This is a genomic window from Acidovorax sp. FG48 (genome assembly GCF_057809085.1).
Genome location: NZ_JBMDJH010000006.1, coordinates 1 through 109,802 on the forward strand (window position 1 = coordinate 1; position 109,802 = coordinate 109,802).

A 109,802-nucleotide genomic window follows, 5' to 3' on the forward strand; every position below is an offset into this window, starting at 1 on the left:
GAGCGCAACCTTGCCAAGGTTGAGGTCGAGAGTTCGAGACTCTTTTCCCGCTCCAATTTCCACAAAAAGGGAAGCAGTCGCTTCCCTTTTTTGTCAGAGGAATGAGAGTTCCTGGCGCGGTAGCAAAGCGGTTATGCCCCGGATTGCAAATCCGGTTAGTCCGGTTCGACTCCGGACCGCGCCTCCAGATACGGTCTGCGGCAACAATGTGACGAAGCCCTCAGGGCAGAGACGCAAGCAGAGATCGTTTCAGGGGTTGGTGGTTGGATAAAATTTTTTGGCTTGCAATCGAACACGGTCAAAAAGAGTTATATAATTTGAGGCTTGCTGATAAGCGCTAACGGAAACGTTAGAAAAATCAGAAAATGCGGGAATAGCTCAGTTGGTAGAGCGCAACCTTGCCAAGGTTGAGGTCGAGAGTTCGAGACTCTTTTCCCGCTCCATATTTGAAAAGGGAAGCTTAGGCTTCCCTTTTTTCTTGGTGGTACGGGGCGCGCTGTTTTCAAACAGCGGTCCTGACCAGAGATACGACAGGGCATTGCGCGCATGCGCTGCCCGGGTTACGCTGCAACGCAGGTATGCGCTCAGCAGCCGGCGCCCCGATGGTGAAATTGGTAGACACTGCGGACTTAAAATCCGCCGCTTTCCTGAAAAGGGGCGTGCCGGTTCGACCCCGGCTCGGGGCACCACTACGATTCAATCATGTCAAGTTACAACGCTCCCTTTGAAATCCATGTCCACGGACAGGTCCTCCTGCGGGCTGATGTCGGTTTTGACCAGCTTCAAGAGGCGCTCAAACCGCTGTGGAAGTACGCTGGAGCACGTTCGCTGGCCGACGGTGCCGCCAGTGCCTACGAAGAAGAGCCAGGTATCAAATACGACGCGCAAGAGCATTTGCTGCAGATGTGCTGGACGGTGCGAGGCGATGAGGACTTCCGCCAGTCGCTTGACGAGATGTGCATGAGCCTCAATGAGCTGGCCGAGCAAGGTGCAGCCATTGAGGTCACTTTCTACGACACCGACTTTGATGAAGACGAGGAAGAGCAGGGCGCAGAGTCACGCGACGACTTCGTGATGCTTTTCGTCGGCCCCACGCCCGCTGCCATCATGCAGGTGCAGCGTGACCTGCTGGTGCAAGACGTAGTGAACATGATGGAGCGCCACTTTGACGGTGCCGAGCTCGGCGGCGTGGTCGCCGAGATCGATAAGCTGTTCAGCCAGCGCTTCGACGCCCTGGTGAACTCGCTGGAGATTGGCAAGCCGCCGCGTGGCCCTGGCGGCCCCAGCGGTGGTCACGGCGGTGGTGGTGGCCGTCGCCCGCGCCACCTGCACTGATCTGCGCCGCCGGCTTGCGGCGCATGCGCTGCTTGTGGGTGCAAGCCTTCCGGCACACCTTACTCATACCTCCCAGGCAGTGGGTAATTTCACCTGTCGCTTCAAGGCGCATGTGCGTTCGCGCCACCCCATGTCCTGGCCATCTCGGCCTGGTTGCCCATGAGCACTGATCTTCCCTATCTGCGTTCCTACCCCGCATCGTTGCAGGACCAGGCGCGTGATCTGTTGCAGCAGGGCAAGCTTGGCGCGGTGCTGCTGCGCAAGTACCCGCAGGCGCATGCCGTGCGCAGCGACAAGGCGCTGTATGACTATGCGCAGGAGCTCAAGGCACGCTATCTGCGCAACGCAGGCACGGTCAACAAGGTGCTGTTCGACAACAAGATCCATGTGGTGCGCCATGCACTGGGTTTGCACACCGCCGTGTCACGCGTACAGGGCAACCGGCTGGCCGCCAAACATGAGATTCGCATTGCCGCGATGTTCAAGCAGGCGCCCGAAGAGTTCTTGCGCATGATCGTCGTCCACGAACTGGCCCACCTGCGCGAGAAGGACCACGACAAAGCCTTCTACCAGCTCTGCACCCACATGGAGCCTCAGTACCACCAGTACGAATTCGACCTGCGCCTGTACCTTACCCATGTGGAGCAGGCGGGTACGCGGCTGTGGGGCTCTGACGCTTCCTGAGGATTCAGGACTGTCAGCGCATCAGGTGCACCAGCTGATGGTGCTCCAAAAAAGATAGCTATCAGCGCATATAAAACCTGCGCTAGCGGTCTTTTTTCCCATCAAGGCACTGACACGCTCTGGCAGAGCCTGGCAGGCAGGTTCAGCCAGCGCTGGGCCGCTGCCTGCATCATGGCAACAGGGCCGGTGGTGAGCAGTTGTACGGGCTCCGGGCCCTCGGGGGAGGTGGGCTGCTCGGACGGTGGTAACGCGAGCAGGTCGGCCGCCTCCAAGAGGCGCCGCGTCTGGCGTGCCACAGGTTCACCCGTCTCGATGAACTGAACGTCCGGCCCCACCAGTGCGCGCAACTCGTGGGCCACAAAAATATAGTGCGTGCAGCCGAGCACCAGGGTGTCCATCTGCCCTGGCCCCGTGCCAAAGCTGCCCATGGCCTGCACGTAGCGTTCGCACAGCGCGCCGGTCTCTGTGGTGCTGACAGGGCTGTCAGGGGCAGCGGCGGGCAGGGCCACGCTGCGCTCAATGGCGTGCGCCAGACCGTCGCAGGGCTGCACCACAAAATGGGCCTGGTCGGCCAGCGAGGCCATGAGCTTGCCGAACTTGGCGCTGGTCAGCGTGCCCCGGGTGCCGATGACACCCACATGCCCTGTTTTGGTCACTGCCAAAGCCGGCTTCACGGCAGGCTCCAGGCCCACCAGTGGCAATTCCGGATGGCTGCTGCGCACCTCGTGGATGGCGGCTGCCGTGGCGGTATTGCATGCCACCACCAGGGCCTTGATGTGGTGCTGCTGGCACAGATAGTCGGTGATGGCGTGGGTGCGCGCCGCCACAAAGGCGTCGCCGCGCTCGCCGTAGGGGGCATTGGCACTGTCGGCCAGGTACACGAAGCGCTCGTGGGGCATGGCGGCCAGCAGGGCGCGAAGCACGCTCAGCCCGCCGACGCCGCTGTCAAACACACCGATAGGAGAAGAGGCCTGCGGCATCAGGAAGCCCGTGGTTGGACAAAAGGCTGGATTGTAGGAAAACGGGGATGGCCTGCAGCGTGGGCTTTGGAGCTACGCCTCTGGCTGCGTCGCCGACCGCGCAGCTGCAGAGCACTGGGGGAAGGCAAAAGGCTCAGCGTGCGGGCGACTGGGTCTTGCTGCCACCGGTGGGTGCGTCCGTGACTTTCGGGTGCGACAGCAGGTAGTAGCGTTTGACCACGGCCTTCTGCCCCTCTGAGCCCCCTGCGACCAGCTCGCTGCTGATGCTCACCAGCACGCCACTGGCTTGGTTGAGTTGCGCGGTGAGTGCGCACAGATACCAGGCGGCCTCTTCGCTCGCCAATTGCGCGGTATCGGTCTGCAGGATGTCGATGCCGTGCTCACGACCATACAGGCGCGTGAGTGCGCTGCCCGTGGCAAACGATTTGCGCTTCGGGTCTTTCAGGTCGGGCACGCGTTCTACGGCTTCCCATGCCCAGCGCTTGCTTTCGGGCCACCAGGTACCCAGCAGCTCTGCATCAAACACCGTGCGCTTGCCGCCACGGAGCACGGTGAAGGTCTTGTTGAAAAAGTCCAGGGTGCGCAGTTGGCTGCCTGCCAGGTGCTGGCTGTTCAGCAGCTGTTGGCGTTCGATGTGGGATGCGATGCTGGCGTCCAGCAGCGCGGCGTCGCGGGCCGGCAGCGCGCCGCCAAAGGCGGTTTGCGCGTCATGCTGTGGAACCATGGGCGGGTTGGCGCTGGCCGCCAGGGGCAGGGCGCTGATCAGTGTGGCCAGCAGCAAGGTGCGCAGAGGCTGCTGAAGGGGCTGTGCAAACCCGTGGTTCAAAAGCATGGTGGGGGCGGCCAAGGCCGAGAAATAGGAGTCGGATCGAACCAGCATTTTTGCCGAAGCGGGTGTAGGGATGTGTGTCGGGGCGGCCACAAAAAAACCGCCCGAAGGCGGTTCTTTGTCATTGCACCTTGTGTTGCGGCAGGCGCCTTGCGGGCCCTGCCACACCAACGCGCATCAGGCCGCAGCGACGCCGATGCCCTTGAACTCGCCCGAGGCGATGCGCTTTTGCCACTCGGCCGGGCCGGTGATGTGGGCGCTGGTGCCACCGGCATCCACGGCCACGGTCACGGGCATGTCCACCACGTCGAATTCGTAGATGGCTTCCATGCCCAGGTCTTCAAAGCCCACGACCTTGGCGGTCTTGATGGCCTTGGAGACCAGGTAGGCGGCGCCGCCCACGGCCATCAGGTAGGCGCTCTGGTGCTTCTTGATGGCCTCGATGGCGACCGGGCCGCGCTCGGCCTTGCCCACCATGGCGATCAGCCCAGTCTGGGCCAGCATCATTTCGGTGAAACCGTCCATGCGCGTGGCGGTGGTCGGGCCTGCGGGGCCCACGGCCTCACCCTTCACCGGGTCTACAGGGCCCACGTAGTAGATGACGCGGTTGGTGAAGTCCACAGGCAGCTTCTCGCCCTTAGCCAGCATGTCCTGGATGCGCTTGTGCGCGGCGTCGCGGCCCGTCAGCATCTTGCCGTTGAGCAGCAGCGTGTCGCCGGGCTTCCAGCTGGCGACTTCTTCCTTGGTCAGCGTGTCGAGGTTGACCTTCTTGCTCTTGTTGTAGTCCGGCGCCCAGTCCACGTTGGGCCACAGGTCCAGGCTGGGGGGCGTGAGGTACACGGGGCCGGAGCCGTCCATCACGAAGTGCGCGTGGCGCGTGGCGGCGCAGTTGGGGATCATCGCAATCGGCTTGCTGGCTGCGTGCGTGGGGTACATCTTGATCTTGACGTCCAGCACGGTGGTCAGGCCGCCCAGGCCCTGCGCGCCGATGCCCAGGGCATTGACCTTTTCAAACAGCTCCAGGCGCAGCTTTTCGACGTTGTCGAGTTCGGCCCCGCTGGCTTGTTTGGCCTGCAGTTCGTACATGTCCAGGTCGTCCATCAGACTTTCCTTGGCCATGAGCACTGCCTTTTCGGCCGTGCCGCCAATGCCGATGCCCAGCATGCCGGGCGGGCACCAGCCAGCGCCCATGGTGGGCACGGTCTTGAGCACCCAGTCCACCACGTTGTCGCCGGGGTTGAGCATGTACATCTTGGACTTGTTCTCCGAGCCACCGCCCTTGGCTGCCACGGTGATGTCCACAGTGTTGCCGGGCACGATCTCGGTGAAGATCACGGCGGGGGTGTTGTCCTTGGTGTTCTTGCGGGCGAACTGGGGGTCGGCCACGACCGACGCACGCAGCGTGTTGTCGGGGTGGTTGTAGCCACGGCGCACGCCTTCGTTGATGGCGTCGTCCAGGCTACCGGTGAAGCCTTCCCAGCGCACATCCATGCCCACTTTCAGGAACACGTTGACGATGCCGGTGTCCTGGCAGATGGGGCGCTGGCCGGTGGCGCTCATCTTGCTGTTGGTCAGGATTTGCGCGATCGCATCCTTGGCCGCCGGGCTCTTCTCGCGCTCGTAGGCGCGGGCCAGGTGGGAGATGTAGTCGGTGGGGTGGTAGTAGCTGATGTACTGCAACGCGCCGGCAATGGATTCGATCAGGTCTTCTTGGCGAATGGTCGTCGTGGTCATGGCGGTGGGGGTTTGAGGGAAAACGCGAACCATGAATTATCCCCCGCCGGGCTTGCGTGGTCCTGTCAGGGGCCATGGCGGGTGGTGGCGGGTGCTGGCGCGCCGTGGCCTGGGGTGGGTATGCTGCGGTCTGATGTTTCGTTCCACCCCATTCGCTCGCTGAGCGGCAAGGCCCACCCGTGAAGACCTCCACCCCCGCCCCGACCGCAGTCCGCACCGAAAAAGACACTTTCGGCCCCATCGATGTCCCGGCCGAGCGGCTGTGGGGCGCGCAGACGCAGCGCTCGCTGCACCACTTTGCGATCTCGGGCGAGCGCATGGCGCCCGAACTGATCCGCGCGCTGGCGCAGGTCAAGCGGGCCAGTGCCTACGTCAATCATGCGCTGGGCCTGCTCGATGCAGCCAAGACCACGGCCATCGTGGCGGCGGCGGACGAGGTGATTGGCGGCGGCCACCTGCAGGAGTTTCCGCTGGTGGTGTGGCAGACCGGCTCGGGCACCCAAACCAACATGAACATGAACGAGGTGCTGGCGAACCGCGCGAGCGAACTGCTGGGCGGGCCGCGCGGCGAGGCGCGGCTGGTGCACCCCAATGACGAGGTGAACAAGAGCCAGTCGAGCAACGACGTGTTCCCCACCGCCATGCACCTGGCGGCGGTGGATGCGCTGATGCACCGCCTGCTGCCCGCGCTGCACGGCCTGCGCACTACGCTGGCGGCCAAGGCGAAGGCGTTTGATGGCATTGTGAAGATTGGCCGCACACACCTGCAGGACGCCACACCCCTCACGCTGGGCCAGGAGATCTCGGGCTGGGTGGCGCAGCTGCAGCACGGCGAGCAGCATGTGCGCGCTGCGCTGCCGCACCTGTGCGAGCTGGCCCTGGGCGGCACCGCTGTGGGCACGGGGCTCAATGCGCCGGCCGGTTATGCCCACGCCGTGGCAAAGGAGTTGGCCGACCTGACGGGCCTGCCGCTGGTTACCGCCCCTAACAAGTTCGAGGCCCTGGCCAGCTGCGATGCGCTGGTGCATGCCCATGGCGCGCTCAAGACCCTGGCGGCCAGCCTGATGAAGATTGCCAACGATGTGCGCTGGCTGGCCAGCGGCCCGCGCAGCGGGCTGGGCGAGATCACCATCCCCGAGAACGAGCCGGGCTCGTCCATCATGCCCGGCAAGGTCAACCCCACGCAGTGCGAGGCGCTGACCATGTTGTGCGCGCAGGTGCTGGGCAATGACGTGGCCATCAACATCGGCGGGGCCTCTGGCAACTTCGAGCTGAATGTGTTCCGTCCGATGGTGATTCACAACTTCTTGCAGAGCGTGCGCCTGCTGGCCGATGGCATGGCCAGCTTCAACGAGCACTGCGCCGTGGGCATCGAGCCCAACCAGGCGCGCATCAACGATCTGGTGGAGCAGTCGCTGATGCTGGTGACGGCGCTGAACCCGCACATCGGCTACGACAAGGCGGCTTTCATTGCGAAGAAGGCGCACAAGGAGGGCACCAGCCTGCGTGCCGCTGCCATCGCGTCGGGCCATGTCACGGGCGAGCAGTTTGACCAGTGGGTGGTGCCGGGGGATATGGTGGGGCGCTGATTTCCTTGATGCAGGCCCTAGGCCCTATGCCCGAGGCTTGCTCAGAAACGCCAGCAGTCTGCGCTCGGCAGCGCTGAGGCCGCGGGGTGATGTGGCGCCGCCAAGGCGGGCCCACACCTGCTGGCTGCGTGGGCTAGGGTCGGACGCGATCTGTGCGCCCAGCGCCAGGACGGCGGGGTGCACGTACGATTTCTTGCACACGGCGGGTGTGTTGCCCAGCTGGCGGGCTACCTCGGCCAGGATGGCCTGGGCGCTGTAGCGCAGGCCTTTGTCTGTGGCGTTGGCGGCATCCGCGCCGGTGCAGGCCAGCCGGGTCAGCTCCAGCGCCTGCGTGGTCCCGTGCCACGTCCGAAAGTCCTTGGCGGTAAAGCGTTCGCCGTCGGCCTTGCCAGCAGTGCGGGTGATCTCGTTCAGGTAGTCATTCACGTCGCCAGAACCCAGGGTGCGCAGGTTGCCGTCTTCATCCGCATACTGAAAAAGCTCTTGCCCCGGCAACTGCTGGCAGCGGCGCACCACGCGGGCCACCTGCGGGTCGTTCAGGGTGGTCTCTTGCTGCACCCCGCTCTTGCCGCGAAAGCGCAGCCGCAGCTCGTTGCCCTGCAGCCGCGCATGCCGCGTGCGCAGCGTTGTCAGGCCATACGAGCGGTTGGTGCTGGCGTATTCCTCATTGCCGACGCGCAGAAAAGTGGTGTCCAGCAGGCGCACCAGCGTGGCCAGCAGCCGCTCGCGCGTGAGCACCGGGCCTCGGCGGGGTGTGGCCAGGTCACGCGCCACGCGGGCCCGGATGCGTGGCAGCGCCCGGCCAAAGGCCTGCATGTGCTCGAACTTGCCTTCGTCCCGCTGCCGGCGCCACAGGGCGTGGTAGCGGTATTGGCGCCGCCCGCGTGCATCGAGCCCGGTGGCCTGCAGGTGTCCGTTGGGCAGGGGGCAGATCCACACCTGGGTGTAGGCCGGCGGGATGGCCAGGCGCCGGATGCGATCGATCTCTGCCGGGTCTTGCAGCCATTGGCCATCAGGCAGGCGGTAGCGAAACGCCTTGGCGCCGCAGCGTACCCGGGTAATGCCCGGCAGTGTGGGGCTGACGTACACCAAGCCACCTTGCAGTCCGGGTGATGGGGAGGGCGCGGGTTCGGATGAGCGGGCCGAGGATGGGGTGCCGGGCTTGGGGGATGCGGGCATGAGGGGCAGTGGATAAAGCCGGTGAGTCGGCTTTGATCACACCCGCTGGTGCCCGCGAGCGGTGTAGGCCTGTGGCGTGCGCTGCGGTGAGCGACCCGCGCAACCGTGCTGTGGAATCCGTGCCGCGATGTGGTGCAAAAGAGGCTGTAGCGCTTATTGAATATGCGCCTGATGCTATCAAAATCGTATCAATCTGGCGCCGTCGGATCCAGCGCAAAGCCCACGCCATACACCGACCGGATCCAATCGCTGCCGTCTGTGCTGGCGGCCTTGAGCTTCTTGCGCAGGTTTTTGATGTGGCTGTCGATGGCGCGCTCGTTCACGTCCAGCGTGTCGTCATAGGCCTGGTCCAGCAACTGGGCCCGGGAGAAGATGCGCCCGGTCTGCCGCGCCAGCACCTGCAGCAGCTTGAACTCGCGGCGGGTCAGTCCCAGCGGCCTGCCGTGCAATGTGGCTTGCCAGTGCGATTCGTCCAGCATCAAGGCGGCGGTGGTTGTCTGGTGGGCTGGCGGCTCTTGTGCGGCAGCGGTGCGGCGCAGCACGGCCTTGACGCGGGCCACCACCTCGCGCGGTGAAAACGGTTTGCAGATGTAGTCGTCCGCTCCCAGCTCCAGACCGATGAGGCGGTCCACCTCTTCCACGCGGGCCGTGAGCATGATGATGGGGTGCTGCGTGTGGCGCCGCGCCTGGCGCAACATCTCCAGGCCGTCCATGCCGGGCAGCATGATGTCCAGCAGCGTGAGGTCGGGCGGTGTGGTGATGAGGCTGGCGAGGGCTGCGCGGCCTTCGGCCTGGTGCTCCACCGTGTAGCCCGCGTGGCGCAGGTAGTCCACCACGATGGCGGCGATGTCGGGTTCGTCTTCGACGACAAGGATGCGGGGGCTCATGAAGGGTTGTCCAGCAAGGGCAGTTGCAGCGTGATGCGCAGTCCGCCGAGGGGGGAGGGTTCGGCCGTCAGTGTGCCGCCGTGCGCGAGCACGATGGCGCGGCAGATCGCCAGGCCCAGGCCTGATCCGGCGTGGTCGCGGTTGCGCGAGGTTTCGGCGCGGTACAGGCGCTCAAAGATACGGGGCAGCTCGTGCGCGGGCACGCCGGGCGCGCTGTCGTCCAGCTGCACCTGCAGCTGGGGGGCTCCATCGGCCGGCGGCAGCAGGCGTGCCGCAATGCGCAGCAGGCCGCCCGCGTCGGTGTAGCGCAGGCTGTTTTCCAGCAGGTTCAAAAACACCTGGTGCAGTTGCTGTGCGTCGCCGCGCACCAGGGGGGCGGGCTGAGCGGTGCCTTGGGCAGCCAGGGCGTCCAGACCGGTGGTGTCCACATCAATGCCCGCCTGCGCTAGACGGGGGCGCATGGAGGCCAGTGCCTCGGCCAGCAGCGACAGCGGGTGCACGGGCACCTGGGCCGAGGGCGCGCTGGTGCCCGCTGCATCCAGGCTGGCACGCAGGTCGCCCACCAGCTGGATCAGACGCATCACCTGCCGGTGCAGGCGCAGCGCGGTCTTGTCGTCAAAGGGGCGGATACCGTCCTGCACGGCCTCGATCTCGGCGCGCATGGCGGCCAGGGGCGTGCGCAGCTCGTGGGCCACGTCGCCCAGCCACTGGCGGCGGCTGACCTCGATGCTGCCCAGTTGTTCCGCCATGGTGTTGAAGGTGCGGGCCAGCTGGGCCAGCTCGTCGTTGCCGTGCACGGGCACGCGGGTGTGCAGGTGGCCCTGCGCAATGCCGCGCGCGCCGGTGGCCAGGGCCTCGACCGGGGCCAGCCAGCGCCGTGCGAGCCAGCCCGACAGCAGCAGCGCCAGGGCCAGACCGGCGAGGCCCGTCCACGCCACAAAGCCCAGGTGCTGGGCCAGAAAGGCCTGGTCGGCCTCGCTGCGCACGCCCTGGGGCGGTGCCAGCACCAGGTGGCCGATGACCTGGCCGCTGGCGCCGCGCAGTGCCAGACGGGCGCCTCCGGGCTGGGGCGGAGTGCCTGCGACCAGCTGGTCTTGCGCGTCCAGCAGGCCCAGGCGGGGGTAGATGTCATCCGGGTGGCGCTGGGGTGGCGCAGCGCTCCGGTCCATGGGGCGCAGGTCGTCGTTGGGCGGGCGTGGGGGCGGGCCATTGCCCGGGTCGGTGCCACGGCCACCCTGGCTGTCGTTGGCCGCAGGGGCACTGGCCGCGCTGGCAGGCTGCGTCAAGAGGTCGGATTGCACGGAGGGGGCAGGGGACGCAGGTGGCGCGGCAAACGGGCTACTGCGGTCGGGCGGCGGGCCATTGGGCGGGCGGAAACCGCCGGGCCCGCGCGAGCCGCCGCTCGGGTGGGTGAGCCGTCCCCACAGGGAGGGCTGCCCGCGCAGGCTGTCCCAGCCGCCCGTCTGGGTGTGGTGAGACTGCAGGCGTTCGGCCAGCCAGTCCATGCGGGCCAGCTCGATCTCGGCGACATACGGCCCCAGGCCCCGCTGCAGCCCCAGGCGTGAGAACCCCACAAAGATCAGCAGCAGCGCCAGCAGCAGCGCGGCCAGGGCGATGAAGGCTTTGCGGTGCAGCGTCAGGTGGGGCACGGGGACAAGGGAGCGCAGGGGCGGCATGGTGGGTCAGCGGGCGGGGGGCGGGCCACCCGCGCCGGGGCCACCGGGCCCGCCAGCGGGCATGGCCACCAGGGTGCCGTCCATTGTGCGGCAAGTGCCGGTCAGGGTTTTGCCATCAGGCATGGTGAGCGTGACGGAGGCGCCTTCGGTCTTGCCCTTGCAGGCGGCATAGGCCTCAGGGGGCGGCGCGGGCGGTGTGCCGCGGGCGGGCTCGGCGTGGCTGGGGGTTGCGGCGGCCAGGGAGATCAGGGCCAGGCTGGCGAGAATGGTGTGCATCTGGTGCATGGTGTGCCTTTGAAAAGAGCGGAAGAAGCGATGGTGATGGGGGCTCAGACCGCAATGGAGATCGTGATGCTGGCGGAGTAGCCACCGCCGGAGTTGGCTTGCATGGTGGTCATCTCCAGATCGGTGCCGTCGCTGAACACGTTGTCGGTGGCGAAGGTGATGGAGGCCAGGTTGCGCACGCTGGCGCTGTAGCCGGAATTGGCGCTGTAGATGCTGCTGAGCAGCGCGGTGGGAAAGGCCAGCTGCGTGGTCTTGATCTTGTTGGCGGCCTTCGTCGCCGATGCCAGCGTGGGGTAGATCTCCAGGTGCATGTGGGGCATGCGGCCTGCATAGCAGCCCGGCACGATGGTGGTGAAGGTGACGGTGCCGTTGGCATCCGTGGCCTGCACGCCGCGCAGGTAGTTGTCGGCGATGTTGTTGGAGGAATAGACGGAGTAGTTGCCGTCTTGCGTGCAGTGCCAGAGGTAAATGGCGTACCCCGACAGCGGTGCGCAACTGGCCTTGGTGTTGGTCAAAGTGATGGTGATGGACAGCGGCACACCGCTGACCTGGGTGGACGAACCCACCGAGCTGCGGATGTCCGAACGCACGATGCCGCTGAGCGCGAGCACGTTGTAGGTGTTGTTGCTGGCCGTGGAGCCGTCGGCAGGGTAGGGGCCGGCGGTTTCCTCGGGTACGACGGAACAGGTGGTGGTTGTGCCGGTGCCCGTTCCCGTGCCGGTCCCTGATCCGGTGCCGGTGCCGCTGCCCGTGCCCGAACCGGAGTCTGTACCAGTGCCTGCGTCGGTGCTGGTGCTGTCCCCGCCTCCGCCGCAGCCCCACAGGGTGGCAACGCCCAGGGAGCCCAGCGCGCTCAATGCCAGGCGGCGGCTGGTGGCGGTGGGGGGTGTGAGGGGGGCTGCTGCGGCGGGTGCTGGCGCCGTGGCGGCGGTTGGGACCAGAGAGTGCAGAGGGGGCATGGATTTCTCCTTCGGGTGGGTCTGCACCGCACTGTGCCTACCGATTGAGGAGAAATCTGGGAGCGCCGCCGGGCGCTGCCTGCTGAAGTGTGTCTACTTCAAATTTAATAGCTGCCAGCGCATATTCCACTAGCGCTATGGGCAGTTTTGACTGATATTTTGCCCTGGGCAGGCGCAGCGGCGCCGGGCCGCCCAGGGACTCCCGCCGTGCTCAGTGGCTGTCGGACGAGTGCGACATCAGCCGGTCGGTCAGCGCAATCGCCAGGGCGCTGAGCAGGAACACCACATGGATGATGGTTTGCCACATCAGCACCTTGAGGTCGTAGTTGGCGGCGTTGATGAAGGTCTTGAGCAGGTGGATGGAGCTGATGCCGATGATGGCGGTGGCCAGCTTGACCTTGAGCACCGAGGCGTTTACGTGGCTCAGCCACTCGGGCTGGTCGGGGTGGTCTTCGAGGTGCAGGCGCGAGACAAAGGTCTCGTAGCCGCCCACGATCACCATGATCAGCAGGTTGGAGATCATCACCACGTCGATCAGCGCCAGCACCACCAGCATGATGATGGTCTCGTTGAGCGCGGTGACCTGGAAATCACTCTTGTAACCAATGCTGGACACCAGGCTTTGCAGGGCCGTCGTGTTGCCAAAGGCGGCTTCGATCAGGTGCACCAGCTCCACCCAGAAATGGAACACATACACCGCCTGCGCCAGGATCAGGCCCAGATACAGCGGCAATTGCAGCCACCGGCTGGCGAAGATCATCGAAGGCAGGGGGCGCAGTGGCGCTGGGGGCTTGTGTTGGGGTGAGGACATGGCACTCGCAAAGGGTTGCAGGAGGCGCGATTTTAGGGGGCGCGCATGTCTTCGCGATGGCATGCTGGGCGGAGGCTGTCGTGCCCGGGCCCGTCGCCGGGAACGACCTCACCGCTGGCGTGGGGGAGGCCGCGCAGCCTGCGCCCGGCGGGCCGCGATGGCGTACTCTGTAAGCTTCGCGCCAGTCAGTGGCCTGTAAGTGCCGCGCCCGACAGTACCGCCCAATTCCAATTCCCATTAGATCCAGGAGACAACACCATGAGTGCGCCCACATCCGCCATCGAGTCCGTGCTGGTTGAGAACCGCGTGTTCCCGCCCTCGGACGCCATTGTCAAAGCCGCGCGCGTGTCCGGCATGGCGGGCTATGAGGCGCTGTGTGCCGAAGCCGAGAAGGACTTCGAGGGCTTCTGGGCGCGCCAGGCACAGGCCAACCTGCAGTGGACCAAGCCCTTCACGCGTACGCTGGACGGGTCCAACGCGCCGTTCTTTCAGTGGTTTGCCGATGGTGAACTCAACGCATCGGCCAACTGCCTCGACCGCCACATCGGCACCCCCACCGAAAACAAGACCGCCGTCATCTTCGAAGCCGACGATGGCACCGTCACCAAGATCACCTACAAAGAGCTGCTGGCCCGCGTGAGCCAGTTTGCCAACGCGCTCAAGGCCCACGGTGTGGCCAAGGGCGACCGCGTGCTGATCTACATGCCCATGACCATCGAAGGCGTGGTGGCGATGCAGGCCTGCGCCCGGATTGGCGCCACGCACAGCGTGGTGTTTGGCGGCTTCAGCGCCAAGGCCGTGCACGAACGCATCATCGACGCCGGTGCCGTGGCCGTGATCACCGCCAACTACCAGATGCGCGGCGGCAAGGAGCTGCCGCTCAAGGCCATCATTGATGAAGCCCTGGCCATGGGCGGTTGCGACACCATCCGCAACGTGTTCGTCTACCAGCGTACGGCCACGGCCTGCAACATGGTGGCCGGGCGCGACAAGACCTTTGCCGAAGCACTGGCAGGCCAAAGCACCGAATGCGCCCCGGTGGCCGTGGGTGCCGAGCACCCGCTGTTCATCCTGTACACCAGCGGCTCGACCGGCAAGCCCAAGGGCGTGCAGCACAGCACCGGCGGCTATCTGCTGTGGGCCAAGATGACCATGGACTGGACGTTCGACCTGCGCGCCGACGACGTATTCTGGTGCACGGCCGACATCGGCTGGATCACGGGCCACACCTACGTCGCCTATGGCCCGCTGGCGGCAGGCGCCACGCAGATCATCTTTGAAGGCATCCCCACCTTCCCGAACGCAGGCCGCTTCTGGCAGATGATCGAGCGCCACAAGTGCACCATCTTCTACACCGCCCCCACGGCCATCCGCTCGCTCATCAAGGCCGCCGAGTCCGACGAGGCGGTGCACCCTGCACGCTCCGACCTGTCGAGCCTGCGCATCCTGGGCAGCGTGGGTGAGCCTATCAACCCCGAAGCCTGGATGTGGTACCACAAGAACGTGGGTGGCGAGCGTTGCCCTATCGTGGACACCTTCTGGCAGACCGAAACCGGCGGCCATGTCATCACCCCGCTGCCCGGCGCCACACCGCTGGTGCCTGGTAGCTGCACCCTGCCTCTGCCTGGCATCACGGCCGCCATCGTGGACGAAATGGGCAACGACGTGCCCAATGGCTCGGGCGGCATCCTGGTCATCAAGAAGCCCTGGCCCAGCATGATCCGCACCATCTGGAACGACCCCGAGCGCTTCAAGAAGAGCTACTTCCCCGAGGAACTCAAGGGCTACTACCTGGCGGGTGACGGCGCGGTGCGCAGCGCCGACCGGGGCTATTTCCGCATCACGGGCCGCATTGACGACGTGCTGAACGTGTCGGGCCATCGCATGGGCACGATGGAGATCGAATCTGCCCTGGTCGCCAAGACCGACCTCGTGGCCGAAGCCGCTGTGGTGGGCCGCCCTGATGATGTGACTGGCGAGGCCATCTGCGCGTTTGTGGTGCTCAAGCGCTCCCGCCCCACCGGCGAGGAAGCCAAGCAGATCGCCAACGAGCTGCGCAACTGGGTGGCCAAGGAAATCGGGCCCATTGCCAAGCCCAAGGACATCCGCTTTGGCGACAACCTGCCCAAGACCCGCAGCGGCAAGATCATGCGCCGCCTGCTGCGCAGCATTGCCAAGGGCGAGGCCATCACCCAAGACACCAGCACGCTGGAGAATCCGGCAATTCTGGATCAGTTGGCCCAGACCAACTGATCCAGAAGGCGCCGTGCAACGGCGCCAGCGCGCAGCGCTTGCCGGATTCGGGGACACTCATATCGCGCTGCGATGTGATGTGGCCACAAAACCCGTTGATCATCACCCCGGTACGTGATCGAAATAGCGGGCCTGCTCACCCTGCAGGCTCGCAGCGCGCTTTGTAGGACGCAATCTCCAATTACTCCTCTGGAGCGTGTGAATCCCTGCGCATGCGTTACAACGGCAGCATGGCGTGGCCGGTCATCGTGGCCGGGCGCCGCTGACCGGAGATTTCACATGCAACTGCGTTCCTTCGTTTTGCTGCTGACCGTGCTGGCCATCGCCGCACTGGCCGCCCTGAACTGGTCCACGCTGGCGGCTCCCTCCCTCGTATCGCTGGGCGTGGTGTCGTTTGAGGCACCTCTGGGTCTGCTGATGCTGGCACTCACCACTCTGTTGGGCATCTTCTTTTTGGCGTATGTGTTGTCGCTGCAGGGCTCGGTGCTGCTCGAAACCCGTCGCCACACCAAAGAGCTGCAGGCGCAGCGCGAACTGGCCGACAAGGCCGAGGCGTCCCGGTTCACGGAGTTGCGTGCCTTTCTGGAGGCCCAGCACCGCCAAGCCCACGCAGCCGTGCTGGCGCGTCTGGACCACCTGGAAGCTCGCCTCGCCGCGCGCGCCGAGGAGTCTGACAACACCACGGCGGCCTATGTGGGGCAGCTGGAGCAGCAGCTGCGCTCCCGCCATGCGCTGGGGACGCCTGTCGTTTAGTCCCGCGCTACTGCAGGAACCGGCGCAGGTTCCTGCGCTCTTGGTTCCACCGCTGCAAGCGTCTGAGCACCAAAGCGTCCGGGCACAAAAAAGCCGCGTCACATGGTGCGCGGCTTTTTTTAACGGGTTCTTTCGGGCATCAAACCCGGAACCCTTGGGCTGCAGCCAATTACTTCTGCGTCAACACCCAGGCGGCCAGCTTCTTGGCTTCGGCGTCATTCACTTGGGCGTTGGCCGGCATGGGCACTGGGCCCCACACGCCAGAGCCACCCTTGATGATCTTGGCTGCCAGCTTGTCCACAGCGTCCTTCTGACCCGCGTATTTGGCTGCCACGTCCTTGTAGGCGGGGCCCACCAATTTCTTGTCCACTGCGTGGCAAGCCATGCAGTTCTTGGAGGTGGCCAAGGCCAGGTCGGCCATCGCGGGTGCCGCAACCGACAGCGTCAAGGCGAGAGTGATCAGGGAACGCTTCATGGTGGGAATTCCTGTGGTTGAGTTACAGTGCTTTTAATGCGATTGTAGTGACTTGGGTTGACACGCAGTTGTCCTTGGTCAATCCCGCTTTTCGCGGCATTTTTTGGAGAGAGCGATGTATCTGCTGGGTCTGTCCCTTCTCATTCTGGCACTAAAGTATTTCGAGATCGGCCCTGTGGCCACATGGTCCTGGTGGTGGGTGCTGGCCCCCTTTGCCGCCACGGCGCTGTGGTGGGCCTGGGCTGATTCCACCGGCTACACCAAGCGCAAGGCCATGGAAAAGATGGACCAGCGCAAAAAGGACCGCATCAACAAACACAAGGAAGCGTTGGGCATTCGCCCACGCAAGCCGCGCTGACACTGGCGCTGGCCCCGCAGCAAGGGGCTGACGGTGGCTTGAGCGATGACTTGTTCTCGTCGTCTATTCAACAAAAAGCCCGCAGTACATCGCGTACTGCGGGCTTTTTGTTGTGAGCCGACCACCTGGAGAAAGACGCCTGCCGGAGCCTCAACCGTCTTCTCGCCACCGGCCGGTGCGCAGCCGCAGCGCCATCAATAGGCGTCCAGCACCGCCCCCTTGCTCGCGCTCGACGCGTTGAACGCAAACTTGGCTTGCACACCCCGGGTGTAACGCGGGGCAGGTGCCGTCCAGGCGGCGCGGCGCTTGGCGATCTCTTCGTCGGGCACATTCAGTTGCAACAGCAGCTGGCGCGCGTCAATGGTGATGCTGTCACCCTCGTTGACGAAGGCAATGGTGCCGCCCGCCGCCGCTTCAGGCGCTACGTGGCCCACCACCATGCCCCAGGTGCCGCCGGAGAAGCGGCCGTCGGTGATCAGGCCCACGCTCTCGCCCAGGCCCGCTCCGATCAGTGCGCCGGTGGGCGCCAGCATCTCGGGCATGCCGGGGCCGCCCTTGGGTCCCAGGTAGCGCAGCACCATCACGTCACCGGCCTTGATCTTGCCTGCCAGGATGGCTTCCAGCGCCGACTGCTCATCGTCAAACACGCGGGCCGGGCCGGTGATGACAGGGTTCTTCAAGCCGGTGATCTTGGCCACCGACCCCTCAGGGCTCAAGTTGCCCTTCAAGATGGCCAGGTGACCCTGCGCGTACATGGGGTTGCTGATGGGGCGGATCACGTCCTGGTCGGCGCGCGGCTGGTCGGGCACGTCCTTCAGCACTTCGGCAATGGTCTTGCCCTCGATGGTGAGGCAGTCGCCATGCAGCAGGCCTGCATTCAGCAAGATCTTCATGACCTGCGGGATGCCGCCTGCGCGGTGCAGGTCCACAGCCAAGTACTTGCCGCTGGGCTTCAAGTCGCACAGCACGGGGGTCTTCACGCGCACGCGCTCGAAGTCGTCAATGCTCCACTCCACACCCGCTGCATGGGCAATCGCCAGAAAGTGCAGCACGGCATTGGTCGAGCCGCCGGTGGCCATGATCACGGCCACGGCGTTCTCGATGGACTTTTTGGTCACGATGTCGCGGGGCTTGATGTCCTTCTTGATGGCCTCGATCAGCACCTTGGCCGACTCCTTGGCCGAGTTCATCTTCTCGTCGTGCGGGTTGGCCATGGTGGAGGAGTAGGGCAGGCTGATGCCCAGCGCCTCGAACGCGCTGCTCATGGTGTTGGCGGTGTACATGCCGCCGCACGAACCCGTGCCGGGGATGGCGCGCTTCTCGATCTCCTTGAGGTCGAAGTCGCTCAGCTTGCCCGCCGCGTTTTCGCCCACCGCCTCGAACACGCTCACGATGTTCAGGTCCTTGCCCTGGTAGTGGCCGGGCAGGATGGTGCCGCCGTACACATAGATGGCGGGCACATTGGCGCGCAGCATGCCCATCAGGCCGCCGGGCATGTTCTTGTCGCAGCCGCCGACCACCAGCACGCCATCCATCCACTGGCCGCCCACGCAGGTTTCGATGCAGTCGCTGATGACTTCGCGGCTCACCAGACTGTACTTCATGCCCTCGGTGCCCATGGCCATGCCGTCGCTGATGGTGGGGGTGCCGAACACCTGGGCGTTGCCACCGGCTTCTTCGATACCAGCAATCGCCGCATCGGCCAGCTTCTGCAGGCCGCTGTTGCAGGGCGTGATGGTGCTGTGGCCGTTGGCCACGCCCACCATGGGTTTCACGAAGTCGCCTTCCTCGTAGCCCATGGCGTAGTACATGGAGCGGTTGGGTGCGCGCGACTTGCCCTGGGTGATGTTGGCGCTGCGGCGGTTGATGGGCGCGGAGGGCTTGCTGGAGTCGGTCATCGTGGGGCGTCCTGGTGTCGGGGTTGGTGGGGCTGGAGCGGAATGGGTCATTCTGCCAGCGCCGTCGCGCACCGTGCGGTCTGCCCCCGCAATCCCCAACGCCGCCGCCCCGTGCGGGCCCAAAGGGCTGGGCGATAATTGAAGGGTTTGCCCCCGGCACTGCTCAAGAGGTTGGTTGCACGGGAGCGAGGGGTGCTCTTCACGAATCGAGCGGAAAGTGAGCACTGCGGATCGGGATGGGCTGCGAGGCGCAAAGCGCAGCAATAGCCGGTGCTATTGCGAGCATTTGCAACGCTGCAGACCGCCCGAGGCCGCAGAGGCACACGGCGCGATGATGCGTGAACAGCATCCCAAGGGGCCTTTATTCCTGCGGCCCGCTTCCTTTTCAGCGATTTTTCAGAAGCCAGCACGATGCCCATCTACCGTTCCAAAACCTCCACCGCCGGTCGCAACATGGCAGGCGCGCGTTCCCTGTGGCGCGCCACCGGCATGAAAGACGATGACTTCAGCAAGCCGATCATCGCGGTGGTCAATTCGTTCACCCAGTTCGTGCCCGGCCACGTGCACCTGAAGGACCTGGGCCAGCTGGTGGCCCGCGAGATCGAAGCCGCCGGCGGCGTGGCCAAGGAGTTCAACACCATCGCCGTGGACGACGGCATCGCCATGGGCCACGACGGCATGCTGTATTCGCTGCCCAGCCGCGACATCATTGCCGACTCGGTCGAATACATGGTCAACGCGCACTGCGCCGACGCCATGGTCTGCATCTCCAACTGCGACAAGATCACCCCCGGCATGCTGATGGCTGCCATGCGCCTGAACATCCCGGTGATCTTCGTCTCGGGCGGCCCGATGGAAGCGGGCAAGACCCGCCTGGCCAACCCGGTCACCAAGGTCATGGAGTTCAAGAAGCTCGACCTGGTGGACGCGATGGTGATTGCCGCCGACACCAACTACTCCGACGCCGACGTCGCCGAGGTCGAGCGCTCGGCCTGCCCCACCTGCGGTTCGTGCTCGGGCATGTTCACCGCCAACTCCATGAACTGCCTGACCGAGGCGCTGGGCCTGTCGCTGCCCGGCAACGGCACGGTGGTGGCCACCCATGCCGACCGCGAACAGCTGTTCAAGCGCGCGGGCCGCCGCATCGTGGACCTGGCCAAGCAGTATTACGAGCAGGACGACGAACGCGTGCTGCCCCGCTCGGTGGGCTTCAAGGCGTTTGAAAACGCCATGACGCTGGACATCGCCATGGGTGGCTCCACCAACACCATCCTGCACCTGCTGGCGATTGCCAAAGAGGCCGAGATCCCCTTCACCATGGCCGACATCGACCGCCTCTCGCGCGTGGTGCCGCAGCTGTGCAAGGTGGCGCCCAATACCAACAAGTACCACATTGAAGACGTGCACCGCGCGGGCGGCATCATGGCCATCCTGGGCGAGCTGGACCGCGCGGGCAAGTTGCACACCGACGTGCCCACGGTGCACGCTCCCACGCTCAAAGACGCGCTGGACCAGTGGGACATCGTGCGTACGCAGGATGACGCCGTGCGCACCTTCTACATGGCCGGCCCCGCAGGCATCCCCACGCAGGTGGCATTCAGCCAGAACACCCGTTGGCCCAGCCTGGACCTGGACCGCGCCGAGGGTTGCATCCGCTCGTACGACCACGCCTTCAGCAAGGAAGGCGGCCTGGCCGTGCTGACCGGCAACATCGCAGTGGACGGCTGCGTGGTCAAGTCGGCCGGTGTGGACGAAAGCATCTTGGTGTTTGAAGGCACGGCCCACGTGACCGAGTCGCAGGACGAGGCCGTGGCCAATATCCTGGCCGACAAGGTCCAGGCCGGTGACGTGGTCATCGTGCGTTACGAAGGCCCCAAGGGCGGCCCCGGCATGCAGGAGATGCTGTACCCCACCAGCTACATCAAGTCCAAGGGCCTGGGCAAGGCCTGCGCGCTGCTGACGGACGGGCGCTTCTCGGGCGGCACCTCGGGCCTGTCGATTGGCCACTGCTCGCCCGAAGCGGCCGCCGGCGGCGCGATCGGCCTGGTGCAGAACGGCGACCGCATCCGCATCGACATCCCCAACCGCACGATCAATGTGCTGGTGAGCGATGAAGAACTGGCCAAGCGCCGCGAAGCGCAAAACGCCAAGGGCTGGAAGCCTGCCCAGCCACGGCCCCGCAAGGTGTCGGCTGCGCTCAAGGCCTATGCCAAGCTGGTGATGTCTGCCGACAAGGGCGCCGTGCGCGACTTGTCGCTGCTGGACGACTGAGGGGGTTTTGCGGGGCCGGGTGCCCTGCTGCCGCTTGGAAGCCGCGCCCAAAGGGCGCGGCTTTTTTGTCGGCGCTCTACTTTTGATAGCTTTCAGCGCATGATGGACTAGCGCTTCCTCGGCTTTTTATTCAAAAAAGGGTTCTGTGGGTCCTGCGGATTGTTCTGGCGCGGCAGCGGCCACCCTGTGGTCTTGCTTGGGGCTCTACGCCCTGACTGCGGGGTCATCCCCAGCGCGGGCACAATACCCGCCACCATGTTGACCTATCCCCACATCGACCCCGTCGCCCTGCAGATCGGCCCGCTGGCTGTGCACTGGTATGGCCTGACCTATCTTGCGGCCTTTGGCCTGTTCATGCTGCTGGGCATCCGGCGCCTGCGACACCCGCCCTTTGCCTCCATCACGGGGCCCGGTGCCTGGACGCGCAAGGATGTCGAAGACATCCTCTTTCTGGGAGTGGCGGGTGTGGTCATTGGCGGGCGGCTGGGCTACTGCCTGTTCTACAAGCCGGGCTATTACCTGAGCCACCCGCTGGAGATTTTTGCCGTGTGGCAGGGCGGCATGGCCTTCCATGGCGGGCTGCTGGGCGTGGTGGTCTCCATGCTGTGGTTTGCCCATTCGCGCAAGCGCCCTTGGCTGCAAGTGGCTGATTTCGTGGCGCCCTGCGTGCCTACGGGGCTGGCGGCAGGGCGTGTGGGCAACTTTATCAACGGCGAGCTGTGGGGCCGCTTTGCCAGCCCCGACCTGCCCTGGGGCATGGTGTTTGCGCACAGCGGTTCCATGCAGCCGCGCCACCCTTCCCAGGTCTATCAGTTCCTGATGGAAGGGTTGTTGCTGTTCATCCTGCTGTGGCTGTATGCACGCAAGGAGCGCCGCCCCGGCCAGGTGGCTGCCGCCTTCCTGTTTGGCTACGGCGTGTTCCGCTTCATTGCCGAATACTTCCGCGAGCCCGATGCCTTCCTGGGCATCCTGTCGCTGGGCATGAGCATGGGGCAGTGGCTGTGCGTGCCCATGATCGTGGGGGGCGCAGCGATGTGGCTGTGGGCACAGCAGCGGCCGGTGGGGGCGCTGGTTTCGAGATAAAAAGGGCGATAGCGCCGGTACTATCTGCCCAAGCAGCTATCAAAATGGTAGTGCTGGGGGCGAGGGGCAGGTGGGCAGAGCATCAGTGCTGCGCATCCCCCCACCGCGCCATCGTCCACAGGGCGGCGCCCACGATGAGCGCACCGCCCACCCAGCCCGTAACGCTGAGGTGCTCGCCCAGCCAGAACACCGCAAACAGCGCCCCAAAGGCGGGCTCACTGCTGGTCAGCAAGCCCACCCGCGTGGGCGAGCTGTGGCGCAGTGCCCAGTTCTGGGCCACAAACGCAAACACCGTGCAGCCCGCCACCAGGTAAATGCAGGCCCACCAGAAAGCGCTGGCCTGGGTGAGCGACGGCAGCGGGGGCAGCTTGCCCGGCAAGGCCAGCGCCAGCAGCAGGCAGCCCACCCCAATGACGCCCGACTGCACCGCCGTGAGGGCCAGCACCGGCGCATTGAGGCGGCGGGTGAGCCGCGTGGTTTGGCACACCGTGATGGCGCGCAGCACAGCCGCCGCCAGCATCAGCGCGTCGCCCCAGCCCCACCGGCCCGTGTAACCCCCACTGAGCAGTGCCGCGCCGAGCAGCGAGACGGCGGCAAAAGCAAACATCGCGCGCTCGGGCCGCTGGCGCAGCAGCCACCACTCGGCAAACGGCGTGAACACCACACACAGGCTGATCAGAAACGCGGCGTTACTGGCCTGCGTGAGCGCCAAGCCAAAGGTCTCGCACAAAAAAATGCCCAGCATCAGCACACCCAGTGGCAGGCCGGCCACCAGCGCATCGTGCCGCTCGGGCGCGGTGGCGCGCAGCAGGGCAGGGAGCAGCACGGCAAAGGTCAGGAGGAAGCGCACGGCCAAAAAGCCCAGCACCGGGTAGAACACCAGGGCCCCCTTGGCCATGCCGTAGCTCGTGCCCCACACCACGGCCACCAGCAGCAAGGCCAGGTCAGACAGGCGCGGGGCCAGCGGGGAGGGGGCAGACAGGGGCAGGGTGTGTGACATGGGACGTAGATTGGGGGGGAGGCTGTGGGGCGCCGCGCGTGGCGACGATGGGCTGGGGAAATTATCAATTTGCGTCCATGCATTGATAATCGCCGTCAAAGAACTGCACTTGTTCCCCATGCGCATCAATCAACCCCTGGACAGTCTCCCCGACATGGCGGTGTTTGCCCGCGTGGTGGACACGGGCAGCTTCTCGGCTGCTGCGCGGCAGCTGGGTATCACCCCGTCGGCGGTCAGCCGCCAGGTGGCCCGGCTGGAGGGGGCGCTGCGCGTGCGTCTGCTGGAGCGCACCACCCGCAAGCTGCGGCTGACCGACGCGGGCACGGCGGTCTACAGCCGTTGTCAGGACATGGTGTCTGCCGCCCGCGAGGTGTGGGCGCTGAGTGACACGCACTCTGCCGCGCCCTCCGGCATGGTGCGCATGAGCATGGCCAAGGCGGTGGGGCGCCAACTGGTGCACCCGCTGGTGCTGCCGTTTTTGCAGAAATACCCCCAGGTCGATGTGCAGCTGTTGATCACCGACCGCACGGTGGATCTGTTCGAGGAGCCCATCGACCTGGCCCTGCGCGTGACCGACACCCCGCCCCCGGGACTGGCAGGGCGGCCGCTGGCCACCTTGCGTCATTTGATTTGCGCCAGCCCGCGCTACCTGGCCGAGCGGGGCCACCCCCAGCACCCGCGCGACCTGGAGCAGCACGCCTGCATCACCCTGGGCGAAGACGAGCGCGACCGGCACTGGCGCTTTGAGCGGGCAGGCGAGACCGCAACGGTGGCTGTGCGCGGCCGCTATGTGGCCAACCACAGCGAGGTGCGGCTGGAAGCCGCGCTGAGCCACCTGGGCATTGCCAGCCTGCCGGGCTTTACCGCGCGCGCTGCGTTGGAGCGGGGTGACCTGGTGACCGTGTTGCCCGACTGGGAGCACAAGACCTCGTACGCGGGCACGGCCTGGGTGCTGTACCCGTCCCACCGCTTTCTGCCCGCCAAGCTGCGGGTGTGGATCGACCACCTGGTGGAAGGATTTGCAGGCGTGGAGTGAAGCGGGAGAGGGGCGCGAGGGCAGGGCGAGCCTGCGGTGGGCTCAACGGGGGTACACCCTCGACAGCTCATTTGGCCCGGGGCGGATCAACAAATGATGGCGCCTTCGGGCCAACAGCAAGGTACGCCACCCTGGCCGTTCTCTGGCACGCGGCGTTGCGCAAGCACCGCAGTTGCCATCTTTTGTGTAACCAAAGCCTGCAAATCAGGGTTTTCATCTTGTCATTTCGCATAATTATGAGAAATTACGCACATGGCGAGGCAATCGCCACTGTTGTCAGCTGATAGAGGGGCGTTGCATGCATTCGGGTTGCACCGTCCGCCAGCTGCTGACAGCCGATGCCTCGCGGGTTGGTGTCTTGGAGCCTTGTTTCACATGCGTCCTGTCCCGAATTCACTGCACGACGAAGTCGCCTCCCGGCTGCGGGAGCAGATTTTTGCGGGCACCTTGCCGCCCGGCAGCTTTCTGGACGAGGCCGCCCTGTGCGAGCGGCTGGAAATCTCGCGCACCCCCCTGCGCGAGGCGCTCAAGGTGCTGGTGGCCGAGGGGCTGCTGCGCCACGAGCCGCGCCGGGGTTGTTTTGTGGCCGAGGTCACCGAGAGCGATCTGGACGAAATCTTCCCGGTCATTGCGCTGCTGGAAGGCCGTGCCGCGCACGAGGCCACGCGCAAGGCCGTGGCAGCCGACATTGCCGCACTGGAGCTGCTGCACGAACGCCTGCAGCAATGCGCGGCCGACGGGCTGGTCACCGACTACTACGAAGCCAACTACGCCATCCACGAGGCCTTCATCACGCTGGCCGACAACCGCTGGTTGGCCCAGGTGATTGGCGACCTGCGCAAGATCCTGCGGCTGGCTCGCCACAAGTCTTTGCATGCCCCCGGGCGCATGCAGCAAAGCCTGGCGGAGCACCTGGCCGTGTTTGCTGCCCTCAAGGCCCGCGACTGCGATGCCGCCGAAGAAGCCATGCGCACCCATTTGTTGCGCCAGCGCGATGCGCTGCGCGACGTAGCCCGCAACCAGCAATCGAGGTTGACCCCATGATCAGCAGCACCCCCGAATGGATCGCCCGCAGCGTGTCACGCCTGCGCACCGCCGCACCCGCCGCCGACAAGGCGGGGGACAAGCTCGCCAAGGCCGCGCTCGACAAAACCGTGACCGACGTGGTCGCCAAGGTGGCGGTGCCGCGTTCCACCCACGAGCGCCTGCAAGCCACCCTGCGCCGCGGCCAGGAGGCGCTGTCGCCCCGGGCGCTGCGCCGCCTGCTGGCCGACCTGCAGGAGGTAGTGGCCCCGCAGGTGAGCGAGATCGAAGGTGGCCGCCGCGCCCAGGTGGTGGCCGAGTGGTATGCCAAGGCGGAGCCTGAAGAGCGGCGCGACATGTGGCTGCTGATGTGCGAGCAGTTTGCGCCCGACGCCACGCGCTTCAAGTCCGCCCGCCAGCGCTACGAGGCAGCAGCGGGCACGGCCGAAGAAGGACAGGCCGAGATCAGCCTGCGCCGCGCTTTGGTGTCGCCCCGCACGCGGCTGCTGCAGCGGTTTTCGGCGTTCCCTGAAGGCATGCGCTTTCTGGTGGACATGCGCGCAGAGATCCTGCCGCTGCTCAAGGCCGACAAGCGCCTGCTGCCGCTCGATGCCGAGCTGGAGCACTTGTTCTCGACCTGGTTCGATGTGGCGTTTCTGGAGCTGCGCCGCCTGTCGTGGGACTCGCCCGCCTCGCTGCTCGAAAAACTCATCAAGTACGAGGCCGTGCACGACATCCGCAGCTGGGCTGACCTGAAGAACCGGCTGGACAGCGACCGCCGCTGCTACGGCTTCTTCCACCCGCGCCTGCCCAACGAGCCGCTGATCTTCGTGGAGGTGGCGTTGCTGGACAAGATCTCGTCCAGCATCACGCCGCTCCTGGACGAGGCCGCTGCCCCTGTGGACATCACCCGCGCCACCACGGCCATCTTCTACTCCATCAGCAACACACAAACCGGCCTGCGCGGCGTGAGCTTTGGCGACTCGCTGATCAAGCATGTGGTGGAGACGCTCACGGCCGAGTTTCCGCGCCTGCGCACCTTTGCCACGCTGTCGCCCATCCCGGGTTTCCGCGCTTGGCTGGGCAAACACGCGGGTGCGATGCTGGACCGCCTGGACGATAAGCGCCGCAGCGAACTGGGCCGTGCAGTGGGCTTCGAGCCGCCGCAGGCCACGCATTTCCTCGGCGCGTTGGACAAGGCGCTGGAGCTGGACGCTAAATCCCCCGTGCGCCAGATGCTGCTGGAATGTGCCGCGTACTATCTGGGCCGCGAGCTGCAAGAAGGCAAGCCGGCAGACCCCGTGGCCCGCTTCCACCTGGGCAACGGCGCGCGGGTAGAGCGCCTGAACTGGGCGGGCGATCCGTCCAGCAAGGGGCAGAAACAATCGTACGGGCTCATGGTGAACTACCTGTACGACTTGAAGCGCATCGACAAGCACCGCAGCTTGCTTGCGCAGGGCAAAGTGCCAGTGTCGGGGGACATCGACAGCCTTTGCCGCGACTGACGGGGCGCCCGGCATGATGCCGGGTGAACCAGTGACAGCGTATTTTTACAACGACAGGAGACAAGGAATGACTGAATCGCGAATCCAACGCCGGGATGTGTTGCTCGGCGCAGCGGCGGCAGGTTTGGGCCTGGCCAGCGGCAGCAGCTGGGCCGACAGCAACTGGCCGACCAAGCCAGTGACAGTGGTGGTGCCTTTCCCCGCCGGTGGTGGCACCGATGCGTTTGCCCGGCCGCTGGCCGCGCAGTTTTCCAAAAGCACGGGCAAGACGCTGGTGATCGACAACCGGGGGGGCGCCGGTGGCACGCTGGGCGCCAGCATTGCCTCCAAGGCTGCGCCGGACGGCTACACCCTGTTCATGGGGGCGGTGCACCACGCCATTGCCCCGTCGATGTACCCCAAGCTCGATTACGACATCGAAAAAGACTTCATCCCGCTGGCGCTGCTGGCCAATGTGCCGCAGGTGGTGGTGGTCAACCCCAAGACGCCGTCGGCCAACTTCAAGCAGTTTCTGGACTACGTCAAGCGCAACCCCGCCAAGCTCAACTACGGCTCGGCGGGAGCCGGCACCTCGCACCACCTGGCGGGTGAGCTGTTCAAGCAGCAGACGGGCACCTTCATCACCCACATCCCGTACCGGGGGGCAGGCCCGGCGCTGCAGGACCTGATCGGCGGCAACGTGGACATGATGTTCGACGGCCTGGGCTCCTCGGCCAACCACATCAAGAGCGGCCGCATCAAGGCGCTGATGGTGTCGGGCCCCAAGCGCAACCCCGCGTTCCCGGACGTGCCCTGCGCCTCCGAAGTGGGCCTGCCCGACTACACCGTGACCACGTGGTACGGCCTGTGGGCGCCCAAAGGCACCCCGGCTGATGTACAGGCCCGCATCGTGGATGAAATCAAGCGCCTGGGCACGGCCGAAGAGCTCAAGGCCGTGTGGGCCAGCAACGGCGCGGACTACGGCGGCATGACGCAGCAGCAGTTTGGTGCGTTTGTGAGCAGCGAGGTCAAGCGCTGGGCGGCCGTGGTGAAGGCGTCTGGCGCCAAATTGGACTAACCCCCAAGACGGTGCAAACAAACCCGCCATGCCCGCTCGCTCCGCAAAAGCGCACACCGTCGTTGTTGCAAATGCTCGCCATAGCCGGTGCTATGGCTGCGCTTTGCGCCTAGACGCAGCACGCTTATGCGGCGCGCTCGGGCGCGCCGGGCTTATTCGCACCGTCTGCGCTTTGCGCCATCCCCCGAGGGGGACGCCACCCGTGGCCTGGCAAAGCCCGTTCCACGGTGGCGCGGCCAGTGGTGCATCGCGGGTGCGAAGGTCGTAGGCGGTATGTGAAGGAAATGGATACCAGGATGTCGGGTGAAGTGTTGATGAATGCCGGTGAGGGCGGAGTGGTGCATGTCACCCTGCGCCACACCGGGCGGCTGAACGCCATGTCGCGGCCCATGTGGCGGCAGTTGCGTGCGGTGTTTGAAGACGTGCAGCGCCGTGCCGATGCGCGCTGCGTGCTCATCGCGGGCGAGGGTGGGGCGTTTTGTGCGGGCGGAGACATTTCAGAGTATCCCGGCTTCCGTTTTGACGCGGCAGCGCTGCGCGACTTTCATGAGAACGACGTGTGGGGCGGGCTCAACGCCATGCTCCAGTGCGACGTACCCATCGTGGCCCAGATCAGCGGTGCCTGCATGGGCGCTGGCGTGGAGATTGCCAGCTGCTGCGACATCCGCGTGGCGGGCAGTGGCGCGCGCTTTGGCGCACCGATTGCCAAGCTGGGTTTTCCGATGGCCCCGCGCGAGGCGCAACTGGTGGCCGGTGCGGTGGGTGACGTGACTGCACGCCAGCTGCTGCTGGAGGCCGCCACCTTCAGCGCCCCCGACATGCTGGCCCGTGGCTTTCTGAGTCGCGTGGTGGCTGACGACATGGTGGCCACCGAAGCCCTGGGCAGTGCCCAGCGCATTGCCGCATTGGCACCCCAGGCCGCCCGCATGAACAAGCAGACGTTTCGGGCACTGAAAGCGCCTGTAGCGCTAGAAAATCATGCCCAGTCAGCTATCGAAAACATAGTTAATGGACCTGCCGACCCCTATGCCTACGCCGCCAGTGCCGAGCACCGCGAAGGGATCTCTGCCTTTCTGGACAAGCGCGCGCCGGTGTTCTGACCGGCGCCGTCGTCCCCGGCTTCTCCCATTCAGTCCGTCCCAAACTCTCAACCCAGCTACCCAGCCCATTGAAGTCTGAGCCATGAGCCAACACAACCTCTTCAGCGCCCTGCGCGCCGCGTTCCCGTCTGACCTGGACAGCACTGCCGTCGAGACCACGGCGGCCGACGGCACCCCGCTGTACTACACCTGGCGCGACCTGGACCGCGCCAGCGCCCGCATCGCCAACCTGCTCGCATCGCTCAAGCTGCCCGAAGGCAGCCGCGTGGCCGTGCAGGTCGAAAAGTCGGTCGAAGCCATGGCCCTGTACCTGGCCACGCTGCGCGCGGGTTACGTGTTCTTGCCGCTCAACACCGCCTACCAAAGCGCCGAGATCGAATACTTCATCGGCAACGCCGAGCCCGCCGTGGTGGTGTGCAGCCCCGGCAACTTCGGCTGGGTCAGCAAAATCGCCTTCACCCTGGGCACGCAGCATGTGTTCACCCTGGGCGACGACCGCACCGGCAGCCTGCTGGAGCGCGCCGCCCACCACGGCGACGAGCACCAGGCCGTGCCCCGCAGCGCCGACGATCTGGCTGCCATCCTCTACACCAGCGGCACCACCGGCCGCAGCAAGGGCGCCATGCTCACGCACGGCAACATGCTCAGCAACGCGGTCATGCTCAAGGACTACTGGGGCTGGACGGCTACCGGAGGGCCTGATGGCCGGGGCGACGTGCTCATCCACGCGCTGCCCATCTTCCACGTCCACGGCCTGTTCGTTGCCATCCACGGCGCGCTCATCAACGGCAGCAAGATGATCTGGATGGCCAAGTTCGACCCCAAGGCCGTCATCGCCGCCATGCCCCGCGCAACAGTGTTCATGGGCGTGCCCACGCTGTACGTGCGCATGCTGGCCGAGGCGGGGTTGAACAAAGAGGCCGTGAAGAACATGCGCCTGTTCATCGCAGGCTCTGCGCCGCTGCTCATCGAAACCTTCAAGGAATGGCAGCAACGCACCGGCCACACCATCCTGGAGCGCTACGGCATGAGCGAAACCATCATGCTCACCAGCAACCCCTACAGCGCCGACCAGCGCTACAACGGCCAGGACGAACGCCGTGGCGGCACTGTGGGCTTCCCCCTGCCGGGCGTGAGCCTGCGCGTGCAGGGCGATGATGGCAAAGACCTGCCCGTGGGCGAGATCGGCGGCATCCAGGTCAAGGGCCCCAACGTGTTCAAAGGCTACTGGCGCATGCCCGAGAAGACGGCGGAAGAGTTCACGAAAGACGGTTACTTCAAGACTGGCGACGTGGGCAAGGTGGACGAGCGCGGCTACGTCCACATCGTGGGCCGCAGCAAGGACCTGATCATCAGCGGCGGCTACAACGTCTACCCCGCAGAGATCGAGGGCTACATCAACGACATGCCCGGCGTGGCCGAAAGCGCGCTGGTGGGCGTGCCCCACCCCGACTTTGGCGAAGTGGGCGTGGCCGTGGTCATTGCCAAGCCCGGCGCCCAACTGGATGCCGATGCCATCGTGGCCCAGCTCAAGTCACAGCTGGCCAACTTCAAGATTCCGAAGAAATGCTTTGTAGTGGCGGAGCTGCCGCGCAACACTATGGGCAAGGTGCAGAAGAATCTGCTGCGGGATCAGTACAAGGGGTTGTTTGCCTGAGCAATTGCGCAGCGCAATGCGCACAAAGACAAAAAGGGGCAAGTTGCCCCTTTTTTGTTGGCCGATGCAGACGCCAACACGGGCGCTGCGTTTGCTCTGATTTTGATAGCTGAAGGCGCTTTTCAATCAAGCGTCATCAGCATATTTGGGTCTGCTTTAGCAGGAGGTGGTCGCTTCAGCGCAGCACCAGCACCGGAATGTGCGAATGCGTCAGCACATGCTGCGTTTCGCTGCCGAGCAGCAAACGCTTGAGGCCCTTGCGGCCATGCGAGGCCATCACGATCAGGTCGCACTTGTGCTTCTTGGCGGCCGCAATCACGGCTTCGGCCACCAGATCGGACTTGGCGACGACAGCCTTCACGGTCACACCTTGCGCGCCGCCCTGGGCTTTCACGCCGTCGACCATGGCCTGTGCGGCGTCGCCCCACTGGGCTTCGATGCGTTTGACGTCGTTCATGTCCACTGGCATGCCACCTTCAAAGTAGCTGCGGGGGTAACGGGGCACCACCTTGAGGGCGACCACGGTGGCGCCTGACAGGGCGGCCAGGGACAGGCCATGTTCCACCGCTTTGTCCGACAGAGGGGATCCGTCTGTAGCGATCAGGATGCGTTTGTACATAAAAAGGCTCCTCAAAGTGATGGAACAAGCTTAGGATGAATCATGTTCCGGGGCTTGATCCAGGTCAATGTAGTTGTCATGCCCCACAGTTAGGCTTGAACCATGTCCATGTTTCGACCCGGTGCGCCGGCTTCCTCTGCGGTGCATCCTTCTGACAGCGTGGCAGATCCGCTGCCGCCGCAGCGGGTAGAGCTGCTGGATGACCCCCAGGAATGGCTGGCGTTTGGCCGACCCTGCACCCCCGCAGGCAGCCCCCTGTCAAGTGGCGTTACCGACACTGCCGTGGCCGACGGCGCCGCCACCGCATGGGACTCCCATGTGGTGCTGGAGGGCATGCACTGCGCGGCCTGTGCCCTCACGATCGAAGACGCCCTGCGGGCCGTGCCCGGCGTGTTGCAAGCCGAGGTGAGCGCCGCTACGCGCCGGGCCCGCGTGGTGTGGCAGCCTGGCCGGGTATTGCCGTCGCAGTGGATGGATGCCGTGCGCCACGCGGGTTACCGTGCCATGCCCGCCATGGATGCGTTTGCGCGCGACCAGCGCCTGCGCGAGAGCCGCCGTGCGCTGTGGCGCTGGCTGGTGGCGGGCTTTTGCATGATGCAGGTGATGATGTATGCGTGGCCCGCCTACGTGGCACAGCCGGGCGACCTGTCGGGCGAGATGGAGCAGCTGTTGCGCTGGGCCTCCTGGGTCATCACGCTGCCCATGGTGGTGTTTTCTTGTGGCCCCTTTTTTACCAGCGCGCTGCGCGACATTCGCCTGCGCCGCGTCAGCATGGACCTGCCCGTGGCGTTGGGCATGGCCATCACGTTCGTGGTCAGCACGGCCGGCACTTTTGACCCTGCAGGCATCTTTGGCAAGGAGGTGTACTACGACTCCTTGACCATGTTCGTGTTCTTCCTGCTCACCGGCCGCTGGCTGGAGCTGCGCCTGCGGGATCGCACGGCGGGTGCGCTGGAGGCCGTGATGAACCGCCTGCCCGACAGTGTGGAGCGGCGCGCGGCGGATGGCAGCTTCACCCGCGTGGCCACGCGGCGCATTGTGGTGGGGGACACCATCCGTGTGCTGCCCGGCGAGGCGTTTCCCGCCGATGGACGCATCACGGCAGGCAACACCCACGCCGATGAGGCTTTGCTGACGGGCGAATCCACGCCCGTGGCGCGCCCGGTGGGCAGCAGCGTGACGGCGGGCAGCTACAACCTGCAGGCGCCGGTCGAGGTGCTGGTGGAAGGCACGGGCGGGCAGACCCGCTTTGCGCAAATCGTGGCGCTGATGGAAAGCGCGTCGCTGCAAAAGCCCCGGCTGGCGCAGCTGGCAGACCGCATTGCGAGGCCTTTTCTGGTGGCCGTTTTGCTGGCAGCGGCGCTGGCCGCCGCCTACTGGTGGCCGTCGGACCCCGGGCACGCGCTGATGGTGGCGGTGGCAGTGCTCATCGTCACCTGCCCGTGCGCGTTGTCGCTGGCCACCCCGGTGGCCATGCTCACGGCGGCAGGCACGCTGGCGCGCCACGGCGTGCTGGTGCGCAACCTTCAGGGGCTGGAGGCGCTGGCCCAGGTGGACACCATGGTGTTTGACAAGACCGGTACGCTGACCCGCGACGGCATGGCGCTGCAGGCGGTACACCCTGCGGCCGGTTGCAGTGCACAAGAGGCGCTGGACCTGGCGGCAGCGCTCGCGCGCCAGTCGATGCACCCGGCTTCGCGGGCGTTGGCTGCGGCGGCTTCTGCACAGCCGCTGCCGTTGGGGCGTTGGCAGGTGATGGGCCTGCAAGAGGATGCAGGGCAGGGGCTGACCGCTACGGTGGAGGACGCCACCGGGGCAGTGGCTGCTCGCACGATCCGCCTGGGCTCTGCCCGCCACGCGGGCGTTGCCAACGATGCTGGCGGTGCAGCGCTGCAAGTCGTGCTCTCTGAACAAGCGGCAGATGGATCCCTTAACGAGTTGGCCCGCTTCGACCTGGTGGAGGATCTGCGAGCCGAGGCGTCGGCCGTGCTGCAGGCCTTGCAGCAGGACGGCGTGGCCGTGCAATTGCTGTCGGGCGACCGCCGGGGCGCGGTGCAACGGGTGGCCACGCAGGCGGGCATTGCCCATGCCCAGGGCGAGTGCACTCCGCAGGGCAAGCTGGCAGCGCTGCAGGCACTGCAGTCGCAGGGGCACCACGTAGCCATGGTGGGCGACGGCCTTAATGATGGCCCGGTGCTTGCGGGGGCCCATGTCTCTTTTGCTTTTGGCCGTGCCGTGCCGCTGGCGCAGTCCCGGGCGGACTTTGTGGTGTTGGGCGACAGCCTGGCGCTGGTGCCGCAAACCGTGATGCTGGCCCGCCGCACCCTGCGCGTGGTGCGGCAGAACCTGTGGTGGGCCGCCGCCTACAACGCGCTGTGTGTGCCGCTGGCGGTGCTGGGATGGATGCCTGCCTGGCTGGCCGGGCTGGGCATGGCGCTGAGTTCGCTGCTGGTGGTGCTTAACGCAGCGCGCCTGGCGCGCGACCTGCCTTCCTTGCCAGGCTCGCACAGCGCGCCGTTGCCAACAGCCGCTTTGCCTGCGCGCCCCGACCCCACGGCCGGCGGCATGTCGCAGCCATCCCTTGATCTTTCGAAGACCCCACTGGAGCCTGTCTGATGGACATCCTTTATTTGTTGATTCCTCTGTCCGTGATGCTGGTGCTCCTGATTCTGGGAGGCCTGTGGTGGGCGGTGTACCACGGGCAGTTCGAGAGCGTCGAACAAGAGGGGGAGCGCATTCTCCGAGACGGTTGACTTGTGTCAATGCCCGATAGCCGCGACTGCAACAAACTCTTACTGCAATACAAAGAGGTGCCCGATGGATTTTCCAAAAACAAATGCTGCGCACTACAACGATACGGTAGTGCGGCAGTTCTCTATCCTGGCCGTGGTGGTGGGGGTGGTCGGCATGCTGGTGGGCGTCATCATCGCCGCCCAGTTGGCCTGGCCAGAACTCAACTTTGGCATTCCGTGGCTGAGTTATGGCCGCTTGCGACCTTTGCACACCAATGCGGTGATCTTTGGTTTTGGCGGTAGCGCGCTGTTTGCTACCAGCTACTACGTGGTGCAGCGCACCTGCCAGGTCCGGCTTTTTGCGGGTCCTCTGGCCGCATTCACCTTCTGGGGCTGGGTGCTGGTCATTGCGGCTGCGGTGGTCAGCCTGCCCATGGGCTACACCCAGGGCAAGGAATACGCTGAACTCGAATGGCCCATCGACATCCTGATCACGCTGGTCTGGGTGTCCTATGCCATCGTGTTCTTCGGCACCATTGGAACCCGCAAGGTCAAGCACATCTATGTGGCCAACTGGTTCTTTGGTGCGTTCATCCTGGCTGTGGCGCTGCTGCACCTGGTGAACAGCGCAGCCATCCCTGCGGGCATGATGAAGAGCTACTCGGCCTACGCCGGTGTGCAGGACGCCATGGTGCAATGGTGGTACGGCCACAATGCCGTGGGCTTCTTCCTGACCGCTGGCTTCCTGGGCATGATGTACTACTTCATCCCCAAGCAGGCGGGCCGTCCGGTGTACTCGTATCGCCTGTCGATTGTGCACTTCTGGGCGCTGATCTTCACCTACATGTGGGCCGGCCCACACCACCTGCACTACACCGCGCTGCCTGACTGGACGCAATCGGTAGGCATGGTGTTCTCGCTCATCCTGCTGGCTCCCAGCTGGGGCGGCATGATCAACGGCATCATGACCCTGTCGGGTGCATGGCACAAGCTGCGTGACGATCCCATCCTGCGCTTCCTGATCGTGTCGCTGTCGTTCTACGGCATGTCCACGTTCGAGGGCCCGATGATGTCCATCAAGACCGTCAACGCCCTGAGCCATTACACCGACTGGACCATCGGCCACGTGCACTCCGGCGCCCTGGGCTGGGTGGGCCTGATATCGATGGGTTCGCTGTACTACCTGGTGCCCCGTCTGTTCGGCAAGGACAAGATGCACTCCGTCAAGGCGATCGAGTTGCACTTCTGGATGGCCACCATCGGCATCGTGCTGTACATCGCCGCCATGTGGATTGCCGGCGTGATGCAAGGCCTGATGTGGCGCGCGGTCAACCCCGACGGCACGCTCACCTACACCTTCGTGGAAAGCGTGAAGGCGACCTATCCCTTCTACGTGATCCGCGTGGCCGGTGGTCTGCTGTACCTGGGCGGCATGCTGGTCATGGCCTGGAACGTGTGGCTGACTGCCATCTCGGGCCGTTCGGTCAAGGTGGCCATTCCTGCAGTGAACACGGCCCACGCCTGAGTCCGAAGGAGATCATTCATGTCTAACAACAACACATCTGCTTCGACCGGTTTCACCCATGAAAAGGTGGAGACCAACAACTTTCTGATGATCGTGCTGATCCTGATCGTGATCGCCATTGGCGGTCTGGTCGAGATCGTGCCCCTCTTCTTCCAGAAGTCCACGACCGAGGCGGTCAAGGGTGTCGAGCCATACAACGCCCTGCAGCTGGCAGGCCGCGACATCTACATCCGCGAGGGTTGCTACAACTGCCACTCGCAGATGATCCGCCCCTTCCGCGCCGAGACCCTGCGCTACGGCCACTACTCGGTGGCGGGCGAATTTGTGTATGACCACCCCTTCCAGTGGGGTAGCAAGCGCACGGGTCCCGACCTGCACCGCGTGGGTGGCAAGTACAGCGACGAATGGCATCGCATCCACCTGAACAACCCCCGCGATGTGGTGCCCGAGTCCAACATGCCCGCATACCCCTGGCTTGAAAAGAACCAGGTGGACCCAGCAGTGATGGCGCCCCGCATGAAGGCCCTGCGCACCGTGGGCGTGCCTTACACCGACGAGCAGATCACGGCTGCGGCGGGCGAGGTCAAGGGCAAGACGGAGCAGGATGCGCTCATCGCCTACCTGCAAGTCATGGGCCGTGCGCTCAAGTAAGCAAAGGAGATATCCCATGGACATCACCACCATGCGCATCGTCGCCACCCTGGCATCGATGGCCTGCTTCATTGGCATCTGGGTCTGGGCCTACCGAGGCCGCAACAAGGCCCGGTTCGACGAGGCAGCCCAGCTGCCTTTCGAGACAGATTGACCTTCACCAGAACGAGAACACCCCATGAGTGACTTCACCAGCAATTTCTGGTCGGTCTTTGTGACCACGCTGACCCTGGTCGGCATCATCGCCTGCGGCATCCTGCTTTGGATGGCGGGCCGCAAGAAGGTGGTGGCCACCTCCGACAATACAACTGGCCACGTCTGGGATGAGGACCTGGTCGAGATGAACAACCCCCTGCCGCGCTGGTGGGTGTGGCTGTTCGTCATCACCATCGTCTTTGGCCTGGGCTACCTGGCCGCCTATCCAGGTCTGGGCAGCTTCACCGGCAAGCTCAACTGGACGCAGAAGGGCGAGTACGAAGCCGAAATGGCCAAGGCCAAGACGGAGCTGGAGCCGCTGTACGCACGCTTTGCCTCCATGAAGCCTGAAGACGTTGCCGCAGACCCCCAGGCCCATGCCATTGGCGAGCGTTTGTTCATGAACAACTGCGCACAGTGCCACGGCTCGGATGCGCGCGGCAGCAAGGGCTTTCCGAACCTGACGGACAACGACTGGCTGCACGGCGGCACGCCCGAGAAGATCCGCGAGACGCTGGAGAAGGGCCGCATCGGCAACATGCCTCCCATGGCAGCCGCAGTGGGCTCCCCGGAAGACGTGCGTAACCTGTCGCACTACGTGCTGAGTCTGTCGGGCAGCCCCCATGACTCGCTGCGCGCATCGCTGGGCAAGGCCAAGTTTGCCGCCTGCGCAGCCTGCCACGGCATGGACGGCAAGGGCAACCAGGCGCTGGGCGCGCCTAACCTGACCGATGACATCTGGCTGCATGGCTGGGGCGAGGCCGCCATCACCGCCATGATCAACAACGGCAAGGTCAACCAGATGCCTGCACAGGCTGAAAAGTTGACCGAGGCGCAGATCGGCGTACTCTCTGCCTATGTGTGGGGCCTGTCGAACAAGCAGGTGGCTGCACGCTGACCTGGCTGCCGGGCGGTGCGTGAGACGCACGGCCCGGGTTTCCATTTGAAGGCACCCCTCTTACGCCTTATCTCCGTTCACAAAGCGACACCATGAGCACACCCAGCGAGCCGGCTCGCAAGGTCATCCCGATTACGCCAGTCGCGGCAGATGCGTCTTCTGCGGGCGAGATCATCTCGCTGTACGAAGCGCAAAAGAAGATCTACCCGCGCTCCATCAGCGGCCTGTTTGCGCGCTGGCGCTGGGGCATGGTGTTTCTCACACAGCTGGTGTTTTACGGGTTGCCGTGGTTTGAGTGGGGCCAGCGCCAGATGGTGCTGTTTGACCTGGGGGCTCGCAGGTTCTACATCTTTGGCCTGGTGCTGTATCCGCAGGATTTCATCTACCTCACCGGCCTTCTGATCATTTCGGCGTTGTCGCTGTTCCTGTTCACCGCAGTGGCCGGGCGTCTGTGGTGTGGCTTTGCGTGCCCGCAGACGGTGTACACCGAAATGTTCATGTGGATCGAGCACAAGATCGAAGGCGATCGCAGTGCCCGGCTCCGCCTGGACAACGGCCCCTGGACGTTCGAGAAGATCCGCAAGAAGTTTTTCAAGCAAGTGGTGTGGATCGCGGTGGCCCTGTGGACCGGGTTTACTTTTGTGGGGTACTTCGTCCCCATTCGAGAGCTGGGCAGCGAGCTGCTGGCGTTCCAGGGCAGCTGGCAGATTTTCTGGGTGCTGTTCTACGGTTTTGCCACCTATGGCAATGCGGGCTTCATGCGCGAGCAGGTCTGCAAGTACATGTGCCCTTATGCGCGCTTTCAAAGCGCGATGTTTGATAAAGATACGCTGATCGTTACCTACGACCCTGAACGTGGCGAGCAGCGTGGTCCGCGCAAGAAGAACATCGACTACAAAGCCCAGGGGCTGGGCGATTGCATTGACTGCTCGCTGTGTGTGCAGGTCTGTCCCGTGGGCATCGACATCCGCAAGGGCTTGCAGTACGAATGCATCGGCTGTGGCCTGTGTGTGGACGCCTGCAACACCGTGATGGACAAGATGCAGTACCCGCGTGGGCTCATCCGCTATTCGACCCAGAACGGCGTGGCCAAGCACTGGACCCAGTCGCAGATGTTGCGCCGCGTGCTGCGCCCCCGCGTGCTGATCTACAGCGCTGTGCTGGTCACCCTTTGCGTGGCCATGTTGGCCAGCCTGGTGGTGCGCACGCCGCTGAAGGTGGATGTGGTGCGGGACCGCGCTGCGCTCTCGCGCATCGTGGCAGGTGGCAAGCTGGAGAACATTTACCGGCTGCAGATCATGAATGCCACCGAGGGCGAGCAGCGTTATCGCATCAGTGCGCGGGGCCTGGAGGGGCTCGAAGTGGCTTCCGAGGCTGAAGTGGACATTGGCGCGGCAGAGTCTCGCTGGGTGGCCGTGCGGTTGCAGATTCCTTATGGTTCCGCCACGCCCGGATCGCACGCCGTTCAGTTTGATGTGCAGGCCGTAGGAGCAGCGGCCCATGTCACGGAGAAATCCGTGTTCCTTGTACCGCGCTGAGCGGTATTCCGGTGGGGCCCTTCAGGGCCGCACTTTGACCGATATTGTTGAGGAGTAAAGCACCATGTCTTCAAACCCTGCCATTGCAACCCCGGCGGCAACCGTACCCTGGTGGAAGTTTGGCCATGTGTGGCTGGTGATTGCCGGGCCTCTGATCGTGATCGTGGCGGGCTTTGTGACGCTGTGGCTGGCGATTTCGCGGCCCGACCCCGTGGTGGCGGAGGACTACTACCGCCAAGGCATCGAAATCAACAAGGCACTGGTGGCGCCGGAAAAGAGTCTGGCGCCGGCCCTCAAGGCCCGCAACCATGCGGCCACCCCTGTGCAAGACCAACCACGCTGAAACCCCAGGGTCGCACACCCTGGCGACCCCGGCAGCACCAGGAGACAGAACCTATATGTGGACGCAACGCCTGATGTGGATTGCATGGCCCGCCTTTTTGATGGCGGGTGTGCTGGAGATGCTGGTTTTTGCCATGGTGGACCCCCAGGACCTGCACTGGTTCGGGCAGCCTCTGGCGCTGTCGAGGCAGGGGGTGTACACCCTCGCATTTTTTGTGTTCTGGGCCATCACCATGGCCACCAGCGCATTGACCACGCTACTGTCCATGTCCCCGTTTGAGGTCAACCGCTGTCCCGTGCCCGACGGGGAGCGCCCTGACGATTGCCGCAAGACATCGTCGTCTTGCTCCTGAGCCTTTTTCGCCGGTTCATGCGGACATGCGCTGCATGCCGTTTTAAAAGGGACCGGCGGACTTTGGTACGGCCCCGACTCTCAGCCGACGAGGGGCCGTAATCAGTGGCAGGTCTGCTGGCTGTTCACAATGCGTCGCAGGGCATCGGTGTCGAGGATGCGCACATGGCGCTGTTTGACTTCCACGATGCCTTCTTCCACAAACTTGGAGAAGGTGCGGCTCACTGTTTCAAGTTTGAGGCCCAGGTAGCTTCCGATCTCTTCGCGCGTCATGCGCAGCACCAGTTCTGATTGCGAGAAACCCCGTGCATGCAGGCGCTGCACCAGGTTGAGCAAGAAGGCCGCCAGGCGCTCCTCGGCACGCATGCTGCCCAGCAGCAGCATCACACCATGTTCGCGCACGATCTCGCGGCTCATGATCTTGTGCACGTGGTGCTGCAGGGCCGTGACTTCGCGGGAGAGTTCTTCGATGCGGTCGAAAGGCATGACGCAGACCTCGGCATCTTCCAGGGCCACTGCGTCACAGGTGTGGTGGTCATTCACGATGCCGTCCAGCCCGATGATCTCGCCCGCCATCTGGAAGCCCGTGACCTGGTCGCGACCGTCTTCGGTGGCTACACAGGTCTTGAAAAAACCGGTGCGGATGGCATACAGGGACGTGAAGGACTCGCCATTGCGAAACAGCGTGCCGCCGCGCTTGACCTTGCGGCGGACAGCAACGACCTCGTCAATGCGCTGCAGTTGCTCTTCGTTCAAGCCCACGGGCATGCACAGCTCGCGAAGGTTGCAGTTGGAGCAGGCGACTTTGATGGTGAGCGGGTTCATAGACACATGGGCTTGGGTTAGCGGTCAAGCATATCGCGCTTGCCGTACACGAACCTGAATACAGAGCGCGGGCAAGCGGCTGACCTTCATCAAATTGTCGCTGTATCGCTTGCGGGTTCACTTGATGCAGGTCAAGGACATGTCCCAGAGCCTACGGCACAGTCAAGGTGTACGCAAGGAAATTTCCCCATGACTGCTGTTTCGCCAGACCTTCTGCGCCGCTTTGACGTGCCAGGGCCCCGCTATACATCCTATCCAACGGCCGACCGTTTCGTGGAGGCGTTTGGTCAGGAAGACTATGTGCTGGCGCTGCAACAGCGCCGCTCGGGCACGCTGGCCAAGGCCATGCCGCTGTCCCTGTACGTGCACATCCCGTTTTGCGAATCCCTGTGTTACTACTGCGCCTGCAACAAGATCATCACCAAGCACCATGACCGCGCCGAGGTCTACTTGCGCTACCTGAGCCGCGAGATCGACCTGCACACCGCGCACTGTGGCGTAGGACAGGTGGTGAGTCAACTGCACCTGGGGGGAGGCACACCCACCTTCCTCTCCGATTCGGGCCTGAGAGAGCTGATGGCCATGCTCAAGCGCAGCTTCACGCTCGCGCCTGGGGGGGAATACTCGATCGAGGTGGACCCCCGCACCGTTAATGCAGAGCGTCTTGCACTGTTGGCTGAGCTGGGTTTTAACCGGCTGAGTTTTGGCGTACAGGACTTTGATGCCGAAGTGCAGAAGGCTGTGCACCGCATCCAGCCTGCCGAGCAGGTGTTTGCGCTGGTCGAATCTGCGCGTTCGTTGGGCTTTGACTCGGTGAATGTGGATTTGATCTACGGCCTGCCGCGCCAGACGCCCGAGTCTTTTGACCGCACGCTGGCCCAGGTGGCACAACTGCGGCCTGACCGCATCGCGCTGTATGCCTACGCGCACCTGCCAGAGCGTTTCAAGCCACAGCGCCGCATCATCTCTGCGGAGTTGCCCACGGGCGCGAGCAAGCTTTCCATGTTGTCGCGCTCGCTCGATGCCTTCATGGATGCTGGATACGTGTACGTGGGCATGGACCACTTTGCGCTGCCCACCGACGCCCTGGCCGTGGCCAAGCGCCAGGGGCGCCTGCACCGCAACTTCCAGGGCTATAGCACGCAGCCGGACTGCGATTTGATCGGCTTGGGCGTATCGGCCATTGGCCGTGTGGGGGCAACCTACAGCCAGAACTCCAAGACGCTGGATGAGTACTACGACTTCCTGGACCAAGGGCGGTTGCCCGTAGTGCGCGGGTTGGCGCTCACGCGCGACGACCTGGTACGCCGTGCGGCCATCATGGCCCTGATGTGCCAAGGGGAACTGCTGTTCGAGCCGATGGAGCAGGCGTGGCTGATCGACTTCCGTCAGTATTTCGCGGCGGAGTTGGCCCAATTGGAGGGCATGCAGGAGCAAGGGCTGGTGCGCGTTGGGCCTGAGGGCATTGAAGTGACCGCGACCGGTTGGTTCTTCGTGCGGGGCATCGCCATGGTTTTTGACCGCTATCTGCAGGCAGACCGCAACCGCGCCCGGTTTTCGCGCATCATCTGATACCTATGCTTGCCACGGTCGGCTGGACTGCTTTGCTCATGGGACTCGCTGGCGGGTCCCACTGCCTGGCCATGTGCTCCGCGCCTTGCGGAGCACTCGTGGGGCAGGGCGGCGCGCCACCGGCGGAGGACAGTGCTGAGCAGGTGGTGCGCTGGGCGCCGCGTGGCGGTGCGCTCCAGCGTACCGTGGCCTTTCATTTGGGGCGCCTGGTGGGATATGCCAGTGCCGGTGCATTGGCGGCCTTGGCCATGGACAGTCTGGCATGGCTGACCCAGCAGACCACCGCGTTGCGTCCCGCCTGGACGCTGATGCACGTGGCAGTCATGGCCTGGGGGCTCATGATGATGGTGCAGTCCCGGCAGCCTGCCTGGGTGGAGCAGGCGGGCCGCTCCGTATGGGCGCGTGTTCGACCGCTGGTCGGGGCGCCAGGCGGCGTGATGGCGGCCGGGGTTCTGTGGGCCCTGATGCCTTGCGGGTTGCTCTACTCGGCCCTGTTGGTCGCGGCGCTCAGTGGAGGGGCGCTGGAGGGGGCCCTGACCATGGCCCTGTTTGCCGTGGGCAGCGGGGTCTGGCTGGTGGGTGGCCCCTGGGCTTGGAGCAGCCTTCGCAACCGCCTGAATCTCGCACGGGCTCAGTGGGGCACGAGGGCCGCAGGCGCCATGCTGTGCGCGGTCGCTGCCTGGGCGTTGTGGATGGATCTCATTTACAAGCCATCGCTCTGGTGCCGCTGAGCGGGCGGCGCTGATTTGTCCTGTCACCGCCAATCGCCCGCTGGTTCCAAGCGGGGCGATGCCTCAGCCCAAGGTATTGCGGTGCTCCAGTCAGGCCCGATTTCTGCCAAGTGTTGCCGGATCGCCGCGCGGTCTGCCGGTTCTTCGCCACGTCACTGGAACTGGTGATAATCTGCGTAACTATTGGTGGCATTGATGTCGCCATGTATCGTGCGCCTGACGTGAACTCATCCATCCTCATCGACATCAGCCAATTGCGTGTCGGCATGTACATCCAGCTCGACGTGGGCTGGATGCACCATCCGTTCCCGACCAGCAGTTTCCGGGTGGCGTCGTCGGAACAGATCGCCACCTTGCGCGAGCTGGGGTTGACCGAGGTACGTTACGTCCCCAAAAAGAGCGATCCAGAACTGCAGGAGCTGGTGCCTGCTGCCTGGAGCGTGCCCGAGATGACAGCCCCACCGCCCAACGGCCTGGATGCGCCCGGGCCTGGGACGGCCACTGTCGTAGACCCCGAGGCACAGCGTCGCCGTGAGCTGCTGGAAGCACAAAACCGGGCCTTGGCCGCCTGCAATCAGCGTTTCTCAGAAGCCACCCGTCAGTACCAGTCCATGGAGCGCACGGTTTCCGAGCACCCGGACCAGGCCAGGGCCAAGGGCGAGGCGCTGGTCTCTGGATGCGTGACCGAACTGCTGGAAAACGGCGACTCCGTCATCCGGCTGCTGTCCGAGGGCGTGGGCGAGCGCAACGGATTGCATCCGATCAATGTGATGGTGATTTCGTTGCTGCTGGGGCGGTCCCTGGGCATGAAGAGCGAGGAACTGCACGATCTGGGTGTGGCCGCATTGATCCACGACATTGGCAAGCTCAAGCTGCCGCCCAATCTGCGCCAGCCCACCCCTTCCATGATCCCCATGGAGCGGACACGCTACGAGACCCACGTGGCGGAATCCGTTGCCCTGGCCAAACGCATGGGGTTTGCCGATGCAGTGCTCACGGCCGTGGCGCGGCACCACGAAATGTGTGACGGCAGTGGTTTTCCCCAGCGCCTGAAGGGGCCCGATCTGGGGCGCATGAGCCAGGTCCTGGCGCTGGTCAACCAGTACGACCGCATGTGCAACCCGGCCATGGGAGTAACGGCGCTGACGCCCCACGAGGCGCTCTCCGTCATCTTTGCCCAGCTCAAGGCCCGTTTTGATTCGGTGGTCCTGGGGGCTTTCATTCGCATGATGGGGGTCTACCCGCCCGGCTCCATCGTGCAATTGGTCAATGACCGGTATGCCATCGTGGCCTCGGTCAACTCGTCGCGGCCGTTGCGGCCCAAGGTCATCGTGCACGACCCACGGGTGCCCAAGGAAGAGGCGCCGATCCTGGATCTGGAAACTGTCCCTGAACTGGGCATACGGCGCAGCCTCAAGCCCGCACAACTGCCGCGTGACGCGCTGGACTACCTGTCTCCCCGGCAGCGGATCTGTTACTTTTTTGAGCGAGCGGTCAGTCCCGGCCCTGACGAGGCTGCGGCGTGAACGATCTCCAATCGCTCGGGTGGCTGGATGGCCTGCAGGAGGCCGTGTGGCTCCTGGATGAGGCCAGCCAACACATCCTGCAAGCCAACGCATGCGCCGCGCGCCTCACCGGGTTGTCTGCCGCCGCCATGCGAGGGCGGTCTGTGCTGGACTTGGCCAGCACGCCCCAGGAGCTGGCGTTCTGGTCGGAGCCAGTCGATGTGATTGCGCAGGGCGTGACTGCCCATACCAGTTTGCTGCGTGCTGATGGCAGCTTGGTGCCGGTGCAACGTTGTGTCCGGCGTGTGCCTTGGGGGGAGGGTGGTAGTACGGTGCTGCTGCTGACCATGCTGGACCGCAGCCTCCAGGAGACCACTGAGCGTGAACTGGAGACACTGTTGTCCGAGCTGCGTGCCACGCTGGATTCTGCCGCTGATGGCATGCTGGTGTGTGGACTGGATCGCCGTGTGCGCGCATTCAACCAGCGTCTGGCCCAGCTGTGGAACCTGCCGCGCCAGTTGCTGGTGGAGCGCGACGATGCGGCGGTGTACGCCTTCATGGCGGACCAGGTGTCGGACCCCCGCTTCTATGCCGAGCGCCTGGCAGCCATCGACCGCGAACCCATGCAGGAGAGCACCGACATTGTCGAGCTGCGCAACGGCGTGGTGCTGGAGATGCGCACGGTGCCGCAGTTCAGTCAGGGCCGCGCAGTGGGGCGTGTGTATTCGTTCCGGGACATCACCCGGCAGACCGAGACGCAGGCCAGCCTTCGTTTGGCCGCGCGCGTGTTTGAGTCCAGCCTGGATGCGATCTTCATCGCCGACAGCCAGCACCGCATCATGCGGATGAACCCCGGGTGTGAGCGGCTGGTCGGTCCCACGGCCAAGGGTTTTGAAGGCTGTGTGGCGGCCTCGCTGTTTGGAGGAGGCTCGGATGCCTCCTTCATGGAGCAGGTGCTGCAGGGCTGGGCCAAGGATGGCTTCTGGGAGGGCGAGTTGTGGCTGCCCCGTGACAACGGCGCTTACTGCGCGGTGCAGCTGTCGTGGGTGGCCTTGCGCGATGATGAAGGGCGGCTGGTGCAGAGCATCGGCTTCATGCGCGACCTGACACTGCAGCACGCCGCGCAAAAACGCATTGAAGAGCTGGCCTACAGCGACGCACTGACGGGTCTTCCCAACCGCCTGCTGCTCTCGCAGCGCGTGGATACCGCCATCCAAGGGGCGCGCCAGAGCGACACCGGCTTCGCGATCCTGTTCCTGGACATGGACCGCTTCAAGATCATCAATGACTCCCTGGGGCACCCTTTTGGAGACCGGGTGCTGCAGTTGGTGGCTGAACGCCTGCAGACCTGCTTGCGGCAAACCGACATGCTGTGCCGTCTCGGCGGGGATGAATTTGTCATCTACCTGCATGGGGGTGATGCATCGGTGGCCGAAAGTGTGGCGCGCCGGATTCTGGACGACATGCTCAAGCCCTTCATGCTCGACAGCATGGGCTTCTCGATCCAGTGCAGTATCGGCATTGCGCTGTACCCGCAGGATGGCGCTACGTTGGACGACCTGATCAAGCAGTCCGACACCGCGATGTACCGGGTCAAGGAGCGTGGGCGCGGCAGCTACGGCTTTTACCAGCCGCAGATGAACGCCAACCTGCTCGCGCGCATGCAGATGGAGCATGCGATGCGCCAGGCGCTGGGTCTGCAGCGCATGGCCGTGCACTACCAGCCCCAGGTCAATATGGCGACCGGGCGCATCACCGGGGCCGAGGCGCTGCTGCGCTGGACGGACCCCGAGTTTGGCGCGGTATCCCCTGCGGTGTTCATTCCGCTGGCGGAAGAATCGGGCTACATCGTGACCTTGGGCGCCTGGGTGATGGAGCAGGCGGTGCGCGAGGCCGCACTCTGGATGCACAGCGGCTCGCCGATCATGATTTCCGTGAACGTATCAGCGCTGGAGTTTCGTCAGCCCGACTTTGTGGACCGCATCACGCGCCTGCTGGCGGTGCACCAGCTGCCCCCCACCTTGCTGGAACTGGAGCTGACAGAAACCATCCTGCTGCAGGACGCACAGGAGATGGAGCAGCGTCTGCGCGTTTTGGCGGACCTGGGCATTGGTCTGGCGATCGACGATTTCGGCACCGGCTACTCGAGCCTGGCCTATTTGAAAAAACTCCCCATCCACAAGCTCAAGATCGACCAGTCTTTTGTGCGTGGCCTGCCCGACGACGATGGCGACCGGGCCATTGTCAGCGCCATCATCAGCATGGGCCGTGCCATGCACATCGAAGTGGTGGCTGAAGGGGTGGAGACTGAAACCCAGCAGGCGGTGCTGCAGCAGATGCAGTGCGAGCACTACCAGGGCTTTTTGTGCGCGCCCGGGCTGCCGGCCGACCAGTTCCGTGCTCTGCTGAGCAAGCACTTGCCGCTCAAGGCCCAGGGGCGCCACCGGCCTTTGAACACCTGACACCGAGCGCTCAGATGTTGCAACGCGGCGGACTGCAAAGAGTCCGCCTCTGTGTCGGCCTCAGGCGGCCGAAACGCCTTTCCACAGCATGTAAGCCGCCAGGCCAAACAGCAGCGACGCAAACACGCGCTTGAGTTGCTTGACGGGCAGGTTGTGGGCTGCTTTGGCGCCTAGCGGGGCCGTCAGCACGCTGCAGCTCGCAATCACGCCCAGTGCTGGCAGCCAGATGTAGCCCAGGGAGGCTGGAGGCAAGCCGCTCACGTTCTGTCCGCCAATGGCGTAGCCGATCACGTTGGCGAGTGCGATGGGGAACCCCAGCGCGGCGCTGGTGGCCACTGCGTTGTGGATGGGCACATTGCACCAGGTCATGAAGGGCACGCTGACAAAGCCGCCGCCCGCGCCGACCAGGCCCGACAGAAATCCGATCACGCCGCCCGCCGCCACTTGGCCCGCGCCACCCGGCATCTGGCGTGTGGGCGCAGGCTTCTTGTCCAGAAACATCTGCGTGGCCGAGAAGCTCACAAACAGTGCGAAGAAGATTGCCAGAAACGAGCCCTTGAGCAGCGCAAACACACCCAGGCTGGCGATGAACCCGCCCAGCACGATGCCAGGCGCCAGGTGCGTGACGATGTCCCACCGCACTGCACCGCGCCGGTGGTGGGCGCGCACGCTGGAGATGGAGGTGAACATGATGGTGGCCATGGAGGTGGCAATTGCCATCTTCACCGCCAAGTCGGGCGACACCTGACGCGTGCCCAGGATGTAGGTCAGGAACGGCACCAGCAGCATGCCCCCGCCGATGCCCAGGAGTCCCGCCAGAAAGCCTGTGGCCAGGCCGAGCACACCGAGTTCAACAATCAGCAGGGGATCGAGCATGGCGGGATGTCAGTCAAGAAAGAACAACAGAGCACGCGGGGAGCCGCGAGAAAATGCCCTGTCAAGGACGCAGCAGCTTGTGCTTGCAATGACAGGGCATGGGGAAGAGGGTGTCTGCGAATGCCACCGAACTCTCATCCTGAACCGGGGGTTCAGGTGGGCGAGGGCAGCCTGGCGTTGGGTTCATCTGACGCGAGATGATCACGCTCACCGGACGATGTACCAAGCCCGAGCTCAATGAGCATTGGTTCAAGGAAATATAAAGCCCGACAGCTTCGCAGACCCGTCCATTGTAGGTGCTGCCAGCGGGCGCTGTGCGCTCGGGGGCATGTAAAGCCCGCAAGCGGCTGTGACGAACGGGTGGGAGGACGGGTGTATCTCAGCACACCCACAGCACGCAGGGGCTAGAGCAAGCGCCCGTCATCGCCCAAAGCGTCGTCCAGGCGCTGAACCAGGCTTTGCAGGCGCTGCTGGTCGGTATCTGGCAACAGGCTTTCCTGGTGTCCCGCCATGGGGGCGCCGGGGCTGGGGCTTGCGGGCGGCGTGGCCACTGGGTGGGTTGCGGCCGCAAGGTCTGCCGCTTCGCGGTCGGCGATCTCGAAAGCCAGGTTCAGGGCCGCCAGCACGGCGATGCGCTCGCGTGCCCGGACCTTGCCTGCATCGCGGATGCGCGTCATGGCGGTGTCCACGCGTTCCACGGCGTCGAGCAGGCGGCTTTCGTGGCCCTCGGGGCAGGACAGCAGATAGCTTTGCTGAAGGATCTGCACCTCGATTTGCTTCATTCGGCTTCTTTCGTGAGCGGCGCGGCAGCGGGCAGGCGTTCGAGCAGGGCATCCACCCGCGCGCGTGCGGCGCTCAAGCGGGACTTGAGCGAATCGCGCTCCTGCGTCAGTGCCGCAACTTGATCAGCCAACAGGGCATTGGTGCGCTGCAACTCTGCATGTCGCAGCAGCAGGCGTTCCACGCGCTCGGCTATCTGGTCGGTGGGGGACGGTATTGCCATACAGCCTCGGATTGTAGGCTGTGTGGCACCGAGCGGACCCTGGCCCCGGTCTGCGGTGGTGTGCCACACGCAACACAGAACAGATCACAGTGCATCACTGGCCGCGCGGGTGCCCTGATGGGTTGTTTGCCTGTTCTGCCGCAAAAAGGACGCTTGTAAACGGTCGTAAAATCCTGTTGTTGGTGCTCGCGGCGTGGTTCACATGCCGCAGTTCAACGGGAAGCAGGGAGGCGCCGTACCACCGGTACCCGCCCAGCCTGCGCTGCCCCCGCAACGGTCAGCGGACGAATCGCCCGATTCTCTCTCCATCCATAAGCCACTGGGTGCCTTGAACAAGCGCCTGGGAAGGCATTGGGGGGGTGTTCCGCCAGCCCGGATACCGGCCAACACGGTGGCTGCGTGCGTCCTTTTTTTGGCGCTGCGCGGCTGTATCACCCACACGCTGGCGGGAGGCCGGCCCGGGTTGTTTGTTGACCTTGATCCCCATGAAAATCCGTACCCTTCGTGCGCGCCCTGCGGCGTCGTTGTGCCTGCCCGCCCCACGCCTGGCACTGCTGTCACTGTTGGCTGGCAGCGCCTGCGGCGCTTTCGCACAGACCGCTCCGGCCTCCGGCGAGCTGTTGGCGCAAAACCTGCGCGCACCGTCGTTGTCTGAAACCGTGGTGGCCGCCACGCGCACGCCGCAGCCGCTGGCCGACCTGGTGGCGGACATCTCCATCGTGGACCGCGAAACCATCGAAACCAGTGGCGCTACCGGTCTGGCGGACCTGCTGGCCCGTCTGCCTGGTGTGGAGTTCTCGCGCAATGGCGGCCCCGGGACCACGACCGGTGTGTTCCTGCGTGGCGCGGAGTCGCGCTTCACTGCGGTGTACATCGACGGGGTGCGCATCGACTCGCAGTCCACCGGCGGCGCACCCTGGGAGAGCATTCCGCTCGGCCTCATCGACCGCATCGAAGTGCTGCGTGGCCCGGCGGGCGCCGTGTATGGCTCGGACGCCTTGGGGGGCGTGGTGCAGATCTTCACCAAGCGCGGTGAGAACGGTACGGCGCCTTACGTGGGCATCGGCGTGGGCAGCCACAACACCACCAAGGTGGAAGCCGGGATCAGCGGTGCCAGCGGCACGCTGGACTACGCCCTGGGGCTGGCGCGTGATGACAGCAAGGGCTTCAATGCGCGCCCTGTTGCCGGGCAGAACCCGGACCGCGACGGCTACCGCTCCACGGCGGGCCATGCGCGGGTCGGCTTGCAGGTCAACGCCGTGCACCGCCTCGAAGGCACGCTGATGGTCAACGACACCAACAGCGGCTACGACAGCGGCCTGGGCAAGGACGACCGCAACCTGCACACCCTGCACGCGCTGGGCCTCAACTGGACAGCCCAGTGGAACAGCGCCTACAAAACGCGTTTTTCCATCACCGACTCGCGCGATGAATACGAAACCCGCCCCTCGCCGTATCTGAGCGAAACACGCCTGCGCGGCTACCTGTTCCAGAACGAATGGCGCCAGGGCGCGCATCTGGTGACGGCCGCGCTGGAGCGCCGCGAGGACCGCCTGGAGAACCAACCCATCGACGCCAAGCGCTCGCAAGATGCGCTGGCGCTGGGCTACGGCTACAACGCCGCGGGCCACACCGTGCAGCTCAACCTGCGCCACGACTCCGACAGCGAGTTTGGCGGCAAGGGTACCGGCAGCGTGGCCTATGGCTATGCGATCACCCCGCAGTGGCGTGCCACGGCGTCGGTGGGAACGGCCTTCCGTGCACCCACGCTGTACCACCGCTTCAGCGAATACGGCGTGGCCACGCTGCGCCCCGAAAGCAGCCGCAATGCCGAAATGGCGCTGCGCTATGCCCAAGGCAACAGCACCTTCTCGGCCACGCTGTTCCGCAACCGCGTGAGCAACCTGATCTCCTTTGGCGGTGCGGGCACTTGTGCCTCCAGCTTTGGTTGCTATGCCAACACGGCCCGCGCCGAATACAAGGGCGTGACGTTTGCGGGCTCGCACCGTGTAGGCGACGTGCAGTTGCACGGCTCCATCGACCTGCAGCGCCCGCGCGACCTGGACACCGGCAAGCAACTGGCACGCCGCGCCAAGCAGCACGCCACCTTTGGCGCCGACACGCGCTTGGCAGGCTGGACCGTCGGCGCCGAAGTGCAGGCGTCGGGCCGCCGCTTCGACACCGTGGCCAATACCACCGTGCTGGGCGGCTACACGCTGGTCAACCTGTACGCCAGTACGCGCATTGGGCGCGACTACACGCTGCTGGCCCGCATTGACAACCTGGCCGACAAAGACTACCAACTGGCCCGCACCTATGCCACCGCTGGCCGCACGGTCTATGTCGGTGTGAAGTGGGCACCTCAGTGAAGCCCCCCCTGAGGCGCTGCGCGGCTTCCCCCCGCAGGGGGGACGCCACCCGTGGCCTGGCGGAGCCAGCTCCACGGTGGCACTGGCGTTGGGCGTGCCAGTGTCATCAACCGCTGGGTGAATGTCGCGCTGGGGGCGGTGTATGACACGCTGTGCAGCGCTGCTGATTGCGGCTCCGGCCTCCGGGCAGGGCAAGACCACCGTCACTGCCGCCCTGGCACGCCTGCATGCGCGCCAGGGGCGGCGTGTGCGGGTGTTCAAGTGCGGGCCGGACTTTCTGGACCCGCACTGGCATCAGCTGGCCAGCGGCGCACCCGTGCACCAGCTCGACCTGTGGATGAACGGCGAGGCCGACTGCGCGCAGCGCCTGCACGATGCTGCGCGTGATTCGGACCTGATCCTCATCGAAGGCGTGATGGGCTTGTTTGATGGTGACCCCAGCGCGGCCGACCTGGCCCGGCACTTTGGCGTGCCGGTGCTGGCGGTGGTCGATGCCTCGGCCATGGCGGGCACGTTTGGCGCGTTGGCCTATGGCCTGCGCCACTACCGGCCGGGCTTGCCCTGGGCCGGTGTGCTAGCCAACCGCGTGGGCAGCGCGCGCCATGCCGACATGCTGCGGGACGGCCTGCACGATGCCGATGACTGGATGGGCGCGCTGATGCGGGTGCAGCCCGGCAACGCTCCGACAACCGGCAAGGCCGGTGCCGCACTGCTGCCCGAACGCCACCTGGGTCTGGTGGCCGCACACGAGCTGGACGACAGCCAACAGCGGCTGGATGCTGCGGCCGACGCGCTGGCCGCCACGCCGCTGGGCCAGATGACGGTGGAAGACCTGCAGGGCTGGGCCGTGGACTTCCCGGCGCCTGCATCCCCGGTTGCCGTGCCTGCGCTGCTTGCGGGCCGCACGGTGGCTGTGGGGCGCGATGCGGCCTTCTGCTTCATCTACGCCGCCAACGTGCAGTGCCTGGAACAGATGGGCGCGCGCGTGGTGTTCTTCTCGCCGCTGCACGATGCCGCATTGCCCGATTGCGACGCCGTGTGGCTGCCCGGCGGCTACCCTGAGCTACACACCGCGCAGATCGCTGCCAACACCGGCATGTTGACCAGCCTGCGCGCCCATGTGGCGGCGGGCAAGCCGCTGTGGGCCGAGTGCGGCGGCATGATGGCGCTGTTTGAATCCATCACCCTCGCGGACGGCAGCGCGGCCCCGCTCTGGGGCCTGCTGCCCGGCCGCGTGACCATGCAAAAGCGCTTGGCAGCGCTGGGACCGCAGCACCTGACGGTGGCCGGGCACACGCTGCGCGGCCACACCTTTCACTATTCGACCAGCGACAGCAGCGCCCCCGTGGTGGCCCGCACGGCGCGCCCCCACGAGGCTGTGGCGCCCGACGCGGGCGAAGCGCTGTACCAGCAGGGCAGCATCTACGCCAGCTACTTCCACGCGTGGTTCCCGTCCAGCCCCGAGGCGGTTGCGCACCTGCTGGGCGGTGGGGGCCACGCATGACTTCGGCACTGCATTCGATCACCAACGAGTTGATCCTGGGCGGCCAGAAGAGTGGCAAATCCCGCCGCGCCGAACTGCTGGCGCGCGACTGGCTGGCGCAGTCTGCCGACCACCGCGCCGTGCTGATCGCCACCGGGCAAGCCTGGGACGACGAGATGCGCGAGCGCATCGCCCGCCACCAGCGCGACCGCGCCGAGCGCGTGCCCGGTTTGCAGACGGTGGAAGAGCCTCGGGACGTGGCCGCGGCCCTCACGCGGCTGAGCACGCCGCACACCCTGGTGGTGCTGGACTGCCTCACGCTGTGGCTGACCCAGTGGACCATGCCGCTGGGGTTCGAAACCATGAATTCAGAGCAAAAACAGGCGCAAGCGCTAGATTGGCATGCCCAAGCTACTATGTTTTTTGAAGCGATTCGGCAATCCCCCGGGCCCGTTGTTCTGGTGGGCAACGAAATAGGCCTGGGGGTCATCCCGATGGGGCGCGAGGTGCGCGCCTTTGTCGATGCGCTGGGCATGCTCAACCAGCAGGTGGCGCAGGTGTGTCCACGGGTCACGTTGATGGCTGCCGGTCTGCCTCTCACTTTGAAAGAACCCTGCTGATGAAACCAACCCCCGTGCGCCGCATCCTGTGGGTCATCGCCATTCTGGTGCTGCTGGGCCTGCTGATGGCCGGCCTCGCGCGTGCGCAGCCGGTGCACATCAAGGACGACAAGGGCCGCGAAGTCTCGCTTCCCCGTCCCCCGCAGCGCATCGTGAGCCTGCTGCCTTCGCTGACCGAAAGCGTGTGCGAACTGGAGCAATGCCACCGGTTGGTGGGTGTGGACCGCTACTCCAACTGGCCCGAGGCCGTGATTGCCAAGCTGCCCAAGGTGGGGGGCGGGCTGGACCCGAGCATCGAGGCCGTCGTGGCACTCAAGCCCGACGTGGTGCTGATGTCCGTCAGCTCGCGCGCCAGTGACCGGCTGGAGGCGCTGGGCCTCACGGTGGTGCAGCTCGAGCCCAAGACGCATGCCGACGTGCGCCGCGTGCTGGGCACTGTCAGCGACCTGCTGGGCGTGCCTCGCGCGCAAGGATCCGACCGCCTCTGGCGTGTGATCGACGCGGGCGTGCAGGCGGCTGCACAGTCCCTGCCGCCCAAGGCCAAAAATGTGCGTGTGTACTTCGAGGTGAGCCGTGGGCCCTATGCCGCGGGCGAGGCGTCGTTCATTGGCGAATCGCTCACCCGGCTGGGCGTGCGCAACGTGGTGCCGGCGTCGCTGGGGCCGTTTCCGCGCCTGAACCCAGAGTTCGTGGTGCGCGCCAACCCCGACATCATCATGATCGGCAACCGCAGCATGCAGGCCATGGTGCCGTACCCCGGCTGGGCTTCCATGCGTGCCATCCGCGAGAACCGGCTGTGCGTGTTTGGCCCCGGCGATTCCGATGTGGTGGTGCGCCCTGGGCCGCGCATGGCCGAGGCGGCCCGCATCATGGCGCGGTGTCTGGTGGACAAAGCGTCATGACCAGCATTCCGATCGACTTGCCCACGGGTTCCGCCAGCCGCCGCGCCGCATGGTGTGCCGCCTGGCTGTTGCTCGCCAGCGCGTTGCTGGCGGTGTGTGGCGCCAGCGTGGGCAGCACGGGCTTTGACAGCGTGCTGCGCATGCACGGTGACCCTGTGGCCTGGCAGATCGTGTGGGACATCCGCCTGCCGCGCACGGCGGGTGCGTGGCTGGCGGGGGCGCTGCTGGGCCTGTCGGGCGCGGTGGCGCAGGGTTTGTTTCGCAACCCGCTGGCCGACCCGTACCTGCTGGGCAGCGCCTCGGGCGCAGCGCTGGGCGGGGCTGTCGCCATGGCGCTCTTCGGGGTGTCGCCGGTGGCGGCGCAGTGGATGGCCCGCATCGGCATCACGGGCATGGCATTTTTGGGCGCGGCGGGGGCGGTGGTGCTCACGCTGCTGCTCGCCAAGGGCGTGCAGCACACGCTGCGCTTGTTGCTGGCGGGGGTGATTGTGGGCGTGGTGCTGGGCGCGCTGCGTGACCTGGTGGAACTGGCCTCGCCCGACATCCTGCAGGCCATGCAGGCCTTCACGCTGGGCAGCACGGCTTTTGTGGGCTGGGCGGCCTGCTTGCTCATGGCCGTGGCCTGGGCGCTGTGCTCGGTGGTTGCCTGGATGCTGGCACGTGCGCTGGACGGCCTCACGCTGGGCGAGGCCACGGCCGCCAGCCTGGGCCTGCCGCTCATGCCCATGCGTGTCGGGCTGGTGGCTGTCATGGCGCTGGCCACGGGCACGGCGGTGGCGCAGACGGGGCTCATCGCCTTTGTGGGGCTGGCGGCCCCGCACCTGGTGCGTTCCATCGTGCGCGTGACACACGAACGGCACATCGTGCTCTCCAGCCTGATGGGCGCGGTGCTGCTCATGGCGGCCGACATCCTGGCGCGCTGGCTGCTGGCGCCGCAGGAGCTGCCCGTGGGCGTGCTCACGGCGGCCCTGGGCGGCACCTATCTGCTGTGGCTCATGCACCGGCGCACCTCGCAGGGGGGCGCACTATGAAATCAATAGCTATCAGTGCAAATGGGATAAGCGCCAGCATCGGGAATCGCTCGATATTGCAGGGCATTGACCTGCAATTGCCCGCCGGGCGCTGGACCAGCATCGTCGGCCCCAACGGCGCGGGCAAGTCCACCCTGCTCAAGGTGCTGGCGGGCCTGCTGCCGCGTGTGGCAGTGCAGGGCGACGTGTTGTTGCTCGGCCGCCCGCTGGTGCAGATTCCTGCGCGCGAACGCGCCCGCCAGCTCGCCTGGCTGGGGCAGAACGAAGGCTCGGCCGACGACCTGACCAGTTATGACGTGGCCATGCTCGGCCGGCTGCCGCACCAGGCCTGGCTGGCACCGCCGGGTGCGGCCGACCACGCAGCGGTGGAGCAGGCGCTGCGCACCACGCAGGCCTGGGACTGGCGCCACCGCCCGCTATCGCAGCTGTCGGGCGGCGAACGGCAGCGCGTGCTGCTGGCCCGCGCCCTGGCCGTGCAGGCGCAGGTGCTGCTGATGGACGAGCCCCTGGCCAACCTCGACCCGCCGCACCAGACCGACTGGCTGCACACCATGCGTGCGCTGGTCGATGCGGGGGGCACGGTGGTCAGCGTGCTGCACGAGGTGTCGCTGGCACTGCAATCCGACGACATGGTGGTGATGGCACAGGGCCGCGTGCTGCACCAGGGCGCCTGCGATGCACCCGCCACGCACGCTGCGCTGGAGAGCGTGTTTGACCACCGCATCCACGTGCGGCATCTGGATGGCATGTGGATGGCGCTGCCATCGATGCAGCGCAAGCACAGCCAATGAAACAACACATGGATTGAGGGAGTGGAAGCATGAACATCGAATCGGGTTTTTCGCAGGTCGCGCAGTCGTTGCTCTGGCCGGTGCTGGTGCTGGTGGGGCTGGCGTTTGTCTACGCGCTGTGGTCGGGCGGCGCCACGCTCATGGAGGCGTGGCAACGCTGGCGCCAGCCGCAGTACCGTTCGCTGCGCGTGGCTCCGGGTTTGTCGATGGAAGAGCTGGAGCTGCAACTGGTGCGCCAGGTGGAGCCCGTGCGCCTGCTCAGCCGCCTGTCGCCCATGCTGGGGCTGATCGCCACGATGATCCCACTCGGCCCCGCGCTGCAGAGCGTCGCGGCGGGCAACGGCCAGCAGGCCCTCGCCGTTTTCAGCGGCGCCTTTGCGGGCGTGGTGCTGGCGCTGGCCGCCGCGTCGGTGGGCCTGGTGGTGTACTCGGTGCGCCGCCGCTGGCTGCTGGCCGAGCTGCTGGTGGTGCGCAAGGAGCGCGGGGTGGCGCAATGAGCTTGCGCCACTTGAACGTCCTGGCCGAGGACGATGACGATCCGATGCTGTCCGCCGTGAACCTGGTGGACGTGTTCCTGGTGCTGGTGGTGGCGCTGCTCACGGCCGTGGCCGTGCAGACCCAGACCAGCGCCAACGAAAGCGTCACCATCATCCGCAACCCCGGCCAGCCCGACATGGAAGTGGTCGTGCGCGAGCAGGGCAAGGAAGTGCGCTTCAAGGGCGCTGGCAGCACAGCGCAAGGGCAGGGCGTGCGCGCGGGCGTGGCCTACAAGCTGGAAGACGGCAATATCGTCTACATCCCTGAAACGGGCGCTGCTCCTGCCAGCGCTTCGGCCGGTGGCGCGGGTGGCGCCGCCACGCCGGCACCCGCCAAGCCATGAAGACACTGGTCTTGCGCGCGGCACTGTGGTGCCTGCTGCTGGCTGCGCCACTGGTGCATGCCGTCCAGGCTGAGAAAGCCTTGGCAGCGGGCGGCGCTGATAAAACAGCGCCGGTGCTGCTCTGGCTCACGTCCGACATCACCACCGCTCCGCGCACGGCCATGGTCCAGCGCCTGGCCTCCGACGCGGGCCTGGGCTTTGTGCACATCGACTACCCGCTGGCCGGCCCGGCGGTACTGGACGCGGCCCAGACCCAGAAGCTGGAGCGCGCACTGGCAGGCGCCGCCATGGTGTGGGTGGATGCACCGCATGCCAGCGTGGAGGCGCGCTTGCGCCGCATGGCGGGCCCGGCGTTGGATGCCCTTGCTGCCCGCACGCCAGGCCGCGTGGTGTGGGTGCCTGCGGGCACGCCTGCAGCCGATCTGGCAGCACTGGACGTTCCAGCCCGCATGGTGGCTTACTTGCAGGCGGGCGGCCCGCGCAACCTGAAGAACGCCATCGCACTGGCGCGCGCCACGGTGGCGGGTGTTGCGATGCCGACCTTGCCCGCGCCCGACATCCTGCCCCCCCGGGGCATCTACCACCCCGACGCGCCCCGCCTGCTGCCCAACGCTGCAGCGCTGGAGGCCTGGCGCCAGGGTCAGCCCGCGCTGCGCAGTCTGCCTGCCGTGGCCGTGCTGGTGCACCGCCACCACTTCATCGACGGCAGCACGGAGTGGCTCGATGCCTGGCTGCGCACCTTCCGCCAGCAGGGTCTGTTCGCTTATGCGGCCTTTGGTCAGCAGGTCACGGCGCAAACCCTGGCCGAGGTGCTGGAGCTGCCCCCCGAAAGCGGCACCGGCCCGGGCCGCCTGCATGCCTCGGCCCTGGTGCTGCACCAGCTGGTGCCCCAGGCCGCCGCACTGCAGCCGCTGTTGGCCCGGTGGGGCGTGCCGCTGCTGGGCACGCAGCCTTACCGTGCGGGGGATGTCGCCGCGTGGGAGGCCAGCGAAACGGGCTTGTCGCTGTCCGATGTGCCGTTCTATCTGGCGCAGCCCGAGGCGGCGGGTGCCATCGACCCGGTCCTGGTAGCCGCCCACGGCGCTGAGGGCCGGGACTTTCGCCTCATCGAGCGCCAGGCCCAGGCTGTGGCCGCGAAGGCGCGGCGGTTGATCGCACTGCAGACGAAACCCGCCGCCGACAAGCGCCTGGTGGCCATGGTCTACAACTACCCGCCGGGTGGCACCAACTTCGGCGCCTCATTCCTCAACGTGCCACGCAGCCTGGAGCAGGTCTCTGGCGGCCTGGCCCAGGCGGGCTACCGCACCGAACGTGTGCCCGAGCAGGGCTGGATCGATGGGCTCAAACCGCTGCTGGCCGCTTACTACCCCGGCGCCGATGTGCGCGCGCTGCTGCAAAGCGGCCAGGCCGCCGCGCTGCCGCTGGCGCGCTACGAGCAGCATCTGGCCACCTTGCCCAAGGCCGTGCGCGAACGCATGAACGCGCACTGGGGCACTCCCGAAAAGAGCCGCTACGTGGTCGAGTGGCAGGGCGAGAAGGTGTTCGCCATCCCGCGCCTGCAGGTGGGTCATCTTTCAGTGCTGCCCCAGCCCCCGCGCGAAGAAACACTGCGCCTGGGCCAGAACCCGTTCATGCACAAGAGCAACGCGCCGCTGTCGCACCACTACCTGGCCGTGTACCTGTGGGCGCAGCTGGAGGCCGATGCACTCATCCACTTCGGCACCCACGGCACGCAGGAATGGGCGGGCGGCAAGGCGCGCGCGCTGGATGTGCACGACGACGCGCTGCTGCCCCTGGGCGACCTGCCCGTGGTCTACCCCTACATCGTGGACAACCTGGGCGAGGCCCTCACGGCCAAGCGCCGGGGCCGCGCCGTGCTGGTGAGCCACCGCACGCCCGTGTTCGCCCCGGCAGGCTTCGAGGCGCGCATGGCCCACATGCACGAGGTGATGCACGAATGGGAAACCGTGGACGAAGGCCCCACGCGCCGCGCGCTCGAAAAGCAGCTGGTGGCGCAGTTTGTGGAACACCAGCTGCACCGCGACCTGGGCTGGAGCGCCGAGCGCATCGCGGCCGACTTCCACGGCTTTCTTGAAATCCTGCACCCCTATCTGGACCAGCTCGCGCAAAGCTCGCAGCCCAAGGGCCTGGCCGTGTTCGGCCGCGTGCCCGCGCCCGAGCAGCGGCGCGAGACCATCCTGCAGGCGCTGCGCAAGCCGCTGATCGAGGCGCTGGGCGAAGACATCGACGAAGCCTTCCTGATCAAGCACGACGCGGTGCTGGCTGCACGCCCTGCACGCTGGCTGGAAGTGGCGCTGACCGACGCGCAGGCCGCCAGCGTGCTGGACCTGCGCCCCGCGCTGCCTGACGCGCCGCCAGCACAGGACGGCCTGGTGCGCGCCGAAGACCATGTGCCCAACCGCGCAGCGCGCCAACCCATCGACACGCCCGCGCTGCTGCAACTGGCACAGCGCGCGCAAGAGCTGGAGCGCCTGCTGGCCACCGAGGGCGAGCTGCCCGGCTTGCTGGCCGCGCTGGAGGGCCGCTACCTGCCCGCAGCCTACGGCGGAGACCCCATCCGCAACCCCGACAGCCTGCCCACAGGCCGCAACCTCACGGGGCTGGACCCGAGCCGCCTGCCCACACGCCAGGCCTATGCCGTGGCGCAGACGCTGTTCAACGACTGGTTCAAGGATTACCAGGCGCGCCATGGCGGCCAGGCGCCAGAGCGCATGGCGCTGTCGCTTTGGGCGGGCGAAACGCTGCGCCACCAGGGCATCATGGAAGCGCAGGCGCTCGTGGCGCTGGGCATGCGCCCGGTGTGGGACGACTCGGGCCGCCCGGTGCGCGTCGAGACCATCCCCGCCGACGAGCTCAAACGCCCGCGCGTCGATGTGCTCATGAGCATCACCGGCTCCTACCGCGACCAGTTTCCCGCGCTGATGGCGCTGCTGGACCGTGCGGTGGCCCAGGCCGCCACGGCCGAGCCCGGCAACGTGATCGCTCGCAACACCGCGCAGATCGGCCAAGAGCTGCGCAAGCAAGGCGTGCCCCGCGCGCAGGCCGAGCAACTGGCGCGCGTGCGCGCGTTCGGCAATGCGGTGGGTGACTATGGCACCGGCCTGTCGGACGCGGTGCAAAGCGACGGCCTGCAGACCAACGATGCGCGCCTGGGCCAGATGTTCCTCGAACGCATGAGCCAGCCTTATCTGGAGGGCGAGCCGGTGACGGGCGTTGCGGGCGGTGTAGCGGCCAAGGCTTTGGGTGCCCACCTGCGCCGCACGGACGCGGCCATCCTCTCGCGCAGCTCGCACCTGTACGCCATGGTCAGCTCGGACGATCCGTTCCAGTATTTGGGCGGCATGTCAGCGGCCGCCCGCGTGGCCGGGCGTGCGCAGGGGCTGGAGCTGCATGTGGCCCAGCTGCAGGATGCAGGCGAGCCCACTACAGAGACCGCGCAGCGCGCCATTGCGCTGGAGATGCAGTCGCGCTACCTGCATCCCGGCTGGCTCCAGGCGCAGAAGGCCGAGGGCTATGCGGGCACGCTGCAGTTGCTCAAGGCCGTGCAGTTCGCGTGGGGCTGGCAGGCCGTCGCGCCCGACACGGTGCGCAGCGACCATTGGCAGAGCTTTTATGACGTGCTGGTGCGCGACAAGCACCAGCTGGGCCTGCCCCAGTGGCTCAAAGAGCATCCACAGGCCTATGCCCAGTCGCTGGAACGCCTGGTGCAGGCCCAGCGCCAGGGCTATTGGCAGGCCGATGCCGATGCGCAAAAGCAGATCGCGCAGCTGTACCAGGATCTGACACGCGCCGCGCCGCTGGCGGCCGAGCTGCCCAGCGTGCGCCGCTGGGTGGAGCGAGCGGCTCGTGGTGAATCCGTAAAGCTGACCCCGCCTGCAGGCATGGCCATTGCCGCGCCGCAGTCGCCAGCCCTGGCAGCGCCACAGCCCGTGCCCGCCGCCGCTGACCTGCCCGCGCCGCCCGCACAGGCAGAAGCACCACCCTCTGCGCCCGCCGTGCCTGCCATGGGCGTGTTGCTGGAGCGCCAGCCGGAGCCAGCCCCTTCTGACAGCGCCACCGAGCCCAGACCCGTGGAGCGCATGGCGGGCATCGTGGCCCTGCTGGTCATGGCTCTGGTGGCGATGGCGGGCGCCGCGTGGCAGGCGCGCCGTCCGTCCTCGTTGTCTTCCCCGTTGCAACCGGCCGGCGTGTGATGCCTGGCCTCTCTGAAAGAATCGACACCATGCAGATCGAAACCCCGCCCACCGAAAAACGCTACGAAAAGCCCGAGGGCGAACGCCGGGGCCTTGTTATCGTCAACACCGGCGACGGCAAGGGCAAAAGCACGGCCGCCTTTGGCCTGGCGCTGCGCGCCCATGGCCGGGGCAAGGCCGTGAAGATTTTCCAGTTCATGAAGGTGCCCACCGCGCGCTTTGGCGAGCACCGCATGTTCGAGCAGATTGGCCTGCCCATCGAGGGGCTGGGGGACGGCTTCAGCTGGAAGAGCAAGGACCTGGAGCACTCGGCCCAGCTCGCGCGCGACGGCTGGGAAAAGGCGCGCGCCGCCATCCTGTCGGGCGCGCATTTTCTGGTGGTGCTGGACGAGATCACCTACCCGCTGATCTACGGCTGGCTGCCGCTCGACGGCGTGCTGCAGACGCTGCGCGAGCGGCCCCGAGACGTGCACGTGTGCCTCACCGGCCGCCGCTGCCCCCCCGAGATCATCGAGCTGGCCGACACCGTGACCGAGATGCAGATGGTCAAGCACGCGTTCAAGGCAGGCATTCCTGCGCAGCGCGGCATTGAAGACTAGGGCCTGGCCCTCGTGTCCACCCCCTGGCTTTTCCTGCTGATGCCCACCTGGGCCTGGCCCGCTGCGGCCGTGGGCCTGGGCGTGCCGCTGCTGGCGCTGGCCATCGACTGGTGGCTGGGTGAGCCGCCAGCGCGCTGGCATCCGGTGGTGTGGATGGGCACGGCCTTGCACCGGGGCGGCGAGTGGGTGGCCCCGCTGACGCCTGTAGCACAGGACTTTCGGCGGTTTTGGCTGGGAGCGCTAGTGTGGATTGCCTTGGCTGCTATTGTTTTGATACTTTCCTGGTGGCTGCAACATGCGGCCTTGATGCTGATGGCCTGGCTGGCCCTGGTGATGCTGGCGTTTTTGCTCAAGCCCTTGCTGGCCTGGCGCATGCTGCACGACGAGGTGCTCGCGGTGGAGGTGGCGCTGGGCCAGTCGCTGCCCGCCGGGCGCGCGCAGCTGGCTCGCTTGGTGAGCCGGGACGTGAGCGCTCTCACCGCCGTGCAGGTGCGCGAGTCGGCCATCGAGTCGCTGGCCGAGAACCTGAATGATTCCGTGGTGGCGCCGCTGTTCTGGTTTGCGCTGCTGGGCCTGCCGGGCGCTGCGCTCTACCGCCTGGCCAATACGGCCGACGCCATGTGGGGTTACCCCGGTATGCGCAGCGGGCGCTACTGGCAATGGGCGGGCAAATGGGCGGCGCGGGCGGACGATGTGCTGTCTTGGGTGCCGGCCCGCATCACCGCCTTGTTGCTGGCGGTAGTCGCCAGGGGACTGCCGTTTTCCACGCTGGCCCGCCAGGCGCGCAAGACGCCATCGCCCAATAGCGGCTGGCCCATGGCGGCCATGGCACTGGCGTTGAATGTGCGCCTGGCCAAGCCCGGGGTGTACACGCTGCACAGCAAGGGCCGCAGGGCGGGGCCGCTCGATACGCGGCGCGCTGCACGCCTGGGCACGCAGGTGGTGCTGGCCATGGTGCCAGTGGTGGCGGGCCTGCAGTTGCTGGTGCTGGTGGTGTTTGCTTGGGCGCATGCATGAGCTCGCCGCGTCGTTGCTCTGCGCCCACGCCGTTGCACGGTGGCCCGGACGCCGCGGGCGTTCCGGTGTTTGATTTCTCGACCAACAGCAACGCCTGCGGGCCATGCCCCGAGGCGCTGCACGCCGTGCAGGCGGCCGACGCCACGCGCTACCCCGACCCGGCCTACACGGCGCTGCGCGAGGCCCTGGGCACCTTCCACGGTGTATCCCCAAGGCGCATCGTTCTGGCGGCCAGTGCCAGCGAGTTCATCCACCGCATCACCGCGCTGGCCGCACAGCAGGGCGCGGTGCAGGTGGCCGTGCCGCCACACAGCTATGGCGACTACGCCCAGGCCGCGCAGGTGCGCGGGCTGGAGGTGCTGCGGGGCGGCGGCGCCGCAGCGGGCCTGCAATGGGCGTGCGAGCCCTCCAGCCCTCTGGGTGTGGAAGATCCCTCGTTGCGCGGTTGGCGACAAAGTGATGCCGACGTTGCCTGGCGTGTGCTCGACTGCGCGTATGTCCCCCTGCGGCTCGGCGCGGAGGGCGCATGGGCTGGCGCGCCGTCGCCGCTCATGCCCTCGGCCTGCTGGCAGCTCTGGACCCCCAACAAGGCCCTGGGGCTGACGGGTGTACGTGCCGCCTATGCGATTGCGCCGCCAGACTGTGAAGAGCAGGCGCTGGGGCTGACGGCCCTGGCGTCTTCCTGGCCTGTGGGCGCCCACGGCGTGGCACTGCTGCAGGCGTGGACGCAGACCACCGTGCAGCAATGGCTGGTGCACAGCCTGCGCACTCTGGGCGATTGGAAGGCGCGCCAGCAGACGCTGTGCACCGATCTGGGCTGGGCTGTGCACGCAGGCAGCCTGGCCAACTATTTCTGCGCGCAGCCCGCTACCCACACGTTGCAGAGCGATCTGGCTGCGCTCCGCGCCAGTGGCATCAAGCTGCGCGACGCCACATCGTTCGGCCTGCCTGGCACCGTGCGCCTGGGGGTGCTTGCGCCCGCCGCACAAGACGCGCTGCGGGCTGCATGGCAGGCACTGCCGGGCCGTACCATCCCGCATTCCATCGGATCGAGGGAGACCTTGTGAGAACCATCACCGTCAATCGCTACGTCACGCCGCTGCGTGAAGGTGGCTCCATGCCTGCCATCGTCGAAGGCGACGACCTGGGTACCTACGTGCTCAAGTTCCGCGGCGCAGGGCAGGGCGTGCGCGCACTGCTGGCCGAGATGATCGCCGGCGGCATCGCCCGTGCGCTGGGCCTGCCCGTGCCCGAGATCGTGCTGGCCCAGCTCGACCCTGCCTTGGCGCAGACCGAGCCCGACCCCGAGATCCAGGACCTGGTGCGCGCTAGCGGTGGCCTGAACGTGGGGCTGGATTACCTGTCGGGTGCGCTCAACTTCGACCCGGCGGTGGATGTGGTGTCCGATGACTTCGCCTCCCGCCTCGTGTGGTTCGACGCGCTGGTGGGCAATGTGGACCGCACTGCGCGCAACACCAATCTGCTGATGTGGCACCGCCAGCCCTGGCTAATCGACCATGGCGCCGCGCTGACCTTTCACCACGCGTGGAACGGCACGGTGGTGCAGCCCGCGAAACCCTTTGCACCGATTGCCGACCATGTGCTGCTGGCCCGTGCCACGCTGCTCGCGCAGGTGGATGAGGAGCTGGCCGCACGCCTCACGCCCGAGGTGGTGGCCGGCATCCTGGCCGAGGTGCCCGACGAGTTCTTGTTGCTGGCTGGTGCCGACCACGAAGAAGGTCTGCTGACCGCCGCCGCCACCCACCGCCAGGCCTATGTGGACTACTTTTGCGCCCGCCTGGCCGGGCGTGCCATCTGGGTGAATGCGTTGAAGGAGGCCGTCGATGCACACGCCTGAGGTGTACGACTACGCCATCGTGCGCGTGGTGCCGCGCGTGGAGCGCGAGGAATTCATCAACGTGGGCGTGATCCTGTCGTGCCAGCGCACCGGCTTTTTGCAGGCTGCCATCGCGCTCGATGAAGCGCGGCTGCTGGCCATGGACCCGCATGCCGACATCGACACCGTGCGCCGCCACCTGGCCGCCATCGTGGCCATCTGTGCGGGCGACGAAGGCTGTGGCCCCATTGCGCGCCTGCCGTATCGCCAGCGCTTTCACTGGCTCACCGCCAAACGCAGCGCCATCATCCAGACCTCGCCTGTGCACACCGGCCGCTGCATCGATGCGGCGGCAGCCCTCGAACACATCATGGACCGCATGGTCCGCCCACTGCCGTGACTTTGACCCTATCCTCCCCACTGGCCCGCTGCGTGATGGTGCTGGGCACCACCAGCGGCGCCGGCAAAAGCTGGCTCACCACCGCGCTGTGCCGCTACTACAGCAACCTGGGCCTCAAGGTGGCGCCGTTCAAGGCGCAGAACATGAGCAACAACGCGCGTGTGGTGTCGGGCCCTGCGGGTGTGATGGGTGAAATCGGCAGCGCGCAGTATTTCCAGGCCCTGGCTGCGCGTGCCGAGCCTGAGGTGCGCATGAACCCGCTGCTGCTCAAGCCCGAGGCCGACACGCACAGCCAGGTCGTGCTGATGGGGCAGGTGAGTGCCGAGCTCACGGCCATGCCCTGGCGCGGCCGCAGCGAAAAGGTGTGGCCGCAGATCGCCGCAGCGCTCGATGCATTGCGCGCCGAGAACGACGTGGTGGTGATTGAGGGCGCCGGTTCGCCCGCCGAAATCAACCTGCACGCCAGCGACATCGTGAACATGCGTGTGGCCCGCCATGCCGATGCGCGCTGCCTGCTGGTGACGGACATCGACCGGGGCGGCGCGTTCGCCCACCTGTACGGCACCTGGGCACTGTTGCCCGAGGACGAGCGCGCGCTGATCCAAGGCTTTGTACTCAACAAGTTTCGCGGCGATGCCAGCCTGCTGGCGCCTGCGCCGCAGATGCTGCAAGAGCTGACCGGCGTGCCCACCGTGGCCACCATCCCCATGCAGTGGCGCCACGGGCTGCCGGAGGAAGACGGCGTGTTTGACGACCGCACCTTGTCCGCAGGCGCCGTGCACACCACTGTGGCCGTCATCGCCTACCCGCGCATCAGCAACCTCGACGAGTTCCAGCCGCTCAAGAACGTGCCCGGCGTGCGCCTGCTTTGGGCGCGCAGCCCGGCCGACCTGGCGGGCCTCAAGACCACCGACTGGGTGGTGCTGCCCGGCTCCAAGTCCACCGCCGCCGACCTGGCCTGGCTGCGCGTGCAAGGGCTGGACCAGGCCATTGCCCAGCACGCGGGGCAGGGCGGCAGGGTGCTGGGCGTGTGTGGTGGCCTGCAGATGCTGGGCGAGGCGCTGATTGACACCGCTGGCATCGACGGCAATGCGCCGGGCCTGGGCTTGTTGCCCCTGGTCACCACCTTCGAGGTTGCCAAGACCGTGCAACGCACACAGGCGCAGTTTGGTGCTATGCAGGGCGCCTGGGCGGCGTTGGCCGGTGTGCCCGCCACCGGCTACGAAATCCACCACGGCCAGACGGCCCAGCACCCGGCCATGGCTGCCAAGGGCGATGTGGCGCGCGAGGTCATCCCGGGTATTGCTTGGCAGAACCCGTCGGGCAATGTGCTGGGCGTGTACCTGCACGGCTTGTTTGAGGATGCTGCGGTGCTGCACGCGCTGTTTGGCGCGCAGGTGCCCACGCTGGACAGTGTGTTTGACGGACTCGCAGGCTTCCTGGGCAACAGCTTCACACCGGGCGTGCTGGATGCGCTGGTAGCGCCTTAGCGTGCCGGATACCGTGGCGCCATTCAGCCCCTCACACCCGTTCGCAGTGGCAGGCGAGGGTGGTGTACGGAAAGCGCACGGTGTCCTGCCCGCGCAGCGCGGGGTGTCGGGCTATCAAAGCCTCGATCTGGGCGCGCACCTTGGCGCGTTCAGCATCCGGCAGGGCCGCGATAAAACTGATCGACATGAAACGGTCCACGATGACCTGCTGGGGTGGCCCCACATGCTCGTGGGTCAGCCGGGTCTCGACCAATGGGCCGAAACCGGGGTGTGGAAAGGGTTTGCGCCAGTCGCCCTTGTAGAAGCGCGGGGCATCGCCCTCGTGGGGCGTGATGATGGTGGTGAGCTCGGCCACCCAGTCCACCGACTCATCGCGCACGTTCCACACCAGGCCCAGCTTGCCGCCCGGGCGCAGCACACGGTGGAATTCGTCCAGGGCTTCGCGGGTGGCAAACCAGTGGAAGGCCTGCGCACAGACCACGGCATCCAGCTTGCCAGATGGCAGCGGAATGGCTTGCGCCGTGCCCGCCATGGCGCGCACCGTGGGCAGTTGCAGGGCATCGATCTTGGCGCGCATGGCGTCCACGGGCTCCACCCCCACCACCGTGGCCCCGGTGGTCGCAAGCAGTGCGGTGAACTTGCCAGTACCCGCACCCACATCGGCCACCTCGCGGCCGGGGCCCAAGCCCAAGGCCTGTGCCAGCCAGGCCGACAGCGCCGCCGGGTAGTCCGGCCTGCCGCGCGCATAGGCCTGCGCCTCTTTTTCAAAACCCTGCTGTGCCGCTTTGTGCACGGCGTTCTTTGTGTTCTCCATCACCATGACCTCACCTTTCGTACTTCCATCCGTTGCTGACTTGCATGATGCCGCGTTGGCCAGCCGCCTGCAGCACGTCATTGACCACAAGACCAAGCCCCTGGGCTCGCTGGGCCTGCTGGAGCGCCTGGCGTTGCGCCTGGGCGTGATTCTGGGCACCGAATCCCCCGTGCTGCATGCCCCCCAGATGCTGGTGTGCGCGGGCGACCACGGCTTGGCCGCGCGGGGTGTCTCGGCGTTCCCGAGCGATGTGACCTGGCAGATGGTGGAGAACTTTTTGGCGGGTGGCGCGGCCGTGAGCGTGCTGGCCCGCCAGCATGGCCTGGGCCTCACGGTGGTGGACTGTGGCGTGGCCAAGCCCATTGCTGCGCGCGATGCAGCACCTGGCCAGCCGCGCCTGTTGCTGCGCAAGGTGGCACCGGGTACGCAAGACGCCTCCGTCGGCCCGGCCATGAGCGCCGAGCAATGTGCACAGGCGCTGGCCAACGGGGTGGAGGTGGTGCGTGGGCTGCCGGGTAACGCCTTGCTGCTGGGCGAGATGGGCATTGCCAACACCTCGGTGGCATCGCTGCTGCTGGCGCGCCTGGCAGGGCTGCCGCTGGCCGAGGTGACGGGCGCGGGAACCGGGCTGGATGCCGCAGGCATCGAACGCAAGCGCGCGGTGTTGCAGCAGGCGCTGGACGCCAATGCCGGCGCCACCAGCCCGCTGGATGCCCTGGCCGCGCTGGGCGGCTATGAAGTGGCCACGCTGGTGGGCGCGGTGCTGCAGGCAGCGGCCGAGCGGCGCGTGATTGTGGTGGACGGTTTTATCACCAGCGCGGCCGTGCTGGTGGCAAGCCGCATCGCGCCGCAGGTGCTGCAGCGCTGTGTGTTCGCCCACCGCTCGGGCGAGCGGGGCCACAGCCTGATGCTGGAACAGATGCAGGCCGAGCCTCTGCTGGACCTGGGCTTGCGCTTGGGCGAGGGCTCGGGCGCGGCGCTGGCCTGGCCGTTGCTGCAATCGGCCTGTGCCGTGCTGCGCGAGATGGCGAGTTTTGAATCGGCCGGTGTGGCCACGCAGACGGCCTGAGTCGCCTTACTGGAAGAGATTTCAGCCCACCACAGTGCGGTTGCGGCCTTCTTCCTTGGCGCGGTAGAGGGCGGCATCGGCGCGGGAGAGCATGGCGTCCAGGGTTTCTTGTGGCCCGGTCCAGCTGGTCAGCCCGATGCTCACCTCGCAGTCCAGCGGGTGCCCCGAGGCCAGCGTGGCGTGGATGCGCTGGGCCACGGCCAGGGCCGCTTGCGCGTCGGCTCCCGGCAGCAGCACCAGAAATTCATCGCCCCCGTAGCGACCCAGGCGGTCGGCGCGGCGCAGCACCTGGCGGGTGCGCTCGGCAAAGTGCACCAGCACCGCATCGCCGTGCTGGTGGCCGCGCGTGTCGTTCACCGCCTTGAAGTTGTCCAGGTCCACCATCATGATGGACGGACCGCCGCCGTAGCGCTGCGCGCGCTCCAGCTCGTCCTCGCAGCGCTGCAGCAAGGCACGGCGGTTGAGGGTTTGGGTCAGCGAGTCATAGGTGGCCAGATGCTCCAGCTCGGTGCGCAAGCGGTCTGTGGCCATCAGCACCGCGCCAATGGACAACATCAGCACGGTGAGCGCATAGGCACCGATGTACAGAGTCTGGAACAGCGAGGGCTCCATCAGGTCGTTGCCCGCGTGCCCTGCCAGTATCGAACCCAGCCTGACCCCCAGTACCAGCATGTGCAGGCCCAGCATCACCTCCACCAGCCGCACCGGGAAGTTGCGCCCCCCGTGGCGCAGCATGAAGCGCAGTTGCGCGGCGTACAGCGCCCCCATCACCACGGTGAAAAATCCCACCCGCACGGCATAGTTGGGCCACCCGTAGGTCAGCCAGGCAAACACCACCGTGGTGCCGGCCATCACCCAGTTCCAGGTGCGCCAGGTGGCGGGCTGGCCCATGAACTGGCGGGTGCCCATGTAATAAGTGACCGAGCCCAGCACCAGCAACTGGTTGGCCAGCACCAGGCCCAGCCAGTCGGGGATGGCGCCACGCGCGCCAAACAGCACGGTGGACAGCAGCCACAGCAATGGCGCCGCCGCCCATCCGCCCACGCCCCGGATGCTGGGCGGGTAGTGCCGCCGCATGAACAGCAGCACCAGGGCCATGACGGCAGACATGAAACCCGCCAGGGCGATCATGGAGCGCGGGTCGAGGTTCGTCATGCGGCAGGCAAGAGGAGGGGGGAGGACGTGCCTACGTAATAAATTGTTTCAAAGGCGAGGCCAGTATAGCCACGCACCCGCAGTGCTCAGCGCTGTTTCGGTGCATGGTTTGCCCGAGGTTGGACCAGGGGCAGCGCGGGTGTGGACCGGTATGGGGCGGCAATGTGCGCCGTGTTGGTGCATTTTGTATGCAAAGTTCATAAAACATTGTGTACAAAGTTGGCATGGGCCTTGCGTAGGGCATACGCCATGCAAAGCACCCACCCTGCGCCCACCTCCGCCGCCATTGAAATCGTGGCGCTGACCAAACGCTACGCCCAAGGCAAGCCCGCCGTGGATGCGATCAACCTGCGCATTGCCAGTGGCAGCTACTGCTGCCTGCTGGGGCCTTCGGGCTGCGGCAAGAGCACCACGTTGCGCATGATCGCTGGGCACGAATCGGTGACGAGCGGCGACATCCTGCTGGAAAACCGCAACATCACCGACCTGCCCGCCGCCGCACGCGGCACGGCCATGATGTTCCAGAGCTTTGCGCTGTTTCCGCACCTCTCGGCGCTGGATAACGTGGCCTTCAGCCTGAAGATGAAAGGCGTGGCCAAGGCCGAACGCCAGGCCAAGGCGCGCGACCTGCTGGAGCGCGTGGCCCTGGGGCACTTGGCCGAGCGCAAGCCCGCAGAACTCTCCGGCGGGCAGCAGCAGCGTGTGGCGCTGGCGCGGGCCCTGATCACCCAGCCGCGTGTGCTGCTGCTCGACGAGCCGCTGTCCGCGCTCGACCCCTTCCTGCGCATCCAGATGCGTGCCGAGTTGCGCCGCTGGCAAAAAGAGCTGGGCCTGACGTTTATCCATGTGACCCACAGCCAGGAAGAGGCCATGGCCCTGGCCGACACCATGGTGGTGATGAACCACGGCGTGATCGAGCAGGTGGGCAGCCCGCACGAGGTCTATAACCGGCCCGCCAGCGAATTCGTGGCGCGCTTCATGGGTGGGCACAACGTGATTGACACGCCCGAAGGCAAGGTGGGCGTGCGCACCGACCACTTGCAGATCGCCCCCGCCCACGCCGAGCTGCCCTGGGGCGCCCAGCGCATGCAGGCCGTGGTGACCGACGTGGAGTACCAGGGTACCTACGTGCTGCTGGGCTTGCAAAAGCAGGGCGTGGCCCTGTCGGCCAACGCCACGGCGGCGTACTCGGTGATGGTGTCTGAAGCCGCCTTTGCCGCGCAGCCCTACCAGGTGGGGCAGGGCGTGCAACTGCACTGGACGCCCGACCAGGCGCACCCGCTGTCCGTGCCCGCTCCCGCAGTGGCCGTCGCCGCCTGACCGCGCCGCCGCTTTACCTCTTTTTCCACCCGTCCCCTTCCGCAACCCAAGGAGTTTTCCCATGTCCGATGCTTCCCGTGCTGATTCCCCTGTTGTTGTCTCCGATGCCACTGGAGTGGCGCGCCGCTCGCTGCTCAAGGGCACGGCAGGCATCCTGGCTGCCGGCATGTTCCCGGCCGTGCATGCGCAGGAGAAGATCGCGCTGCGCTACCTGGGCACGGCGGTGAACCAGGACAAGGCGATCGCCGAGAAGTTCAAGGCCGACACCGGCATCGAGATCCAGTACGTGGCCGTGACCACCGACGACGTGACCAAGCGCGCCGTGACCGCTCCCAACAGCTTTGACCTGATCGACACCGAGTACTTCTCGCTCAAGAAGATCGTGCCCACGGGCAACTTGAAGGGCATCGACACCAAGCGCATCAAGAATGCCGACAAGATCACCACGCTGTTCACCACCGGCATGGTGGCAGGCAAGGCCGTGGGCGACCAGGGCACCGCGCCCAAGAAGGTGATCTACCTGGAAGGCGAAAAGTCCAAGAAGTTTGCGACCGCGCCCACGCAGTTCATGAGCCTGATCCCTACCGTGTACAACGCCGACACGCTGGGCATCCGCCCCGATTTGATCAAGCGCCCCATCAACTCCTGGGCCGAGCTGCTGAACGCCGAATTCAAGGGCAAGGCCGCCATCCTGAACATTCCCTCCATTGGCATCATGGACGCCGCCATGGTGGTCGAGGCCATGGGCATCTACAAGTACCCCGACAAGGGCAACATGACCAAGAAGGAGATTGATCTCACGATCAAGACCCTGATCGAAGCCAAGAAGCAGGGCCAGTTCCGCGCACTGTGGAAGGACTTCAATGAGTCGGTGAACCTGATGGCATCGGGCGAAGTGGTGATCCAGTCGATGTGGAGCCCTGCCGTCACCGCCGTGCGTACCAAAGGCATCGCCTGCAACTTCCAGCCGCTCAAAGAAGGCTACCGTGCCTGGGCTGCGGGCTTTGGCCTGCCCACCACGCTGAGCGGCCGCAAGCTCGATGGCGCCTACGAGTTCATCAACTGGTTCTTGGACGGCTGGGCTGGTGCCTACCTCAACCGCCAGGGCTACTACAGCGCCGTGCTGGAAACCGCCAAGGCCAAGATGGAAGCCTACGAGTGGGCCTACTGGATGGAAGGCAAGCCCGCTACGCAAGACATCAAGAGCCCGAACGGCGATGTGCTGGCCAAGGCCGGTGCGGTGCGCGACGGCGGCAGCTATGAATCGCGCATGGGCGGCATTGCGTGCTGGAACGCGATCATGGATGAGAACAACTACATGGTGCAGAAGTGGAACGAGTTTGTCGCGGCATAAGGTAGGCACCCCCTGAGGCGTTGAGCGCCCTCACCCCTCTCTCGAACCGCTGCGCGGTTCGGGAGGGGGACGCCCCCCGGTGCGGCGGGGCGGCCCTTGCACGGGGGCACTGGCCTTTGGCCGCGCCGGTTTCGAAGGCAGCGTGCGGCGCTGTTGATTTCTGAATGCAAACACCATGAGCACGACCACCACACCATCCTTACCCGCTGCTGCCGTCCCAGGCCGCAGCATTGCCGCCTGGTGGCAGGCAGCGCCGTTCACGTTGGTGTTTGCGCTGTTCTTCATCGTCCCGCTGGCGTTGATCGTGATGGTCAGCTTCTGGGATTTCAACGACTATGAGCTGCTGCCCGGGTTCACGTTCAAGAACTACGTGTCCATCTTTGAGGGCTGCGTCGACGTATCAGACGGCCTGTGCGTCACGCTCAAGACGTACTGGTCCACGCTCAAGTTCAGCGTGCTGGTGTGGCTCATCACGCTGGTGATTGGCTTCACCGTGGCCTACTTTTTGGCCTTCCATGTGCGGTCGCCCGGCATGCAGACGCTGCTGTTCGTGCTGTGCACCATTCCGTTCTGGACGTCGAACGTGATCCGCATGATCTCGTGGGTGCCGCTCTTGGGGCGCAACGGGTTGGTGAATCAAACCTTGATGGGCATGAACCTCATCGAGACGCCCATCGAGTGGCTGCTGTTCTCCGACTTCTCTGTGGTGCTCGCCTTTGTGCACCTGTACACCATGTTCATGATCGTTCCCATCTTCAACAGCATGATGCGCATCGACCGAAGCCTCATCGAAGCCGCCAGCGACAGCGGCGCGAGTGGCTGGCAGACGCTGTGGAACGTGATCGTGCCGCTGTCGCGCACCGGCATCATCATCGGCTCTATCTTCGTGCTCACCATTGTGATGGGCGACTTTGTGACCATCGGCGTGATGGGCGGGCAGCAGATCGCGTCTGTGGGCAAGATCATCCAGGTGCAGACGTCGTACCTGCAGTTCCCGCTGGCTGCGGCCAATGCCGTGATCCTGCTGGCCGTGGTGCTGATGATCATCTGGGGCCTCACGCGCCTCGTCGATATCCGCAAGGAGCTGTGAGATGACCACCCGCATCCGCGAAACCCGCCCCGCCAGCTTCTGGCCCCTGGCCATTGTCTTTGCGCTGTTCGTGCTGTTCATGTACGGGCCGATGTTCGTCATCTTCATCCTGAGCTTTCAGGGCCCCGACGGCGGGCTCACCTTTCCGATGCGCGGCGTATCGCTGCACTGGTTCGCCAAGCTGGCCGAAGGCCTGGGCGTGGTGGACATTGGCGCGGCGCTGTGGCGCTCGCTGGGCCTGGGCGTGGCCGTGATGCTGTGCACGGTGGTGCTGTCGGTGCTGGCCGGGCTGGCTTTCCGCAAGCGGCTGGCGGGCGGTAACACCTTGTTCTTCATCGTGGTGGCCAGCCTCATCATGCCGTCCATCATTGTGTCGCTGGGCATTGGGCTGGAGTTCCGGCTCATCGACAACGGCATCAAGGCCGCGCTGGAGTGGCTTGGGATGGAGGGCGCGCTGGAGGGCTACGGCACCTCGCTCGGCCTGTTCACCTCGGCCCTGGGCGCGCACCTCACATGGACGCTGCCGTTTGGCTTGCTCATCATGTTTGCGGTGTTCAACCGCTTCAACCCCGCGTACGAAGAAGCCGCGCGCGACCTGGGCGCTACCCCCTGGCAGGGCTTTGCCCATGTGGTGCTGCCGCTGATCGCGCCGTCGGTGGTGGGCATTGGCATGTTCGGCTTCACGTTGAGCTGGGACGAGATCGCCCGTACCTCGCAAGCCATTGGCGATGTGAACACGCTGCCGCTGGAGCTGCAAGGGCTGACCAGCACCGTGACCACGCCGTCCATCTACGCGCTGGGTACCGTCACCACCGTGGTGTCGTTCGCGGTGATGGGCATCACGCTGGCACTGGTGTGGGCTTTGGGCCGCAGGCGCAAGGGCCGTTCGGGGTAAAAACGGCACCCTTATGACGACCACCCTCCCCAAGCCCCGGCGCGCGCGCGTTGCGGTCACCGAACCGCCTGTTCAGCCCGACACCACCGGTCAACTCAGCGACAACGACATGTACGACCGCATGGTCTCGGCCATCCTGGACCACCGGCTGCCCCCCGGAACCAAGCTGGTGGAAGACAAATTGGCCGCTGCATTTGGCGTGTCACGCACGCGCGTGCGCCCCGTGCTGGTGCGACTGGCCAACGAGCAGGTGGTCACGCTCACGCCCAACCGGGGCGCCTCCATCGCACAGCCCACGCCGCAGGAGGCGCTGGAAGTGTTCGAGGCCCGCCGCCTGCTGGAGCCGCGCCTGGTCGAGCTGTTCATCGCCAACGCCACCGATGCCGACATCGCCGCTCTGCGCACCTGCATCGATGACGAAGAGGCCGCCCGCGCCAGCGGCGACATGCGCCGCGCCATCCGCCTCTCGGGCGACTTTCACCTGCACATCGCTCAGGCAGCAGGGCACCAGACGCTGGGGCGCATCCTGCGCGAGCTGGTTTCGCGCACCTCGCTCATCCTCATGACCTACAGCCCCAGCCATGCCCAGACCCGCGAAGAGGCCACCGCCTGCGGCTGCCGTGAGCACCGGGCGCTGATCGATGCCATTCGCCTGCGCGATGCGCGCGAAGCGCCCCGGCTGATGCTGGCGCACCTGGCGCGCATCGAATCGCAGCTGGAGTTCACGCCGCCTGCGGCAGAGGCGCCCGATCTGGCGCGGTTGCTGGGCGGGGCCTGACTCGCTTTTCACATCCTTCCTCCATGCGCCAACTGCTCGTCATCAACCCCAACATGTCGGCCCATGTCAGTGCCTTGCTGCAGCGGCATGTGCAAGGGGCTGCGGGCTCGCATGTGGCGGTGCGCACGGCCACGGCCCGCTTTGGTGCACCGTACATCGCGTGCGAGGCGAGCTACGCCGTGGCAGCCCACGCCGCGCTCGATGTGTGGGCGCATGAGATCGCACAGCCGCAGCCTGCGCCCGACGCGGTGCTGATCGGCTGCTTTGGCGACCCCGGGCTGATGGCGCTGCGCGAGAGCAGCCCCGTGCCCGTCACCGGCCTGGCCGAAGCGTCGTTCATCGAGGCCGCGCGCCACGGGCGTTTTGCCATCGTCACCGGCGGCGAGCGCTGGGGCCCCATGCTGCAGCGCCTGGCTCAGGCGCTGGGCCACGCCCACGCGTTGGCAGGCATTCACACGGTGGCCCCCACGGGCGCCCAATTGGCGGCTGACCCCGAAGCAGCCCGTGCCTTGCTGGCCCAGGCCTGCCGCGACGTGGTGCGCCAGATGGGCGTGCAGGCCGTCATTCTGGGCGGCGCCGGTCTGGCAGGCATGGCTACCGCCGTGCAGCCCCAGGTGTCGGTACCCGTGATCGACAGCGTGGTGGCAGGCGCCACCTGGGCGCTGCGCGCGCACCCCGTGCCGCCGGAGCGCAAGGTGGCTGGGTTTGATGTGGCGTGGGCGGGGGTGTCGCGGGAGATGGCGACTTTGGGGCTGGCAGGGGTGGTTTGACTGCGCCCAGGGGGAAGTTTAGTATTACGTTTGTAATTACTTGAATGCATGCCATGCACACCCTCAAACTCACCCAGGTCGGTAACTCCGTCGGCGCTATTTTTCCGAAGGAACTGTTGGCGCGATTGCAGTTGGAGAAAGGCGATGAGCTGTATGTGACGGAGTCGCCCGACGGCTTGCGCATCACGACGCATAACCCTGAATTTGAAGCCCAGATGCGCGTGGCGCGCGAGATCATGAAAGAGCGCCGCGCTGTCTTGCACGAGCTGGCCAAATGAGCCAGTGGGTCTGGCTGGACCGTGCCGTCATCGTCGCCATCCATGAAATGCAATTGGCTGAGCACGGTGGCGGTGTGGGTGTACGGGACGCTGGTTTGCTCGATTCAGCATTGGGCAAACCACTGCATCTGAGCCACTACGGAGAGCCTCCGCCAGATGTTGCGGCGCTAGCGGCCTCTTATGGATACGGCATCTCGCGCAACCATCCGTTCGTCGATGGCAACAAGCGCACGGGCTTTGTAGCCGCAGAGCTTTTTTTGCGCCTGAATGGTTGGGCGCTCACTGCCGATGACGCGTCGTGTGTGCTGACCATGCTCGCCGTTGCCGCAGGCGACATCACCGAAGAGGCGTTTGCCGCCTGGCTGCGGGAGCACGCCGTAGCCCGTTGAGTGAAATTAGAAGCTTTTTTGGGCTCTATCGCCTATCCAGAAAGCGCTATAAGCTATAAAAATAATAGCAAAATACTGTGCCTGCTGACTCAGGGCGCCAGCGTCTTCGGCTTGTATTCGCAATACTCGCTCACCACACATTCCCAGCAGCGCGGCTTGCGCGCCTGGCATACATAGCGGCCCAGCAGTATGAGCCAATGGTGCGAGTCCACTGCGTAGGCGGTGGGCACGCGCTTCATCAGTTGCAGCTCCACCGCCAGCGGGTTTTTGCCTGGCGCCAGGCCGGTGCGGTTGCTCACCCGAAAGATGTGCGTGTCCACCGCCATCGTGGGCTGGCCAAAGGCCACGTTCAGCACCACGTTCGCCGTTTTGCGGCCCACGCCGGGCAGGGCCTCCAGCGCTTCGCGCGTGCGGGGCACCTGGCTGCCGTGCTGCTCTACCAGGATGCGGCAGGTCTCCATCAGGTTCTTGGCCTTGGTGCGGTACAGGCCGATGGTCTTGATGTAACCCTCCAGCCCCTCCAGCCCCAGGTCCAGGATGGCCTGCGGCGTGCCCGCCACGGGGAACAGCTTGCGCGTGGCCTTGTTCACGCCCACATCGGTGGCCTGGGCCGACAGCAGCACGGCGGCGAGTAGTTCGAACGGCGTGGTGTATTCCAGCTCCGTATTGGGCATGGGGTTGGCCGCCTTGAGGGTGGAGAAGAAGGGCTCGATCTGGGCGGTTTTCATCATCATCGTTGGCGGGGTGGGGCGGGGGGCTTACTTTTTTTTGGCGGGCGTGGCCGGTGGCGCATTGTCCCGCAGCTGCGCCCGCAAAAACTCCAGGAACATCCGCACCGCAGCGGGCAGGGTGCGGCCGCTCAGGGTCTGCAGCTCGGCGGCGCGGGCGCTCATGCCGGGTTCGCGGATCTGGGCGGCGTGCAGCTCGCCGCGCTGCACCCGGTCGCGCACCGTCACCTCGCCCGAGATGGACAGGCCGCCGCCATGCAGCACAAAGTGCATCAGCGTCTCGAAGTGGTTGCACACCAGCGCGGGCTCAAAGACCAGGCCCCGCTGGCTGCAGCCAATGTCGAACAGCTGGCGCACGGTGTTGTCCCGCTCGGGCAGGGCGATGGGGTAGGCGTGCATCTGCGCCAGCGTGACGGAGTGGGCGCGTGCGAGCGCGTGGTCAGGCCGCATGATGGCAATGACGGGCGCGGCCTGGCGGTGCTGCACGGTGATGTCCCGCTCGGCCGAGCGGCTGTAGGTCAGGCCAATGTCTGCATCGCCGTTGAGCACCGCCACGGTCACAGCTGCGGGGCTGGCCACGCGCAGGTGGAACTGGATGCCGGGGTACTGCAGGCGGAACTGCGCCATCACGCGGGGCAGGAACTCGATGGCAAAACCCGCAGAGCTGCAGATGCGCACCAGCCCCGTGCGCAGGCCCTGCAGCGCCTGGATGTCGGAGACCACGCGGTCGGCCTCCAGCGCGCCGCGCCGGGCATGGGCGGCCAGCAGCTCGCCCGCGGCGCTGGGCGCCATGCCGCGCGGGCGCCGGTCAAACAGCGGCACGCCCAGCAGGTCTTCCAACGCAGCCACCTGGCGGCTTACGGCCGAGGGCGACACATTGAGGCGCGTGGCGGCCTCGCTGACCGAGCCGCTGCGCACCACCTCCAGAAAGTAGCGCAGCGCGGTGTCCTGCAAGCGGCTGGAGAGCATGGGCGGCCTTTTGGGGTATGAATTGCATAAAACGCAAAGATAACCCCAGAAATCGTTGATTGTCGAAACGCAGCGGGCTGCTTATGCTGACTTGCAAATGACACATTCACCGGGCCTAGCACCCATGCCTTCTGCAATCAGCGTCCCCCCAGGCGACACCCCCAGCCGCATCGTGGACTACACGGCCACCGGCCTGTCGCGCGCCATCCATGCTCGGGAGGTCTCCTGCACCGAGGTGCTGGATGCCTACCTGGCCCAGGTGGACCGTCTCAACCCCGTGGTGAACGCCCTGGTGGCAATGGTGGACCGCAACGTCCTGCGCGCGCAGGCGGCGGAGCGCGATGCGCAACTGGCGCGCGGCGAGAGCCTGGGTCCGCTGCACGGTTTTCCGCAGGCGCCCAAGGACATCATGCCCGCTGCGGGCATGGTCACTACGCGGGGCTCGCCCATCTTTGCCGGGCAGGTCTCGGCCACGGATGCGGTGGTGTTCGAGCGCATGCGCGCAGGCGGCGCACTGTTCATTGGCCGCAGCAACTCGCCGGAGTTCGGTCTGGGTGGCCACACCTACAACCCGGTGTACGGCACCACGCGCAATGCCCACAACCCGGCCGTATCGGCAGGTGGCAGCAGCGGCGGGGCGGCCGTGGCCGTCGCACTGCACATGCTGCCCGTGGCGGATGGCTCGGACATGATGGGATCGCTGCGCACGCCAGCGGCCTTCAACAACGTCTATGGGCTGCGCACCTCGTTTGGCCTCGTGCCGCATGGGCCGACGGAGGAAGTGTTCTTCCAGCAGTTCAGCGTGGCCGGGCCCATGGCGCGCAACATCCCTGACCTGGCGCTGCTGCTGTCGGTGCAGGCGGGTTTTGATGCGCGCCTGCCGCTCACGCGCCGGCACGAGGACGTGGCGCTGCTGGGCCAGCCGCTGGAGCGCGACTGGCGCGGGGCTCGCATCGGCTGGCTGGATGACCTGGGTGGCCACCTGCCCACCGAGCCCGGCGTGCTGGCCACCTGCGAGCAGGCATTGGAGCACTTTCGCACCGTGGGCTGCACGGTGGAGTCGGTGGTGCCCGCGTTCGACCTGAAGCAGCTGTGGAACGCCTGGATCGACCTGCGCAGCTTCAGCGTGGCGGGCGCCAATGCGGCCCTGTACCGCAACCCGGCGACCCATGCGCTGCTCAAGCCCGAGGCGGTCTGGGAGATCGAGCGCGGCATGCGCCTGACTGCCTTGCAGGTGTACGACGCGGCCCGCGTGCGCAGCGCGTGGTACCAGGTGCTACGCGGCCTGTTCGAGCAATTCGATTTTTTGGTGCTGCCCGCTGCGCAGGTCTTTCCTTTCGATGCCGATCTGGACTGGCCGCACGAAGTCGGCGGCCGCACCATGGACACCTACCACCGCTGGATGGAGGCCGTGGTGCCCGCCACCATGGCCGGGCTGCCCGCGCTGGCGGCCCCTGCAGGTTTCGGCCCCAGCGGCCTGCCTGCGGGTCTGCAGATCATCGGCCCAGCGCAGTCTGACGCCGCCGTATTGCAGATCGGCCACGCCTACGACCAGGCCAGTGGGTATGCGCGCCAGCGCAGTCCGTTGCTGGATTGATAAGAACCTGTTCAAAATCTTTTCGGGGATCGCATTGGAGTGCAATCGTGATGAGTGGATGCTTCGGGTGCGCCGCATGGGCTCATGCCCATGCAAGCGGCCGGGGCGCCAAAACTCCAAATTCATCGGCCCGATTTCACTCCAACCCTTCGGGCAAGTGCCTTGCCGGGCGGTCTGCGGCGTTGCACCGCTTGCCAATAGCACAGGCTATTGGCCGCGCGCTGCGCCTTGCATCCCATCCCGGCAAGGGACTTGTGCGACCTCGAAAAGATCTTGAACAGCTTCTAAGGGCCTGGCCGCTCGCCGTTCCGTCCCACACCGTTACCCCCCTCGCTTTTGTCAACGTGCTTTCTGGAGAGCTTCACCATGCTGCGTTCCCGCTTCGTATCGAGTCTTCTGCTCAGCGCCCTGGTATTGGGCGCGCCCGGCCTGGCGCAGGCACAGACTTACCCTGACCGGCCCATCAAGCTGGTCGTGCCTTTTGCAGCAGGTGGCGCCACCGATATCCTGGGGCGGTTGCTGGCCACAGCCCTGGGCGAGCGCCTGGGGCAGCCCATGGTGGTCGAGAACCGACCCGGCGCGGGCACAGTGGTGGCGGCGTCCGTGGTGGCCAAGGCGCCTGCTGACGGCTACACGCTGCTGCGCGGGTCCAACACCACGCTCACGATGAACCCGGCCATTCGCACGAACCTGCCGTACGACCCCCTCAAGAGCTTCACGCCCCTGCCCCTGGTGGCCGACATGGGGTTGCTGCTGGTGGCCCACAACGACACCCCGGGCAAGTCGCTCAAGGACATCGTGGCCCAGGCCAAGGCGGCGCCGGACAAGTTTTCGTATGGCGCTTAGAGCCTGTTCAAGGTCTTTTCGGGGATCGCATTGGAGTGCAATCGGGATGAGTGGATGCTTCGGGTGCGCCGCATGGGCTCATGCCCATGCAAGCAGCCGGGGCGTCCAATCGCCCGATTTCACTCCAACCCTTCGGGCAAGTGCCTTGCCGGGCGGTCTGCGGCGTTCCGGCGCTTGCCAATAGCCGAGCTATTGGCTGCGCCCCGCGCCTTGCATCCCATCCCGGCAAGGTACTTGTGCGACCCCGAAAAGACCTTGAACAGGTTCTTCTGGCACCGGCTCGTCGGTGCACTTTGGCGCCGAGATGCTCAAGACCACTGCAGGGTTTCCGATGATGCATGTGCCTTTCAACGGCAGCTCGCCCAGCCTGACGGCGCTGATGGGCGGGCAGGTGCAACTGGCGGTGGACACCGTGGTGGCGTCCACTCCGCTCATCAAGTCCGGCAAGATCAAGGCGATTGCCGCGCTCAGCCCGCAGCGCCTGGCCCTGCTGCCCAACGTGCCCACGGTGGCCGAAAGCGGCTACCCCGGCTTTGACATGGGTTCCTGGTTTGCCTTTGTGGGGCCCGCAGGGCTGCCCGCACCTGTGCAGAAAAAGCTGGAAAAGGCCCTGGCCGAGACCCTGGCCTCGGCGGAGTTCAAGAAGAAGATGGTGGATATCGGCCTGACGCCGCTGGGTGGCAATGGCGACGCGCTGCGCGCGCGCATTGAGCGCGAGCTGCCACTGATGCGTGCCGTGGCGGCACGGGCGGATATCCGGGTGGATTGACTGCCGCTGCTGGAACCTGGCTGATCAGCCTGTCAGCGCCGCCCGACAGGTTTCAGCGCGCCCGCTGGACCGGAATACACAGCCAGCACGGAAAGCGCCCCGTGGCCGGGTCCACCGCAAAGTCCTCGTCGTAGATCTCCAGCGCAGCGCGGGGCTCCCATTCCCAGCCGTCGGGGATCTGGCCCGGCGCGCCCATCTGGGCCCAGGCGGCAGCGATCTCGGGTCCCGTGCCCACAAAGTGCATGCAAGCGTAGTCGCCGCCTTCGTAGTCCATCACCTGCACATCGGGCCCGGTGCGCAGGCCCACGCCAATCTGCACTGCTGCGTCATAGCGGCACTGCTCGGGTGGCGTGCAGGCCGGGTCGTCGTGGCTGAAGCCGTAGAACTTGGGGCGCGGATCATTCAAGCGGTTGGCGGCGCACCACGCGCCAAAGCGCTCCCACAACTCGGTCAGGCCCGGGTGGCCGTAGGCGCCGGTGTGGCGCATGGTGGCAAGGCGCATGCGGGGCAGGGTGCGGATGGTCAGGGTCATGGCGGGCGGGGCAATGGCGGTGGAGGGGAAACCCAGTTTAGAGCCATCTCGGACGGACACCGCATGAATCCTGCGTCGCAATTGGCGACAATGCACGGTTTGTTGCCAACCACTTCTGTCCACGCCATGCAATTTGCCGACCGCCTGAACAACGTAGAAACCTCCGCCATTCGCGAGCTTTTCAAGCTGCTGGGCAAGCCCGGCATCATCAGCTTTGCAGGCGGATTCCCCGACAGCGCGATGTTCGACGTGGAAGGCATTCGCGCCGCCAGCAATGCTGCCCTGGCCGAAGAACCCGGCGCCGCGCTGCAATACGGTGCCACCGAAGGCTACAACCCGCTGCGCGAGCAACTGGCCGCCTTCATGACCAGCAAGGGCGCCAAGGATGTGGCTGCCGACCACCTCATCGTCACCACCGGCAGCCAGCAGGCGCTGGACCTGCTGGGCAAGACGCTCATCAGCCCCGGCGACAAGGTGATCGTAGAAGGCCCCACGTTCCTGGCCACCATCCAGTGCTTTCGCCTGTACGGCGCCGAACTCATCAGTGCGCCCATCGACGGCAACGGCGTGAAGACCGACGAGCTGGAAAAGCTCATCGCCGAGCACAAGCCCAAGTTCGTCTACCTGATCCCCACCTTCGGCAACCCCAGCGGCGCCATGCTGAGCCTGGAGCGCCGCAAGGCCGTGCTGGAGATGGCGGTGAAGCACAACACGCTGATCGTCGAGGACGACCCCTACGGCGACCTGTACTTTGGCGATGCGCCTCCACCCAGCCTGCTCAACCTGTCGGCCACCGTGCCCGGCAGCCGCGATCTGCTGGTGCACTGCGGCAGCTTGAGCAAAGTGCTGTCGCCCGGCCTGCGCGTGGGCTGGATGATTGCCCCGGCCGAGCTGCTGGGCAAGGCCACCATGTGCAAGCAGTTCAGCGATGCACACACCAGCACCTTTGCGCAGGCCACGGCCGCGCAGTACCTCAAGGCCGGCCGCATGCCTGGCACCCTGGCCCATGTGCGCAAGGTGTACGCCGAGCGCGCCCAGGCCATGGGCGATGCGCTGCGCAAGGAGCTGGGCGACGCCATCGAGTTTGTGCAGCCCCAGGGCGGCCTGTTCGTGTGGGCGCGCCTCACGGGTGCGGGCGGCAAGGTGGCCGACGGCAATGTGCTGGCCAAGCGCGCGATTGAAAAGGGCGTGGCCTTTGTGCCCGGCACGCCGTTCTTCTGCGCCAACCCCGACCACGCCACCTTCCGCCTGTCGTTCGCGACGGCCGATGTGGACAAGATCCGCGAAGGCGTAGCGCGCCTGGGCCAGGCGATCTGACGCCTCCATGTCCGACGCCAACGATCTCACCAGCATCCTCCAGCGTCTAGAAAGCCTGGAGATCAAGGCCAGCTTTACCGAAGACCTGCTGGACCAGCTGAACATGACCATCTACCAGCAGCAGCAACTGATCGACCGGTTGACGCACGAGGTCATACAGCTGCGCCAGCAGGCGCCCGAAGGCGGCTCGAACGGCCCGCGCAACCTGCGCGACGAACTGCCGCCGCATTACTGATCGGAGTTGATCCGATCGCTCGGTCTATGCCCTGACGGACCGCCAGGCGGCCTCGGCCAGCTCGGTGCGGTAGGTAGTCGGCGAGGGCAAACCAACCTGGGCCCCATTGCCCGACAGCCAGGCCCTGCAGTAGCTCTGCACCGGCCCCATCACCAACGACGGCATCAGCTCGCACGGCAGGTCGCGCAGCGCGCCGGACCGGCGGTGGGGCTCAAACCACGCCACCAGCGCCTGGTTGCGGCGCCGCGCGGCCTCGACCAGGTCCGGCGTGCGCGGGCCGGCGGCCACGGCGCCCCGCGCCTGGAACAGAAAACGCGCCCGCTCGGGCTGTGCCACCACCCAGTCCAGATAGCCCGTGACCAGGGCCTGTACACCCGCCTCCACGCCCTGGGCGGCATCCAGCTGCGCCTGCACGCTGCGCGACTGGTCGTGATAGATCTCGAAGAACAACGCCGCCACGATGCCGTCGCGGTTGCCAAAGTGGTGGTAAATGCTGCCTACGCTGGCCCCGCAGCGCGCGCGCACGCCGTCGATGGTGACCGCATCCACGCCGCCTTCGGCCGCGCAGGCCAGGGCGGCGTTCAGGATGTCCTGGCGGCGGTCGGTAGGGGCTTCGGCAGGGGATGAAGTGGGGGGCGGGGAATTGCGGCTTGCCATGGAATGGGATTCTAGAATAAAGTTCTAGAAAAACCTTCTAGTCCACGATCCTCCCATGCATTCCTCTCCTCCAATGGCCGCTCCTGCCGCCCCTGCAGCCGCTGCCTCCATGCCCGGCGCCGCCTTGTACCCGCACCTGCTTGCCCCGCTCGATCTGGGCTTCACCACCCTCAAGAACCGTGTGCTCATGGGCTCCATGCACACGGGGCTGGAGGACGGGCGCGACCTCTCGCGCATGGCGGCGTACTTCCGCGAGCGGGCCGAGGGGGGTGTGGGCCTGATCGTTACGGGGGGCTTTGCACCCAACATTGCGGGCTGGGCCAAGCCGTTTGCAGGCACGCTGGCAACGTCTGGCGCGGCCAAGCGCCACCGCGTGGTGACCGAGGCCGTGCATGCAGCGGGCGGCAAGATCGCGCTGCAGATCCTGCACACGGGCCGTTACGCCTACCACCCGCTGGCCGTGGCGCCATCGCGGCTGCAGTCGCCGATTTCGCCGTTCACGCCGTTTGCGTTGTCGGCACGCGGGGTGGATCGCCAGATACGCGCGTTCGTCAATTGCGCAGTCAAGGCGCGCGAGGCTGGCTACGACGGCGTGGAGGTGATGGGCTCCGAGGGCTATTTCATCAACCAGTTCCTGTCGCAGGCCACCAACCTGCGGCGCGATGAATGGGGCGGTGACTACAGCCACCGCATGCGCCTGCCGGTGGAGATCATCGGCCGCATGCGCGAGGCCGTTGGCAAGGACTTCATCATCATCTACCGCCTGTCGATGATCGACCTGGTGCCCGGCGGCAGCGCGTGGGACGAGATCGTCACCCTGGGCAAGGCCGTGGCCACGGGCGGAGCGAACATCGTCAACACCGGCATTGGCTGGCACGAGGCGCGGGTGCCCACCATTGCCACCAGCGTGCCCCGCGCAGCGTTCGCCTGGGTCACGCAGAAGATGAAGGCCGAGTTTGCGGCCGCAGGCATCACCACGCCGCTGGTCACGTCCAACCGCATCAACACGCCCGAGGTGGCCGAGCAGGTGCTGGCCGATGGCTGCGCCGACATGGTGTCGATGGCGCGCCCGCTGCTGGCCGATGCGGCCTTTGTGAAGAAGGCTGCGCAGGGCCGGGCCGACCGCATCAACACCTGCATCGCCTGCAACCAGGCCTGCCTGGACCATGTGTTCCAGAACAAGACCAGCAGTTGCCTGGTCAACCCGCGCGCCTGCCATGAGACCGAGCTGGTCTATCGCCCCGTTGCATCGCGCAAGCGCGTGGCCGTGGTCGGCGCCGGGCCCGCAGGCCTGACGGCCGCCACGGTGGCGGCCGAGCGTGGGCATGAGGTGCATCTGTTTGACGCTGCACTCGCCATCGGCGGCCAGCTCAACATGGCCAAGGTGATTCCGGGCAAGGAAGAGTTCCACGAAATGCTGCGTTACCTGGCCACGCGCGTGGAAGACACAGGCGTGCAACTGCACCTGAACCGCAAGGTCGCAGCCGCCGATCTGGCGGGCTTTGACGAGGTCGTTGTTGCGACCGGCGTGGAGCCGCGCGACCCGAAGATCCCCGGCCAGGACCACCCCAAGGTGCTGAGCTACATCGACGTGTTGCGCCACGGCAAGCCGGTGGGCGAGCGCGTGGCCATCATCGGCGCAGGCGGCATCGGCTTTGACGTGGCCGAATTCCTCACGCATGGCGACCACCCCTCCACCACGCTCGATTTGCCCGCCTGGAAGGCCGAGTGGGGCATCACCGACCCGGCCGAAGCGCGCGGTGGCCTGGCCGCCAGCGGCCCGCGCGTGACGGCCCCTGCACGGCAGGTGACGCTGCTGCAGCGCAAGAAGGGCAAGCTGGGCAACGGCCTGGGCAAGACCACGGGCTGGATCCACCGCACGGTGCTGAAGATGAAAGCGGTGGAGATGGTGGGCGGCGTGAACTACGAGCGCATTGCCGACGAAGGGCTGCTGGTGTCGTATGGCGAGAAGCGCGAAGACCCGACCTGGATTCCGTGCGACACCATAGTGCTGTGCGCGGGCCAGGTGCCGTTGCGCAGCCTGGCGCAGGACCTGGAGGCCCAGGGCCGCAAGCCCCACCTGATCGGTGGTGCGCTGGAGGCGGGTGAGCTGGACGCCAAGCGCGCCATCGACCAGGCGGCGCGGCTGGCGGCGCGCCTGTAGACCGGTGTGTGGATTGCCTGCGGGGAGCTCACAGGGACTCACAGGGCCTGTCAGGCGCATTGTTGAGGTTGTTTTGGCCGGTAGCGCTAGTGAATCATGCCTGAGTAGCTATTGTTTTGATAGTGAATGCAATGCACAGACTGCCGTGCCGGGCCGCCGCCGCTGTGCGCGCGCAGCCCCTCAGGCGGTCGGATGCAAGGCGTTGAACACCCGCAGCGCCGCCCAGGCGTCGTTGGCTGCGTAGACCAGCTGGGCCTCGCTCAGCCGGGCGTTAGCCCAGTTGGAGGTGGCGGCCTTTTTAGACTTGATGAAACGCCGGTTGAACAGCACGGCCACGGCCCCTTTCACGCCCATGTCCTTGCGGTAGCCGTGTTGGCGGAACACGGTGTTCAGCTCCAGCACATCGGCGGGCTGCACGCCCAGCTTGTGCTGGATGCGCTTGGTGTCGTCGCCCAGCCCAAAGCCTGCCTTGGTCACACCGCGCAAGGCCAGCAGCTCGGCCACACGCGCGCGGCAGCCGGGGTCGTGCAGCTGGAACACCCAGGCCCGCTCCAGTGTGGCCAGTTGCACGATGTGCGGGCCGTCCGACGCCTCGCCCTGCACAAAGGTGGGTTTGGATTCGGTGTCAAAACCCCAGGCGCTCGCACCGGCCAGCGCATCGCAAGCCTGGTCGGCCTGGGCAGGTGTGGAGACGAGGGCGATGCGGTCCAGGCCCAGGCGTTCAAAGGGCTCCAGCAGCGCGATCTGGTCTTTGTCGGGTGTGGGGCGCGGGGCGGTGTGCGCAGAGGGTTGGCGGGGCGTGGAGGGCGGCTGGCGCCGCGAAGGAGGAGAGTCCGTCATGCGGGCCATTGTGACGTGCAGGTGGCCCTTCAGCGTTTGCCGGTTTTGCGCAGGCGGGGCGCCTCTGCGATCTGCGCCAGGGCCTGCTCGCAGGCGGCCACCGACTGGGCTTGCCGCCCTGCCAGCCAGCCCGCGCCAAACCAGGCGTTCGGCTCGCCCGACTCTGCCAGTTCGCGGTACAGCACCGCCGCCACACGCTCGTCGTTCAGGCGGCCCAGGGCCGACAGCGCAGGCTGCAGGCTGTCGAGAAACCGGGTGCTGTGCGCATCCAGTGCGGGCGCCACAAAATCGGTGAGGTAACGCAGGCGCTTGAGTCGTTTGCGCAGCCGGTGCTGTGCCTGGGGCGTGCGCGTGGCAAAACCCCGTGCGCCTTTTTGCACCTGGGCATGCAGTGCGCGCAGGCGCTGCTGCAGCAGGCGGCGCGTGGCACGGGCGTCCAGACCTTCTGGGGCACTGCCCGTGGCATCCAGCCCTGGGGTGGTAAAGGCCATCAGATGCACCAGCGCTTCCTGAAAGGCCGCATCGCGCACGATGTGTTGTGTAGCCTGGGCCTCCAGCCCGGTAGCGCCGTTCGGGTGGGTGGACAGGGGCGGCGCTCCGGCATCGCGCAGTTCGGCACCGATACGTTGCATCACCTGGCTGCGGTCCCGCAGGTGGCCGAGCTGCTGGAACACATGGACCAGGGGCGGCTCCCAGGCGGGGTCCAGGTGGCCCGGGGCCAGCGGTGCCAGCTCGCGCAGGGCGGTGCGCAGGCGGCGGATGCCGATGCGCAACTGGTGCAGTTGCTTTTCATCGTTGGACCCTTCAGCCAGGTCGCTGGCAGGGCCCAGGATCTGCTGCAGGCACTGCGCCACCACGGCGCGCTGCAGGGCCAGCCCGGCGGGCAGTTGCTGGTACAGGGGGGAAGGGGACCGGGCCTTGCGGGGCGAACTGCTATCGGGTGCGGCCAGCAGGCGCTCGCCCCGTTCGGCCTTGGACACGGTGCTCAGATACAGCCCATGCCGCGTGGCCCACTGCGCGGCGAGCGCTGCAAGGCCCGTCACGGGCCCGGTCTTCAGTTCCAGCTCCAGCTCGCAAATGGGGGCTTCGGCCTGCCGCGCTGTGCCCCGGTGGGCCACCACCCGGCCGGTGTCCAGCGCCAGCTCGACCACGGTTCCCTGGCGGGTGATGTCGCGGGTCAGCCGGTCCATCTCGGTGCCATAGGTCTCGACGAGGGGGCTGCCTGCGGCTTGCAACGCCTGCTGCAGCCGCGCGCCCGCCACGGTGCCACTGTGCAACTGAGGTTGGGGCTCGGGCGCGGTGCCTTCGGTGGCGGGGCCGCGTGCGACGTTGTGCTCCTGCCGGTCCAGCGGGCCATCGCCCAGCGCCTTGACGGTTTGCACCCACTGGTCGCCCTCACGCCGCAGGCGAAACGCAATGCCGCGTGACCCCAGTGCGCCGTCGGGCGTGTCGAAGTAGCGGGCCTCCATACGGATAGCGGTACACCGGCCCCGGCGCAATGCCGCTTGCACAGCGGCCAGGCGCTCGGGCGGGATGCAGAATTTGAATTCGATTTCCATGATGGCGGCATTATCCTGTGGTATTCCCTTCACAGGGCGATGCCGGATCAAGATGGTGCTCTGGTTATTTTTGAATAATCAATGATTCACGCGAAAGCGGATTTATTGCGATGAGCGATTGAAAGACGATATCAAGCTCATGCCCAACGGTTTTCCTTGATTATCTCGGATGGAGGTAATAATTTTGAATGCCGAAGCCTGAACCCGGTCGGGCAGGCGCACAAAATTATTTTCTTGTACCAAGGTGTCTCCATTGAGGAACGACCACAGAATGAACCGCAAGGCCTGGGCCGTCTGATCGGGGTTCTGCGTGACCTTGGGGAACACCACAAACGTGCCCATGGTGATGGGCCACACCGATTTGCCGGGCCGCTGCGTCAAGGTGCTGTTGAAAACCCCGGTGGCCGACCAATCGCTGTTGGCCAGTGCTGCCTTGAAAGCGTCGATGGAGGGTTTGACGTATATGCCGTCGGCATTTTTCATCTGCACGGTGGTCAGGCCGTATTCGGCCACGTAGCCGTGGTCCACATACCCGATGGCGCCCACCGTGTCGCGCACGCCCTTGGCCACTCCGTCGCTGCCTTTGAAGGCCAGCACCCCTGCAGGCCAGGCAATGCTGGTTTTGGCGCCGTAGGTTTTTTTCCATTGCGGGCTCACCTTGCCCAGGTAGTCCGCAAAGTTGTAGGTGGTGCCCGAGCCATCGGCGCGCACCACCACCTTGATCGGCAGGTCGGGCAGGGGCAGATCGGGGTTCAGCGCGGCGATGTCGGCTGCATTCCAGCGGGTGATTTCGCCCATGAAGATGCGGCTGAGCACCTCGCCCGTCAGGCGCAGCTGGGCGTTGGACACCTTGGGCAGGTTGACGATGGGGCTGATGCCGGTGATGGCCACGGGCAGCGCCAGCAGGCCATGCTCCAGCAGGTCTTTCTCGGCGGGGTACACGTCGGTCGCACCAAAGCCGACGGCTTGTTGCTGGATCTTTTTCATGCCTGCGCTGGACCCCACCGGGTCGTAGTTCACCGCGATGCCAGTCACCTTGGCATAAGCCTTGGCCCAGCTGCGGTAGATGGGGGCCGCCGCCGAAGAGCCTGCGCCCGTCACGGTCTGCGCGCCGGCCAGCCCCGCCTGCACAAGGGCCATGGTTGCCAGCAGAAGAAAGTAAATATATTTCATGTGTTTTATGTAATGGTTTTTATGAATAACGATATGCCACGCACTATTTCCGGTGCAATGAAAGTCGGCGCACTCTCATTGAGCGGGTAAGCCGCTTGCGGTGCCGATCCTAGCAAAATGACAGCGATTTGAAGCATTGGCCTCAGCGGTCAAGGTTTCTCGTTCCGTCATTAATCTGTCATTTGAAACAATTAGTATCTTTCGCATTCCGCCGGAAATTCGCCGTAGGCAACGGGTGGGCGTTCTCCAGCGGGCCACACGCGTTCTTTCCCACAAGGCGGCGACGCCTCGGCGGACCTTCACGAAAGATTCAGATGCTTCAAAAAATGAAAATTGGTACCCGGCTGGCGCTGGCGTTTGCCGTGCTGTTGTTGCTGATCTCAGCCCTGGCGGCGGGTGGCATCAGCGGGGCCAAGCGGTTGACGGAGCGCAGTGCAGCCCTGTACGGCGACCGCACCGTGCCGATGGGCGTGCTGGCCGAGATCAGCCACCTGACGCAGCGCAACCGTGTGCTGGTCATGGACATGCTGATGGACCCCGGCACCAGCAACCTGGAAGCCAGCCACGCGGCCCTGACCGCCAATGTCGAGCGCATCCAGACCCTGTGGAAGGACTACGCCGCCAAGCCCCTGGCGGCCGAGGAGCAGGCCCTGGCGCAGGCCTTTGCCGATGCCAATGCCACCTATCTGGACAAGGGCCTGATCCCGGCGTCGGCCGCGCTGGTGGCTGGCAAGTACGACGACGGTTCGGAGCTGTACATCACCCAGATCCGCCCCAACGCGCTCAAGGTGCAGGACGCCATCGAGCGCCTGGTGGCACTGCAGATCAACGTGGCCGCAGCAGAGTTTGCCGGGGCCCGCGCCATGAGCGACACCATCCACTGGTGGATGCTGGCCGCAACGGCCCTGGCACTGCTGGCGGGCGCGGCGATGGCCTGGGTCATCACCCGCTCCATCTCGCGCCCGCTGCGCCAGGCCGTGGTGCTGGCACGCACCGTGGCCGGGGGCGACCTGACGGCGCAGATTGAGGTGCGCGGCAATGACGAGACCGCCGAGCTGCTGGGGGCCCTGCGCGAGATGAACCACCAGCTGGTACGCGTGATCACCGAGGTGCGCGCCAGCACCGAGACCGTCGCGCACGAGGCCGTGGTGATGGCGGGCGGCACCGAAGACCTGGCACGCCGCACCGAGGTGCAGGCGTCCAATCTGCAGGAGACGGCCGCGTCGATGGAGCAGCTGACCATCACGGTGCAGCACAACACCGACAACGCCCAGCGTGCCACTGCGCTGGCGCAAGAGGCGAGCAGCGTGGCCAACGAAGGCGGCAGCGTGATGCGCGACGTGATCGCCACCATGCAGGAGATTAAGACCCAGTCGCAGAAGATCACGGACATCATCAAGGTGATCGACGACATCGCCTTCCAGACCAACCTGCTAGCGTTGAATGCAGCGGTGGAGGCGGCGCGCGCCGGTGAGCAGGGCCGGGGCTTTGCCGTGGTGGCGGGCGAGGTGCGGGGCCTGTCGCAACGCAGCAGCATGGCGGCCCGGGAGATTCGCGGCCTGATCTCGGCGAGCGTTCAGGGCGTGGAGCGCGGGTCCACGCTGGTGGGGCAGGCGGGCGAGCGTGTGGCCAACACCGTGCACCATGTGAACCAGGTGGTCTCGCTCATCACCGCCATCAAGGAGGCGGGGCAAGAGCAGGCCCGCGGCATTGCCCAGATCGGCGAGGCCGTGCGCCAGCTGGACGCGGCCACGCAACAGAACGCGGCACTGGTGGACGACAACTCGTCCGCCTCGACCGGCATGAAGAGCCAGGTCAAGCGCCTGCTGGAGGTGATTCACCAGTTCCGCCTGGCGCCCGATATGCCATTGTCGGCCGGGGATGCGCCCCTGCTCGCAGCCTCAGGCGTGCCTGCTGCGGCGGCCTTGGAGGGCCGAGGGGGCAGCCGGGCGCAACTGGCCCTTTCGGCCCGCTAGCCTGGCGGTGGCGAGGCTTCGGTGATCGCGTGGCTTGTGCCGTCAATGACAGAGACGTTGCCACCCACTCCGCCAGGCGCCGCGCCATGAACCGCACCGATGTATTGATCGCGATTGCCGAGGTGGCGCGCAGCGGTGGCGCGACCGCGCCCGAAGACGCCATTTCGCAGCTGGCGATGATCATTGATGATCTGGAGTTGTCCTGCAGCGGCTCGGAGCAGGTGATGGAGATGCTGCTGCGCATTGCCGCCTGCCTGTGGAGCCTGCAGCAGGAACGCATGCGCCTTTGAATACTGGCCTCGGGATTCGGCGCCGTCCTGATCCGTCGCCGCTCAAGACGACAGACGTGCTCACTCGCCCAGCGTTTCGAGCGAAGCCACCTGGTTGCGCCCCCGGTGCTTGGCCAGGTACAGCGCCTGGTCGGCGCGGTCGAGCATGTCACGCAGGCTCCGGTCGCTCTGGCGGAAGGTGCTCACACCCAGGCTGGTGGTCACGCGGTAGCTGTGGCCTGCATCGTCCGTCAGCTCCAGTGCGCGAATGCTGTGCAGCATGCGCGTGGCAACCTCCAGGCCCTCAGCCAATGTAGTCACCGGCAGCAGCACGCCAAACTCTTCGCCGCCCAGCCGGCCCACGGCATCGCTGGCGCGCAACTGGCCCTTGATGGCCTGTGCAAACGCCATCAGCGCGCGGTCGCCCTCCAGGTGGCCAAAACGGTCGTTGATGGTCTTGAAGTGGTCCAGGTCCAGCATCAGCAAGGTCAGGGGTTCGCCGTTGCTGCGTGAATGGGCGTAGGCCGACTCGGCACATTCCAGAAACGCGCGGCGGTTGGCAATGCCCGTCAGCATGTCGGTGGTGGCCAGGCGCTGCAGTTCGCGCTCCAGGTTCTTGCGCTGCGTCACGTCGCGGTAAATGCCCTCGACCCCCGCAAAATTGCCGGTATGGTCGTACAGCGCGTGGCTGCTGATGGAGATGTCGATCACCGTGCCATCGCGCCGCACCATCTGGCCCGGAAAGTCCGACACCTCGCCGTGCTCCATGATTGCGGCCTTGAACGCGTCGCGGTCTTTGCTCTGGGGGTAGTACGACTCGGCGGTGCGGCCTTCGATTTCATGCGGTTCGTAGCCGAGCACGCGGCGCACGCCAGGGCCTACATGCTGCACGATGCCCTGCGCGTCGGTGCGGTAGTACACGTCCTGCATGTTGTCGAACAGGCGCCGGAAGTTCTGCTCGCTCTCGCGCAGCTGGGCCTCGATCTCGCTCTGGTGCGTCATGTCCATGCCGCACATGAGCACGGCGGGCGCACCGTCCCATTCAATGGCCACGCTGCTGATCAGCACCATGCGCAGGTTACCCCGCTCGGTGCGGATGCGGAACTCGGACGACTTGTTGGGCCGTCCGGCCTGCTCGGGCACGGCCACCTGCTGGATGCGGTTGGTGGAGCGCACCTGATCCAACGGATGCACAAAGTCGCCGGACAGCCGCCCGATCAGGCTGTCGATGCTGGGCGCCTCCAGCAGCTCCATGCTGGCGGCGTTGGCAAAGCGGATGGCACCCTCTTGTGTGACAAGCACAGCCGCTGGCAACAGGTGCAGCAGGCGCAGGTCGTGGTTCATGGGCTGGTGGGTAACCAAAAGTAATGCACCATTGTGGCACCGGTAACAGGCGCCTTCAAAGATCATCTGTCGCAGGCAGTACTATCGCCCATGAGAAAAACTTTCCAACTCCACGTTGAAGGCAAGAACCGCGACCGCGTTCTGGATGCCGTCAAGCACGAAATCCGCAAATACATTAAGCGCGAACGGCGCCGCAACCTGCCCGAAGGTGCCGACTTCTGGGACTTTGACTGTCGGTTTGGCCGCACCAAAGAAGACGCCGCTGTGGCGCATCTGTCGGCCTTGACCGGCTTGATCAACGGCGTGGTGGCCGAGGGTGGCGCCCAGTTCTATGTGGAAATTCTGGCCAAACCCGCCAAGCGCACACCCCGGCTCTCAGGGCAGGCACCGCAGGGCGGGGCCGATGACTTGGGCGGGGACGAAGAAGACGTCGTGTGAGCCCGGGCCCTGGGTGTGTACCACCCGTGCCCACTCTGTATCCCTACACTGCAGGCCCCTTCAGGGGCCTTTTTTCTGGTCGGCTGGGGTTTGAGCGGCTTGCGCTGCGGCGGCCGCGCGCAGCTTGTCCTTTTTGCTGGGGCGCTTGCCCTTGATGCCACCGGTGCCTTGAGGATCTGCGGGGGATGCGAACTGGGGCGTTTCGGTCGGCTCAAAGCCTGCGATCTGCTCGCGCGGAATGGTGAGGTGCTGGCGCTTTTCGATCAGCCGGAAATGCGCCTCGGCATCGGCCGTCACAAAGCTCACGGCCATGCCGCTTTCGCCCGCCCGGCCGGTGCGGCCGATGCGGTGGACGTAGTCCACTGCAGAACGGGGCAGGTCGTAGTTCACCACGGCGGGCAGCTGTGCAATATCGATGCCGCGCGCGGCCAGGTCGGTGGTGACCACCACCTGCCAGCGCTCGTCCTTGAACTCCTGCAGCGCTTGGTTGCGCGCGCCCTGGCTCAGCCCGCCGTGGAACGGCGTGGCGTAGATGCCCGCCTTGTAGAGCTTTTCGGCCACATGCTCGGCCGCGTATTGCGTGGCCACAAACACCAGCACGCGCGACCAGTTGTGTTCCTTGACCAGATGGCGCAGCAGCTGGGTGCGGCGGCTCCCATCCACCGCAATGGCGCGTTGTTCGATGGCGGGCTCGTTGCCCGGGGTGTGAGGCACCTCTACCCGCACGGGGTTCTGCAGAAGGCCATCGGCCAGCGCCTGCACTGCAGCGGGAAAGGTGGCCGAGAAAAACAGGTTCTGCCGCCGGGCGGGCAACAGCGCCAGCACGCGCTGCAGTTCGTCGGCAAAGCCCAGGTCCAGCAGCCGGTCGGCTTCGTCCAGCACCAGGTGCGCCACGGCCGACAGGCGCAACGCGTTGTGGTCCACCAGGTCCAGCAGGCGCCCCGGGGTGGCCACCACAATGTCGGCACCACCGCGTAGGCCCAGCATCTGTGGGTTGATGGATACGCCGCCAAACACGATGGCGATCTTGAGCGGTTGCTGCAGGTGCTGCGCCAGGCTGCGCAGCACTTCGCCCACCTGCGCGGCCAGTTCACGCGTCGGTACCAGCACCAGGGCACGCACCCGGCGCGGCCCGCCGGTGGCGCTGAGCTGCAGCTGCTGCAGCAAGGGCAGTGCGAAGGCCGCCGTTTTGCCCGATCCCGTCTGCGCCGCACCCAGCAGGTCTACCCCTTGCAGGATGGCCGGAATGGCGCCTGCCTGAATGGGCGTGGGCGCCACAAAACCCGCCTGGGTGGCGGCGTGGACAAGGGCGGGGGAGAGACCGAGGGAAGCAAAAGGCATGGAAAGGCGCTGGAGAGGCGTTGAAGGGGGCACGCAACGTAGCGCAGACAAAGCAGTGATGGCCCGCATTGTCGCCGCAGTTGCCCGATGCGCTCTTCCTACAGGCCTGCAATGCCTGGCTTGTACCTGCCGGATCGCAGGGAATGCGAGTGCCCGTTCTCTGCGTTGGGCAACCGATAATCGGGCCGCTTCGTTTTTCGTTGACTGTTTTCCCGGACCCGAACCCCATGGCTTTGCCCCTAGATACCTCCGCCATCACCCACGGCATCCAGCTGGCGGTGGCGCCCGTGTTCTTGCTCACTGCGGTGTCCGGCATGATCGGTGCGGTGGCCGGCCGACTGGCCCGCATCATCGACCGGGCGCGTGTGGTGGAAGACCGCGCGCGCGTCAACACCGAACCCGAATTCCTGGCCCGTGCCTACAAAGAGCTGGGCGACTTGCGCTTGCGCGGGCGGCTGGCCAACGGCTGCATTGCGCTGCTGACGTTCTGTGCCTTCCTGATCGGCACGACCATCATCCTGCTGTTCCTGGGCGAAACCACGGACTTCCAGTCCAGCCGCCTCGCGGTGGGCGGGTTTCTGGCGGGCGTTGCCTGCTTTTTGCTGGCCCTGGTGTGTTTTCTGACCGAGACGCTGCTGGCCACGCGCCTGCTCGACTTTCACATGTTGCAGCAAGAAGTGGAGGGGAAGAAGCCATGAAGTCTTTCGCCGACCTGGGGGGCCTGGTGTATTCCACCGAGTCGGGCCGCATGTGCCCCGCCTGCCGCCAGCCGGTGGCGCAGTGCGTGTGCAAGCAGAACAAACCGCTGCCCACGGGCGACGGCATCGTGCGCGTATCGCGCGAGACCAAAGGGCGCGGCGGCAAGGCGGTCACCTTGGTCAAGGGCGTGTTGGTGGACGAGGCCACGCTGGAGCAGCTGGGCAAGCAGCTCAAGACCGCGTGTGGCAGCGGCGGCACGGTGAAGGACGGCGTGATCGAGGTGCAGGGAGACCATGTGGAGCGGGTGATGGCCGCGCTGCAGAAGCTGGGCCACAAGGTCAAGCGCGCGGGCGGCTGAGCGGGGCAGGGCAATGGACGCAGAGAAACTGCAGCGCCTGGTCTCCACCGAGATGCCGTACGGCAAGCACAAAGGCACACTGCTGGCCGACCTGCCGGGCAACTACCTCAACTGGTTTGCGCGCGAAGGGTTCCCCAAGGGCGAGCTGGGCCAGTTGCTGGCACTGATGCACGAGATCGATCACAACGGGCTGTCGGACCTGCTGCGACCCTTGCGCGGGCGCTGAGAGGCCTGCACCATCGCAAAAACTGGGGCGTTCCTTTGGTTGCTGGCGACCATAATGCACGTCGTCAGACCAACAACCATACCGAGGGAATGCACATGAAGGGCAATATCGCTGCGATCGTTCTGGTCGTACTGGGCGTGTTTTTTCTGCTGACCAACCTGGGACTGATCAGCATCAGCCTGCGCGAGCTGCTGCGCGTGTGGTGGCCGGTGGCGCTGATTGCGGTGGGCGTAGCGCTGTTCTTCACGCCGGGCAACAAGAGCAAATAATCCGGGGAGGGCGCGGACCCTGCTGGCGCGCGAGGTGCCAGTCCTCAGCCCTGCTGGGCCCCTTCGCTGCCGTGGGGGTGGGCGCCGTGCCCGCCATGCTCCTCGCGGCGCTGCACAAAACCAGGGTCGTTGCCAAAGTAGCCCCGGAACAGGTTGCGTGCAATCCCATGGGCCGCCACCTGCAAGTCGCGCGCCACCTCGGGTGCAAACAGGCGGCTGGTGTGTTGTTGCCACAGCCCCACCCAGGCCGCAAAGTGGGCAGGGGTGACGCCCTCCAGCGCCATGTGTTTGCCGAAGACATCGCCCTTGAAGCTGCGGGTGCCCAGCGCGACGGTGCTCCAGAAGTCCACCAGCCGCTGCAGGTGGGCGTCCCACTGGCCGTGCAGGGCCTTTTCAAACACCGGGCCCAAGAGCGGGTCGCGCCGCACGTCCCCGTAGAAGCCGTGCACCAGCTGCGTGATGCTCTCCACGCTGGGGGGGAGCTGGCTGGCGGGATGTGTGCGGAGGGCTTCGTCGGTCATGGCGGCAGTGTGCCCGCTCACTGGCAACCGCAGGCTGACGTGGCACAAGCTTGCGCCGGAGCAGCGTTGGCTTCGAACCGCGGAAACAGCACGTTGTTTTCCAGGTGGATGTGGTTGATGAGGTCGTCGCCCAGCTGGGCAATGCCTGCGTAGAGCGCGCGCCAGGTGTTGCATGCGCCTTGGGGGGGCGTGGCGTCATTCGTCAGCGCGTTGAGCTTGTCCAGCGCTTCGCCATGGTCCACGTGTTCGGCGCGCATCATGCCGATGGGCTGGCCCACAAAGGGGTTGCCGCCGTTCTTGAGCATCGGGAACAGCACCTGTTCTTCCTTGAGCATGTGCGACAGCAGCTCGTCGTGCATGGCCTCCAGGTGGTCGGCCAGGCCGACCGGTACCTGCGGGTGGTCGCGGTGCACGGCTTCCACGCGGCGGGCCATGCGAATCAGCTCGGGCAATTGCTGGCGGTGCACCTCGTGGTAGCGCGCCAGGATGTGGTCGATGAGCGCACTGGGCGACGCCGCCTCGGGCACGGCGTCGCTGCGCTGCAGGGCCGCCAGCTCGGCCAGCACGGCGTCGGCGTCCAGCCCCTTGTCGGCAGCCGCCTTGGCCAGACTCACTTGGCCGCCGCAGCAAAAGTCCAACTTGAGGCGCCGAAACACCGCCGTGGCGCCCGGCAACTGCACGGCGATCTGGCCGATCTGCTGCTCGGCGCTCAGTGCCAGCGGGGTGGTGGGGGCTGTGGCGTGCAGGGTGTCGATGCGGGCGTTCATGGTGGTCCTTTAAAGATTCATATCGTGTGAATATTTTAGCGAATAAAATTCAGGCTGTATGCATCTTTTTGATTGATCTGCGGCAAACCCATGCGACTGACCCAATGGACCGACTACACGCTGCGCGTGCTGATGTACTGCGCTGCCACCGAGGGGCGGGCGCAGCCCGTCACCATCACGGAGGTGGCCGAGGGCTACGGCATCTCGCGCAGCCACCTGATGAAGATCGTGCAGCAGCTGTCGGCCCAGGGCCTGCTGGAGACGACGCGCGGGCGGGGTGGTGGCATGCGGCTGATGGTGCCGGCCTCGTCCATCCACATTGGCGCAGTGGTGCGTGCCACCGAGACGGACTTCAACCTGGTGGAGTGTTTTGACCCCGCCTCCAACCAGTGCCGCCTGAGCAGCCACTGTCGGCTGAAAGGGGTGCTGGGCCAGGCCATGCAGGCCTATCTGGCGGTGCTGGATGGCGTGACGCTGGCGGACCTGGTGGCGCCCACGTCACCGCAGGGTGTGGCGCTGCAGGCCACGGTGGCGGCCCCGCGCGCAGGCAGTGCCCGCCGCAAGACCGCGTTGGTGCCCGGATTGCCCGATGCACCTGGTTTTGAATAAAAACGGCGTGATGCGCTAGTGCTACATGCCTGGATAGCTATCAAATTAATAGTATCTCGTTGCGCCCTTTAGGTATTGAGGCGCCACGCTGCTCAGCGCAGCACTTCGAGCAGGCGGTCCAGCCCGCCCTGGTTGATGGCCACCTTGGCCTGTGCACGCACGGCGGGCTTGGCGTGGTAGGCCACGGACAGGCCGGCAACGCCCATCATGGGCAGGTCGTTGGCGCCATCGCCCACGACAATCGCCTGCTGCGGCGAAATGCCCATCAGCGAGGCCACTTCCAGCAGCGTGCGGCGCTTTTCTGCGCCATCGCAGATGTCGCCCCAGGCCTGGTCCACCATGCGGCCCGTCAGCTGGCCGTCTTGCACTTCCAGCATGTTGGAGCGCGCAAAGTCGATACCCAGCCCGGCCTTCACGCGGTCGGCAAAGAAGGTGAAGCCGCCCGAGACCAGCAGCGTGGTCAGGCCTGCGGCCTTGGCGGCGGTGATCAGCTCTTTGGCGCCGGAGTTGAAGCGCAGGCGCTCGGTGAACACCTGCTCCATGTGCTGCACCGTCACGCCCTTGAGCAGCGCCACACGCTGGCGCAGGCTCTCCTTGTAGTCGGTGATCACGCCCTGCATGGCTGCCTCGGTGATGGCGGCCACCTCGGCCTTGCGGCCGGCGGCATCGGCGATTTCGTCCACGCACTCGATGTTGATGAGGGTGGAGTCCATGTCAAAAGCGATGAGCTTGTAGGCAGACAGGGACAGCGGAGGCTCGATGCCCTGGATGACGAGGCCAGGGGCGAATTCGGTTGCGTGGGTCATGGCAGAAAATAGGGGAACAAATGCGGGGTAAGAACCCGCAATGGTATCCCTGGCGGGCTTCTGCTCCCGCCTTGCCCGCCGTGCTTCGCGCGCAGGTTCTCGTCAGATCCCTTACCTCAGCGCGGATGCGGCAGGTTCTGGCTGCCGCCTTTCAGCGCCTTGGCGGCCGGATTGGGCTGGGGCGGCTCGTTCATCTTGACCAGGAACATGCGCACAAAAAATGCAGCCATGCAGATCATGAACCCGATGCCGATGATGCTCATCAGGCCGTAGTCGGTAGAAAACAGATCGTTCAGCAGCTTCATGGAGACCCTCCTCGTTGTGGTGGTGTTCACCACTATCCGGCGGTCCCTGCGGCGGCTGCTTGTGCTGTGTCAAAGACTGCGGCGTGTGGGCCAGATGCAGGTCAAACCATGGCGGGATAGCGGCCGGTGCCTTCGGGCCAAGGCGTGAGCACCTCGAACCCGTCGGCCGTCACGGCCACCATGTGTTCCCACTGGGCAGAGAGCGAGCGGTCGCGGGTGACTACGGTCCAGCCGTCGGCCAGCTCCTGCGTGTCGCGCTTGCCGGCGTTGATCATGGGCTCGATGGTGAAGACCATGCCTTCCTCCAGCCGCAGGCCCTGGCCGCGCTGCCCGTAGTGCAGCACCTGGGGCTCGTCGTGGTAGATCTGCCCGATGCCGTGGCCGCAGTATTCGCGCACCACGCTGAACCGCTCGCGGTGGGCCACGCTCTGTATGGCATGGCCCACATCGCCCAGCGTGGCGCCGGGACGCACCTGGGCAATGCCCGCGCACATGGCTTCGTAGGTGGTGTCCACCAGTCGGCGCGCCAGCGGGCTGGGCTCGCCCACAAAGTACATGCGGCTGGTGTCACCAAACCAGCCGTCCTTGATGATGGCCACGTCGATGTTGATGATGTCGCCCGACTTGAGCACTTGGCCGGGCGACGGAATGCCGTGGCAGATCACGTGGTTGACCGAGGTACACACCGTTTTGGGATATCCCAGGTAGCCCACGTTGGCGGGGGTGACCTGCAGTTCGTTCACGATGTAGTCGTGGCAGAGCCGGTCCAGCGCCTCGGTGCTGACGCCGGGCTGCACGTGTGGCGTGATCATGTGCAGCACGCGGGCGGCCAGGTGGCCGGCCTCACGCGCCTGGGCGATTTCGGCGGGGGAGCGCAGGGTGACGCGGGACGACTTCATTGAACGCGCCGCCCGCTGTGGCCCGGCTTGGCGGCCACAGAGGCCGCCACCGTGTCCAGATCGAAGCCTCCGGCCTGCTCGGCGCGGATCAGCAACTGGCAGATGTCGCTGTGATCGAGGTTGGGATGCAGTTCGGCCAGCATGCCGATGCGCATCCAGTGCTCTGCCTGTGCGTTGATGGAGCGAGACAGGGCGTTGCTGGCAACGCGCAGGTTCTCGTGCATTTGGTCTGAAATTTTGACAATACCCATGCAGTGAATTGTATTCGAAACATATATGTTTCGTATCGCTGCGTGTCTGCAGTCCTTGTGGTGTGCGTTGGCAACGCTGCGCTACTGCGGCGGCCGCTTCAGATAGAGCTGGTCCGACCAGGTGGCCAGCCACTCGGGCTTGAAGGCCACAAAGATGGCCGCGAGCATGCCCGTCACAAACCCGTCGCCCCAGGCCATGAGCCAGCGGGCCACCAGCGACAGCTCGTTGCCCACTCCGGGCAACAGGTGCCCGGTCCATTGCGAGAGCACACCGGCGGCAAACACGCAGGCCACGGTGCCTAAAAACGCCCGGCCCAGCACGTACACAAACGGCTGGGTGCCCACCCAGCGCCGCAGCAGCGCGCCCAGCGCCAGGGCCAGCGTGGCGGGCACCACCCCCAGCCAGATGGCGGCGCTCAGCGCATCGGCCCAATCGAGTGCGGGTGAAAGCAGACCTGCAATGGCACCCACCGCCAGCAGCACGGGGATGGCCAGCGGCCAGCCCAGCATCAGCACCACCAGGCACGCACCCGACCACTGCAGTTGCAGCGGCATGGCGTGCAGCGTGGGCAGTGCCCACAGCCAGGGCAGAAACACCAGTGTGGCCAGCAACGGCGTCCACAGCGGAGACGCCGCACCGTGGGATTCATGCACCAGCGGCTTGCGGCTGGCCAGCAGGCGCCAGGGCCGCGTGGCCAGGGCGGCCGTCAGCGTCACCAGCGCGAGAAGAGACTCCAGCCACATTGTTTGTTTCTCTTTTGATAGCTGTCAGCGCATGATTCACTATCGCTTGCAGCCTCTTTGGCTTTTAGAGCCTGTTTACGATCTCCCAGGGGGCGCGCAGCGGTCTTTGCGGGGTGGGATGCAAGGCGCGGTGCGCAGTGGATAGCCCAGCTATCCACAAGCGCCGCAACGCCGCAGACCGCCCGCAAAGGCCACTGCCCGAAGGGTTGGAGCGAAATCGGGTGATTGGACGCCCCAGCTGCTTGCATGGGCATGGGCCCATGCTGCGCATCCGACGCCTCCACTTATCCCGATTGCGCGCCAACGCGATCCCCTGCGAGATCGTAAACAGGCTCTTGTAACGCTATGCAGCCACCACGGGTTGCCCCAGGCTGCGCAGAATATCCCGCACCATCTGTGCACGGTCCTTGGGCTCTTTCAACTCGCGCTCGATGCGCAGCTTCTCGTTGCCCGCCAGCTTGATGTGCTTGTTCTTCTGGATCAGCTCGATGATGCGCATCGGGTCAATCGGCGGCTGGGGCTTGAAGGTGATGTTGATGACGCCAGGCGCGGCGTCCACCTTCACCACGCCGTAAGGCTGGCTCAGCACGCGCAGGCGGTGCACGTCGATCAGCGTCTGCGCCTGGGGCGGCAGTTTGCCAAAGCGGTCCACGATCTCCTCGAGCAGGCCGTCGATCTGGTCGGGCGTCTTGGCCGTGGCCAGCTTCTTGTAGAACGACAGGCGCAGGTGCACGTCGCCGCAGTAGTCGTCGGGCAGCAGGGCGGGGGCGTGCAGGTTGATGTCGGTGGTGACCGACAGGGGCGAGAGCAGGTCCGGCTCCTTGCCGGCTTTGAGCGCCTTGACGGCCTCGTTCAGCATCTCGTTGTACAGCTGAAAGCCCACTTCGAGCATGTTGCCGCTCTGGTTCTCGCCCAGCACCTCGCCCGCACCACGGATCTCCAGGTCGTGCATGGCCAGGTAGAAGCCGCTGCCCAGTTCTTCCATCTGCTGGATGGCTTCGAGCCGCTGCTGCGCCTGCTTGGTCAGGCCTTCCACGTCGGGCACCATCAGGTAGGCATACGCTTGGTGGTGGCTGCGGCCCACGCGCCCGCGCAGCTGGTGCAGCTGTGCGAGGCCGAACTTGTCGGCGCGGCTCATGATGATGGTGTTGGCCGTGGGCACGTCGATGCCGGTTTCGATGATGGTCGAGCACAGCAGGATGTTGAAGCGCTGGGCCACGAAGTCGCGCATCACGCGCTCCAGCTCGCGCTCGGGCATCTGGCCGTGGGCCACGGCGATGCGCGCCTCGGGCAAGATTTCTTCGAGCTTCTGGCGGCGGTTTTCGATCGTCTCCACCTCGTTGTGCAGGAAGTAGACCTGCCCGCCGCGCTTCAATTCGCGCAGCACGGCCTCGCGGATCACGCCCGTGCCCTCGTTGCGCACAAAGGTCTTGATCGCCAGGCGCCGCTGCGGCGCGGTGGCGATGACCGAGAGGTCGCGCAGGCCTTCGAGCGCCATGCCCAGCGTGCGCGGGATGGGCGTGGCCGTGAGGGTGAGCACATCCACCTCGGCACGCAGGGCCTTCATCTGCTCCTTGTGGCGCACGCCAAAGCGGTGCTCCTCGTCGATGATCAAGAGGCCCAGGTTGTGGAACTTGGTGGATTCCGACAGCAACTTGTGCGTGCCCACCACAATGTCCACCGTGCCGTCGCCGATGCCCTTGATGGCGGCGGTGATCTCCTTGCCCGAGCGAAAGCGCGAGACCTCCGCCACCTTCACCGGCCATTTGCTGAAGCGGTCCACCAGCGTCTGGTAGTGCTGCTCGGCCAGCAGCGTGGTGGGCGCCAAAAAGGCCACCTGCTTGCCGCCCGTCACCGCCACGAAGGCCGCGCGCAGGGCGACCTCGGTCTTGCCAAAGCCCACGTCGCCGCAGACCAGGCGGTCCATGGGGCGGGGACTGATCATGTCCTGGATGACGGCGTGGATGGCGGCGTTCTGGTCGGCTGTTTCTTCGAAGCCGAAGTCGTTGGCAAAGGTCTCGTAGTCCTGCGGGCTGTAGCGGAAGGCATGGCCTTCGCGCGCCGCGCGGCGGGCGTAGATGTTGAGCAGCTCGGCCGCGCTGTCGCGCACCTGCTCGGCCGCCTTGCGCTTGGCCTTTTCCCACTGGCCGCTACCGAGCTTGTGCAGCGGCGCCTCGTCGGCGCTCACGCCGGTGTAGCGGCTGATGAGCTGCAGCTGGCTCACGGGCACGTACAGCACGGCCTTGTCGGCGTATTCGAGGTGCAAGAACTCCTGCATGGCGGGCGTGCCGTCGGGGTTCTTGTTGCCCACGTCCATGTTGATCAGGCCCCGGTAGCGGCCAATGCCGTGCTGGCTGTGCACCACGGGGTCACCCAGGGTCAGCTCGGCCAAGTCCTTGATCAGTGCCTCGACGTCGCTCACCTGCTCTTGCTTCTTGCGGCGGCGCGTGGTGGGGCCTGCGGCAAACAGCTCGGTCTCGGTGACGAAGTCGATGCCGTCTTCGATCCAGCTAAAGCCCACGGTGAGCCCGGCGGTGGCGATGCCCACCTTTTCGTCGGCGGTGCCCTGGAACTCGGCCAGCGAGTCGAAGGCCGGAGGGTTCACCCCGCTGGCACGCAGAAAGTCGAGCAGGCTCTCGCGCCGGCCATCGCTCTCGGCCAGCAGCAGCACGCGGTGCTGCGTGTTGCGGATGTGGGCATGCAGGCGTGCTAGTGGGTCCTCGGCGCCGCGCACCACCGACAGGTCGCCCAGCTTCTGGAAGTGCGGGTTGTCATCCACATCCTCCACACCGGGGCGGATGGACAGCTGGGCATGCTCCTTGGCGCGGGTGTAGAACTGGTCGGCCGACAGGAACAGCGCCTCGGGCGGCAGTACCGGGCGCTCGGGGTCACCCTGCACCAGGCGGAAGCGGTCCTTGGTGTCCTGCCAGAAGCGCTGGAAGGCCGGTTCCAGGTCGCCGTGCAGCACCACGGTGGCTTCACCACCCAGGTAGTCGAACACGGTGGCCGTATCGTCAAAGAACAGCGGCAGGTAGTACTCGATGCCCGCCGTGGCGACGCCCGCGCCCATGTCCTTGTAGATGCGGCTCTTGGTCGGGTCGCCCTCCAGCATTTCGCGCCAGCGGCTTCTGAACTTGGCCCGCGCGTCGTCGTCCATGGGGAATTCGCGGCCGGGCAGCAGGCGCACCTCGGGCACGGGGTACAGGCTGCGCTGGCTGTCGGGGTCGAAGGTGCGGATGCTGTCGATCTCGTCGTCGAACAAGTCCACGCGGAAGGGCACCAGCGAGCCCATAGGGAACAGGTCGATCAGCCCGCCACGCACGGCGTATTCGCCGGGGCTCACGACTTGGGACACATGCGAGTAACCCGCCAGCGTGAGCTGGGCCTTGAACTTCGCCTCGTCGAGCTTTTGTTTGACCTTGAAGTGGAAGGTATAGCCCGCCAGGAAGGACGGCGGGGCAAGGCGGTACAGCGCCGTGGTGGCTGGCACCAGCACCACATCGGCCTCACCTTGCGAGATGCGCCACAGCGTAGCCAGCCGTTCGCTGATCAGGTCCTGGTGCGGGCTGAAGGTGTCGTAGGGCAGCGTTTCCCAGTCGGGGAACAGCGCGCAGCGCAGACCGGGCGCAAAAAAGGCCATCTCGTCGATGAGCCGCTGCCCGTCGGTGGCGTCGGACGTGACGATGGCGGTGGTGCGGCCGGCGGCCTTGTCGCGCTCGGCCAGGCGGGCCAGCAGCAGGGAGTCGGCGCTGCCCACGGGGCGGGGCAGGGCAAAGCGTTTTCCGGGGGAGAGTTTGGGGAGTTCCATGCGGACGGTGTCGTCAGTGGGCCCGCCGCATCCCCAGAGGCGCGAAACACGCACGGGCTGGATCGGGGGCAACGGGAGATTTTAGAATGAGCGCTCCATGACTGCTCCCCTGCTGCACCCTTCGCTCACCCCCTTGTCGGCCCAAGGGCGTTTTTGGGCGCTGGTGCCCTGTGCCGGGGTTGGGTCGCGGGCTGTGCCGGCAGGTGCAGGCAGCCCCCCTCCAGCACAGCCCGTGCAGGCATCGACCGTGGCGGCGTTTTCGCCCGGCGCAGCGCTGTCTGCCAGCGCTCCTGCGGCGGCGGGCCCGCTGCCCAAGCAATACCACCTGGTGGCAGGCCACCCGATGGTGCTGCACACACTGGCCGCCTTTGCCGGTGTCGGGCGCCTGCTGGGCACGCTGGTGGCTGTGGCACCGGGGGATCGCTTTCTGGATGCCCATGCCCACCCCGCATTTTTTGTGGTCGAGTGTGGTGGCCCCACGCGCGCCGACACGGTGCTGGGTGGCCTCAAGGCGTTGCTGGAGCGTGGTGCGCAGCCTGGCGACTGGGTCCTGGTGCATGACGCTGCGCGCTGCCTGGTGACCTCGGAGCAGATCGATGCGCTCATCGACCAGTGCGCTGGCGACAGTGTGGGCGGGCTGCTGGCGCACAAGCTGGCCGACACGCTCAAGACCTCTATCGACGGCCCGGGCGGCGTGCGCGTGGCTTCTACTGTGGACCGCAGCGACAAGTGGCTGGCGCAGACGCCCCAGATGTTCCGCATCGGCCCGCTGATGGAGGCGATTGACAAGGTGGGCTCCAACGTGACAGATGAAGCCAGCGCCATGGAGGCCATGGGCTTTCACCCCCGGCTGGTGCCCGGCGGGGCACAGAATTTCAAGGTCACTTACCCGGATGATTTCGCGCTGGCGGCTGCCGTGCTGGCCCAGCGGGCGCACAGCACCACGCTGGAGCGTTTTGGCGGCGAGCGGGGGCAGGTGAACATGGCCCCCGGCAAGAAGAATCTTTTTTAAGCCCATCGCACAAGGGCTGCTGGCATCACCGGTCTGCTGCCAACGTTGCGCGGCTTGGGAGTCTGACGGACTGCACCGGCGACCCAACACTCAAACACTCACAAAGACGAAGGCAAGCAGATGAATTTCAGGATTGGAGAAGGTTGGGATGTGCATGCCTTAGTGCCCGGCCGCCGGTTGGTGATTGGCGGAGTGGAGATTGCCCACCCCACAGGCCTGCTGGGCCACTCGGACGCCGACGTGCTGCTGCACGCCATCACCGATGCACTACTGGGCGCAGTGGCCCTGGGGGATATTGGCAGCCATTTTCCTGATACCGATGCTGCATTCCGTGGCGCGGACTCGGGCGTGTTGCTGGCCGAGGCGGCACGGCGGGTGCGCGCTGCGGGCTTTGAGATCGGCAACATCGACAGCACGGTCGTCGCCCAGGCCCCGCGCCTGGCGGCGCACATCCCCGGCATGCGGGCCGCCATCGCCCGGGCGGTGGGTGTGGCGGAGGGCCAGGTCAATGTGAAGGCCAAGACGGCCGAGCGCCTGGGCCCGGTGGGGCAGGGTTTGGCCATGGAGGCACGGGCCATCGCGCTGGTGTACCGGGCATAACCCAGCCTTTTGCCACGGGGCCTGCAGCGCTCAGCTGCTGCCGCGCTCCACGATGGAAAAGCCGATGTCCATCACGGGCTGGGCGACTGCTTTGCCTTCGGCCCGGTCGGCAATCCATCCGGCAGCCGTCTGCCCCATGCGCTTGCCGTCAATGCGCACCGTGGAAAGGGCCGGAGTGACCGTTTCGGCAAAGTCGATGTCGCCAAATCCCACCACCGCGAGTTGCTGTGGTACCAAGATGCCGTGTGCCCTGGCTTCGGTCAGCACGCCCAGGGCCAGCATGTCCGAGCTGCAGAACACGGCGTCGATGTCGGGAACGTCGGCCAACAGGGCAGCCAGCCCGGCACGGCCATCTGCGTGGGTGGTGGGCGATTTGCCCAGTCGAACGGCGGGCGGGCGCAGACCCAGGCGCGCGGCGGCGGCGGCAAAGCCCTGAGCGCGCCGCGCGGCACGCTCATCGCCACCGCTCAGTAGCGCCAGCCGTCGCCGTCCCCTGGCGAACAGGTGCTCGCACACGGCGGCGCCGAGCGCTTCATGGCGCAGGCCGACGAGCATGTCGATGGGGGTGTCGGTGAAGTCCCAGGTTTCAACCACCGGAATGCCCGAGGCCATCAGCAAGCGCCGTCCTTCGGGCGAATGCATGACCCCCGTGAGCACGATCCCGTCAGGCCGCCGGCCCACGATGGCGCGCAGCAGCGCGTCTTCTCTGGAGCGCGCATAGCCCACCTGGCCCACCATGACCTGAAAGCCACGCAGTTCCAGAGCATCGGTGAGGGCCTGCACCATTTCACCGAACAGTGGTCCCGTGAGCGTGGGCACCAGGGCCGTCACCACATGGCTGCGCGCCGAGCGCAACCCGCCTGCTACCAGGTTGGGCACGTAGCCCAGGGCCGACACGGCTTCCTGAACCCGTTCTCTTGTCCGTTCAGACACCTGCTGCGGCGTGTTGATGGCGCGAGACACGGTAATCATCGACACGCCCGCCCGTTCGGCCACCTCGCGCAGCGTGACCGCCGAGCGGTCGCGACCGGAGGGCGGGGCGGGGCGGGCCGGATCAGGAGCTTGCATGGGGGTGGAGTCTAAGCGCGTGTGACTTGAGGCCGACAGCGTCTGCGCCCCCGTGTAGCGGCACGTCTAAAAAATTCGAAGAAATAAGGGTTTTTACTGTGTTGTCTGATGATGTTAACGTTAACATTATCGTAATTCGCAAGAATTTACAGTTATCGAGTCAAATTTTTGCGACTTGTATGACCTGTTGAGACGCTGCAACCAACGCCCGCTATTCACCATGACCCCTCAAGAACTCAAAACCATCATGGGCTCCGGCCTGCTCTCGTTCCCCATCACTGACTTCGACGAGCAGGGCAACTTCCGCCCCAAGACCTACATCGAGCGCCTGGAGTGGCTCGCCCCCTATGGCGCCAGTGCCCTGTTTGCCGCCGGTGGCACGGGTGAATACTTCTCTCTCTCGGGCCCCGAGTACAGCGATGTGATCAAGACGGCGGTGGAGACCTGCCGGGGTAAGGTGCCCATCATTGCCGGCGCCGGTGGCCCCACCCGCACGGCCATTGCCCATGCGCAGGAGGCTGAGCGGCTGGGTGCCCACGGCATCCTGCTGCTGCCGCATTACCTGACCGAAGCCGGGCAGGAAGGTCTGATCGCCCATGTGGAGCAGGTGTGCAAGAGCGTGAAGTTCGGTGTGATCGTCTACAACCGTGACCGCACCAAGCTCACGGCCGAGTCCCTGGCCATCCTGGCCGAGCGTTGTCCGAACCTGGTGGGGTTCAAGGATGGTGTGGGCAATATCGAGACCATGTCGTCCATCTACATGAAACTGGGGGACCGTTTCTCGTACCTGGGCGGCCTGCCCACGGCCGAGGTGTATGCAGCGGCCTACAAGGCGCTGGGCACGCCGGTGTATTCGTCGGCCGTCTTCAACTTCATCCCCAAGACGGCGATGGAGTTCTACCAAGCGGTGGCGAGTGACGACACGGCCACGCAGCACCGGCTGCTCAAGTCGTTCTTCATGCCGTATCTCGCCATCCGCAACCGGGTGGAGGGTTATGGGGTGTCCATCATCAAGGCGGGGGCGCGCATCGTGGGCCATGACGGTGGGCCGGTGCGGGCACCGCTGGTGGACTTGAAACCCAGCGAGATGGAAGAGCTCAAGGCGCTGATTGACAAGTTGGGGCCGCAATGAGGGCGGCCTGTTGATTCATTCCTTTCCCCGTCCACACCCAAGGCCCCGCAGAGGGTCTGCCATCACCACTTTCGGAGACATCCTCATGTTGATTGCCAAGAAACTGTTGCTCGTTGCTGCCGCTAGCGGCCTTGCGTTTGCCGCGTCCGCTCAGACCAGTGCGCCCGCCGCCACCTGGCCCGATAAGCCCGTGACCATCGTCGTGCCGTTCCCGGCCGGCGGCTCCACCGACATGGTGGCCCGCGCCATGGCCCAACACATGGGCGACAAGCTGGGCCAGAACTTCGTGGTGGACAACCGCCCCGGTGCCACGGGCACGCTGGGGGCGGGGATGGTCAGGCGCGCACCGGCCGATGGCTACACGCTGCTGGTGTCGTCGCTGGGCGCCTTTGTCGTGGCTCCGCACCTGCTGAAGACCGTGCCGTACGACGCCCTCAAGGACTTTGACTACATCACCGTGCCGGTACAGGCGCCCAACGTGCTGGTGGCCGCCCCCGGCCAGAAGGCGCGCACCGTGAAGGAGGTGATCGCCCAGCTCAAGGCCAACCCGGGCAAGGTGAGTTTTGCCAGCTCGGGCAACGGCTCGTCGGACCATCTCTCGGCCGAGGTGTTCTGGCAGCAGACCGGCACGGAAGGCCTGCACATCCCCTACAAGGGCGGCGCGCCGGCCATCAACGACCTGCTGGGCGGACAGGTGGAGTTCTCGTTCCAGAACGTGAACGCCGTGCTGCAGCACATTCGCGCGGGCAAGCTGCATGCGATTGCTGTAACGGGTGACAAGCGCAGCCCCGTGCTGCCCGATGTACCCATCTTGGCTGAGGCCGGCGTGACTGGTGCCGAGGTGTATTCGTGGCAGGGCATGGCCGCGCCCAAGGGCCTGCCCCCTGCGATCAAGAAGAAGCTGTCGGACGCCGCCATCGCTGCCATCAACGACCCCGCCGTGAAGAAGCGCATGCTGGACCAGGGCCTGGAGATTGTGGCGAGCACGCCCGAAGCCTTCACCGCCTACCAGGCGCGCGAATTCGCCCGTTGGAAGACCGTGATCGAGACCCGAAAAATCACCGCTGATTGAGCTCTGCCACGAGGCGCCGGGGTGCGCCTCATCTTCGTTTTCTGACCACCATGACCAACTCTTCCCATCCTTCTGCCACCAGCACCCCCGTCATCACCGAGCTGCGCGTGGTGC

Annotated in this window: 105 protein-coding genes, 3 tRNA genes, 2 pseudogenes and 1 riboswitch (1 of these 111 running past the window's edge); of the genes and pseudogenes, 73 read left to right on the forward strand and 37 right to left on the reverse strand. The window is 65.9% G+C overall.

Features of this window, described 5'->3' with window-relative positions:
- Nucleotides 1-113: 113 nt before the first annotated feature.
- The 5 genes from ACODSU_RS10405 (at nt 114) to ACODSU_RS10425 (ending at nt 2,019) form a co-directional block, all read left to right on the forward strand.
- A tRNA-Cys gene (locus ACODSU_RS10405) sits at nt 114-187 on the forward strand.
- 180 nt (nt 188-367) lie between these two features.
- Nucleotides 368-443: transfer RNA gene (locus ACODSU_RS10410), tRNA-Gly, on the forward strand.
- A gap of 153 nt (nt 444-596) precedes the next feature.
- A tRNA-Leu gene (locus ACODSU_RS10415) sits at nt 597-689 on the forward strand.
- Between the two features lie 13 nt (nt 690-702).
- Complete coding sequence (locus ACODSU_RS10420) at nt 703-1,335, forward strand: DUF6806 family protein (protein ID WP_015014841.1); 633 nt, start codon at nt 703-705, stop codon at nt 1,333-1,335.
- Nucleotides 1,336-1,494: 159 nt separating this feature from the next.
- Nucleotides 1,495-2,019: a M48 metallopeptidase family protein gene (locus ACODSU_RS10425; RefSeq protein WP_209820033.1), complete on the forward strand. Its 525-nt coding sequence runs from the start codon at nt 1,495-1,497 to the stop codon at nt 2,017-2,019.
- Nucleotides 2,020-2,120: 101 nt separating this feature from the next.
- On the opposite strand, the gene murI is transcribed toward ACODSU_RS10425, so the two are convergent.
- From murI to ACODSU_RS10440, 3 genes are all read right to left on the reverse strand, one after another.
- Nucleotides 2,121-2,999 carry a glutamate racemase gene (murI, locus tag ACODSU_RS10430; RefSeq protein ID WP_488842185.1) on the reverse strand — a complete coding sequence of 293 codons (879 nt, stop codon included), beginning with the start codon at nt 2,997-2,999 and terminating at the stop codon, nt 2,121-2,123.
- Between the two features lie 133 nt (nt 3,000-3,132).
- Nucleotides 3,133-3,831 carry a DUF6882 domain-containing protein gene (locus ACODSU_RS10435; protein WP_488842187.1) on the reverse strand — a complete coding sequence of 233 codons (699 nt, stop codon included), beginning with the start codon at nt 3,829-3,831 and terminating at the stop codon, nt 3,133-3,135.
- Nucleotides 3,832-4,005: 174 nt separating this feature from the next.
- Complete coding sequence (locus ACODSU_RS10440) at nt 4,006-5,562, reverse strand: fumarate hydratase (RefSeq protein ID WP_488842189.1); 1,557 nt, start codon at nt 5,560-5,562, stop codon at nt 4,006-4,008.
- A gap of 179 nt (nt 5,563-5,741) precedes the next feature.
- Between ACODSU_RS10440 and fumC the strand changes: the two genes are divergently transcribed.
- Nucleotides 5,742-7,151 carry a class II fumarate hydratase gene (gene fumC / locus ACODSU_RS10445; protein WP_488842191.1) on the forward strand — a complete coding sequence of 470 codons (1,410 nt, stop codon included), beginning with the start codon at nt 5,742-5,744 and terminating at the stop codon, nt 7,149-7,151.
- Between the two features lie 24 nt (nt 7,152-7,175).
- Here the strand turns inward: fumC and ACODSU_RS10450 are convergent, their stop codons facing one another.
- The 6 genes from ACODSU_RS10450 to ACODSU_RS10475 form a co-directional block, all read right to left on the reverse strand.
- Entirely contained in the window at nt 7,176-8,330 is a 1,155-nt protein-coding gene (locus ACODSU_RS10450; protein WP_488842193.1) for a DNA topoisomerase IB, read from the reverse strand.
- Between the two features lie 188 nt (nt 8,331-8,518).
- Entirely contained in the window at nt 8,519-9,217 is a 699-nt protein-coding gene (locus ACODSU_RS10455; RefSeq protein WP_476017617.1) for a response regulator, read from the reverse strand.
- Nucleotides 9,214-10,893, reverse strand: coding sequence for an ATP-binding protein (locus ACODSU_RS10460; RefSeq protein WP_488842195.1), 1,680 nt, complete (start codon nt 10,891-10,893; stop codon nt 9,214-9,216). Before ACODSU_RS10460 ends, ACODSU_RS10455 begins: the two co-directional genes overlap by 4 nt.
- Before the next feature lie 6 nt (nt 10,894-10,899).
- Entirely contained in the window at nt 10,900-11,178 is a 279-nt protein-coding gene (locus tag ACODSU_RS10465) for a hypothetical protein (RefSeq protein ID WP_488842197.1), read from the reverse strand.
- Nucleotides 11,179-11,222: 44 nt separating this feature from the next.
- Complete coding sequence (locus ACODSU_RS10470) at nt 11,223-12,137, reverse strand: dioxygenase family protein (protein WP_015014831.1); 915 nt, start codon at nt 12,135-12,137, stop codon at nt 11,223-11,225.
- Nucleotides 12,138-12,348: 211 nt separating this feature from the next.
- Nucleotides 12,349-12,948 (reverse strand): TIGR00645 family protein, encoded by a 600-nt coding sequence (locus ACODSU_RS10475; protein ID WP_060984978.1) that lies wholly within the window; start codon nt 12,946-12,948, stop codon nt 12,349-12,351.
- 258 nt (nt 12,949-13,206) lie between these two features.
- Between ACODSU_RS10475 and acs the strand changes: the two genes are divergently transcribed.
- Nucleotides 13,207-15,201, forward strand: coding sequence for an acetate--CoA ligase (gene acs, locus ACODSU_RS10480; RefSeq protein ID WP_488842199.1), 1,995 nt, complete (start codon nt 13,207-13,209; stop codon nt 15,199-15,201).
- Between the two features lie 279 nt (nt 15,202-15,480).
- Nucleotides 15,481-15,954: a LapA family protein gene (locus ACODSU_RS10485; RefSeq protein WP_488842201.1), complete on the forward strand. Its 474-nt coding sequence runs from the start codon at nt 15,481-15,483 to the stop codon at nt 15,952-15,954.
- 169 nt (nt 15,955-16,123) lie between these two features.
- Here ACODSU_RS10485 and ACODSU_RS10490 read toward each other — a convergent pair whose 3' ends face one another.
- A complete protein-coding gene (locus ACODSU_RS10490) occupies nt 16,124-16,429 on the reverse strand; it encodes a c-type cytochrome (protein WP_015014827.1) in 306 nt (101 codons plus the stop codon).
- Nucleotides 16,430-16,544: 115 nt separating this feature from the next.
- Between ACODSU_RS10490 and ACODSU_RS10495 the strand changes: the two genes are divergently transcribed.
- Nucleotides 16,545-16,787 (forward strand): TIGR04438 family Trp-rich protein, encoded by a 243-nt coding sequence (locus ACODSU_RS10495; protein ID WP_015014826.1) that lies wholly within the window; start codon nt 16,545-16,547, stop codon nt 16,785-16,787.
- Between the two features lie 194 nt (nt 16,788-16,981).
- Here the strand turns inward: ACODSU_RS10495 and ilvD (ACODSU_RS10500) are convergent, their stop codons facing one another.
- Nucleotides 16,982-18,685 (reverse strand): dihydroxy-acid dehydratase, encoded by a 1,704-nt coding sequence (gene ilvD / locus ACODSU_RS10500; RefSeq protein ID WP_015014825.1) that lies wholly within the window; start codon nt 18,683-18,685, stop codon nt 16,982-16,984.
- 411 nt (nt 18,686-19,096) lie between these two features.
- On the opposite strand from ilvD (ACODSU_RS10500), the gene ilvD (ACODSU_RS10505) reads away from it, so the two are divergent.
- Together ilvD (ACODSU_RS10505) and lgt are read left to right on the forward strand one after the other, a co-directional pair.
- Complete coding sequence (ilvD, locus tag ACODSU_RS10505) at nt 19,097-20,956, forward strand: dihydroxy-acid dehydratase (protein ID WP_488842204.1); 1,860 nt, start codon at nt 19,097-19,099, stop codon at nt 20,954-20,956.
- Between the two features lie 255 nt (nt 20,957-21,211).
- Entirely contained in the window at nt 21,212-22,039 is an 828-nt protein-coding gene (gene lgt / locus ACODSU_RS10510) for a prolipoprotein diacylglyceryl transferase (RefSeq protein WP_488842206.1), read from the forward strand.
- 82 nt (nt 22,040-22,121) lie between these two features.
- On the opposite strand, the gene ACODSU_RS10515 is transcribed toward lgt, so the two are convergent.
- A complete protein-coding gene (locus tag ACODSU_RS10515) occupies nt 22,122-23,039 on the reverse strand; it encodes a DMT family transporter (protein ID WP_488842208.1) in 918 nt (305 codons plus the stop codon).
- Nucleotides 23,040-23,157: 118 nt separating this feature from the next.
- On the opposite strand from ACODSU_RS10515, the gene ACODSU_RS10520 reads away from it, so the two are divergent.
- The 6 genes from ACODSU_RS10520 to ACODSU_RS10545 all read left to right on the forward strand — a co-directional run bounded on the left by ACODSU_RS10520 (nt 23,158) and on the right by ACODSU_RS10545 (nt 30,417).
- Nucleotides 23,158-24,075, forward strand: a complete 918-nt coding sequence (locus ACODSU_RS10520; RefSeq protein WP_488842210.1) for a LysR family transcriptional regulator — start codon at nt 23,158-23,160, stop codon at nt 24,073-24,075.
- A 375-nt stretch (nt 24,076-24,450) separates the two neighbouring features.
- Entirely contained in the window at nt 24,451-25,119 is a 669-nt protein-coding gene (locus ACODSU_RS10525) for a GntR family transcriptional regulator (protein ID WP_110961114.1), read from the forward strand.
- Nucleotides 25,116-26,603, forward strand: coding sequence for a malonyl-CoA decarboxylase (locus ACODSU_RS10530; protein WP_015014819.1), 1,488 nt, complete (start codon nt 25,116-25,118; stop codon nt 26,601-26,603). Before ACODSU_RS10525 ends, ACODSU_RS10530 begins: the two co-directional genes overlap by 4 nt.
- A 67-nt stretch (nt 26,604-26,670) precedes the next feature.
- On the forward strand, nt 26,671-27,660 hold the full coding sequence (locus tag ACODSU_RS10535; protein ID WP_291446163.1) for a Bug family tripartite tricarboxylate transporter substrate binding protein: 990 nt from the start codon (nt 26,671-26,673) through the stop codon (nt 27,658-27,660).
- A 296-nt stretch (nt 27,661-27,956) separates the two neighbouring features.
- On the forward strand, nt 27,957-28,760 hold the full coding sequence (locus ACODSU_RS10540; RefSeq protein WP_488842436.1) for an enoyl-CoA hydratase/isomerase family protein: 804 nt from the start codon (nt 27,957-27,959) through the stop codon (nt 28,758-28,760).
- An 82-nt stretch (nt 28,761-28,842) separates the two neighbouring features.
- Nucleotides 28,843-30,417, forward strand: a complete 1,575-nt coding sequence (locus tag ACODSU_RS10545; protein ID WP_488842213.1) for a malonate--CoA ligase — start codon at nt 28,843-28,845, stop codon at nt 30,415-30,417.
- Between the two features lie 175 nt (nt 30,418-30,592).
- Here ACODSU_RS10545 and ACODSU_RS10550 read toward each other — a convergent pair whose 3' ends face one another.
- Complete coding sequence (locus tag ACODSU_RS10550) at nt 30,593-31,036, reverse strand: universal stress protein (RefSeq protein ID WP_015014815.1); 444 nt, start codon at nt 31,034-31,036, stop codon at nt 30,593-30,595.
- A gap of 108 nt (nt 31,037-31,144) precedes the next feature.
- Between ACODSU_RS10550 and ACODSU_RS10555 the strand changes: the two genes are divergently transcribed.
- The 9 genes from ACODSU_RS10555 (at nt 31,145) to ACODSU_RS10595 (ending at nt 39,270) form a co-directional block, all read left to right on the forward strand.
- Complete coding sequence (locus tag ACODSU_RS10555; protein ID WP_488842437.1) at nt 31,145-33,652, forward strand: heavy metal translocating P-type ATPase; 2,508 nt, start codon at nt 31,145-31,147, stop codon at nt 33,650-33,652.
- Nucleotides 33,652-33,789 (forward strand): cbb3-type cytochrome oxidase assembly protein CcoS, encoded by a 138-nt coding sequence (gene ccoS / locus ACODSU_RS10560; protein WP_010460651.1) that lies wholly within the window; start codon nt 33,652-33,654, stop codon nt 33,787-33,789. Before ACODSU_RS10555 ends, ccoS begins: the two co-directional genes overlap by 1 nt.
- Before the next feature lie 64 nt (nt 33,790-33,853).
- Complete coding sequence (ccoN, locus tag ACODSU_RS10565; RefSeq protein WP_110961118.1) at nt 33,854-35,293, forward strand: cytochrome-c oxidase, cbb3-type subunit I; 1,440 nt, start codon at nt 33,854-33,856, stop codon at nt 35,291-35,293.
- Nucleotides 35,294-35,311: 18 nt separating this feature from the next.
- Nucleotides 35,312-35,944, forward strand: a complete 633-nt coding sequence (ccoO, locus tag ACODSU_RS10570) for a cytochrome-c oxidase, cbb3-type subunit II (RefSeq protein ID WP_060987389.1) — start codon at nt 35,312-35,314, stop codon at nt 35,942-35,944.
- Between the two features lie 16 nt (nt 35,945-35,960).
- Complete coding sequence (locus ACODSU_RS10575) at nt 35,961-36,098, forward strand: CcoQ/FixQ family Cbb3-type cytochrome c oxidase assembly chaperone (protein WP_015014811.1); 138 nt, start codon at nt 35,961-35,963, stop codon at nt 36,096-36,098.
- A gap of 24 nt (nt 36,099-36,122) precedes the next feature.
- Nucleotides 36,123-37,037, forward strand: a complete 915-nt coding sequence (gene ccoP, locus ACODSU_RS10580) for a cytochrome-c oxidase, cbb3-type subunit III (RefSeq protein WP_015014810.1) — start codon at nt 36,123-36,125, stop codon at nt 37,035-37,037.
- A gap of 92 nt (nt 37,038-37,129) precedes the next feature.
- A complete protein-coding gene (gene ccoG, locus ACODSU_RS10585; RefSeq protein WP_015014809.1) occupies nt 37,130-38,575 on the forward strand; it encodes a cytochrome c oxidase accessory protein CcoG in 1,446 nt (481 codons plus the stop codon).
- 64 nt (nt 38,576-38,639) lie between these two features.
- Nucleotides 38,640-38,918: a FixH family protein gene (locus ACODSU_RS10590; protein WP_488842216.1), complete on the forward strand. Its 279-nt coding sequence runs from the start codon at nt 38,640-38,642 to the stop codon at nt 38,916-38,918.
- Nucleotides 38,919-38,973: 55 nt separating this feature from the next.
- A complete protein-coding gene (locus ACODSU_RS10595; protein ID WP_015014807.1) occupies nt 38,974-39,270 on the forward strand; it encodes a hypothetical protein in 297 nt (98 codons plus the stop codon).
- Nucleotides 39,271-39,371: 101 nt separating this feature from the next.
- Here the strand turns inward: ACODSU_RS10595 and fnr are convergent, their stop codons facing one another.
- On the reverse strand, nt 39,372-40,094 hold the full coding sequence (fnr, locus tag ACODSU_RS10600) for a fumarate/nitrate reduction transcriptional regulator Fnr (RefSeq protein ID WP_015014806.1): 723 nt from the start codon (nt 40,092-40,094) through the stop codon (nt 39,372-39,374).
- Between the two features lie 189 nt (nt 40,095-40,283).
- On the opposite strand from fnr, the gene hemN reads away from it, so the two are divergent.
- The 4 genes from hemN to ACODSU_RS10620 all read left to right on the forward strand — a co-directional run bounded on the left by hemN (nt 40,284) and on the right by ACODSU_RS10620 (nt 46,364).
- The gene (hemN, locus tag ACODSU_RS10605; protein WP_291446150.1) at nt 40,284-41,666 is read left to right on the forward strand and encodes an oxygen-independent coproporphyrinogen III oxidase; all 1,383 of its coding nucleotides are present in this window, start codon (nt 40,284-40,286) and stop codon (nt 41,664-41,666) included.
- Nucleotides 41,667-41,671: 5 nt separating this feature from the next.
- Nucleotides 41,672-42,397, forward strand: coding sequence for a sulfite exporter TauE/SafE family protein (locus tag ACODSU_RS10610; protein ID WP_488842218.1), 726 nt, complete (start codon nt 41,672-41,674; stop codon nt 42,395-42,397).
- A 203-nt stretch (nt 42,398-42,600) separates the two neighbouring features.
- A complete protein-coding gene (locus ACODSU_RS10615) occupies nt 42,601-43,923 on the forward strand; it encodes a cyclic di-GMP phosphodiesterase (RefSeq protein ID WP_110961123.1) in 1,323 nt (440 codons plus the stop codon).
- Nucleotides 43,920-46,364, forward strand: coding sequence for an EAL domain-containing protein (locus ACODSU_RS10620; protein WP_488842220.1), 2,445 nt, complete (start codon nt 43,920-43,922; stop codon nt 46,362-46,364). The genes ACODSU_RS10615 and ACODSU_RS10620 overlap by 4 nt, the downstream gene beginning before the upstream one ends.
- A gap of 60 nt (nt 46,365-46,424) precedes the next feature.
- On the opposite strand, the gene ACODSU_RS10625 is transcribed toward ACODSU_RS10620, so the two are convergent.
- The 3 genes from ACODSU_RS10625 to ACODSU_RS10635 form a co-directional block, all read right to left on the reverse strand.
- Nucleotides 46,425-47,240: a sulfite exporter TauE/SafE family protein gene (locus ACODSU_RS10625; protein WP_488842222.1), complete on the reverse strand. Its 816-nt coding sequence runs from the start codon at nt 47,238-47,240 to the stop codon at nt 46,425-46,427.
- 404 nt (nt 47,241-47,644) lie between these two features.
- Nucleotides 47,645-48,022: a cell division protein ZapA gene (locus ACODSU_RS10630; protein ID WP_488842224.1), complete on the reverse strand. Its 378-nt coding sequence runs from the start codon at nt 48,020-48,022 to the stop codon at nt 47,645-47,647.
- Nucleotides 48,019-48,243 (reverse strand): hypothetical protein, encoded by a 225-nt coding sequence (locus tag ACODSU_RS10635; protein WP_015014799.1) that lies wholly within the window; start codon nt 48,241-48,243, stop codon nt 48,019-48,021. The genes ACODSU_RS10630 and ACODSU_RS10635 overlap by 4 nt, the downstream gene beginning before the upstream one ends.
- A gap of 163 nt (nt 48,244-48,406) precedes the next feature.
- Nucleotides 48,407-48,645, forward strand: a riboswitch (cobalamin riboswitch).
- Nucleotides 48,646-48,728: 83 nt separating this feature from the next.
- Here ACODSU_RS10635 and ACODSU_RS10640 point away from each other — a divergent pair.
- The 15 genes from ACODSU_RS10640 (at nt 48,729) to ACODSU_RS10710 (ending at nt 65,876) form a co-directional block, all read left to right on the forward strand.
- Nucleotides 48,729-50,612 carry a TonB-dependent receptor domain-containing protein gene (locus tag ACODSU_RS10640; protein WP_488842226.1) on the forward strand — a complete coding sequence of 628 codons (1,884 nt, stop codon included), beginning with the start codon at nt 48,729-48,731 and terminating at the stop codon, nt 50,610-50,612.
- A gap of 142 nt (nt 50,613-50,754) precedes the next feature.
- The gene (locus ACODSU_RS10645; RefSeq protein WP_488842228.1) at nt 50,755-52,116 is read left to right on the forward strand and encodes a cobyrinic acid a,c-diamide synthase CobB; all 1,362 of its coding nucleotides are present in this window, start codon (nt 50,755-50,757) and stop codon (nt 52,114-52,116) included.
- Nucleotides 52,113-52,715 carry a bifunctional adenosylcobinamide kinase/adenosylcobinamide-phosphate guanylyltransferase gene (locus ACODSU_RS10650; protein ID WP_488842230.1) on the forward strand — a complete coding sequence of 201 codons (603 nt, stop codon included), beginning with the start codon at nt 52,113-52,115 and terminating at the stop codon, nt 52,713-52,715. The genes ACODSU_RS10645 and ACODSU_RS10650 overlap by 4 nt, the downstream gene beginning before the upstream one ends.
- Nucleotides 52,715-53,617 carry an ABC transporter substrate-binding protein gene (locus ACODSU_RS10655; RefSeq protein WP_488842232.1) on the forward strand — a complete coding sequence of 301 codons (903 nt, stop codon included), beginning with the start codon at nt 52,715-52,717 and terminating at the stop codon, nt 53,615-53,617. The genes ACODSU_RS10650 and ACODSU_RS10655 overlap by 1 nt, the downstream gene beginning before the upstream one ends.
- Complete coding sequence (locus ACODSU_RS10660) at nt 53,614-54,648, forward strand: FecCD family ABC transporter permease (protein WP_488842234.1); 1,035 nt, start codon at nt 53,614-53,616, stop codon at nt 54,646-54,648. The genes ACODSU_RS10655 and ACODSU_RS10660 overlap by 4 nt, the downstream gene beginning before the upstream one ends.
- Nucleotides 54,645-55,439, forward strand: coding sequence for an ABC transporter ATP-binding protein (locus ACODSU_RS10665; RefSeq protein WP_116747428.1), 795 nt, complete (start codon nt 54,645-54,647; stop codon nt 55,437-55,439). Before ACODSU_RS10660 ends, ACODSU_RS10665 begins: the two co-directional genes overlap by 4 nt.
- A gap of 29 nt (nt 55,440-55,468) precedes the next feature.
- Complete coding sequence (locus ACODSU_RS10670; RefSeq protein ID WP_008906167.1) at nt 55,469-55,936, forward strand: hypothetical protein; 468 nt, start codon at nt 55,469-55,471, stop codon at nt 55,934-55,936.
- Nucleotides 55,933-56,319: a DUF2149 domain-containing protein gene (locus tag ACODSU_RS10675; protein WP_488842237.1), complete on the forward strand. Its 387-nt coding sequence runs from the start codon at nt 55,933-55,935 to the stop codon at nt 56,317-56,319. Before ACODSU_RS10670 ends, ACODSU_RS10675 begins: the two co-directional genes overlap by 4 nt.
- Nucleotides 56,316-60,533 carry a cobaltochelatase subunit CobN gene (gene cobN, locus ACODSU_RS10680; RefSeq protein ID WP_488842239.1) on the forward strand — a complete coding sequence of 1,406 codons (4,218 nt, stop codon included), beginning with the start codon at nt 56,316-56,318 and terminating at the stop codon, nt 60,531-60,533. Before ACODSU_RS10675 ends, cobN begins: the two co-directional genes overlap by 4 nt.
- Nucleotides 60,534-60,562: 29 nt before the next feature.
- Nucleotides 60,563-61,132 (forward strand): cob(I)yrinic acid a,c-diamide adenosyltransferase, encoded by a 570-nt coding sequence (gene cobO, locus ACODSU_RS10685; RefSeq protein ID WP_488842241.1) that lies wholly within the window; start codon nt 60,563-60,565, stop codon nt 61,130-61,132.
- A 39-nt stretch (nt 61,133-61,171) separates the two neighbouring features.
- A complete protein-coding gene (gene cbiB / locus ACODSU_RS10690) occupies nt 61,172-62,149 on the forward strand; it encodes an adenosylcobinamide-phosphate synthase CbiB (RefSeq protein WP_488842438.1) in 978 nt (325 codons plus the stop codon).
- A complete protein-coding gene (locus ACODSU_RS10695) occupies nt 62,146-63,216 on the forward strand; it encodes an aminotransferase class I/II-fold pyridoxal phosphate-dependent enzyme (RefSeq protein WP_488842243.1) in 1,071 nt (356 codons plus the stop codon). The genes cbiB and ACODSU_RS10695 overlap by 4 nt, the downstream gene beginning before the upstream one ends.
- Nucleotides 63,213-64,007, forward strand: coding sequence for a HipA family kinase (locus ACODSU_RS10700; protein ID WP_291446125.1), 795 nt, complete (start codon nt 63,213-63,215; stop codon nt 64,005-64,007). The genes ACODSU_RS10695 and ACODSU_RS10700 overlap by 4 nt, the downstream gene beginning before the upstream one ends.
- Entirely contained in the window at nt 63,994-64,386 is a 393-nt protein-coding gene (locus tag ACODSU_RS10705; protein ID WP_488842245.1) for a DUF3037 domain-containing protein, read from the forward strand. Before ACODSU_RS10700 ends, ACODSU_RS10705 begins: the two co-directional genes overlap by 14 nt.
- 35 nt (nt 64,387-64,421) lie before the next feature.
- Nucleotides 64,422-65,876, forward strand: a complete 1,455-nt coding sequence (locus tag ACODSU_RS10710) for a cobyric acid synthase (RefSeq protein ID WP_488842439.1) — start codon at nt 64,422-64,424, stop codon at nt 65,874-65,876.
- Between the two features lie 31 nt (nt 65,877-65,907).
- Here the strand turns inward: ACODSU_RS10710 and ACODSU_RS10715 are convergent, their stop codons facing one another.
- Nucleotides 65,908-66,696, reverse strand: a complete 789-nt coding sequence (locus ACODSU_RS10715; protein ID WP_488842247.1) for a class I SAM-dependent methyltransferase — start codon at nt 66,694-66,696, stop codon at nt 65,908-65,910.
- Between ACODSU_RS10715 and cobT the strand changes: the two genes are divergently transcribed.
- Nucleotides 66,695-67,759: a nicotinate-nucleotide--dimethylbenzimidazole phosphoribosyltransferase gene (cobT, locus tag ACODSU_RS10720; protein ID WP_476017597.1), complete on the forward strand. Its 1,065-nt coding sequence runs from the start codon at nt 66,695-66,697 to the stop codon at nt 67,757-67,759. The genes ACODSU_RS10715 and cobT overlap by 2 nt on opposite strands.
- A gap of 21 nt (nt 67,760-67,780) precedes the next feature.
- Here cobT and ACODSU_RS10725 read toward each other — a convergent pair whose 3' ends face one another.
- Complete coding sequence (locus tag ACODSU_RS10725) at nt 67,781-68,914, reverse strand: GGDEF domain-containing protein (protein WP_488842250.1); 1,134 nt, start codon at nt 68,912-68,914, stop codon at nt 67,781-67,783.
- Between the two features lie 249 nt (nt 68,915-69,163).
- Between ACODSU_RS10725 and ACODSU_RS10730 the strand changes: the two genes are divergently transcribed.
- From ACODSU_RS10730 to ACODSU_RS10765, 8 genes are all read left to right on the forward strand, one after another.
- Entirely contained in the window at nt 69,164-70,234 is a 1,071-nt protein-coding gene (locus tag ACODSU_RS10730; RefSeq protein WP_488842251.1) for an ABC transporter ATP-binding protein, read from the forward strand.
- Between the two features lie 61 nt (nt 70,235-70,295).
- Entirely contained in the window at nt 70,296-71,588 is a 1,293-nt protein-coding gene (locus ACODSU_RS10735) for an ABC transporter substrate-binding protein (RefSeq protein ID WP_488842253.1), read from the forward strand.
- A 175-nt stretch (nt 71,589-71,763) separates the two neighbouring features.
- Nucleotides 71,764-72,678 carry an ABC transporter permease gene (locus ACODSU_RS10740; protein WP_488842255.1) on the forward strand — a complete coding sequence of 305 codons (915 nt, stop codon included), beginning with the start codon at nt 71,764-71,766 and terminating at the stop codon, nt 72,676-72,678.
- Between the two features lies 1 nt (nt 72,679).
- On the forward strand, nt 72,680-73,573 hold the full coding sequence (locus tag ACODSU_RS10745; RefSeq protein WP_488842256.1) for an ABC transporter permease: 894 nt from the start codon (nt 72,680-72,682) through the stop codon (nt 73,571-73,573).
- Nucleotides 73,574-73,586: 13 nt separating this feature from the next.
- Entirely contained in the window at nt 73,587-74,351 is a 765-nt protein-coding gene (locus tag ACODSU_RS10750) for a GntR family transcriptional regulator (RefSeq protein ID WP_488842258.1), read from the forward strand.
- Nucleotides 74,352-74,374: 23 nt separating this feature from the next.
- On the forward strand, nt 74,375-75,121 hold the full coding sequence (locus ACODSU_RS10755; RefSeq protein WP_110961142.1) for an aspartate/glutamate racemase family protein: 747 nt from the start codon (nt 74,375-74,377) through the stop codon (nt 75,119-75,121).
- A gap of 53 nt (nt 75,122-75,174) precedes the next feature.
- Complete coding sequence (locus ACODSU_RS10760) at nt 75,175-75,399, forward strand: AbrB/MazE/SpoVT family DNA-binding domain-containing protein (RefSeq protein WP_056169497.1); 225 nt, start codon at nt 75,175-75,177, stop codon at nt 75,397-75,399.
- On the forward strand, nt 75,396-75,788 hold the full coding sequence (locus ACODSU_RS10765) for a type II toxin-antitoxin system death-on-curing family toxin (RefSeq protein WP_060987605.1): 393 nt from the start codon (nt 75,396-75,398) through the stop codon (nt 75,786-75,788). The genes ACODSU_RS10760 and ACODSU_RS10765 overlap by 4 nt, the downstream gene beginning before the upstream one ends.
- A gap of 89 nt (nt 75,789-75,877) precedes the next feature.
- Here the strand turns inward: ACODSU_RS10765 and nth are convergent, their stop codons facing one another.
- Entirely contained in the window at nt 75,878-76,516 is a 639-nt protein-coding gene (nth, locus tag ACODSU_RS10770; protein ID WP_488842440.1) for an endonuclease III, read from the reverse strand.
- A gap of 30 nt (nt 76,517-76,546) precedes the next feature.
- Nucleotides 76,547-77,485 carry a LysR family transcriptional regulator gene (locus tag ACODSU_RS10775; protein WP_488842261.1) on the reverse strand — a complete coding sequence of 313 codons (939 nt, stop codon included), beginning with the start codon at nt 77,483-77,485 and terminating at the stop codon, nt 76,547-76,549.
- A 124-nt stretch (nt 77,486-77,609) separates the two neighbouring features.
- Here ACODSU_RS10775 and ACODSU_RS10780 point away from each other — a divergent pair, with 124 nt between their 5' ends.
- The 3 genes and pseudogenes from ACODSU_RS10780 to ACODSU_RS10790 all read left to right on the forward strand — a co-directional run.
- The gene (locus ACODSU_RS10780; protein WP_488842263.1) at nt 77,610-79,082 is read left to right on the forward strand and encodes an amidase; all 1,473 of its coding nucleotides are present in this window, start codon (nt 77,610-77,612) and stop codon (nt 79,080-79,082) included.
- A 366-nt stretch (nt 79,083-79,448) separates the two neighbouring features.
- Nucleotides 79,449-79,925, forward strand: a pseudogene (locus ACODSU_RS10785) (Bug family tripartite tricarboxylate transporter substrate binding protein); the annotation flags it as partial.
- A 270-nt stretch (nt 79,926-80,195) separates the two neighbouring features.
- Nucleotides 80,196-80,697: pseudogene (locus ACODSU_RS10790) on the forward strand (Bug family tripartite tricarboxylate transporter substrate binding protein); the annotation flags it as partial.
- Between the two features lie 52 nt (nt 80,698-80,749).
- On the opposite strand, the gene ACODSU_RS10795 reads toward ACODSU_RS10790, so the two are convergent.
- Entirely contained in the window at nt 80,750-81,229 is a 480-nt protein-coding gene (locus ACODSU_RS10795; RefSeq protein ID WP_488842265.1) for an AraC family transcriptional regulator, read from the reverse strand.
- A 126-nt stretch (nt 81,230-81,355) separates the two neighbouring features.
- Here ACODSU_RS10795 and ACODSU_RS10800 point away from each other — a divergent pair, with 126 nt between their 5' ends.
- Complete coding sequence (locus tag ACODSU_RS10800; protein ID WP_209820081.1) at nt 81,356-82,546, forward strand: aminotransferase-like domain-containing protein; 1,191 nt, start codon at nt 81,356-81,358, stop codon at nt 82,544-82,546.
- 7 nt (nt 82,547-82,553) lie between these two features.
- On the forward strand, nt 82,554-82,781 hold the full coding sequence (locus ACODSU_RS10805; RefSeq protein WP_056638363.1) for a SlyX family protein: 228 nt from the start codon (nt 82,554-82,556) through the stop codon (nt 82,779-82,781).
- A 24-nt stretch (nt 82,782-82,805) separates the two neighbouring features.
- On the opposite strand, the gene ACODSU_RS10810 is transcribed toward ACODSU_RS10805, so the two are convergent.
- On the reverse strand, nt 82,806-83,438 hold the full coding sequence (locus tag ACODSU_RS10810; RefSeq protein WP_488842268.1) for a TetR/AcrR family transcriptional regulator: 633 nt from the start codon (nt 83,436-83,438) through the stop codon (nt 82,806-82,808).
- A 109-nt stretch (nt 83,439-83,547) separates the two neighbouring features.
- Here ACODSU_RS10810 and ACODSU_RS10815 point away from each other — a divergent pair, with 109 nt between their 5' ends.
- Nucleotides 83,548-85,602 (forward strand): oxidoreductase, encoded by a 2,055-nt coding sequence (locus tag ACODSU_RS10815; protein WP_488842441.1) that lies wholly within the window; start codon nt 83,548-83,550, stop codon nt 85,600-85,602.
- Between the two features lie 180 nt (nt 85,603-85,782).
- Here ACODSU_RS10815 and ACODSU_RS10820 read toward each other — a convergent pair whose 3' ends face one another.
- From ACODSU_RS10820 to pstS, 3 genes are all read right to left on the reverse strand, one after another.
- Complete coding sequence (locus tag ACODSU_RS10820) at nt 85,783-86,442, reverse strand: 3'-5' exonuclease (RefSeq protein WP_488842270.1); 660 nt, start codon at nt 86,440-86,442, stop codon at nt 85,783-85,785.
- 29 nt (nt 86,443-86,471) lie between these two features.
- The gene (locus ACODSU_RS10825; RefSeq protein WP_488842272.1) at nt 86,472-88,001 is read right to left on the reverse strand and encodes a CYTH and CHAD domain-containing protein; all 1,530 of its coding nucleotides are present in this window, start codon (nt 87,999-88,001) and stop codon (nt 86,472-86,474) included.
- A gap of 102 nt (nt 88,002-88,103) precedes the next feature.
- On the reverse strand, nt 88,104-89,174 hold the full coding sequence (gene pstS, locus ACODSU_RS10830; protein ID WP_488842274.1) for a phosphate ABC transporter substrate-binding protein PstS: 1,071 nt from the start codon (nt 89,172-89,174) through the stop codon (nt 88,104-88,106).
- 326 nt (nt 89,175-89,500) lie between these two features.
- Here pstS and ACODSU_RS10835 point away from each other — a divergent pair, with 326 nt between their 5' ends.
- Both ACODSU_RS10835 and ACODSU_RS10840 read left to right on the forward strand, forming a co-directional pair.
- Entirely contained in the window at nt 89,501-91,150 is a 1,650-nt protein-coding gene (locus tag ACODSU_RS10835) for a methyl-accepting chemotaxis protein (protein WP_488842276.1), read from the forward strand.
- An 86-nt stretch (nt 91,151-91,236) separates the two neighbouring features.
- The gene (locus ACODSU_RS10840) at nt 91,237-91,440 is read left to right on the forward strand and encodes a hypothetical protein (protein WP_488842278.1); all 204 of its coding nucleotides are present in this window, start codon (nt 91,237-91,239) and stop codon (nt 91,438-91,440) included.
- Between the two features lie 60 nt (nt 91,441-91,500).
- Here ACODSU_RS10840 and ACODSU_RS10845 read toward each other — a convergent pair whose 3' ends face one another.
- Nucleotides 91,501-92,763, reverse strand: coding sequence for a sensor domain-containing diguanylate cyclase (locus ACODSU_RS10845; protein ID WP_488842279.1), 1,263 nt, complete (start codon nt 92,761-92,763; stop codon nt 91,501-91,503).
- 90 nt (nt 92,764-92,853) lie between these two features.
- Between ACODSU_RS10845 and ACODSU_RS10850 the strand changes: the two genes are divergently transcribed.
- Complete coding sequence (locus ACODSU_RS10850) at nt 92,854-93,201, forward strand: DUF6172 family protein (protein ID WP_488842280.1); 348 nt, start codon at nt 92,854-92,856, stop codon at nt 93,199-93,201.
- Between the two features lie 60 nt (nt 93,202-93,261).
- Here the strand turns inward: ACODSU_RS10850 and ACODSU_RS10855 are convergent, their stop codons facing one another.
- Nucleotides 93,262-94,542 (reverse strand): DEAD/DEAH box helicase, encoded by a 1,281-nt coding sequence (locus ACODSU_RS10855; RefSeq protein ID WP_488842281.1) that lies wholly within the window; start codon nt 94,540-94,542, stop codon nt 93,262-93,264.
- Nucleotides 94,543-94,769: 227 nt separating this feature from the next.
- Here ACODSU_RS10855 and ACODSU_RS10860 point away from each other — a divergent pair, with 227 nt between their 5' ends.
- From ACODSU_RS10860 to ACODSU_RS10875, 4 genes are all read left to right on the forward strand, one after another.
- Complete coding sequence (locus tag ACODSU_RS10860) at nt 94,770-95,240, forward strand: DUF2721 domain-containing protein (RefSeq protein WP_015014759.1); 471 nt, start codon at nt 94,770-94,772, stop codon at nt 95,238-95,240.
- Nucleotides 95,237-95,599 carry a translation initiation factor Sui1 gene (locus tag ACODSU_RS10865; protein WP_110961156.1) on the forward strand — a complete coding sequence of 121 codons (363 nt, stop codon included), beginning with the start codon at nt 95,237-95,239 and terminating at the stop codon, nt 95,597-95,599. The genes ACODSU_RS10860 and ACODSU_RS10865 overlap by 4 nt, the downstream gene beginning before the upstream one ends.
- Nucleotides 95,600-95,612: 13 nt before the next feature.
- Entirely contained in the window at nt 95,613-95,825 is a 213-nt protein-coding gene (locus ACODSU_RS10870; protein ID WP_488842284.1) for a DUF3820 family protein, read from the forward strand.
- Between the two features lie 95 nt (nt 95,826-95,920).
- Complete coding sequence (locus tag ACODSU_RS10875) at nt 95,921-96,094, forward strand: LiaI-LiaF-like domain-containing protein (protein WP_015014756.1); 174 nt, start codon at nt 95,921-95,923, stop codon at nt 96,092-96,094.
- A gap of 44 nt (nt 96,095-96,138) precedes the next feature.
- Here ACODSU_RS10875 and ACODSU_RS10880 read toward each other — a convergent pair whose 3' ends face one another.
- Together ACODSU_RS10880 and ytfE are read right to left on the reverse strand one after the other, a co-directional pair.
- Entirely contained in the window at nt 96,139-96,615 is a 477-nt protein-coding gene (locus ACODSU_RS10880; RefSeq protein WP_488842287.1) for a group III truncated hemoglobin, read from the reverse strand.
- Nucleotides 96,616-96,632: 17 nt separating this feature from the next.
- A complete protein-coding gene (ytfE, locus tag ACODSU_RS10885; protein WP_488842289.1) occupies nt 96,633-97,382 on the reverse strand; it encodes an iron-sulfur cluster repair protein YtfE in 750 nt (249 codons plus the stop codon).
- 90 nt (nt 97,383-97,472) lie between these two features.
- On the opposite strand from ytfE, the gene ACODSU_RS10890 reads away from it, so the two are divergent.
- Nucleotides 97,473-97,991, forward strand: a complete 519-nt coding sequence (locus tag ACODSU_RS10890; protein ID WP_488842291.1) for an RrF2 family transcriptional regulator — start codon at nt 97,473-97,475, stop codon at nt 97,989-97,991.
- A gap of 92 nt (nt 97,992-98,083) precedes the next feature.
- Here ACODSU_RS10890 and serB read toward each other — a convergent pair whose 3' ends face one another.
- From serB to mfd, 6 genes are all read right to left on the reverse strand, one after another.
- Nucleotides 98,084-98,797: a phosphoserine phosphatase SerB gene (gene serB / locus ACODSU_RS10895; protein ID WP_488842293.1), complete on the reverse strand. Its 714-nt coding sequence runs from the start codon at nt 98,795-98,797 to the stop codon at nt 98,084-98,086.
- 116 nt (nt 98,798-98,913) lie between these two features.
- On the reverse strand, nt 98,914-99,102 hold the full coding sequence (locus ACODSU_RS10900; RefSeq protein ID WP_015014751.1) for a DUF3149 domain-containing protein: 189 nt from the start codon (nt 99,100-99,102) through the stop codon (nt 98,914-98,916).
- 101 nt (nt 99,103-99,203) lie between these two features.
- Entirely contained in the window at nt 99,204-100,001 is a 798-nt protein-coding gene (gene map, locus ACODSU_RS10905; RefSeq protein ID WP_015014750.1) for a type I methionyl aminopeptidase, read from the reverse strand.
- The gene (locus ACODSU_RS10910; RefSeq protein ID WP_015014749.1) at nt 99,998-100,252 is read right to left on the reverse strand and encodes a ParD-like family protein; all 255 of its coding nucleotides are present in this window, start codon (nt 100,250-100,252) and stop codon (nt 99,998-100,000) included. Before ACODSU_RS10910 ends, map begins: the two co-directional genes overlap by 4 nt.
- An 81-nt stretch (nt 100,253-100,333) precedes the next feature.
- Nucleotides 100,334-100,996, reverse strand: a complete 663-nt coding sequence (locus ACODSU_RS10915) for a hypothetical protein (protein WP_488842296.1) — start codon at nt 100,994-100,996, stop codon at nt 100,334-100,336.
- Nucleotides 100,997-101,339: 343 nt separating this feature from the next.
- On the reverse strand, nt 101,340-104,804 hold the full coding sequence (gene mfd, locus ACODSU_RS10920; protein ID WP_488842298.1) for a transcription-repair coupling factor: 3,465 nt from the start codon (nt 104,802-104,804) through the stop codon (nt 101,340-101,342).
- A gap of 97 nt (nt 104,805-104,901) precedes the next feature.
- Here mfd and ACODSU_RS10925 point away from each other — a divergent pair, with 97 nt between their 5' ends.
- Together ACODSU_RS10925 and ispF are read left to right on the forward strand one after the other, a co-directional pair.
- A complete protein-coding gene (locus ACODSU_RS10925; protein WP_488842300.1) occupies nt 104,902-105,816 on the forward strand; it encodes an IspD/TarI family cytidylyltransferase in 915 nt (304 codons plus the stop codon).
- 120 nt (nt 105,817-105,936) lie between these two features.
- Entirely contained in the window at nt 105,937-106,416 is a 480-nt protein-coding gene (ispF, locus tag ACODSU_RS10930; RefSeq protein ID WP_488842302.1) for a 2-C-methyl-D-erythritol 2,4-cyclodiphosphate synthase, read from the forward strand.
- A gap of 30 nt (nt 106,417-106,446) precedes the next feature.
- Here ispF and ACODSU_RS10935 read toward each other — a convergent pair whose 3' ends face one another.
- Nucleotides 106,447-107,484 (reverse strand): LacI family DNA-binding transcriptional regulator, encoded by a 1,038-nt coding sequence (locus tag ACODSU_RS10935; RefSeq protein ID WP_488842304.1) that lies wholly within the window; start codon nt 107,482-107,484, stop codon nt 106,447-106,449.
- Between the two features lie 220 nt (nt 107,485-107,704).
- Here ACODSU_RS10935 and kdgD point away from each other — a divergent pair, with 220 nt between their 5' ends.
- The 3 genes from kdgD to gudD form a co-directional block, all read left to right on the forward strand.
- The gene (gene kdgD, locus ACODSU_RS10940; RefSeq protein WP_488842306.1) at nt 107,705-108,616 is read left to right on the forward strand and encodes a 5-dehydro-4-deoxyglucarate dehydratase; all 912 of its coding nucleotides are present in this window, start codon (nt 107,705-107,707) and stop codon (nt 108,614-108,616) included.
- Nucleotides 108,617-108,701: 85 nt separating this feature from the next.
- The gene (locus ACODSU_RS10945) at nt 108,702-109,688 is read left to right on the forward strand and encodes a Bug family tripartite tricarboxylate transporter substrate binding protein (protein WP_488842308.1); all 987 of its coding nucleotides are present in this window, start codon (nt 108,702-108,704) and stop codon (nt 109,686-109,688) included.
- 50 nt (nt 109,689-109,738) lie between these two features.
- A protein-coding gene (gudD, locus tag ACODSU_RS10950) for a glucarate dehydratase (protein WP_488842310.1) crosses the window boundary here: on the forward strand, nt 109,739-109,802 show its 5' portion. 1,289 nt of this gene lie beyond the right edge of the window; 64 of the gene's 1,353 nt are visible here — the first part of the coding sequence; the start codon lies at nt 109,739-109,741; the stop codon falls past the right edge of the window.

What these genes read in the sequence shown, in the direction of transcription:
- ACODSU_RS10450 (WP_488842193.1), bottom strand. Translation starts at nt 8,330, where the DNA reads ATGCCCGCATCCCCCAAGCCCGGCACCCCATCCTCGGCCCGCTCATCC.
- hemN (WP_291446150.1), top strand. Translation starts at nt 40,284, where the DNA reads ATGACTGCTGTTTCGCCAGACCTTCTGCGCCGCTTTGACGTGCCAGGG.
- ACODSU_RS10855 (WP_488842281.1), bottom strand. Translation starts at nt 94,542, where the DNA reads ATGCCTTTTGCTTCCCTCGGTCTCTCCCCCGCCCTTGTCCACGCCGCC.
- ACODSU_RS10540 (WP_488842436.1), top strand. Translation starts at nt 27,957, where the DNA reads ATGTCGGGTGAAGTGTTGATGAATGCCGGTGAGGGCGGAGTGGTGCAT.
- ACODSU_RS10530 (WP_015014819.1), top strand. Translation starts at nt 25,116, where the DNA reads ATGATCAGCAGCACCCCCGAATGGATCGCCCGCAGCGTGTCACGCCTG.
- ACODSU_RS10710 (WP_488842439.1), top strand. Translation starts at nt 64,422, where the DNA reads ATGGTGCTGGGCACCACCAGCGGCGCCGGCAAAAGCTGGCTCACCACC.
- cobT (WP_476017597.1), top strand. Translation starts at nt 66,695, where the DNA reads ATGACCTCACCTTTCGTACTTCCATCCGTTGCTGACTTGCATGATGCC.
- ACODSU_RS10610 (WP_488842218.1), top strand. Translation starts at nt 41,672, where the DNA reads ATGCTTGCCACGGTCGGCTGGACTGCTTTGCTCATGGGACTCGCTGGC.
- ACODSU_RS10695 (WP_488842243.1), top strand. Translation starts at nt 62,146, where the DNA reads ATGAGCTCGCCGCGTCGTTGCTCTGCGCCCACGCCGTTGCACGGTGGC.
- fnr (WP_015014806.1), bottom strand. Translation starts at nt 40,094, where the DNA reads ATGAACCCGCTCACCATCAAAGTCGCCTGCTCCAACTGCAACCTTCGC.
- ACODSU_RS10860 (WP_015014759.1), top strand. Translation starts at nt 94,770, where the DNA reads ATGGCTTTGCCCCTAGATACCTCCGCCATCACCCACGGCATCCAGCTG.
- ACODSU_RS10550 (WP_015014815.1), bottom strand. Translation starts at nt 31,036, where the DNA reads ATGTACAAACGCATCCTGATCGCTACAGACGGATCCCCTCTGTCGGAC.
- ispF (WP_488842302.1), top strand. Translation starts at nt 105,937, where the DNA reads ATGAATTTCAGGATTGGAGAAGGTTGGGATGTGCATGCCTTAGTGCCC.
- ACODSU_RS10475 (WP_060984978.1), bottom strand. Translation starts at nt 12,948, where the DNA reads ATGTCCTCACCCCAACACAAGCCCCCAGCGCCACTGCGCCCCCTGCCT.
- ACODSU_RS10925 (WP_488842300.1), top strand. Translation starts at nt 104,902, where the DNA reads ATGACTGCTCCCCTGCTGCACCCTTCGCTCACCCCCTTGTCGGCCCAA.
- ilvD (WP_488842204.1), top strand. Translation starts at nt 19,097, where the DNA reads ATGCCCATCTACCGTTCCAAAACCTCCACCGCCGGTCGCAACATGGCA.
- ACODSU_RS10815 (WP_488842441.1), top strand. Translation starts at nt 83,548, where the DNA reads ATGCCCGGCGCCGCCTTGTACCCGCACCTGCTTGCCCCGCTCGATCTG.
- nth (WP_488842440.1), bottom strand. Translation starts at nt 76,516, where the DNA reads ATGAAAACCGCCCAGATCGAGCCCTTCTTCTCCACCCTCAAGGCGGCC.
- ACODSU_RS10455 (WP_476017617.1), bottom strand. Translation starts at nt 9,217, where the DNA reads ATGAGCCCCCGCATCCTTGTCGTCGAAGACGAACCCGACATCGCCGCC.
- ACODSU_RS10900 (WP_015014751.1), bottom strand. Translation starts at nt 99,102, where the DNA reads ATGAAGCTGCTGAACGATCTGTTTTCTACCGACTACGGCCTGATGAGC.
- ACODSU_RS10555 (WP_488842437.1), top strand. Translation starts at nt 31,145, where the DNA reads ATGTTTCGACCCGGTGCGCCGGCTTCCTCTGCGGTGCATCCTTCTGAC.
- kdgD (WP_488842306.1), top strand. Translation starts at nt 107,705, where the DNA reads ATGACCCCTCAAGAACTCAAAACCATCATGGGCTCCGGCCTGCTCTCG.
- cobN (WP_488842239.1), top strand. Translation starts at nt 56,316, where the DNA reads ATGAAGACACTGGTCTTGCGCGCGGCACTGTGGTGCCTGCTGCTGGCT.
- ACODSU_RS10665 (WP_116747428.1), top strand. Translation starts at nt 54,645, where the DNA reads ATGAAATCAATAGCTATCAGTGCAAATGGGATAAGCGCCAGCATCGGG.
- ACODSU_RS10875 (WP_015014756.1), top strand. Translation starts at nt 95,921, where the DNA reads ATGAAGGGCAATATCGCTGCGATCGTTCTGGTCGTACTGGGCGTGTTT.
- ACODSU_RS10820 (WP_488842270.1), bottom strand. Translation starts at nt 86,442, where the DNA reads ATGACGGACTCTCCTCCTTCGCGGCGCCAGCCGCCCTCCACGCCCCGC.
- ACODSU_RS10760 (WP_056169497.1), top strand. Translation starts at nt 75,175, where the DNA reads ATGCACACCCTCAAACTCACCCAGGTCGGTAACTCCGTCGGCGCTATT.
- serB (WP_488842293.1), bottom strand. Translation starts at nt 98,797, where the DNA reads ATGACCCACGCAACCGAATTCGCCCCTGGCCTCGTCATCCAGGGCATC.
- ACODSU_RS10575 (WP_015014811.1), top strand. Translation starts at nt 35,961, where the DNA reads ATGGACATCACCACCATGCGCATCGTCGCCACCCTGGCATCGATGGCC.
- ACODSU_RS10645 (WP_488842228.1), top strand. Translation starts at nt 50,755, where the DNA reads ATGACACGCTGTGCAGCGCTGCTGATTGCGGCTCCGGCCTCCGGGCAG.
- ACODSU_RS10735 (WP_488842253.1), top strand. Translation starts at nt 70,296, where the DNA reads ATGTCCGATGCTTCCCGTGCTGATTCCCCTGTTGTTGTCTCCGATGCC.
- acs (WP_488842199.1), top strand. Translation starts at nt 13,207, where the DNA reads ATGAGTGCGCCCACATCCGCCATCGAGTCCGTGCTGGTTGAGAACCGC.
- pstS (WP_488842274.1), bottom strand. Translation starts at nt 89,174, where the DNA reads ATGAAATATATTTACTTTCTTCTGCTGGCAACCATGGCCCTTGTGCAG.
- ACODSU_RS10715 (WP_488842247.1), bottom strand. Translation starts at nt 66,696, where the DNA reads ATGGTGATGGAGAACACAAAGAACGCCGTGCACAAAGCGGCACAGCAG.
- cbiB (WP_488842438.1), top strand. Translation starts at nt 61,172, where the DNA reads ATGCCCACCTGGGCCTGGCCCGCTGCGGCCGTGGGCCTGGGCGTGCCG.
- ACODSU_RS10740 (WP_488842255.1), top strand. Translation starts at nt 71,764, where the DNA reads ATGAGCACGACCACCACACCATCCTTACCCGCTGCTGCCGTCCCAGGC.
- ACODSU_RS10485 (WP_488842201.1), top strand. Translation starts at nt 15,481, where the DNA reads ATGCAACTGCGTTCCTTCGTTTTGCTGCTGACCGTGCTGGCCATCGCC.
- ACODSU_RS10840 (WP_488842278.1), top strand. Translation starts at nt 91,237, where the DNA reads ATGAACCGCACCGATGTATTGATCGCGATTGCCGAGGTGGCGCGCAGC.
- ACODSU_RS10750 (WP_488842258.1), top strand. Translation starts at nt 73,587, where the DNA reads ATGACGACCACCCTCCCCAAGCCCCGGCGCGCGCGCGTTGCGGTCACC.
- ACODSU_RS10655 (WP_488842232.1), top strand. Translation starts at nt 52,715, where the DNA reads ATGAAACCAACCCCCGTGCGCCGCATCCTGTGGGTCATCGCCATTCTG.
- ACODSU_RS10850 (WP_488842280.1), top strand. Translation starts at nt 92,854, where the DNA reads ATGAGAAAAACTTTCCAACTCCACGTTGAAGGCAAGAACCGCGACCGC.
- ACODSU_RS10650 (WP_488842230.1), top strand. Translation starts at nt 52,113, where the DNA reads ATGACTTCGGCACTGCATTCGATCACCAACGAGTTGATCCTGGGCGGC.
- ccoG (WP_015014809.1), top strand. Translation starts at nt 37,130, where the DNA reads ATGAGCACACCCAGCGAGCCGGCTCGCAAGGTCATCCCGATTACGCCA.
- ACODSU_RS10725 (WP_488842250.1), bottom strand. Translation starts at nt 68,914, where the DNA reads ATGACGAACCTCGACCCGCGCTCCATGATCGCCCTGGCGGGTTTCATG.
- ccoP (WP_015014810.1), top strand. Translation starts at nt 36,123, where the DNA reads ATGAGTGACTTCACCAGCAATTTCTGGTCGGTCTTTGTGACCACGCTG.
- ACODSU_RS10660 (WP_488842234.1), top strand. Translation starts at nt 53,614, where the DNA reads ATGACCAGCATTCCGATCGACTTGCCCACGGGTTCCGCCAGCCGCCGC.
- ACODSU_RS10470 (WP_015014831.1), bottom strand. Translation starts at nt 12,137, where the DNA reads ATGCCCCCTCTGCACTCTCTGGTCCCAACCGCCGCCACGGCGCCAGCA.
- murI (WP_488842185.1), bottom strand. Translation starts at nt 2,999, where the DNA reads ATGCCGCAGGCCTCTTCTCCTATCGGTGTGTTTGACAGCGGCGTCGGC.
- ACODSU_RS10635 (WP_015014799.1), bottom strand. Translation starts at nt 48,243, where the DNA reads ATGGCAATACCGTCCCCCACCGACCAGATAGCCGAGCGCGTGGAACGC.
- ACODSU_RS10675 (WP_488842237.1), top strand. Translation starts at nt 55,933, where the DNA reads ATGAGCTTGCGCCACTTGAACGTCCTGGCCGAGGACGATGACGATCCG.
- ACODSU_RS10515 (WP_488842208.1), bottom strand. Translation starts at nt 23,039, where the DNA reads ATGTCACACACCCTGCCCCTGTCTGCCCCCTCCCCGCTGGCCCCGCGC.
- mfd (WP_488842298.1), bottom strand. Translation starts at nt 104,804, where the DNA reads ATGGAACTCCCCAAACTCTCCCCCGGAAAACGCTTTGCCCTGCCCCGC.
- lgt (WP_488842206.1), top strand. Translation starts at nt 21,212, where the DNA reads ATGTTGACCTATCCCCACATCGACCCCGTCGCCCTGCAGATCGGCCCG.
- ACODSU_RS10460 (WP_488842195.1), bottom strand. Translation starts at nt 10,893, where the DNA reads ATGCCGCCCCTGCGCTCCCTTGTCCCCGTGCCCCACCTGACGCTGCAC.
- ACODSU_RS10870 (WP_488842284.1), top strand. Translation starts at nt 95,613, where the DNA reads ATGGACGCAGAGAAACTGCAGCGCCTGGTCTCCACCGAGATGCCGTAC.
- ACODSU_RS10435 (WP_488842187.1), bottom strand. Translation starts at nt 3,831, where the DNA reads ATGCTTTTGAACCACGGGTTTGCACAGCCCCTTCAGCAGCCTCTGCGC.
- ACODSU_RS10780 (WP_488842263.1), top strand. Translation starts at nt 77,610, where the DNA reads ATGCCTTCTGCAATCAGCGTCCCCCCAGGCGACACCCCCAGCCGCATC.
- ACODSU_RS10730 (WP_488842251.1), top strand. Translation starts at nt 69,164, where the DNA reads ATGCAAAGCACCCACCCTGCGCCCACCTCCGCCGCCATTGAAATCGTG.
- ACODSU_RS10910 (WP_015014749.1), bottom strand. Translation starts at nt 100,252, where the DNA reads ATGGGTATTGTCAAAATTTCAGACCAAATGCACGAGAACCTGCGCGTT.
- ACODSU_RS10890 (WP_488842291.1), top strand. Translation starts at nt 97,473, where the DNA reads ATGCGACTGACCCAATGGACCGACTACACGCTGCGCGTGCTGATGTAC.
- ACODSU_RS10945 (WP_488842308.1), top strand. Translation starts at nt 108,702, where the DNA reads ATGTTGATTGCCAAGAAACTGTTGCTCGTTGCTGCCGCTAGCGGCCTT.
- ACODSU_RS10765 (WP_060987605.1), top strand. Translation starts at nt 75,396, where the DNA reads ATGAGCCAGTGGGTCTGGCTGGACCGTGCCGTCATCGTCGCCATCCAT.
- ccoO (WP_060987389.1), top strand. Translation starts at nt 35,312, where the DNA reads ATGTCTAACAACAACACATCTGCTTCGACCGGTTTCACCCATGAAAAG.
- ACODSU_RS10525 (WP_110961114.1), top strand. Translation starts at nt 24,451, where the DNA reads ATGCGTCCTGTCCCGAATTCACTGCACGACGAAGTCGCCTCCCGGCTG.
- ACODSU_RS10495 (WP_015014826.1), top strand. Translation starts at nt 16,545, where the DNA reads ATGTATCTGCTGGGTCTGTCCCTTCTCATTCTGGCACTAAAGTATTTC.
- ACODSU_RS10705 (WP_488842245.1), top strand. Translation starts at nt 63,994, where the DNA reads ATGCACACGCCTGAGGTGTACGACTACGCCATCGTGCGCGTGGTGCCG.
- map (WP_015014750.1), bottom strand. Translation starts at nt 100,001, where the DNA reads ATGAAGTCGTCCCGCGTCACCCTGCGCTCCCCCGCCGAAATCGCCCAG.
- ACODSU_RS10825 (WP_488842272.1), bottom strand. Translation starts at nt 88,001, where the DNA reads ATGGAAATCGAATTCAAATTCTGCATCCCGCCCGAGCGCCTGGCCGCT.
- ACODSU_RS10835 (WP_488842276.1), top strand. Translation starts at nt 89,501, where the DNA reads ATGAAAATTGGTACCCGGCTGGCGCTGGCGTTTGCCGTGCTGTTGTTG.
- ACODSU_RS10545 (WP_488842213.1), top strand. Translation starts at nt 28,843, where the DNA reads ATGAGCCAACACAACCTCTTCAGCGCCCTGCGCGCCGCGTTCCCGTCT.
- ACODSU_RS10795 (WP_488842265.1), bottom strand. Translation starts at nt 81,229, where the DNA reads ATGACCCTGACCATCCGCACCCTGCCCCGCATGCGCCTTGCCACCATG.
- ACODSU_RS10800 (WP_209820081.1), top strand. Translation starts at nt 81,356, where the DNA reads ATGCAATTTGCCGACCGCCTGAACAACGTAGAAACCTCCGCCATTCGC.
- ACODSU_RS10440 (WP_488842189.1), bottom strand. Translation starts at nt 5,562, where the DNA reads ATGACCACGACGACCATTCGCCAAGAAGACCTGATCGAATCCATTGCC.
- ACODSU_RS10425 (WP_209820033.1), top strand. Translation starts at nt 1,495, where the DNA reads ATGAGCACTGATCTTCCCTATCTGCGTTCCTACCCCGCATCGTTGCAG.
- ACODSU_RS10535 (WP_291446163.1), top strand. Translation starts at nt 26,671, where the DNA reads ATGACTGAATCGCGAATCCAACGCCGGGATGTGTTGCTCGGCGCAGCG.
- ACODSU_RS10465 (WP_488842197.1), bottom strand. Translation starts at nt 11,178, where the DNA reads ATGCACCAGATGCACACCATTCTCGCCAGCCTGGCCCTGATCTCCCTG.
- ACODSU_RS10615 (WP_110961123.1), top strand. Translation starts at nt 42,601, where the DNA reads ATGTATCGTGCGCCTGACGTGAACTCATCCATCCTCATCGACATCAGC.
- ACODSU_RS10915 (WP_488842296.1), bottom strand. Translation starts at nt 100,996, where the DNA reads ATGTGGCTGGAGTCTCTTCTCGCGCTGGTGACGCTGACGGCCGCCCTG.
- ACODSU_RS10865 (WP_110961156.1), top strand. Translation starts at nt 95,237, where the DNA reads ATGAAGTCTTTCGCCGACCTGGGGGGCCTGGTGTATTCCACCGAGTCG.
- ACODSU_RS10805 (WP_056638363.1), top strand. Translation starts at nt 82,554, where the DNA reads ATGTCCGACGCCAACGATCTCACCAGCATCCTCCAGCGTCTAGAAAGC.
- ACODSU_RS10630 (WP_488842224.1), bottom strand. Translation starts at nt 48,022, where the DNA reads ATGAAGCAAATCGAGGTGCAGATCCTTCAGCAAAGCTATCTGCTGTCC.
- ACODSU_RS10640 (WP_488842226.1), top strand. Translation starts at nt 48,729, where the DNA reads ATGAAAATCCGTACCCTTCGTGCGCGCCCTGCGGCGTCGTTGTGCCTG.
- ACODSU_RS10595 (WP_015014807.1), top strand. Translation starts at nt 38,974, where the DNA reads ATGTGGACGCAACGCCTGATGTGGATTGCATGGCCCGCCTTTTTGATG.
- ACODSU_RS10490 (WP_015014827.1), bottom strand. Translation starts at nt 16,429, where the DNA reads ATGAAGCGTTCCCTGATCACTCTCGCCTTGACGCTGTCGGTTGCGGCA.
- ACODSU_RS10745 (WP_488842256.1), top strand. Translation starts at nt 72,680, where the DNA reads ATGACCACCCGCATCCGCGAAACCCGCCCCGCCAGCTTCTGGCCCCTG.
- ytfE (WP_488842289.1), bottom strand. Translation starts at nt 97,382, where the DNA reads ATGAACGCCCGCATCGACACCCTGCACGCCACAGCCCCCACCACCCCG.
- ccoS (WP_010460651.1), top strand. Translation starts at nt 33,652, where the DNA reads ATGGACATCCTTTATTTGTTGATTCCTCTGTCCGTGATGCTGGTGCTC.
- ACODSU_RS10880 (WP_488842287.1), bottom strand. Translation starts at nt 96,615, where the DNA reads ATGACCGACGAAGCCCTCCGCACACATCCCGCCAGCCAGCTCCCCCCC.
- ACODSU_RS10670 (WP_008906167.1), top strand. Translation starts at nt 55,469, where the DNA reads ATGAACATCGAATCGGGTTTTTCGCAGGTCGCGCAGTCGTTGCTCTGG.
- ACODSU_RS10775 (WP_488842261.1), bottom strand. Translation starts at nt 77,485, where the DNA reads ATGCTCTCCAGCCGCTTGCAGGACACCGCGCTGCGCTACTTTCTGGAG.
- ACODSU_RS10420 (WP_015014841.1), top strand. Translation starts at nt 703, where the DNA reads ATGTCAAGTTACAACGCTCCCTTTGAAATCCATGTCCACGGACAGGTC.
- ACODSU_RS10590 (WP_488842216.1), top strand. Translation starts at nt 38,640, where the DNA reads ATGTCTTCAAACCCTGCCATTGCAACCCCGGCGGCAACCGTACCCTGG.
- ACODSU_RS10520 (WP_488842210.1), top strand. Translation starts at nt 23,158, where the DNA reads ATGCGCATCAATCAACCCCTGGACAGTCTCCCCGACATGGCGGTGTTT.
- ACODSU_RS10845 (WP_488842279.1), bottom strand. Translation starts at nt 92,763, where the DNA reads ATGAACCACGACCTGCGCCTGCTGCACCTGTTGCCAGCGGCTGTGCTT.
- ccoN (WP_110961118.1), top strand. Translation starts at nt 33,854, where the DNA reads ATGGATTTTCCAAAAACAAATGCTGCGCACTACAACGATACGGTAGTG.
- ACODSU_RS10935 (WP_488842304.1), bottom strand. Translation starts at nt 107,484, where the DNA reads ATGCAAGCTCCTGATCCGGCCCGCCCCGCCCCGCCCTCCGGTCGCGAC.
- ACODSU_RS10755 (WP_110961142.1), top strand. Translation starts at nt 74,375, where the DNA reads ATGCGCCAACTGCTCGTCATCAACCCCAACATGTCGGCCCATGTCAGT.
- ilvD (WP_015014825.1), bottom strand. Translation starts at nt 18,685, where the DNA reads ATGACCGACTCCAGCAAGCCCTCCGCGCCCATCAACCGCCGCAGCGCC.
- ACODSU_RS10810 (WP_488842268.1), bottom strand. Translation starts at nt 83,438, where the DNA reads ATGGCAAGCCGCAATTCCCCGCCCCCCACTTCATCCCCTGCCGAAGCC.
- ACODSU_RS10625 (WP_488842222.1), bottom strand. Translation starts at nt 47,240, where the DNA reads ATGCTCGATCCCCTGCTGATTGTTGAACTCGGTGTGCTCGGCCTGGCC.
- cobO (WP_488842241.1), top strand. Translation starts at nt 60,563, where the DNA reads ATGCAGATCGAAACCCCGCCCACCGAAAAACGCTACGAAAAGCCCGAG.